The organism is Azospirillum sp. A23 (assembly GCF_042938965.1).
Taxonomy (GTDB): domain Bacteria; phylum Pseudomonadota; class Alphaproteobacteria; order Azospirillales; family Azospirillaceae; genus Azospirillum; species Azospirillum melinis.
Genome location: NZ_CP170667.1, coordinates 1,569,897 through 1,684,129, shown reverse-complemented (window position 1 = coordinate 1,684,129; position 114,233 = coordinate 1,569,897). Strand labels below are relative to the sequence as shown.

The following is a 114,233-nucleotide window of genomic DNA, read 5'->3' as shown; positions in this document are numbered from 1 at the left end:
GTTGTAGAAGCCGACCGTGTCGGCAATGTCGAAGATGTCCTCGGCGCTGAATCCGGCGGCGCGCAGCGCCTCGCGGTCGGGTTCGCCCACCGACATCGGTTCCTTGGTCAGCTTCCAGGCGAAGTCGAGCATGGCGCGCTGGCGTGGCTCCAGCGGGGCGACGCGGTAATTGGCGACCAGCATCTCGCCCAGCTCCGGATCGCCCGACAGCTTGCGCACCGCCTGCCCATGGGCGACCAGGCAGTAATAGCAATGGTTGGCGGAGGAGACGACCACCGCGATCATCTCGCGCTCGAGCTTGCTGAGCCCGCTCTCGCCCAGCATCAGCTCGTTGTAGACCATCGCGAAGTTGCGCAGCTTCTTCGGCCGCAGGCTGTAGGCCTGGAGCACGTTCGGCACGAAGCCCAGCTTTTCCACGCATTTGTCGAACAGGGCCTGCATGTCGGGGTCGAGGTCCGGCTTTTCCGGCAGGGGCAGGGCCATGACGTGATCGGGTTGCGGCATCGGGCGAGTCCTCTCTTTTGTTTGCTGGGCCTTTTCGGCCGGGGGAGGGTAACCGCCACCGCGCGGTTTGTCTTCCGTTCCGCTTGTCGCTCGCCAATCGGGTCCGGTTGTGCCAGAAGTGGAAACTGAATGCGGGAATATGTCCCGGTTGGCGAAACAGACGGCGATGACCCAGCCGAAGCTCGATCTTCTCTCGGTCCTGGTGGTGGAGGACAGCGGCTTCATCCGCACGGTCCTGACGGCGACCCTGCGCGCCATCGGCATCGGCCGGGTGGAGGGGGTGGCGAGCGGCGCCGACGCCATCCGCTGGCTGGAGGAGCGTCGCGCGGCCTTGCCGCCGGGCACCGCCCCGGTCGACCTGATCCTGTCCGATCTGGTGATGCCTGAGGTGAACGGGCTGATGCTGCTGCGCTGGATCCGCTCCAGCCCGAAGAGCCCGGACAAGTTCCTGCCGGTGCTGATGCTGTCGGGGGCCGCCGACCGGCATTACGTGGAGCAGGCGCGCGATCTCGGCGCGACCGACTTCATCGCCAAGCCCTTTTCCGCCCAGACCATCGCCAGCCGGCTGCTGTTCGCCATCGCCCGGCCGCGCCGTTTCGTGCTGGCCAAGGGCTATTTCGGCCCCGACCGCCGCCGCGCCGACAAGCCGGTGGCGATGGATTGCCGGATGACCGCGCCGTCGGAGATCCTGATGGTGCACAGCGCGTCGAAGGCGCGCGGCATCGACCGCTTTCCCGTCATCTATTTCGACCTGCCCAACCGGCTGGGCGCCAAGGCCGGCCTCGCCCCGCGCGATCCGGTGCCGACCCTGCCGCCGGAGGTGCTGGCCGCCGCGGAGGAGGAAATCCTGAACCGTGCCGGTGACTATGCCGTCTGGATCGGCTCGGAGGTGGAGGAGATGGGCCGCCGCGTCGAGCGCCTGCCGCGCGAGCCCGATGCGGTGGCCGGCCTGCTGGCCCAGGTCAACCGCTCGGCCCACGAGATGCGCGGGCAGGGCGGCATCTTCGGCTATCCGCTGATCACCCACATCGCCAAGTCGCTCTACGAGGTGACCCGCAGCGGCCTGACCACAGTGACCGCCAACGAGCATCTGCTGTTCAAGGCCCATGTCGACGCGATCAGGGCGGTGATGACCGGCCGCGTCAGCGGCGACGGCGGCGCGACCGGCCAGCAGCTTCTGGCATCGCTGGAGGTGGCGAAGCGGAAATACGCGAAGGCGACCGGGGTGGGGTGAAGGGAGGCTATTCCCTCATCACCTGCGGCAGGTCGCGCGCACCGTGGACGATGCGGATCACGACGATCCGGCCCGCTTCCGCGGCTTTGTATATGATCAGGTAAGGTGAAACGGACAGGCTGCGCAAACCAACGCCCAACTCCGGACGGCATCGGCCGATGGCAGGCATCGACGCGATCTTTCTGCAATGATCCCGGATATCCAACACCATGCGGATGGCTGCCAGCGGATTAGCCTGGGCGATGTAGTCGCCGATGCTCTCAAGATCGGCATCCGCGGCGGCAGTGAAATCCAGCCGTGCCATTGCTGCCGATCAACCCTGTCCGGGTTCTCCCGCCTTGGCATATTTGGCGATCAGACGTTCGAACAGTATCTCGCCGTCCGTCGTCCGCCCTGCATCCGCATCTTCCAGTCCGACAGCGACATCGTCCTTCAACGACTGCCAGCGTTCCTCTTCACTCTCATCGACCGGTTCGATGGTCACCCGGAAGCGGGTTCCGGCCGGCGGGCGGACGGGGAGGGCGGCCGTGATCGCTCGCGGCAGTTCCTCCGCCGGAATTGTGGCCGTCACTTTGGAGGGGCGTGCCGGCGGGGTCGGCGAAACGGGCATCGCGGGACTCTCCAGGAGAGAAAACGGACTGCTGCCAGGATACATGCCTCCCTCTTGGGTGGAAAGCGGCGACCGCCATGCCGCCTTCCCAACCCCCTCACGCTGCCCGGATCTTCCCGATGAAGTCGGCGACGTCGCTGCGCAGCCCGTCCGCGTTCCGCTTCAGCGCATCGGCCATCGACAGCACCTCCTTCGCCATGGCGCCGGCGCGGCCGGCCTCGGTGCCGACGAGGGAGGCGTTGTGCGACACCTGATCGGTGCCGTCGGCGGCCTGACGGACGTTGCGGCCGATCTCCGCGGTGGCGGCGTTCTGCTCCTCCACCGCGGCGGCGACCGCGGAGATGTTTTCCTCGATGTGGGTGACGATGCTGCCGATGTCGTCGATGGCGCTGACGGTGTGGCCGGTCGCCGCCTGGATTTCGGCCACCTTGGCGGTGATGTCCTCGGTCGCCTTGGCGGTCTGGTTGGCCAGGCTCTTCACCTCCTGCGCCACCACCGCGAAGCCCTTGCCGGCCTCGCCCGCGCGGGCGGCCTCGATGGTGGCGTTGAGGGCCAGAAGGTTGGTCTGGCTGGCGATGTCGGTGATCATCCGCACGATCTCGCCCACCTGCTGGGCGGCGCCGCTGAGATCGGCGATGACGTCGGCGGTGCGCCGGACGTCGCCGACTGCCCGCTCCGCCATCTCGGTCGAGCCCGCCATCTGGCGTCCGATCTCGGCGATGGAGGCGGTCAACTGCTCCGCCGCGGCGGCGACGGCCTGGACATTGTCGGATGCCCCTTCGGACGCGCGGGCGACGGAGAGGACATGGACCTCGGTCTCCGAGGCGATGTGGCTCATCTGCTGGGCATTGCCACGCAGGCCGGTGGCGGCACCCGCCAGCTGTTCGGCGACCTCTTCGATGTGGCGGTCGAACGCGTCGACCAGCCGCTCCAGCCGCTCGGCCTCGCGCAGCCGGTCTTCCTGGTGTTGCCGTTGCTCCGCGGCGAGCCGGTCGGCTTCGGCGAGGCTGAGACGGAACTGGTCGAGACTGCGCGCCATGGCGCCCAGCTCGTCGGCGCGTTCGGCGCCGTGGATGGTCAGTTCGCGCTCGCCCGCTTCCAGCCGCGCCATGTCGCCGTTCAGGCGGGCGATGGGCCGGGTGATGTTGCGGGCGACCAGGACGGCGATCAGCGTCATGGCGATCAACAGGATCGCCAGACCGGCGGCCATGCCGACCAGCCGGGTCATCGACTCCTGCGCGTCGCGGTTGGCGAGCCCGATCAGGTCGTCGGCCACGCGGGTCTCGACGCTGCGCAGCATGTCGATGGCGGTGGTGATGGTGTCGAACCACTTGCCGGCATCGACCCGCTCGCCCTCGGCCCCATAGGCCGATGCGATGCCGATCCGCCGCATCCGCTCCACCTCCGCGATGGCCGGTCCGGCAACGGTCCGGTCGAAATAGCGGGCCTGCTCGTCCGTCAGCTTGTTCTTCAGCCCACCCATCAGCGCCTTGTATTCGCCCGACAGCTCGATGAAGCGTTCATGCGCGTCGGTGGGGAAACGGTCCTTGCGGAAGGCGCCGCCGCCGACCGCCCGCTGCTGGCCCAGCCGCTCCTTCGCTTCCGACAGGGAAACCATGGCGTCGGCGGCGCGCAGCTGGTCGCTGTCGTCGGACAGCGAACGGGACTGCCCGGCGGCGTCGAGCAGCCTGCGGATCAGGGCGGTGTAGCTCGCCACCACCTCCATCGAGGATTGCGCCATGCCGTCGACGCCGGTGCGCAGGCCGGACAGCTGCGACAGTGCGTCGCGGGCGCCGCCAATCGCGGCAGCCACCTGGGAATCGCCGATCCGGGCCTCGGCGAATTGCCGGTTCAGGTCGGCCATCCGGGCGTCGGCAGCGGTCCGCACCGTCTCCAGGCGCTTGCGGTCTTCGGCGAGCTTGCCGCCGAGGAAGATGGAGGAGGAACCGCGTTCCTTCTGAAGCTCGTGCACGAGGCTGGTCATGCCGACCGACAGGCGGGTGACGGAGGCGAGATCGGACGCCCGGCGGCTCGCTTCGACCTGTTCCCACACCAGCAGCGACGACAGCACGACCACGCCTGCCATCGGGACCGACAGGGCCAGCGCCATCTTGCGCGCGAAACGCATGTCGCCGAGCAGCCGATCCGCGACCTTCAAAAGCGAAACCATCTTACGACTCCAACATCCTTGACCGTTGCGGCATGGCGACGAAAGTTCCAAGCCGAAGGTATGAAAGCTAATGGGTTAAAGCACAGTTAGGTTTAACCACGACGTTGGTAGGGAGATTGTTAAGTCACTCCATCAACCGACGCTCATGGGGCCGGCGCGGCCAAAGCGCCGTATCCGACGGTGGGGGCGCGAAATTTGCCTCGCTTCCGTCGCGTCAGGGCGGTAGAACGTCAGTCCCGGTCCGCAGGTCTCTTGGGTTCGTGGCGTGACCGGAGCGGTCTTCCGGAGCGTCCATGTCCAACACCGAATTCCATCGCATCAAGCGCCTGCCGCCCTACGTCTTCGCCGAAGTGAACGCGATGAAGGCGCGAGCTAGGGCCAACGGCGCCGACATCATCGACCTCGGCATGGGCAACCCCGACCAGGCGACCCCCCAGCACATCGTCGACAAGCTGGTCGAGGCCGTGCGCGATCCGAAGACGCACCGCTACTCGAACTCCCGCGGCATCCCCGGCCTGCGCAAGGCCCATGCCGCCTATTACAAGCGTCGCTTCAACGTCGACGTCGATCCCGAGACCGAGTGCATCGTCACCATCGGCTCGAAGGAAGGTCTGGCGAACCTCGCCCAGGCGATCACCAGCCCCGGCGACATCATCCTGGTGCCGAATCCCTCGTACCCGATCCATCCGTTCGGCTTCATCCTGGCCGGCGCCTCGGTGCGCCACCTGCCGGTGGGCATGGAGAACGGGGCGTCGACCGACATCGACAGCTTCATGATCATGCTGGAGCGCGCGGTGCGCCACAGCGTGCCGAAGCCGCTGGCGCTGGTGCTGAACTACCCGTCGAACCCGACGGCCGAGGTGGTCGGGCTGGACTTCTACCGCCCGATCGTCGAGTTCAGCCGCAAGCACGGCATCTACATCCTGTCCGATCTGGCCTATGCCGAGATCTTCTTCGACAACGACCCGCCGCCCTCGATCCTGGAAATCCCGGAAGCGCGCGAGATCGCCGTCGAATTCACCTCGATGTCGAAGACCTATTCGATGGCCGGCTGGCGCATCGGCTTCGCCACCGGCAACAAGACGCTGATCACCGCGCTGGCCCGCATCAAGTCGTACCTCGACTACGGCGCCTTCACGCCGATCCAGGTCGCCGCCGCCGCCGCACTGAACGGTCCGCAGGACTGCGTGCAGCAGGTGCGCGACATGTACAAGCAGCGCCGCGACGTGATGATCGAGGGTCTGGCCGCCGCCGGCTGGGAGGTCCCCAGCCCGAAGGCGTCGATGTTCGCCTGGGCGCCGATCCCGCCGCAGTTCGCCCATCTGGGCTCGCTGGAATTCTCCAAGCTGCTGCTCCAGCAGGCGGAGGTCGCGGTGGCGCCCGGCATCGGCTTCGGCGAATACGGCGACGGCCATGTCCGTCTGGCGATGGTGGAGAACGTCCACCGCATCCGCCAGGCGACCCGCAACATCAAGGAGTTCTTCCGCTCCAACGCCGGCGGCGTTGCGGCGAGCGAGGACCCGGTGGCCCGCGCCGCCCTTCTGGAATCCGAGAAAGCGAAAGCCTGATGCCGAACGCCCAGCAAGCCCCCCTGAAAATCGCCGTCGCCGGCCTTGGTACGGTCGGTGCCGGCGTCCTGAAGCTGCTGGAAACGCAAGGCTCGCTGATCGAACAGCGCTGCGGCCGCCGGATCGAGGTGGTCGCGGTCAGCGCGCGCTCGAAGGGCAAGGACCGCGGCGTCGATCTGTCGCGCGTCCAGTGGTTCGACGATCCCGTCGCGATGGCCGCCCAATCCGTCGCCGATCTGGTGGTGGAGCTGATCGGCGGGTCGGAAGGCCCGGCGCGCGACACCGTCGCCACGGCGCTGGAGACCGGCAAGCATGTGGTCACCGCCAACAAGGCGCTCCTGGCCGTCCACGGCACCGAGATCGCGCAGAAGGCCGAATCGCGCGGCCTGACCGTCGCCTTCGAGGCGGCGGTGGCCGGCGGCATCCCGATCATCAAGGGTCTGCGCGAGGGTCTGGCCGGCAATGCCGTGTCGGAAATCCACGGCATCCTGAACGGCACCTGCAACTACATCCTGACGGAGATGCGGACCACCGGCCGCGACTTCGCCGATGTGCTGGCCGATGCCCAGGCTCTGGGATATGCCGAGGCCGATCCCAGCTTCGACATCGACGGCATCGATGCCGCGCACAAGCTGGCGATCCTGGCGTCGGTCGCCTTCGGCACCCCGGTCGATTTCTCCTCGGTCTATGTCGAGGGCATCCGGCAGGTTTCGGCGGTCGATTTCGACTATGCCGACCAGCTGGGCTTCCGCATCAAGCTGCTGGGCATCGCGCGGCGCACCGGGGCCGGCGTCGAGCAGCGCGTCCATCCCTGCATGGTGCCGGTGGCCGCCCCCATCGCGTCGGTGGACGGTGTGTTCAACGCCGTGGTGGCGCAGGCCGACTTTGCCGACCGGGTGCTGTTCGTCGGCCGCGGCGCCGGTGCCGGCCCGACCGCGTCGGCGGTGGTCGCCGACCTGATCGACATCGCGCGCGGGCGGTCTACGCCCACCTTCGGCGTTCCGGCCGATCGGCTGGGTGCCGCAACCCCCTCGCCGATGGAAGCGCGCCGCGGGTCGTACTACGTCCGCCTGATGGTCGTGGACCGCCCCGGTGTGATAGCGGATATCGCAGCGGCGATGCGCGACCAGAACGTCTCCATGGAGCAGTTCCTGCAACGCGGCCGCTCGCCGGGCGAAGGCGTTCCGGTGGTCCTGACCACCCATGACACCGACGAGGCGGCCATGCAGCGCGCGCTTGCGACCATCGCGGCCAGCGACAGCGTGCTGGAGCCGCCGCGGATGATCCGGATCGAGCAGTTCTGACCGGCAGTTCTGACCGGGACCGTTTCCCACCATAACCAATACACAGCCTGATACGACCGAAGAGTCGGGGGGAGCACACGATGTCTACGCCGTCTACGCATGTCGACCTGTCCCACATGGACCGCAACCTCGCGCTGGAGGCCGTCCGCGTGACCGAGGCCGCCGCCCTGTCGGCCTCGCTGCTGATGGGTCGCGGCGACGAGAAGCTGGCCGACCAGGCCGCCGTCGATGCCATGCGCCAGGCGCTCAACACGCTCTACATCGACGGCACCGTCGTGATCGGCGAGGGTGAGCGCGACGAGGCCCCGATGCTCTACATCGGCGAGAAGGTCGGCGCCGGCATCGGCTCCGGCCCGAAGGTCGACATCGCGCTCGACCCGCTGGAAGGCACCACCATCTGCGCCACCGGCGGCCCGAACTCGCTGGCCGTGATCGCCATGGCGGAGGAGGGCGGCTTCCTGAACGCCCCCGACGTCTACATGGACAAGATCGCCGTCGGCGCCGGCCTGCCGGACAATGTCGTCGATCTGGACGAGACCCCGGCTAACAACCTGAAGGCGCTGGCCGCCGCCAAGGGCACCGAGGTGCAGGAGCTGCTGGTCTGCATCCTGAACCGTCCGCGCCATGCCGAGCTGATCGCCCGCGTCCGTGAAGCCGGCGCCCGCATCATGCTGATCAACGACGGCGACGTGTCGGGCGTCATCGCCACCAGCCAGGCCGGCACCGGCGTCGACATGTATGTCGGCTCCGGCGGCGCGCCGGAAGGCGTGCTGGCCGCGGCGGCGCTGCGCTGCATCGGCGGCCAGTTCCAGGGCCGTCTGCTGTTCCGCAACGACGACGAGAAGGCCCGCGCCGCCAAGTGGGGCGTCACCGACCTCGACAAGAAGTACAGCCTGCACGAGCTGGCGCGCGGCAACGTCATGTTCGCCGCCACCGGCGTCACCGACGGCGCCATGCTGAAGGGGGTCCGCCGCGTTCCGGGCGGTGCCTACACCCACTCGGTCATCATGCGCTCCAAGTCGGGTACGGTCCGCTACATCGAGGCACACCACAACCTGTCGCGCAAGGTCAGCGTGAAGTAAGCGGTTTGCCGCCGGTCCCGCGCGGGGCCGGATGCCATGGACAGGGGCGCGCGGAACTTCTCCCGCGCGCCCTTCTCTTTGCCGTCTTTCGAAAGGACGGTTACGGCTTGCTGCTGGCGGTCGTCTGCGCCGCCGCCGGATAGACGCCCAGCGTGTTCCACAGGGCCGAGCAGTTGCCGGCCTGGTCCATGCCGGAGACCGGCGTCGTCGTCGATGACGTGCGGCTGTTGAAGACGTTCAGAACGCCGGTGGGGGTATAGGCGGTCAGTCCGGCCGGGGCCGCCGGGTTCTTGGCGAAGCTTGCCCAGGTCGAGGTCATCGTGCCGGCCAGCGCGGCGTCCGCCTGGGGCGGGTTGGCGAACAGGATGCCCAGCGTGCTGAACACATAGGGCAGCTCGTTGGCATGGCAGACATTGCCGTTGCTCGGCGCGCAGGCCGCGACCGGCTGGCCCGACGCCGTCTTGTAGAGGTCGAAGATCGGCTGCTGGCCGAACAGGTAGCCATAGATCGGCGAGGTGCCCTTGGCATTGGCGATCTGGCCGTAGGCCTGTCCGGCCGTCCACAGATTCGCGCAGTGGAAGGCGAAGTCGTCGATCAGCAGATCGGTCGTCTGCGCCGTTCCGTTGGTGATCTTGTCCAGGCCGTAATAGGTCGGCGGGTTGGCGGCCGGCGCCACGTAGGGGTTCTGGCCAGCACTGTTCTGGTAGGCGGCGATTGCGGTCCGCGCGGTGGTGTCCGGGATCGCCTTGGCCAGGATTTTGTTGTATTCCGCCGGCAGATAGGGGCCGGGGATTCCGGCCGCGATCATCGCGGCGAAGACGGCGCCTTCATCGGCATTGACGCCGAACAGGAAGGGCTTCTGCGGCATGCCGGTGGCGAAACCGGCAATCGGCTGGGCGACGACGTCCTTGCCGTCGATGGTCGGTGCCCAGGGCAGGGAGTCCGCCAGCGCCCCGGCCGCCGGAACGGGGCCGCCGCCGTTGCCGATGCCCAGATTGAGGAAGTCGGCCTGCGCCTTCTGGATGGTGTCGGGTGACAGGCTCTGCAACCATTCCATGTTGCCCGGACAGCTCAGCAGATGGAGCGTCTTGGTGCACAGCCAACGGATGAAGTTGGTGCCCTGGCTCTGGGTGTCGGCCAGCGTACGATACAGCGATCCGATGGGGTTGCTTTCCATGATCGCCGCCCGGAACAGCGGAGCGCTGGCCGGAGAGGCGAAGAGATGCAGCCCGGTGGACATTGCGCCGGCGCTTTCGCCGAACAGCGTGACCTGCGTCGGATCGCCGCCGAAGCGGGCGATGTTGGACTGCACCCAGAGCAGGGCGTTGCGCTGGTCGTCGAGGCCGAAATTGCCGTTGATGTCGACGGTCGGCGCATCCTTCTTGCCGGTCGCCGGCACCTGCGCCGCCATGAAGCCCAGCGCACCCAGCCGGTAGTTCAGCGTGACCACGATGACGCCGTTCTGCGCCAGCGCCGACCCATTGTAGACCGGCGAGCCGCCCGAACCGAGGACGAAGGCGCCGCCGTGGATGAAGACCATCACCGGCAGCTTGGCCGCCGGGTTGTTCAGCGAGGCCGTAGGCGCCCAGACATTCAGATACAGGCAATCCTCACCGGTTGCCGGCGGCTGGGCGTCCCAGGCCGGCAGCTTCTGGATGCACTGATTCTGCACGTTCACCGCCTGCATGGCAGGCGCGGGCGGCCAGTTCGCCGGCGCGCTGGGCATCCAGCGGTTCGGCGGCACCGGCTGGTTTGCCACATAGGGAATGCCGAGATAGGAGGTGACGCCCCCCGTCCCCTGGCTGCCGCAGAGGGCTGCGGTCGATTTCGTGTTGTCGGTCCAGACCGTCGTCGGGTCGGACGTCGTGCAGGCGGGGGCAGCCGGCGGTTGGGGATTCGGCGTTGCCGGCTTGGGCGAGGCCGCCCAGGCCGATCCCACGACCGATGTGGCCAGGAGGGGAAGGGCAAGCATCCCGGCGAAAAATACACTCGAAGGTTTCTTATTGCGGATGATCGACATTGGATTATTCCTCTAAAGTAGAAATAATACCAAAATAATATCCGAAATTTCGGATAACTTCCATCAGTCGGGAGTATTGCGGGAATAGAGTCTCCCAGTTCGCCGCTGGCAGTGCCTGATCGCGGCGCGGCGAAGCGTCCGTTCCACAGGCGTTTCCAGCCCATCGAATCCGTGCAGGTCTGCCGCCGCAGGACCGCAGAGGGTTGTCCGTTGATTTCGCGGGTGCGAAAGGCAAAATAGGACCATGTAATCAGCGCCAAGCGCAGGAGATCAACATGGCCTACTCTTCGATGCAGTCTTCGTCCGGTGAATTGTTTGCGGCCGGAACAAAGGAAAACACCCTCTTCCAGCGTGTCGTTCATTGGGTCCACGAACGGATTGAACTTTACCGTGCTGAAAGTGAGCTAAACCATATGTCCGATGCCGAACTGTCCGACATCGGACTGACGCGCGGCGAAATCCATATGGCCGTCCGCCGCAGCGTCTGAGGCGGCGTCCGGCGCGGTCTCGATTGTCGGAAAGACCGGATATCGAAAGGTTTGCCCACAGCGTCTGGCGCGAGGCGGCCAATCGAGTCCCGAATGCGGAAAGCCCCGGAAAATGCCGGGGCTTTCGCATATGAACCTGCATTAACCTTTTCTTCATGGACCCTGCCCATGCGACGCATATGCCTGGGAAGGGTTGCGCGCTGCAGCATGATTATGGTTAATGCATTTTAACATTACCCCCGGTTCTGTTTGAAAATGGAAACGGGGCGCCTTCGGGAACCCCATCATCCTCCGTTGAGAGCCGTGGTCGAAGCATGAGTCTCATTCATCGCCTTCAGTCGCTGGAAGCGGAGCGCGATGCCGCCCGGGAGGAAGCCGAGCGCGCCAATCTCGCCAAGTCGAAGTTCCTCGCCGCCGCCAGCCACGACCTCCGCCAGCCGCTCCAGGCCTTGTTCTTCCTGTCCGCAGCCCTTGCCCGCCATGTCGGCGACCACAGCGGCCGCGATCTGCTGTCCCGGCTCGACCAGGGGCTCGACACCATGAAGGGCCTGCTCGACGGGCTGCTGGAGGTGTCGCGCCTGGAGGCGGGCGTTGTGACGCCGGTTCTCGACACCTTCGATGTCGGCGAGCTGACGGACGCGCTCGACGCCGCCTATGGCGAGCAGGCGACCGCCAAGGGGCTGGTCTGGCGGGTGGAGAGCTGCGAGGCGGTGCTGCGCAGCGACCGCGGGCTGCTGATGCAGCTGCTGCGCAATCTGGTCGACAATGCGCTGCGCTACACCGAGGCCGGGGCGATCCGCATCCGCTGCCGCATCGATGCCGGGCCGGACGGCGACCGGCTCGCCATCGAGGTGCAGGACACCGGCATCGGCATCCCGCCCGAACATCTCGACCGCATCTTCGAAGAATTCCATCAGGTCGGCAATCCGGAGCGCGACCGGCTGCGCGGGCTCGGGCTCGGGCTGGCCATCGTGCGGCGGCTGTCGCAGCTGCTCGACCATCCGGTCGAGGTGCGGTCGGTGCATGGACAGGGATCGGCCTTCCGCGTCCTGGTGCCGCTGGCGCCGGCCCGTTTCCTCGCCGGCCGGGCAGGGGGGCCGGAGCGGCCGCCTTCCATCGACCGCCCGCGTCTTGCCGTGGTGGTCGATGACGACGCGGTGGTGCTGCTGGGCTTGCAGACGGTGCTGACCGAATGGGGTTTCCGCGTCGTCGCCGCCGACAGCGCCGACCGGGCGATGGACCGGCTGGAGTCGCTGGGACGGGTGCCGGACATCGTCATCGCCGATTACCGGCTGCGCGAGGGGCGGGTCGGCACCGAGGTGATCCGCCGGGTGCGCGCACGCTACGGTGCCGAGGTCCCAGCCCTGATCCTGACCGGGGAGACCGGCGCCGACACGCTGGCCGACGCCTCGGCCCATGGCGTGGCGATCCTGCACAAGCCGGTGACCCCGCGCCAGCTCCAGGCCGAGGTCGACCGCCAGCTGCGGATCAAGCGCACCAACGGCATCGCGCAAGCCGCGCAGTAGCTCCGCTCAAGCAGCCCCTTAAATCAGCGCACCCTGCCGCGCATCGGCCTCCGCCTCGTCGGCCGGGGCGGCGTCGCCGTGGTCATGCCCGCCCAGCGCGGTGCGGCCGGCCTCCGTCAGGCGGCAGACCAGCCAGTCCGGCTTCAGCGGATTGTCGAACCAGCGCTCCGCCCATCCCGCCTTCAGGCAGGCTTCCACCGTCGGCTTCTTCACGCGCTGCCCGCGCTCGTCGAACAGCGGCAGCTTGCCGCCCGGCTGGTCCAGACCGCGGCGCAACCATGCCCCCTGAACGTCGGACGGGGTGCTGCGGGGCGAGGAACGGCGGGGCTTTGCCATGGGACGGGCTGCTCTTGCGGATACGGGAACGGACAGGAAAATCGCCGGCCCCGGCGGGGGCTGTGGCAAAGTGCGGGCATCCTACGCGAAAGCGCGAGGCAGGTGCATCGAAAAGGAGGGAGCCTTCCCCATGCCGGAAACCAGCCCCGATCCCGATGGGGACGGCCTCGTCTTCGCCTATGTCACCGCCGGTTCGAAGGAGGAGGCCCTGTGCATCGGCCGCAGCCTGGTGGAGGAGCGGCTGGCCGCCTGCGCCAACGTGCTGGACGGCATGACCTCGATCTATCGCTGGAACGGCGCGGTGGAGCAGGCCGACGAGGCGGTGCTGATCGCCAAGACCCGATCCTCGCTGTTCGACCGCCTGACGGCGCGGGTGCGTGAGTTGCACAGCTACGACACGCCCTGCGTCGTCGAACTGGCGGTCGGAGGCGGCAACCCGGCCTATCTCGACTGGCTGCGGGCGGAGACGGCCTGAGGCGCCGCAATACAGGAATATCCAAACAGAGCCTTGACGCCGATCAAAGGCACGGGTTGCAGTTGGCGATAGGAAAGGCGCGGGCCTCGCCGCCGCTCGGGCGGCCACCTCTCCCCGGCCTCTTCATCCCGGCCTCTTCATCAAGGACATCGAGATCATGGACGATTGCTCCGCACACGGCCCCATTCCCCTGTCGCTGGACGAGGCGGTCGCCCGCGTCGCGCAGGGCTATGGTGCGGTGACCGGGACGGAGGAGGTGCCGCTGCGCCGCGCGCTCGGCCGCGTTCTGGCGGAAGAGGTGGTGGCGCCGGTCAATGTGCCGCCGGCCGATGTCTCGGCCATGGACGGCTGGGCCTTTCCCGCCGAGGCGGGGGAGGGCTTCCGGCGGCTCGACGTCGTCGGGCGGGTTCCGGCGGGATCGAAGTTCGGCGGCACGGTCGCGGCGGGACAGGCGGTGCGCATCTTCACCGGCGCGCCGGTCCCGGCCGGAATCGACACTGTGGCGATGCAGGAGGATTGCCGGACCGACGGCGACGCCGTGCTGGTCCCGGCCTCGCTGAAGCGCGGCTCCAACATCCGGCTGGCGGGCGAGGACATGACCGCCGGTGCCGTGGTTCTGCAACCCGGCCAGCGCCTGCGCGCGCAGGAGGTCGGGCTCGCCGCCGCGGTCGGCCGCTCCGCCCTGACGGTGCGCAAGCGGCTGACCGTGGTGCTGTTCTCCACCGGCGACGAACTGCGCGAGCCGGGGACGCCGAAGCCGGACCACGCCATCTATGACGCCAACCGCTACACGCTGGCCGCACAGCTCGACGCGCTGGGGGTTGAGGTGCGCGACCTCGGCATCCTGCCCGACCGGCCGGACGCCACCCGCGCCGCGCTGGCCGAGGCCGCCGGCACCGCCGACCTGATCGTCACCAGCGGCGGCGTGTCGGTCGGCGAGGAGGACCATGTCAAGGCGGCGGTCAATGCGCTGGGCTCCATCGACCTGTGGACGCTGGCGATCAAGCCGGGCAAGCCGCTGGCGCTCGGCCGGGTCGGCGACACGCCCTTCCTGGGGCTGCCCGGCAATCCGGTGTCGGCGATGGTGACCTTCCTGCTGGTCGGCCGCCCGCTGGTCCTGCGCCTGTCGGGCGCCAGCGGCATCGCCACGCCGCGCAGCCTGGTGGTCGCCGACTTCACCTTCACCAAGAAGCCCGGCCGCCGCGAGTTCCTGCGCGCCCGGCTGGAGCGCGGCGCCGACGGCCGCCCGGTCGCCGTGAAGTTCCCCAGCGACAGCTCCGGCGTGCTGACCTCGATGGTCGAGGCCGACGGGCTGGTCGACATGCCGGCGGAGGCCACGGCGGTGCGGCCCGGTGATCTGGTCGATTTCCTGCCCTTCACCGGCCTGTTCGCGTGACGCTGGAGCAGCTGCGCATCTTCGCCACGGTGGCGGAGATGCTGCACTTCACCCGTGCGGCGGAGGTTCTGCACCTGTCGCAGCCGGCGGTCAGCGCCGCCATCGCCGCGCTGGAGGCGGAGCATGGCCTGCGCCTGTTCGACCGCATCGGCCGCCGGGTCGAGCTGACCGCCGCCGGCGACCTGCTGCACGCCCAGGCCCGCGCCATCCTGGCGAAGGTCGAGGAGGCCGGCACGATGCTGGCCGAACTGTCCGGCCTGTCGCGCGGCGCGCTGCGGCTGGCGGCGAGCCAGACGGTCGGCAACCATTGGCTGGCGCCGCGGCTGCTGCGCTTCGCCGAGGCCTATCCCGGTATCCGGGTTGATCTGTCCATCGGCAACACCGAACAGGTGGCCGAGGCGGTGCGCGACGGCCGCGCCGAACTCGGCATCGCCGAGGGAGCCGTTACCGATTCGGCGCTGGTCAGCGAACCCATCGAGGGCGACCGGCTGCGGCTGGTGGTCGGCGCCGCCCATCCCTGGGCCGGGCTGGGCCGGGTCGGGCGGGAGGAGATGGCGGCCGGACGCTGGATTCAGCGCGAACCCGGCTCCGGCACCCGCGCGCTGTTCGAGGCGGCGATGCGCGGGGTGGGGCTGGCTCCCGAGACGCTCGATGTGGCGATGACCTTGCCCGGCGGTGGGGTGATCCGGGCGGCCCTGCTGGCCGGCGTCGGGGCGAGCGTGCTGTCCGACCTGATCGTCGCCGAGGATCTGGCGGCGGGGCGGATCGTGGCGCTGGACGGGCTGGACCTGCCGGCCCGGCCCTTCCATCTGCTGCGGCACCGCGACCGCTACCGCAGCATCGCCGAACGGGCGTTCGTGCGCAGCGCGCTGGACGCCGGACAGGCGCCGGCTTCCACCTGATGGGCGTGTCTTACGCCATCCGCAGGGCGCGGGTCCCGTAACCGGCCAGCTCGATGGCGGCGAAGGCGAGCATCGAAAGCCCGACCATCGGGAAGAACAGGCCACCGGCAACTGCGATCAGGATCAGCCCCTTCGGCACGGTCTGGCCCGCCGGCAGGCGCGGCGCGCCCAGGCTGCCCGCCGGGCGGCGCTTCCACCACATCACGACGCCCGACACCGTCAGCCCCACCATCGCCACCAGTGCGACGAGCAGCACCAGCTGGTTCGCCAGCCCGAAGGCCTGGCCCATATGGATGCCGACCCCCCATTCCGCCAGCCGCCCGAACAGGCCCAAATCCTTCAACTGCATGTCGAACAGCACCGTGCCGCTGTACTGGTCGAGATGGACCACCCGTTCCCGGCTGACGTCGTCGGGATAGACGGAGGCGGTGAAGACGCCGTCCGGCTTGGCCGGGAAGGCGATTGCATAGCCCGGCGCCATGCCCAGCGCCTCCACCGTCCGCACCACGTCGTCCAGCTTGGCGGGAACCCCGGCCGCCGCCGTGGACAGCGGCACCGGCTGGTTTTCCACGATCCAGGGGGCACGGTCGATGGTGTCCTTCAGCGGGACGGTGGAGACCGGGTACTTGTCCCAATATCCGTCCGGCATGCCCATGCCGACCGCATAGGCCGCGCTGTAGAACTGCTTGCCCCAATAGCCCGACCAGGGCAGTCCGGTCATCGCCAGGAAGACGATGAAGAAACTGACGAAGAGTCCGGTGACGGCATGCAGGTCGCGCCAGAACACGCGCTTGCCCGGCCCTCCGCGCACGGTGACGACTCCGCCCCGCTGGCCGCCCCTCTCCCGACCGCGCGGCCACCAGAGATAGAGACCGGAGGCGGTCATCAGCACCATCCAGCCGGCCACCCCCTCGACGATGCGCTCCGCGAACCAGCCGGCATATTGCAGGCTGTGCAGCTTGCGCACGACGTACATGGTGGGCGATCCCGCGAACCCGCCGTCCCACAGGCTGCCCAGCACGCGGCCGTCATAGGGATCGACATAGACGACGTCCTTCAGCCCGTCGGATCCCACGATCTTCACTTCGGCGGGACGGTCGGGTGCGGCGGGAGCGCCGTAGCCCTTGAGCGCGCCGGGATGCGCCTCCAGCGCCCTGGCGACCAGGGCGGACGGAGCCAGCCGCTCGGTCGCCTGGGAGGCGACGAGGCGCAGGTCGCGGTGCAGCCCGTCGTTGATCTCGTCCTTGAACAGATAGAGGGCGCCGGTCACGCAGAGCAGGATGACGATGGGGGCGCAGATCAGCCCGGCGAAGAAGTGCCAGCGCCACAGCGCACGGTAAAGGGCAGAGCCGATGGCTCCGCCTTGCAGAGTTTGCGTCATGATTGGTCCAGTCGGTCGTCGCGATGCGGGTTCGCCCGGCAGGCGGGCGGCTCAGTGCGTCGGATGACGGCCGGATGGCGGGGCTTGCGACTGGAAGGGCTTGAGCGGCTTCGGGCGGTGCGGTTGTTCGGGCTCCGGCACCTCCGCCGGCAGCAGCGGCATCGCCGGCAGGACCAGCATCTGCAACGCCGGCAGCAGGACGAGAAACTGTCCGAGCCAGTTGCAGGGCAGGTGGAGCGGCGGCAGGTCCGGCTTCTCGCTCTGCCCGCCGTCCGGCAGCGGCAGCCCGTCATGGTCCGCCGGCAGATAGACCAGTTCGCTGCCGGTGCAGATCGCGACATAGCCATCGCGGTCGGCGGCCCCGGCATAGGGTGCGGCAAGGCGAACGAACAGGCTGAGGCTCAGCGCGAGTGCAAGCGCCAGCCCCCACCGTTCCTGCAGCCTGCGGCAATAAGCCAGCATCGGTTTCCGTTCGCCAGAGAGCCCGAAAGCGTTGGATCGTTATCCGATCCGCGGGAAGCGGACAAGTGCCGGTGGAAGCGCCGCCTTCGACAAGCGTGGTGGTAACCATACAGCCGAACGGTACATCGGCGGTTCGCCATATCGCCAGGGCCCGGTTATCGGCGCTATAACCGGGCAATCCCGCTTCCGGTTGTAAGGCGACATGATGGCACGGCTGTTGACGCTGCTTTGGGTTCTGGTGGTGATGGCGATGACGGCCGGTCCGGTCCGTGCCGACTATACGCCACCCGGCGCCCTCTCCGATGCTTCCGCCTACGCCAACGGGCTGCTGCTGAAATCGCCGCCGCAGCCGAAGCCGCAGGTGATCGCCGATTTGCTGAAGCAGGCGCGCGCCGCCCGCGACCGCAAGGACATCGCCGGCGCCATCCAGGCCTACGAGAAGACGATCACCCAGGGCGGCGGCTCCCCGTCGGTCTGGCTGGAGCTGAGCGCCGCCTGGCAGGCCGCCACCCCGCCCAACAGGGACCGCGCGCTGCAAAGCGCCGTGATGGCTGGCCAGTTCAACCCGAAGGACGAGGAGCGGGTCGCCATCCTCTGGCGCGTCGCCACCCTGATGGACGAGGCCTTCGGCAAGCCGGACGAGGCGGTCAAGGCGCTGAGGTCGATCCAGGAGATCGCGCCGAAGATGGAGGCCGCGACCCTCGACACCCAGGCGCCGAAGCTGGAGGAGCGCATCGTGGCGCTCCGCCGCAAGGCCGGGCTGGTGATGACCGGCGTCACCGTCAATGCGGAGGGCAGCAGCCCGCGCGTCTGCTTCCAGTTCAGCGACCGGCTGAGCGGCAAGCAGGGCGTGCGCTTCGACGACTATGTCCGGGTGGAGCCGTCGACCAAGACCGCCATCGAGACGCGCGACAACAGCCTGTGCCTGCGCGGCGTCACCCATGGCTCCGGCTACACCGTCACCCTGCGCCAGGGTCTTCCCGGCGAGGACGGGGTGAACCTGAAGGCCGACGAGACCCAGCGCGTGCGCGTGCCCGACCGGCCGTCGATGGCCGCCTTCCGCGGCTCCGCCTACATCCTGCCGCGCAAGGGCGCCGACGGCATCCCGGTGGTCAGCGTCAACACCGACCGGCTCGACGTGTCGGTCTATCGCATCGCCGACCGCGCCCTGGTGTCCAACAAGTATGAAGGCAACATCTTCAACGAGCTGACCAGCTATTCCGCTGACCGGCTGGCCCAGGAGAACGGCGAGCTGGTGTGGTCCGGCTCGCTGGAGGTGAAGGGGGAGCGCAACCGCGACACCACTGCGGCGATCCCGTTCCGTCAGGCCGTCGGCGACGATCCCAAGGCCGGCCTCTATGTCGTGACCGCCCGCCCGCATGACGTGGAGGATGCCGACCGCTGGGAAGCGCTGGCGACCCAGTGGGTGCTGCTGTCCGACATCGGCTTGACCAGCTTCCGCGGCGCCGACGGGCTGACCGTCTTCGCCCGCTCCTTCGGTACGGCCAAGCCGCTGCCGGGGGTCGATGTCGCCCTGGTCGCCCGCAACAACACCGAGCTGGCCCGCACCAGGACCGACGAGTTCGGCCGCGCCCGCTTCGCCCCCGGCCTCTTGAAGACCGGCGGCAACGCGCCCGAGATGGCGATGGCCTATCTCGGCACCGATTTCGCCATGCAGGACCTGACCGGTGCCGCCTTCGACCTCAGCGACCGCGGGGTCGGTGGGCGTCCGGCACCGGGACCGATGGACGCCTTCGTCTATGCCGACCGCGGCGTCTACCGCCAGGGCGAGACGGTTAACCTGTCGATCCTGCTGCGCGACGACAAGACCGAGGCGGTCGACAATTTCCCGCTGACGGTGAAGGTCCTGCGCCCCAGCGGCACCGAATATTACAGCGGCGCCCTGAAGGGCCAGGAGGCCGGCGGCTTCTTCCTGCCGCTGACCCTGACCCGCACCGCGCCGCTCGGCGGCTGGGAGGTGCAGGTCTACAGCGACCCGAAGGGCGAGCCGATCGGCCGCGGCTCCTTCCAGGTCGAGGATTTCGTGCCGATCAAGCTGGCGCTCGACGTGACGGCCAGCGCGCCGATCCTGGTGCCGGGCCAGCCCTTCGAGGTGACGGCGCAGGGCCGCTTCCTCTATGGCCCGCCGGCTGCCGGGCTGGACGGCACCGCCGAGGTGGCGCTGAAGACCGACCCGATGCCCTATCCGGCCTTCAAGGACTATCGCTTCGGCCGCGTGCAGGACAACCCGACCGAGCGGCTCGACCCGCTGGAATTCCCGACCACCGACGAGCAGGGCGTGTCGCATGTCGCCGTGACCCTGCCGGAGGTGCCGGACACCAGCAAGCCGCTGCGCGCCGACATCCGCGTCACCCTGTCCGAGCCTGGCGGACGCCCGGTCCACAAGTCGGTCAGCGTGCCGGTGCGGCCCAAGACCCATGCGCTGGGCCTGCGCCCGCGCTTTTCCGACGGGCGCGTCGGCGAGGGGGGCGAGGCCGCCTTCGATCTGGTCGCCGTGGCGCCGGACGGCAGCGCCGTCGCCAAGCCCGGCATCAAGTGGGAACTGGTCGAGGAACGCGTGTCCTTCGTCTGGTTCCGCCGTGACGGCCGCTACAGCTACAATGCCACGGTACGCGACATCCCGCTGGCGTCGGGCAGCGTCGACGTCGCCGCCGACAAGCCGGCGCTGGTGGCGCTCGGCAAGCGCGACTTCGGCCGCTACCGGCTGGAGGTGACCGACAAGGCGGCCGGTGTGGCCAGCTCCTACCGCTTCTATTCCGGCTGGGCGAGCGGCGACGAGACCGCCGACATCCCGGACAAGCTGGAGGTCTCCACCGACAAGCAGTCCTACAAGCCGGGCGAGACCGCCCGCATCCGCGTGGCGCCGCCCTTTGCCGGCGAACTGCTGGTGACGGTGGCGACCGACCGCATCTTCGACGTGCGCACCATCTCGGTCCCGGCCGAAGGCGCGACGGTGGAGATCCCGGTCGATGCCGCCTGGGGTCCGGGCGCCTATGTCACCGCCACCGCCTACCGCCCGCCGGTCAAGGGCCGCGAGCGTCAGCCGGTGCGCGCCATGGGCGTCGCCTGGGTCGGCGTCGATCCGTCGGTGCGCACGATGACGGTCGCGCTCGACGCCCCGCAGGTGATGCGCCCGCGCAGCCGGCTTGAGGTCGGGGTGAAGGTCGCCGCCGCCGATGGCGGGAAGATCGAGGACACCTATGTCACGCTGGCCGCGGTGGACGAGGGCATCCTGCGCCTGACCGATTTCGCCAGCCCGCAGCCGGAGAAGCATTATTTCGGCAAGCGCCGGCTGGGGCTGGACATCCGCGACGATTACGGCCGGCTGATCGACCCGCTCGACGGTCCCTATGGCGCGATGCGCCAGGGCGGCGATTCGAGCGGCGCCGGGCTGCCGGTGGTGCCCTTCACCGTGGTCTCGCTGTTCCATGGGCCGGTGAAGGTCGGCGCCGACGGGACCGCCCGCATCGGCTTCGACGTGCCGGACTTCAACGGCGAGCTTCGTCTGATGGCGGTGGCCTACAGCCGTGGCCGCGTCGGCTCCGCCGCCGGTCCGGTGACGGTGCGCGATCCGCTGGTCGCCGACGCCATCCTGCCGCGCTTCCTCGCCCCCGGCGACGACAGCCGCGTCACCCTCTCCCTGCACAATGTCGAGGCGGCGGCCGGCACCTATGAGGTCGCCGTCACTGCCCAGGACGCGGTGGCGGTTGAGGGCGGCACCCTGTCGGTTCCGCTGGCGAAGGGCGAGCGCAAGACGCTGGTGGTGCCGCTGAAGGGCGTCGCCGCCGGCATCGGCCATGTCGCCGTGGCGGTGAAGGGGCCGGAGAATCTGGCGCTGAACCACGACTACGGCATCACCGTCCGTCCGGCGCGGTCGGTGGAGACCCAGTTCGTCACCCGCCAGATCGCACCGGGCGAGAGTGTGCGCTTCGACGGGGCCGAGCTTGCCACCTACCTGCCGGGAACCACCAGCTGGTCGGCCAGCTTCACCACGGCACCGCCCTTCGACGTCGCCGGCATCCTGCGGGCGCTCGACCGCTACCCGTTCGGCTGCCTGGAACAGACGGTCAGCCGCGCGCTGCCGCTGCTGGTGGTGCGCGACGTGGAGCTGGCGCTGGGCAAGGACCGCAAGCCCGACGACGGGCTGGAGGCGCGGGTCCAGCAGGCGATCTCCCGCACGCTGGACAAGCAGCGCTTCGACGGCGCCTTCGGCCTGTGGGGGGCGAATGACGAGGCCGACGGCTGGCTGACCGCCTATGCCGCCGAGTTCCTCGTCCGCGCCAAGCAGAAGGGCGAGGCGGTTCCCGACAAGCCCTTGACCGATGCCCTGAACTGGCTGCGCCAGCGCGCCATCGCCAGCGCGTCGGAGCCGAACGAACTGGCGGTGCGCGCCTATGCCCTGCACACGCTGGCGCTGGCCGGCGTGTCGCTGCCCGGTCCGGCGCGCTACCTGCACGACACCGCGCTGGAGAAGCTGCCGACGCCGCTCGCCAAGGGGCAGCTGGGTGCGGCGCTCGCCCGCATGGGCGACCAGGAACGGGCTGCCAGCGCCTTCGACAGCGCGGTCGGCCATCTGGCGCGCGAGGAATGGCATGTCGATTACGGCTCCACCGTCCGCGACTCCGCGGCGCTGGTGGCGCTGATGACCGAGGTCAACATGGCCGGTACCCGCATCCCGGCGCTGATCGACCGTCTGCCGGCGTCGGCCACCGCCGCCAACCGCACGAACACGCAGGAAAAGGCATGGTCGGTGCTGGCCGCCGACGCGCTGCTGCGCGGCGCGCCGGCCAAGGCGGAGATGACGCTGGGCGGTGCGAAGAAGGACGGTGCGCGGGTCGACCTGACCCCGACGCTGGCCCAGCTGAAGGCCGGCATCCCGGTCGCCAACGCCGGCAAGGCGGCGGTGTGGCAGGCGGTGTCGCTGTCCGGCGTGCCGGTGGCGCCGCAGCCGGCGGCGCGCGAGGGGCTGCGCATCAAGCGCAACTTCTTCACCCGCAAGGGCGAGGTGCTGAACCTCGACAGCATCAAGCAGAACGACGTGTTCGTCGTCGTGCTGGAGGGCGAGGCCAACACCAAGCTGTTCCACCAGGGCATGGTGACCCATGCGCTGCCGGCGGGCTGGGAGATCGAGAACGCCAAGCTGGGCGGCGGCACGCCGGAGGAGATGGCGTGGCTGGGCGACCTCAGCTACACCCGCACGACCGAGGCGCGCGACGACCGCTATGTCGCCGCGGTGGATCTGACGGAGGACCAGCAGACGTTCAAGCTGGCCTTCGTCGTCCGCGCCATCACCCCCGGCACCTACGAGCTGCCGGGTGCGACGGTGGAGGACATGTACAAGCCGCGCTTCTTCGCCCGCCAGACCACCGGGCGGATCACCGTCCGTCCGGCGGAGTGACGATTGGCGCGGGGGTGGGTGCGTAACGTTTGGGTAAGACGGGCGGGGGTGGCGGTGGCCGGCGTCGCCGTCCTGATGGGGACGGCGCTGCTGCTCGATTGGCTGTTCCCGCCGCCGCTGGACCGGCTGGCCGACCTGTCGGTGACGGTCACCGACCGCAAGGGCCAGCCGCTGCGCGTCTTCACCAATGGGGCCGGCGCGTGGCGGCTGCCGGCGACGGTGGACGATGTCTCGCCGCTGTTCGTCGAGCTGCTGCTGGCCTATGAGGACCGGCGCTTTGAAAGCCATGCCGGCGTCGATCCGCTGGCGGTGCTGCGCGCCGCGGGGCAGAATCTGGGGGCGGGGCGGGTGGTTTCCGGCGCCTCCACCATCACCATGCAGGTCGCCCGCCTGCTGGAGCCGCGGCCGCGCACCTTCGGCGCCAAGCTGATCGAGGCGGCGCGGGCGGCGCAGCTGGAATGGCGCTACAGCAAGCGCGACATCCTCGGCATGTATCTGACGCTCGCCCCCTATGGCGGGAACATCGAGGGCATCCGCGCCGCCTCGCTGATGCTGCTGGGCAAGGCACCGGCCGAGCTGGACGCGGCGGAGGCGGCGCTGCTGGTCTCGCTGCCGCAATCGCCCTCCCACCTGCGCCCCGACCGCTATCCGGAGCGGGCGCAGGCTGCCCGCGACAAGGTGCTGGACCGGGTGGCGGAGGCGAGCGCGCTGTCGCCCAAGGCGGTGGCGGAGGCGAAGTCGCTGCCGGTTCCCTCGGCCCGCCTGTCCCTGCCGGCCTCCGCCCCGCATCTGGCCGACCGGCTGCGCAGCGCCAACCCTGGACGGGCGGAGATCGCCACCACCATCGACGGCACCCTGCAACAGGCGGTCGAGGCGCTGGGCCGGCGGGCGGCGGAGACGCTGAACCCGCAGGCCGGGCTGGCGGTGCTGGTGGTGGACAACCGCGACCGCTCCGTCCTGGCCTATCTCGGCAGCCCCAACGCGCTGGACGAGACGCGGCAGGGGCCCATCGACATGGTGCGGGCGGTGCGCTCGCCCGGATCGGCGCTGAAGCCCTTCATCTATGGGCTGGGCTTCGACGACGGCATCATCCACCCGCTGACCCAGATCGCCGACGTCTCCACCCGCTTCGGCGACTGGGCGCCGCGCAATTTCGACCGCAGCTTCACCGGCGACCTGACGGTCATGGAGGCATTGCAGCGCTCGCTGAACGTGCCGGCGGTGCTGGTGCTCGACCGCGTCGGGCCGCTGCGCTTCGCCGAAGCCCTGCGCAAGGCAGGATCCCGGCTGGTGCTGCCGGGCGGCACGACGCTGCCGGGATTGCCGGTGGCGCTGGGCGGGGCGTCGATCAGCCTGTGGGACATGACGACGCTCTATAGCGGGCTGGCGCGCGACGGGCTGGTGGCGCCCTTGCGCGCCAGGCTGGACGAGCCCGGCGGGGCGGAGCAGCGGCTGCTGTCAGCCACCGCGGCGCAGCAGGTCCGCGCCATCCTGGAAGGCTCGCCGCCGCCGCCGGGGGTGGTGCAGGCGCAGGAACTGCGCGGCAGCGGGCCGGTGGCGCTGAAGACCGGCACCAGCTACGGCTTCCGCGACGCCTGGGCCTTCGGCGTCACCGGGCGCTATACGGTCGGCGTGTGGGTCGGGCGGCCGGACGGCACGCCCAGCCCCGACCATTACGGCCGCAACACCGCCGCCCCGCTGCTGTTCGAGGTCTTCGACCGGCTGCCGGCCGAGCGCGGCCGTCCCGCCGGCCCGGTCAGGAACGAGGCGCCGCCGGAGCTGCTGCGCCACCTGCGGCCGGGGGAGGTCGAACTGGCCGGCCCGCGCCAGACCGACCGGCTGCGCCTGACCTTCCCGGTCAGCGACATGGTGCTGGAGGCGCTGGGGCCGGATGGCAAGGGGGAGCCGCTGACCCTGACCGCCGCCGGCGGGCGGCGCCCGCTGTCCTGGCTGATCGACGGGCGGCGCATCGCCCAGTCACCGATTGCGCGCGACGTGGTGTGGCGCCCGGACGGGCCGGGGGTGGTGCGGGTCACCGTGCTGGACGCCGACGGCCGCAGCGACAGCGCGACCGTCGAGATTCGCTGAAGGCGTTAAGACGCGCGGCGCAGGCCGAAGGGGGAGTCGTCGCGCCGGCTCCACACCCGCGTGCGGACGCGCATCTGCTTCTGGCAATCCTCCGAGCAATAGAGCGGCGCCGGCCCCCGCGTGGACGGGCGGACGAAGGGACGGCCGCAGCAGGCGCAATGCAGCTGGCGGGCGGCGGTTTGCGGAGTTGCGGTGTGCGGGGTGGTGGCCGGACGGGCGGGGGCGGACATCTCGGGAATGTTTTGTTGGTTTCGGGTGACGGCCAATATAGGGGCGGTGTGTTGCAGTTCCATGCTCGGGAAAACGCCTAGGACTGAATGGGTAGAGGCCCTGTCCGGCGGTCCGATGCGGTTGACCGCCTTCGACCGAGGGCCTATTTGAAAAGGCTGACAACAAGCGGGAGCGGTGCGGTGCCGATGCGCGTCGCCGACTGGATGCGGAGGTTGAGCGGTGTCGCGGGAGCGTTGGTTCTCGTGATGCTCGGCCTGCTGCTGTGGTCTGGGGATGCAGCCGCCTCCTGTCCGCATGACGCGCCGGCCGCCGTCGCGGCGCATGGCGTGTCGCCTGCCGCCGACTCGGGCGGGATGGATCACGGCCGCCCCGTGCCGGGCCGGACGCATCACGCGACGCAGCCCTGCTGCGCCGGCATGGCCTGCGCGCCCATGGTCGTCGGTTTGCCGAGCGCCGGCCTGACGACCCCGGCCGGGTCTTCGGGGCTGCGGTTGCGTTGGGCGACCGGGCCGCTGCGTGAAGGGCTGGGGGTACGGCCCGACCTGCCGCCGCCGCGGCTGGGATGATGCCGGCGCGCCGCCGGGCTTCGGCGGCGCCATTCTCCGTTCCCTGTTCCCCCGATCATTCGGAGTCCGTCATGACTCTCGCGCTTTCGCGCCGCCGTCTGCTGTCGACGGCGGTTGCCGGCGGCTGTGCCGCCCTGCTTCCCGCCTTTCCCCGCTCCGTTTTCGCTGCCAGCTCGGTCGAGGATGCGGTCCGCCTGACCGTCGACCGCCGCACGCTCGACGTGAACGGCAAGGCGGCCAGCGTGTTCGGCATCCGTCAGCCCGGCGGCACCCCGGGGCTGACCCTCGACCCCGGCCGGCGCTTCGTGGTCGACCTCGCCAACCGGGCGGGGGAGGATGCGGTCATTCACTGGCACGGCCAGACGCCGCCCTATGTCCAGGACGGTGTCATTGACAACAATCGCCCGGCGATCCGCGACGGCGAGTCGGTCCGCTACGACTTCGCGCCGCGCACCGGAACCCATTGGATGCACTCCCACCACGGGATGCAGGAACAGCTTCTGATGGCAGCGCCGCTGGTGGTCCGCAGCGCCGAGGACCTGCGCGCCGACGAGCAGGAGGTGACAATCCTGCTGCACGACTTCACCTTCCGCGACCCGACGGAGCTGCTGGCCTCCCTGGGCGCGCCGGCCGGCGGAATGGCCCATGGCGGGCACGGCCAGATGGACCATGGCCAGATGGATCACGGCTCCATGGGCAATGGCTCGATGGACCATGGAGCCATGAATCACGGTGCGATGAACCACGGCTCAATGGCCGGCGGCGCCATGAACCATGGCTCAATGGATCACGGGCCGGCGGCGCATGGTTCCGGGCATGGCATGAGCGGCATGGCCGGCGGCATGGCTATGGACCTGAACGATGTCGAGTACGACGCCTATCTCGCCAACGACCGCACGCTCGCCGACCCGGAGGTGGTGCGGGTGGAGCGGGACGGACGGGTGCGGCTGCGCATCATCAACGGCGCCACCTCGACCGCTTTCCATCTCGACCTCGGGCGGCTGAGCGGGCAGGTGATCGCCGCCGACGGCAACCCGGTGCAGCCGGTTGCCGGCAGCCGCTTCGCCATGAGCATGGGCCAGCGGCTGGACATCCGCCTGACGGTGCCGGCCGAGGGTGGCGCCTTCCCGATCCTGGCTCTGCGCGAGGGGGCGGTGCAGCGCACCGGCATCATCCTCGCCACTCCCGGCGCTGCGGTGGAGAAGGTCGCGGCGGCCGGGGAGACCCAGACCGATCCGCTCGACCTGTCTCTGGAAAAGCAGCTGGTCGCCGTCACGCCGCTGGCGGCACGCGCGGCCGACCTGACGCGGCGGATGCAGATGACCGGCTCGATGGCGCCCTATGTCTGGAGCCTGGATGGCCTGACCTTCGGGGCGCACCGGCCGCTGACGGTCCGCCAGGGTCAGCGGGTGGAGTTGACCTTCGAGAATGCGTCGATGATGGCGCATCCCATGCACCTGCACGGCCATCACTTCCAGGTGGTGGCGATAAACGGCCGGCCGGTGGCGGGGGCGGTGCGCGACACCGTCCTGGTGCCGATGATGGGCAGCGTCACCGTCGCCTTCGACGCCGACAACCCCGGCCGCTGGCCGCTGCACTGCCACAACCTGCTGCACATGGCGACGGGGATGATGACGGAGGTGGTCTACGAGGGGGTGGGGTGAGGGAGCCCCCATGCCGTCAATAATGCGGCGGCGGCCGGTCGTCCTGCGGGGAGGCGATGGCGTATTCCGCCGCCTCCACCCGGTCGCGCATGCGCCTCATCTGGGCGGTCAGGCGGTCGATGGTCTGGCCCTGGGCGAAGATGACCTCCGACATCTCCTCCGCCATGCGCTCGTGATGGGCGAGGCGGCTTTCCAAGTCGGCGAGGCGTTGTTCGAGGGCGGAATCCATAAGGCACCAGCTGGGAAAACGGGGAATGGGCCGCAAGATGGACCATTCCCCGCTCCGGGTCGAGGTGCCTTTCCGCTCATACCATCGCCGTGGTGCCGGCCAGCCAGCCGGACAGGCCGGTCAGCACCAGCACGGTCAGGCTCGCCAGCCGCAGGGTCAGCGGCGCCATCGCCAGCCCGCCCATCAGCTTGTCGTTGCGCAGCAGCAACAGCATCGGGATCAGGATGAAGGGCAGGGTCAGGGCCAGCACCACCTGACTCAGCACCAGCAGCCCGTCCACCGCGCGATCGCCGGCGCTGCCCAGCACCGCCAGCGCCGGGATCAGCGAGGCGCCGCGTGTGATCAGCGCACGGGTGACCGGGCGCAGCCGCAGGTTCAGGAAACCCTCCGTCACCATCTGCCCGGCCATCGTGCCGGTGGTGGTGGAGCTTTGGCCGGCAGCCAGCAGGGCGATGGCGAAGACCAGGGCGGCGACACCGCCGATGCTGCTGCCCAGCAGGGCGTGGGCGTCCTCGATGCCGGGGGAGGCGCCGGCAGCCGCTCCCTGGAAGGCCACGGCGGCGACCGCCAGGATGGCGCCGTTGACCAGACCGGCCAGCGCCAGCGCGGTCGACAGGTCGATGGTCAGCCAGCGGGCGGCCTGCCGCCGCTCCTCCGCCGTCTTCACTTCGGCCAGCCTCGTCTGCACCAGACCGGAGTGCAGGAACAGGTTGTGCGGCATGACGGTGGCGCCGATGATGCCCAGCGACAGGTACAGCATCTCCGGATTGCGGGCCAGTTCGACGCTCGGCACCAGGCCGGCCAGCAGGGCGGCGGGGTCGGGGCGGGCGATTGCCAGCTCCCAGGCGAAGCAGACGACGACCACGCTCATCAGTGCGCCGACCACCAGTTCGGGCGCGCGGCCGCGGGCGCCGGGCAGGGCCAGGATGCCGAAGGTCAGCACGGCGGAGATCACCACCCCGGCCATGATCGGGATGCCGAACAGCAGCTTCAGCGCGATGGCGCTGCCCAGCAGCTCGGCCAGATCGGTGGCGATCATCGCCAGTTCCGACACCGCCCACACCAGCATCGCCACCGGCCGCGGGAAGCGCTGGCGGATCAGCCGGGCCAGATCGGTGCCGGTCGCCAGCGTCAGCCGGACGATCAGCCCCTGCAGGAAGATGCCGGCCAGACTGGCGATCAGCACCGCCGACAACAGGGCGAAACCGAAGCTGGAGCCCGCCGCGATGTCCGTCGCCCAGTTGCCCGGATCCATGTAGCCGACCGCCACCACGAAGCCGGGGCCGAGCATGGTCCAGAACCGGCGCCCCACCGCAGGAGTGCGGGTGGGGGTGGCGACAGTTTCGGCGATGGTGGGGGATGCGGTCTTCACGCCGGTTGCTCCTGAACGGGACGGCCAGAGGCTTGGCCACCGATGCAACAATGGCAGGGCCTTTCGATAGCGTCCAATCGACGTTTTCTAACGTTCCGATAGGCACTCGCTATTGATATGGGGGCCGAGCCAAGTCGGGTCCAGTTCAGAACAGCAGTGCGGCCACTTCGTTCGCAGTGCAGCAGTGCCATGCGGGCGAATTTCGCCGGGAACCAATCCCCCTCCGTCAATCCCCCTCCGTCAGCGGCGGTGCGGCCCGAAGCGCTTGCGCGGGGCGCCGCGGAAGCCGGAGGACGGCGGCGGCTCGCGGCGGCGGGCGCGGGAGGCCAACGCTTCGGACAGGCGTTGGCCGATGGCATCGCGGGCGCTGCGCACCCGGTCGCGGTCGGGCAGGGCGTCCGGGAACTTGCGCGACGCCCAGAAATAGAGGTCGCAGGCGCGCGATGCCGCCTCCAGCACATCGGCGGCCAGCCCGTCGAGCCGCGCCGGGATCAGCCGGCCGAGCGGCAGCCTCTCTCCGGCCTCCACCGCGTCGAGGATGGCGGCGAAGACCTTGGCATCCTCCGCATCCTCCAGATCGGCGGGGGCGAGCAGCAGGTCGAGTTTGGCGGCGAGCGCCAGCCGGCGGGCGTCCAGCATCGGTGCGGCCCGGCGCAGCGCCGACAGGTCGGCCAGCCGGAAGGGGGAGCCGGATGTTGCGGCGCTGCCGAAGCATTCCACCAGCAGCCGGGTCTCGGCGCTGTCGATGTGGCTGGCGAGGCGGGCCAGCATGGCGCGGGTCGGGCGGACGGGCAGGGGGGCGTCGGCGCGCAGCCGACGGTCGGGCGCTTCCAGCAGGCGCTTCAGCGCGGCGGGGGTGCCGCGGGCGATGACGCCGAAATGCCCCTCCTCGAACTGGCCGAAGCGGCCGGCGCGGCCGGCGATCTGCTTCACCTCCGTCGCGCTCAGCGGACGGACGCTGCTGCCGTCGAACTTCTCCAGCGCGGTGAACAGCACGCGGCGGCAGGGCAGGTTCAGCCCCATGCCGATGGCGTCGGTCGCCACCACCACATCGGCCTCGCCGGCCAGGAAGCGCGCCGCCTCGCGCCGCCGCACCGCCGGGGCCAGCGCGCCATAGATGGCGGCGACCGACAGCCCCTGGGCCAGCAGCGTATCACGGACGCTGTGGACCTCGCGGCGGGAGAAGGCGATCAGCGCGTCGCCGCGCTCCACCTCCGCCCACTCCAGCCGGCGGTCGAGCATCGACAGCGGGGTCTTGCGCTCAAGCTCCACCACCTCCAGCGGTTCGCCGAGATGGGTGGCGGCACGCTCCACCAGCGGACGGACCTCCGGCGCGCCGAGGATATAGACGCTCTCCGCCGGGACGCCCATCAGGGCGGCGGTCCAGGCCCAGCCGCGCGCCGGGTCGGCCAGCATCTGGATCTCGTCGATCACCGCGACCTCGACCGGCCGGTCCGGGTCCATCACCTCGATGGTGGAGGCGGTGTGGCGGGCGCCGGGGGTGCGGATTTCCTCCTCGCCGGTGATCAGCGTGGTGGGAGTGCCCTCGCCGTTCAGCCGCTCCATCACCTCCAGCGCCAGCAGGCGCAAGGGCGCCAGATAGACGCCGTCGCGGGCCTCACGCAGCGCCGTGATGGCGCGGTGCGTCTTGCCCGAGTTGGTCGGGCCGATCACCAGCACCAGACGGCGGTTCATGCCGCGCGCCACCGGGAACAGCCGTTCGAAGCGGGAGAAGTCGAAATGGCGGTCGACATAGAGCCGGCCGCGCGCTTCCGCCCGGTCGCGGCGCCACTGGTCGTACTCGCGGTCCCAGCGGTCGAGCAGCTCGTCGGCGTCGCTGCGGTTGCGGGCGGCCTTGCCCAGCCGCTCGGCGAGGCTGGCGAAGCCCCAATCCGGGTCGTCGCCGGCCCGGTCCGCCAGATCGCGCAGCCGGGCGGCGATGCGCGACAGGGCGTTGTCCAGCGCGGCGTGCAGGGCCGGGTCATGGTCCAGCCGGGCCGACAGCTCGGCATCGGACAGGTCCGACAGCTCCAGCGCGTCGAAGGTCCGGGAGACGTGCAGGCGGATCGCCGGGGACAGGCCGGGCCAGGGCAACTCGTCGCTGCGCACGGCGCGGACGCGGGTGCGGTCCTCGCAGGACAGCAGCGCCGTGTGGCTGCCGGCCAGCGCCCTGCGGCCCTGGGCCAGCAGCGCGTCGCGGCGGTGGGCGCGGTCGATGCGGCCGGTGATCTCCAGCAGGATGGCCTCGCGCCGCTCCGCCGGAACCAGCAGGTCGCGCTTGCCCTTCGGCAGCGGCAGGCCGAGCGGCACCAGCCCGCGCGTCTCGGCGTCGGTCATCCGCAGCAGGCCGGCCGCCCCCAGCGTCGTCACCTCCGGATGGGCGACGGCGAGGTCGTGGACCAGATGCGGGTCGGCGGCCGGCATGCCGGTATCGTCTGTCATGGCGTCGTCTGTCATGGCACCTGTCCGGAAGCGATGTGGTGCAGCACGATGCCGCTGGTGGTCGCCACGTTGAGGGAATCGAAATCGCCGGCCATCGGGATACGGACGCTGCGGGCGCGGGCCAGCAGGGCGGGCGGCAGGCCCGGCCCTTCCGAACCGAACAGCAGGGCGGCGCGGCGCGGCGGGGTGAGGGCGGCCAGCGTCTCGGCACCGGTGGGGCTGAGCGCCACCGCCTCGAAGCCGAAGCGGTCGAGCAGGGCGAGCGGGTCCTCGTCGATGCCGAGCCTCGCCGTCGGCACCAGCAGGGTCGCCCCGACCGAAACGCGGATCGCCTTGCGGTAGAGCGGGTCGCAGCAGCCGGAATCGAGGATCACCGCATCGGCGCCGAAGGCGGTGGCGTTGCGGAAGATGCCGCCCATATTGTCGTGGTTGCCGATGCCGAACAGCATGACGACGCGGGCGGGCGTACCGCAGGCGTCCAGCAGGTCGGCCACGCTGGGGACACCGGTCTTCTCCCCCACCGCCAGGATGCCGCGATGCAGGGGGAAGCCGGCGATGCGGTCCAGCACGGGCTGGGTCGCGGTGTAGACGGGGGTGTCCGCCGGCAGGGCGGCCAGCATCGGCTCCAGAGCCGCCAGCCGCTTCTCGGCGATCAGCAGCGAGCGGGCGCGGTATCGGTTTGACTGCACGAGGCTGCGCACCACCACCGCCCCCTCGGCAATGAACAGCCCGTCACGGCCGACGAGATCGCGCTCCCGCACGTCGCGGTAAGGCTCGATGCGCGGGTCTTCGGGATCGGTGATCGGGATGATGGCTGGCACAGGGCGGCTCGGCGTCTGGAGTGTTCGCCTACTTAGTGCATGTGGGGGCGGGTTTCCAATGCCGTTCCCTGCCTGCCTCCATGGGCATACCCCCTTGCCGATGCGGAAGTCCCTGCTCATGTTGCGGTGCAGCATAAGCATTTGGAGACGTGCCGGCCATGACCATGATCCGAACGCTGTGGAACCGCATGCGCGGCAAGGCGACGACTGCGCCGCGCACGTGCCCCGCGGAACCGCTGGAACTGTCGGGGCCGGAACCGATGCTGGCCCTGCCGCCGCCCAGGCCGACGCTGGCGCTGGCGTTGCAGGGCGGCGGTGCGCATGGCGCCTTCACCTGGGGCGTGCTCGACCGGCTGCTGGAGGAGGATATCCGGCTGGTCGGCGTCAGCGGCGCCAGCGCCGGGGCGATGAACGCCGCCATGCTGGCCCAGGGCTGGGCACGGGGCGGGTGCGCGGGCGCGCGGGCGGAGCTGGCGAATTTCTGGGAGCGGGTCAGCGCCGCCGGGCGGCTGGGGCCGATCCGGCCGAGCGTGACCGACCGGCTGCTCGGCCGCTGGAACGTCGACCATGCGCCGGGAACCCATCTGGTGGACTGGGCGCGGCGCTGGGTCAGCCCCTATCGGACGCAATCGGCCGATTTCCACCCGCTGCGCGGCCTGCTGGCCGAGATGGTCGAACCGGAGCTGATCCGGCGGAGCGGGCTGCGGCTGTTCGTCAGCGCCACCAATGTGCAGACCGGAGCCCTGCGGCTGTTCGACGAGACGGAGCTGGAGGTCGATCACCTGCTGGCCTCGGCCTGCCTGCCGAGCCTGTTCCGCGCCGTGCGGATCGACGGCCAGGATTATTGGGACGGCGGCTATCTCGCCAACCCGCCGCTGTCGCCGCTGGCGGCGGCCTGTCCCGGCGCCGACCTGATGGTGGTGACGATCAACCCCTTCACCTGCTCCACCACGCCGGAGGATCCGGCCGGCATCGCCGCCCGCCTCAACCAGATCACCTTCAACGCCGCGCTGTTGCAGGAGATGCGCTGCCTGTCCGCCCGCAGCGACGCCCCGCGCCTGCACCTGATCGGCGCCGACGAGCATTTGCAGGATCTGGGGCTCTATTCGAAGCTGATGACCGACTGGAGCTTCCTCAACTGGCTGCGCGACGCCGGGCGAGAGGCGGCGGGGCGCTGGGTCGAGGAGAACATGCGGGCCGTCGGCGTCGGCAGCTCGGTGCGGACCCCGGCCCTGGCCTGACCCTCACTCTGCCGGATGCTGTTGGGCGTCGGGGTCTGCGTGGGCGAACCAGCGTTTCATCCGGCGCGACAGCCCGTCGAGATAGGTCAGCGCCACCGGCACCACCAGCAGCGTCAGGATGGTGGAGGACAAGAGCCCGCCGATCACCGCATGGGCCATCGGTGCGCGCTGCTGCGCCCCCTCGCCGATGCCGAGCGCCAGCGGCAGCATGCCGAAGATCATCGCGGCGGTGGTCATCACGATGGGGCGCAGGCGGATGATGCCGGCCTCGACCAGCGCATCGTGCAGGCCGGCGCCGCGCTTGCGCGCCTGGTTGGCGAAATCGACCAGCAGGATGGCGTTCTTGGTCACCAGACCCATCAGCATGATGAAGCCGATGGCGCTGAAGATGTTCAGCGTCGACCCTGCCGTCAGCAGCCCCAGGAACACGCCGACCAGCGACAGCGGCAGCGAGGCCATGATGGCGAGCGGTTGCAGGAAGCTGCCGAACTGCGAGGCCAGGATCAGGTAGATCAGGATGATGGCAAGCGCCAAAGCCTGCATGGCATAGCCGCTGGTCTCCGCGATGTCCTTGGTCGAGCCGCCGAAGACGATGCGGTAGCCGGGCGGCAGCTCGATCTTCGCCAGCGCCGCCTGCAAATCGCGGCCGGCATCGCCGGCGGCGCGGCCCTGGACGTTGGCCTGGACATTCACCTCGCGTTGCAGGTCGCGCCGGTTGATCTGCGAGGCGCCGAGCGTCGTCACCACCTCCGCCACCTGGGACAGCGGGATCATCCTCGGCGTGCCGTTTGCGTCGACCCCGCCGGAGAAATGGATGCGGTCGAGGTCGGCGCGGCCGGCGCGGTCGCCTTCGGGCAGGCGGACCAGCACGTCGTAGCTCTCGCCGTCCGGCGCCTTCCAGCTCGACACCGTGTCGCCGGCGAACAGCGGGCGCAGCGTGTCGGCCACCTTGGCGGTGCCGATGCCGAGGTCGCTGGCGAGGTCGCGCTCCAGCCGGACCGCCAGGGTCGGTTTGGCCGCCTTCAACGTGCTGTCGACGTCGACGAAGCCGGGGATGGCGCGCATGGCGCCGATGACGGTCTGCGACAGCCGGTCCAGCTCGGCGATGTCGCGGCCCTGCACCGAGACCTGGATCTGCTTCTGCACGCCGCCGACGCCGGGGATGGCGATGCCGATGGTGACGCCGGGGATGGCCGACAGCCGCTGCCGCAGCAGCGGTGCCAAGTCGTTGGGCGAGCGCTTGCGCTGGTCGATGGGGGTGTAGCGCAGATAGATGCTGCCGCGGTTGTGGCCGATGGAGACACCGGTGTTGACGGTGCTGTAGGTGTAGGCGATCTCCGGGAACTCGCGGATCGCCGCCTCCACCTGTCTGGTCTTGGCGGTGGTGGTGGCGAGCGACGAGCCGACGGGGGATTCCACCTCGACGATCTGCTCGCCGAGGTCGGCGGCGGGGACGAACTCCACGCCGATGCGCGGCACCAGCAGGAAGCTGCCGAAGAAGATCGCCAGCGCCACGACCACCACCACCCAGCGCCGGCGCAGGCCCCAGCGCAGCAGCCGGCCATAGCCGTGCGAGAGCGCATCGAAACCGCGCCCGAACCAGGCCGCGAAGCGGCCGAAGATCGAGCGGCCGTGGTGGCCGTGGGCGGCCGGGTCGTACCAGATGCTGGACAGCATGGGGTCGAGCGTGAAGGACACGAACAGCGAGATCAGCACCGCCGCCGAGACGGTGATGCCGAATTGCAGGAAGAAGCGGCCGATGATGCCGCCCATGAAGGCGACCGGCAGGAACACCGCGACGATGGTCAGCGTGGTCGCCAGCACCGCCAGCCCGATCTCCGCCGTGCCGTCCAATGCCGCCTGACGGTGGCCCTGGCCGCGGGCGAGGTGGCGCATGATGTTCTCGCGCACCACGATGGCGTCGTCGATCAGGATGCCGATGGCGAGCGACAGCGCCATCAGCGTCATCATGTTCAGCGTGAAGCCCATCGCCGCCAGCATGCCGAAGGTCCCGAGCACGGCGACCGGCAGGGTCAGGGCGGTGATGACCGTGCTGCGCCAGGATCCCAGGAACACCATGACGATCAGGATGGTCAGGATGCCGCCCTCGACCAGCGTTTCCTGCACGTTGCTGAGCGAGTTGGTGATGCCGCGCGAGCTGTCGCGCACCACCGCCAGCGTCACGTCCGCCGGCAGGGAGCCGTTGGTCCGCAGATCCTGGATCGCCGTATGCAGGCCGCGGGCGACCTCCACCGTGTTGGCGCCCTGGACCTTCACCACATCGACCGCCAGCGCCGGGTTGCCGTTCAGCAGGGCTGCGGAGTCCTGTTCCTCCTGCCCGTCGATCACCTCGGCGACCTGGGCGAGGCGCACCGGGCTGTTGCCGCGCCGCGCGACGATCAGGTCCAGGAGGTCGCGCGGGTTGCGCACGCGCCCCTCCACCTGCACCACGCGCTCCCGCCCCTGGCCGGAGACGGTGCCGGCGGGCACGTCCTGGTTCTCGCCGGTGACGGTGGCGATCACCTCGTCGACGCCGATGGTCAGCGCCTCCAGCTTTTCCGGCTTCAGCCGCACCAGGATCTGCCGCTTCACCCCGCCGGCGATGGTGGCCTTGCCGACGCCGCGGACATTCTGCAAGCGTTTCAGGATGATCTGGTCGGTCAGCGTGGTGAGGTCGCGCAAGCTGCGCAGGTCGGAGGTGACGGCGATGGACAGGATCGGCTGGTCGTCCGGGTTGAAGCGGGTGATCTGCGGGTCCTTCACCTCGTCGCGGAAGGTGGCGCGGATGGCGGAGACCTTCTCGCGCACGTCCTGCAACGCCTGGACCGACGAGGTCTTCAGGTCGAACTCGGCGATCACCACCGACTGCCCCTCGTAGGAGCGCGAGGTCAGCGTCTTGATGCCGGCGATGGTGTTGATCGCATCCTCGACCGGCCGGGTGATGTCGGTCTCCACCGTCTCCGGGCTGGCGCCGGGATAGGCGGTGCTGACCACCACCACCGGGAAATCGACGTCGGGAAACAGGTCGACGCCCAGCCGGTTGTAGGAGAAGAGGCCGAGCACCATCAGCGCCACCATCATCATGGTGGCGAAGACCGGGTTGTCGACGCTGATGCGGGTGATCGGCATGGCGGCTGGTCCGTCCGGGTCAGGTGCCGGCTATCGAGACGCTGCGTCCGGCGGTCAGGCCGGGCAGGTTGCCGGTGACGACGCGGTCGCCCGGCGCCAAGCCTTCCACCTGCACCAGATCGCCGCGCGCCCACAGCGCCACCCGCGTGACCGGGCGGCGCACGGTATGGCCGTCCGCAATCGCGAGGACGAAGTCGCCCTGCTCGTCATGGCGGACGGCGACCGGCGGCACGGCGATGGCACCCGTCGCCTGCGCCACCAGAACGTCGCCGCTGGCGAACATGCCGCCGCGCAGCGCGCCGTCGCGATTGTCGATGGTCACATAGACCGGGATGGCGCGCGATCCCGCCCGTGCCATCGGGTTGATGCGGGCGACGCCGCCGGCGAACTCCCGCTCGCCGAAGCCCTCCACCCGCAGGCTGGCGGTCTGGCCGACGGCGAGCCGGGCCACCTGCTCCGCCGGGACGGTCGCCTCGACCTCGACCCGCGACAGGTCGACCAATGTGAACATGGCGGCATTCACCGCCAGATTTTCCCCCGGATTGACGGAGCGGGTGGCGACCATGCCGTCGATGGGGCTGAGCACCACCGCGTCGCGCAGGGCCTTGCGCGCCAGTTCGACCTGCGCCGCCAGCGCATCGACCTGGGCGCGCTGGAAACCGAAGCTGCTTTCGGCCTGATCCAGGCTGGTGTCGGAGACGATGTTGCTGCGGTTCAGCGTGCGGTTCTTGGTCAGCGTCTTTTCGGCCAGCACCAGTTGGGCCCGCGCGCCTTCCAGATTGGCCTGCTTCTCGTTCAGGCGGGCGGTCAGCTCCACCGTGTCGAAGCGGGCCAGCACGTCGCCGCGGCGGACCGCCTGCCCCTCGCGCACCGCCACCTCGGCCAGCCGTGCGGCGACCTCCGCCTTCACCGCCGACTGTTCCATCGGTGAGACCGAGCCGCTGAGCCGGACCGTCTCCCTCAGCGCGCGTGGAGCCACGGCCGTGACCTCCAGCGCGGTCAGCTCCACCGGGCGCTCCGCCGCCCGGCCCGCCGCCGGGCCGGCCGGGGTGGGGGAGGGCGCCGCCGGATTGCGGGCGCGCCACAGGGCAACACCGCCGCCCGCCACAAGAAGGACCAGCAGGATCGCCAGCAGCCGGCCGGCCCTCCGGCGCGGGCGGGGCGGGGCGTCCTCCTGCGGCGCGGGCCGCCCAGGCTGTATCTGCGGCTGCGGTGCCGGCGGGAAGGTCCGTTGAGGGGCGGTCATGATCGTCGATCCAGTTCGGCCGGGCCTGTCCGATCGGAGCGGCGTCGGTTGAGGGGGCGGCCGGCGCCCTCCATTAGGGGTGGCGTGGATGTTCCGTCAAGGTTCCCGTTGTCGCGCCTTGTGACTGCATGGTGATGTCCGGACGGAGAGCGAAGATTGGCATAGGGACATTTGCCAAAAATCCTAATTGCCGACCTCTTCGCAAGGGATAAATCGGGCATTTTTGAGGCATCTTCGGGACAGGATTCAAGAAACGGCCGTGATGTCGCTTGACAGGCGTGGGCTATACATTGAAAAGCGATCCATCTTTTGTCCCGCCTGCGCCAACAGCACGGAAATCCCCTCGTGGTCAAACGAAACCTCGCGACGATCCACGCCGCCGGAGCAATGCTGTGCCTGGCTCTCGGTCTGGCCGGCTGCGCTTCCGATGCACCGCAGGTGCAGACGGCTCCGCCGGTCGAATCTGCGGCCTATGTCCCGGATCCGAACGACCCGCTGTCCCGCTGGGTCCCGCACATCCGCGAGGCCTCCAAGCGGTACGACATGCCGGAGAAATGGATCCGCGCGGTGATGATGCGCGAGAGCAATGGCCGGGCGACGACCAACAGCGGCAAGGTTCTGACCAGCTCCGCCGGGGCCATCGGCCTGATGCAGGTGATGCCCGGCACCTATGAGCTGATGCGGGCGAAGTATGGGCTGGGCTCCGATCCGTCCGACCCGCACGAGAACATCATGGCCGGCACCGCGTATCTGCGCGAGATGTACGACCTGTTCGGCGCCCCCGGTTTCCTGGCCGCCTACAATTGCGGCCCGGCCTGCTACGCGCAGCATCTGGCCGGCAAGCAGCGGCTGCCGCGCGAGACGAAGATGTATCTGGCGGCGCTGACCCCGGTGCTGCGCGGCACCGGCCCGCGCGAGCCGTCGCTGGCGGCCGGAGCTTCGGCCATCGAGATCGCGGTGGTCCCGGACGATGCGCCGAAGCCGCGCAACGGCCAGCCGTCGGCCCCCGCCACGGCTCCGGCCCCGCAGCAGTCGGAGCCGGCGCCGGTCGTCGTCGCCTCCGCCGCTCTGGAAACCCGTGCGCCCGAATCCCGCGCACCCGAATCCCGTGCCGTCGAGCCGCGGCGGATGGAGCCGCGTCCGGCTGAGCCGAAGGCCGTCGAACCGGCGCCCGCTCCGGTGGTGGTGGCGTCGCTGCCCGAACCCGCGCCCGCTCCTGTCCCAGCTCCCGCGCCCGCGGTGGCTCCGGCGAGGCCGGTGCAGGTCGCCAGCCTCGACCCGGCGCCCGCGACGACGCACCGCGTCAGCCCGCAATTCACCACCCAGGTCGCCGAGGCGCTGTTGCCGCCGCAGTCGGTCGGCAAGGGCGAGCGCGTGGTGATGCGCTTCGTCTCCCAGCGCGCCGACGGCTGCGGCAGCCTCGCCGGCCGCGACCGTGCCTGCGTCGCACTGGCCGACGTGCGTTGACGGGATAAGGCCGCGCGGTCCCGTTCCCCTGCTGTCGAGGGGTGGGACCGCCGCTGTCTCCTTGCCCAGCTTGAGCGAAACTATTTTTTGCAGCCTTGCGGTCCGATTTGATCCGCATCACTTACGGATCGCCTCGCCGCTGGCATAACGGTGGAATGGACCGGTCCGAACACACATCCAGCCCATACCCTCCCTGCGCCTGCTGCGGCGAAGAGGTGCTGCTCGGCGAACCCATGTACTGGACGCCGGAGCGTCCGGGCCATGTTTGGCACGACCTGTGCGCGCAGCGGGAAGGCCTGCTTCCGGCCTCCCTCAAGCCAGCGCGCGGTAAGCGGCGCGGCCCCAAAACGCAGACAGTCGAATCGTTGTTCTGAACGACATCCGGGCAGACAAAAGAAAAGGGGCGGTTTCCCGCCCCTTCGTCTTTCACCGGCGATGCCCTTCCGCCCGCCTCATTCCCACTCGCCTCACTCCCACTCAATCGTCCCCGGCGGCTTCGACGTGATGTCGTAGACGACGCGGTTGACGCCGCGGACCTCGTTGACGATGCGGTTGGACACGCGCGCCAGGAAGTCGTGGGGGAAGGGGTACCAGTCGGCGGTCATGCCGTCGGTGGAGGTCACCGCGCGCAGGGCCAGCACATGGTCGTAGGTGCGGCCGTCGCCCATCACACCGACGGTGCGGACCGGCAGCAGCACGGCGAAGGCCTGCCAGATCGCGTCGTAGAGGCCGGCGTTGCGGATTTCCTCCAGATAGACCGTGTCGGCCTTGCGCAGGATCTCCAGCTTCTCCGGGGTGATCTCGCCGGGGATGCGGATGGCGAGGCCCGGACCGGGGAAGGGATGGCGGCCGATGAAGGCCGGCGGCAGGCCGAGTTCGCGGCCCAAGGCGCGCACCTCGTCCTTGAACAGTTCGCGCAGCGGCTCGACCAGCTTGAGCTTCATCCGCTCCGGCAGGCCGCCGACATTGTGGTGCGACTTGATGGTGACCGACGGGCCGCCGGTGAAGGAAACGCTCTCGATCACGTCGGGGTAGAGCGTGCCCTGGGCCAGGAACTCCGCACCGCCGACCTTGGCGCTCTCCTCGTCGAAGACCTCGATGAACAGGCCGCCGATGATCTTGCGCTTCTGCTCCGGGTCGGTGACGCCGGCCAGCTTGCCCAGGAACAGGTCGGCCGCCTCGCGGTGGACCAGCGGGATGTTGTAGTGGTCGCGGAACAGCCGCACGACCTCTTCCGACTCGCCGGCGCGCATCAGGCCGGTGTCGACGAAGATGCAGGTCAGCTGGTCGCCGATGGCCTCGTGGATCAGCACGGCCGCGACCGACGAATCGACGCCGCCCGACAGGCCGCAGATCACCTTGCCGGTGCCGACCTGGGCGCGGATCTTCTCGATGGCCTGTTGCTTGAAGGCGGCCATCGTCCAGTCGCCCTCGATGCCGGCGACGCGGTGGACGAAGTTCGCCAGCAGCTGGGCGCCGTGCGGGGTGTGGACCACCTCCGGGTGGAACTGCACGCCGTACAGGCGGCGCTGGTCGTCGGCGATGGCGGCGAAGGGCGCGCCGTCGCTGACCGCCACGGCGCGGAAGCCGGGCGGCAGCGCGGTGACGCGGTCGCCGTGGCTCATCCACACCTGTTCCTTCGACCCGATGTCCCACAGCCCGTCGAATAGGGCGCAGGGCTCCTTGATCTCGATGAAGGCGCGGCCGAACTCGCGGTGGTCTGACCCGGACACGGTGCCGCCCAGCTGGTGGCACATCGTCTGCTGGCCGTAGCAGATGCCGAGAACCGGAACCTTCAGGTCGAACACCGCCTGCGGCGCGCGCGGGCCGTTCGCCTCGGTGACGGAGGCCGGGCTGCCCGACAGGATGATCGCCTTCGGATCGTAGTCGCGGATGCGCTCGTCGCTCATGCCGAAGGGGTGGATTTCGCAATAGACACCGCTCTCGCGCACACGGCGGGCGATGAGCTGGGTCACCTGCGACCCGAAATCGAGAATGAGAACGCGTTCGGCGGAAAGGGAGGCGGCGCTGGACATCGGCGAATCCTGATGCGTGGGGACTCAAGTCCCCTCACTACCGCACCTCCGGCCCCGCCGACAAGCGTGCAAGCGGCGTCAGATCGCGCCAGCCATAAGCGATTTCCACCAGATCGCTGTTGGCGAAGCGGATCGGCCGTTCCGCCACCTTGATCCCGCCCAACCTTTCATAGAACCAGCGCGACGGGTTGTCGCGCAGGCACCAGACCGCCGCGGAGCGGATGCCGGCGGCCAGGAACTGGTCGGCCATCGCCGCCATCAGCCGCCGCCCAATGCCGTAACCCTTTGCGTCGTCTAGCAAATAAAGCGCGTGGAACTCGCCCGCATGCCCCTCCACCGTGACCCGCCGCGTGCCGAAGGAGGCGATGCCGACGATGGTGCCGGGACCGGCGATCCGGCCGGTGACATCCACCGCGACGAAGGCGCCCTGGCCGGGGCCGCGCGTCTCGGCGATGGCTGCCCAGCGCTGGGCGGCGGGCGGCTCGGACAGGTTGACCAGGAACTGCGCCGGGATCAGCCCGGGATAGGTGGAGCGCCAGCTTTGCACATGGACGCGGGCCATGCCGGCGGCGTCCGACCCGCGTGCCTGGCGGATTGCGACCGTGGTGTCCGTCATCGACCGACCCTCCCGTGCAGCCTCTCTCCAACAGTTTGGAGTGCCGGTGCAGGAAGTCCAGACGGAAAAGGAGGGAGACGCACGACGCCGTCGATAGGCTTGTTGGCGCCCGGCCTCGGCTCCCGCTGCGCCTCCCGCCTCGGCTTCGGTTTCGGCTCCGGTTGTCATCGCGGCGCAACAGAGGTAAACAGCGGGACTCGTTCCGGCGGGGGCCCGCACCGATCCTTATCGGTCGGGGCCGCGCCAGTCCGTCCCAGGCGCCATGGCGGCGCTGCGGACGGGGCTCCGGAGACCGGACACCGCATGTATTCCTCGCCTACGCTTTCCCGCTACATCGGGCGGCAGTTCGTCGTGTGGTTCTGCCTGCTGATGGTGATCCTGCTCGCCATCGTGCTGCTGCTGGACACGGTGGAGCTTCTGCGCCGCGCCGGCACCAAGCCCCACGTCACCTTCGGGCTGGTGGTGGAGATGGCGCTGCTGAAGCTGCCGGAGATCGGGCAGCAGATCTTCCCCTTCGTCGTCCTGTTCGCGGGCATGTTCACCTTTTGGCGGCTGACGCGCAGCGCCGAGCTGGTGGTTGCCCGCGCGGTGGGCGTGTCGGCCTGGCAGTTCCTCATGCCGGTGATGTTCGCCGCCGCCGCCATCGGTGTGGTGAAGGTGACGCTGATCAACCCGGTCGGCGCCGTGTTCATCGCCAAGTACGAGCAGTTGCAGGACCGCTATCTCAAACTCCAGTCCAGCACGCTGAACATCTCGCGCTCCGGCCTGTGGCTGCGCCAGACCAACGAGAATGAGCAGTTCTTCATCCATTCGGAGCTGGTGAACCCGGTGACCTTCGAGCTGTCGAACGTCATCGTCTTCCTGTTCGACGCCGACCAGAACTATCTGGGCCGCGTCGATGCGCCCAGCGCCGTGCTGAAGGACCGCAAGTGGGAATTGCAGGAGGCGATCCTGAACCGGGCCAAGAAGGACCCGGAGAAGCTGGACAGCTACACCATCCCGACCGAACTGGACATGGCGACCATCGAGGAGAGCTTCGCCCCGCCGGAGACCATCTCCTTCTGGGAGCTGCCGCGCTTCATCCACACACTGGAGACCACCGGTTTCCCGGCCGTGCGCCACCGGCTGCATTACCAGTCGCTGCTGGCCCAGCCCTTCCTGTTCCTGGCGATGGTGCTGTTCGCCGCCGCCTTCTCGCTGCGGCTGCCGCGCCGCGGCGGCACCATGGCGATGGTCACCGGCGGCGTGCTGACCGGCTTCGTGTTGTTCGTGATGACCGACGTGGTCCGCACCTTCGGCATGTCGGAGACCATTCCCATCCTCATGGCCGCCTGGAGCCCCGCCGGCATCAGCCTGCTGCTGGGCATCGCCGCCCTTCTGCATCTGGAGGACGGTTGACGGGACGGCCGCCGGGAAGGGACGCCGGGAAGGGATGGCGGGGTGGGACCATTCGCCGCAAAGCGGGCGGTTATCGCCATCGGTCATAATTCCGCCCACTTGGTTTAGCACTGGATTGCAGGGGCCGATTCCGTTTGCCAGGGGCACCGGCCCCACCGTAATAACGGGCGACCCGTTTTTGGAGCTTGAGCAGCATGTCGAGTTTGCGAGCCGTCCGGACCACCGTCGCCGTGGCGACCGCCTGTGCGCTTCTGGCCATGCCCGCCGTGGCGCAGTCCAGCAAGGCTGCCGCCGGCGCCGCCGCGCCGCGGACGGGGGACGAGAGCACGCGTCAGGCCCGCGCGCCGGGGTCGGAAGGCATCGCTGCGGTGGTGAATGACGAGGTCGTTTCGGTTTCGGACGTCAATGCCCGCATCCGGATGGCGCTGCTGAACGCCGGTGCCGCCGCCAACCCGGAGACGACCCAGCGGCTGATGCCGCAGGTGATGCGCCTGCTGATCGACGAGCGCCTGCAGATGCAGGAGGCCAAGCGCCAGGGCGTCACCGTGTCGGCGTCGGAGATCGACGATGCCGTCAAGCGCATCGCCGAGCAGAACCGGATGAACGGCCAGCAGCTTCAGGAGATGCTGAAGCGCCAGAACGTGCCCTATTCCACCCTGAAGGACCAGATCCGCGCCCTGCTCGCCTGGCAGAAGGTGATGCAGCGCCGCATCCGCCAGGAGGTCGTGGTCGGCGAGGACGAGGTCGATGCCGCGATGGAGCGGTTGAAGGCCAACATCGGCAAGCCCGAATATCTGGTCGCTGAGATCTTCCTGGCGGTGGACAGCCCCGACCAGGACGACGAGGTGCGCCGCAACGCCGAGCGTCTGGTGGAGGAGGTGAAGCGCGGCGGCAATTTCGCGGCGCTCGCCCGCCAGTTCTCGCAGTCCGCCGGTGCCGCGTCGGGTGGCGACCTGGGCTGGGTGCGCAGCGGCGAGCTGTCGCCGGAGGTGGACAAGGCGCTGTCTGGCATGCGCGGCGGCCAGCTGTCGTCGCCGGTCCGCACGGCGACCGGCTACCACGTCCTGCTGGTGCGCGGTCAGCGGCCGTTCGGCAGCAGCGGCGGCGAGACGCCGATGCCGGTCGCCCGGCCGGCCGCACCCCGTCCGCAGCCGCGGCCGGACGTGGCCAAGGCCACGGTCAACATGAAGCAGATCATTCTCCCGATCGAATCGAAGGAACAGGCCAAGTCCGTCAAGGAACAGGCTGAAAAGCTGCGCAAGTCGATCAAGAGCTGCTCCGATTTCCAGGCCCGCGCCAGGGAGACCGGCATGCCGGAATCGGGCGACATGGGCACCATGCGGGTCAAGGACATGGCTCCCGGCCTGCAGAACCTCGCGCTCGGCATCCCGCTCGGTCAGGCCAGCCCTGTGCTGATGAGCCCGGCCGCCGCGGTGATCCTGATCGTCTGCAAGCGCGACATGCCGATGATCCAGCCGCCGCCGGAAGCCCAGCCGGCCCCTCCGCCGCCGCCGGTCCCGACTCCCATCCAGGAGGCCAAGCTGCCCGGCCGCGACGAGATCGAGCGCGAACTGGTCAGCGAACGGGCGGAACTGCTGTCGCGCCGTTACCTGCGCGACCTGCGCCGCACCGCCTTCATCGAGACCCGCCTGTGACCGCCGCCCCGCCGAACGACCTGCCGCTGGCCCTGACCATGGGGGAGCCGGCCGGCGTCGGCGGGGAGATCGGCTTGAAAGCGTGGCTGGCCCGCGACGAGGCCGGCCTGCGACCCTTCGTCATTCTGGACGACCCCGCGAGGCTGGCCGCGCTGGCGACTTCGCTCGGGCTGCCGGTGCCGGTGCAGGCCGTCACGTCTTCGCAGGAGGGGGCGGCGCTGTTCGGCCGCGCCCTGCCGGTGCTGCCGGTCGCGCTCGGCAACCCGGTTGTCGCCGGCCGGCCCGATCCGGCCAACGGTGCCGCGGTGATCGCCAGCATCGACCGTGCCGTGGCGCTGGTGCAGGGTGGGCAGGCCGCGGCCGTGGTCACCAACCCGATCCAGAAATCGTCGCTCTATGCCGCCGGTTTCCGCCATCCCGGCCACACCGAGTATCTGGCCCACCTCGCCGGACTGACCGACGAGCCGATCATGATGCTGGCCGCGGCCGATCTGCGGGTGGTGCCGGTGACCATCCATGTGTCGGTGCGCGACGCGGTGAACCAGCTGACCACCGAAGCCATCGTCCATGCCGGCCGGGTCACCGCGGCGTCGCTGGCGCGCGACTTCGGCATCGACCGTCCGCGGCTGGCCGTCGCCGGCCTGAACCCGCATGCGGGGGAGGGCGGGGCGATGGGGCGTGAGGAGATCGACATCATCGAGCCCGCCATCGCGACGCTGCGCGCCGACGGCATCGATGTGTCCGGCCCGCGTCCGCCCGACACCATGTTCCATGCCGCCGCGCGGCGCGGTTATGACGCGGCGCTGTGCATGTACCACGACCAGGCGCTGATCCCGGTGAAGACGGTGGATTTCGACGGCGGGGTGAACATCACGCTGGGCCTGCCCTTCGTCCGCACCTCTCCCGACCATGGGACGGCGCTGGACATTGCGGGCACCGGCAAGGCCAACGCGACCAGCCTGATCGCGGCGTTGAAGACGGCCGACCGGATGGCGCGGAACCGGCAACGGACAGCCGGTCCTTAAGGCCGCAGTACGGAAGTCCCCGAACGAAAAAGGAGCGCCCGATGCGCTCCTTTTTTCATGTCTGCCAACGCTGCTTTTCGACCCGAAGGATCAGCCCCGGTCGTCGGGGTCGTACATGGTCGGGCCGCCCTGCTGATCGTGGTGGGAAGGCATCTGATCGCGGTGATGGTGGGTGCGGGCGATGAAGGGCGCCAGCTCCTGCAACTCGATGAAGTTGTCGGCCTGCCGCCGCAACTCGTCGGCGACCATCGGCGGCTGCGAGCGGACGGTGCTGACGACGCTGATGCGGACGCCTTTGCGCTGCACGGCCTCCACCAGCCGGCGGAAGTCGCCGTCGCCGGAGAAAAGCAGGATGTGGTCGACATGGTCGGCCATCTCCATCACGTCGATGGCCAGCTCTATGTCCATGTTGCCCTTGATCTTGCGCCGGCCCGACGCGTCGGTGAACTCCTTGGTCGGCTTGGTCACCATGGTGTAGCCGTTGTAGTCCAGCCAATCGACCAGCGGGCGGATCGGGGAGTATTCCTGATCTTCGACGAGGGCGGTGTAATAGAAGGCGCGCACAAGCCTGCCTTCCCCGGCGAAGCCGTCACGCAACCTTTTGTAATCAATATCGAAGCCAAGTGAACGTGCTGCGGCGTAGAGGTTGGCGCCGTCGATAAAAAGTGCGAGACGTTCTTCTTTGTAAAACAACTTGCTGACATCGCGCGGCAAAGTCGAATTGCGGTCCAATGCCTGGATCCTTCCATCGCTGCTTGTTGAAAATGTATCGGAACATGCGCAAAAGCTCGCGTTCCAATTTCGAAACCTAGTGTATTGTGGGCAAACATACAAGAGGCAGGGATTGCCTACTATTTTCGGGCCTCAGGCCGGATGGATATTGAGCTTGTACGGGGGTGTTCCCCCGACGCAATGCAGCAGCGCTGTCGTTCGCGCTTGCACCTATCGGGCCACATCCATATAGTCTAGAGCCTCCTATGAATCCGGAGTTCGTCTGGCATGGCCCGCGTTACCGTTGAAGATTGCGTCCTGAAGGTTCCGAACCGTTTCGAGCTGGTCATGATGGCTGCCCAGCGCGCCCGCGAAGTCGCGAGCGGCGCCCCGCTGTCGATCGACCGCGACAACGACAAGAATCCGGTCGTGGCGCTCCGCGAGATCGCGGACGAGACGGTGTCGCTGGAGTATCTGAAGAACGCCCTGATCAAGGGCCACCAGAAGCATGTCGAGCCGGACGAGCCCGAGGAAGAGATCGTCGAGCTGATGGCCGGCGAGAATGACTGGGCCGCCCGCGGCAACAACTCGCTGGGCGACGAAGACGGCATGAGCGAGAGCGACGGCGAAGAGTTGACCGAGGAAGACGACGTCGCCGCCGACATGGATGCGGAGCCGGGCGCCGGTTTCGCCATGACCGAGGATCCCGACGGAGACCTCTGATCCTGGACAACGACCGCAGGACCCGGAGGGGGCGCAACGCCCCCTCGCCGCAGGCAAGGGTGGGGGGCATCCTGCTCCCCTTCGGTTCGAACGGAACCGCCCTGAGATACGACACGAACACATTTGAGGCGCCGCGTGCGCCGGGTCGGGCCGCATGATCCGGCAGTACGAACTTGTCGAGCGCGTCAAGGCCTATGATCCCTCCGCCGACGAGGATCTGCTCAACCGCGCCTACGTCTTCTCGATGAAGGCGCACGGGTCGCAGACGCGCGCGTCCGGCGATCCTTACTTCCTCCATCCGCTGGAGGTTGCCGGCATCCTCACCCAGATGAAGCTGGACGCCGGCACCATCGCCACGGCGCTGCTTCACGACACGGTCGAGGACACCGTCGCCACGCTCGAAGACATCGAGCGGGTCTTCGGCAAGGAAATCGCGCGTCTGGTCGACGGCGTCACCAAGCTGTCGCGGCTGGAGTTGAACAGCGAGCAGGCCAAGCAGGCGGAGAATTTCCGCAAGCTGGTCATCGCCATGTCGGAGGACATCCGCGTCCTCCTGGTGAAGCTGGCCGACCGGCTTCACAACATGCGCACGCTGTTCCACCTGAAGAAGCCGGAAAAGCGCCGCCGCATCGCCCGCGAGACCATCGAGATCTACTCGCCCTTGGCCGAACGCATCGGCATGCACAAGATCAAGGACGAGCTGGACGATCTCGCCTTCGCCGAACTGAACCCCGACGCGCGCGACAGCATCCTGGCCCAGCTTGCCCGCCTGCGCAGCGAGGGCGAGAACCGCGTCCAGACCATCATCACCGAACTGCGCGAGCTGCTGGCCTCCGAAGGTCTGCCCGACGTGTCGGTGTCGGGACGCGAGAAGTCCGCCTATTCGATCTGGCGCAAGCTCCAGCGCAAGAATGTCAGCTTCGAACAGCTGTCCGACATCATGGCCTTCCGCATCACGGTCGGCTCGGTCGGTGAATGCTATCAGGCGCTGGGCATCGTGCACGCCCATTATCCGGTCGTGCCGGGGCGCTTCAAGGACTACATCTCCACGCCCAAGCCCAACGGCTACCGCAGCCTGCACACCGGCGTGATCGGTCCCGGCCGCAACCGGATCGAGGTGCAGATCCGCACCCAGGACATGCACGAGATCGCCGAACTGGGCGTGGCCGCTCACTGGGCCTACAAGCAGGACCACCAGCCGCGCCCGAATGGCGGCGAGTATCGCTGGCTGCGCGAGCTGCTGGACATCCTGGAGCATGCGCAGAAGCCGGAAGAGTTCCTGGAGCACACCAAGCTGGAGCTGTTCCAGGACCAGGTGTTCTGCTTCACGCCGAAGGGCGACCTGATCGCGCTGCCGCGCGGGGCGACGCCGGTCGACTTCGCCTATGCCGTCCACTCGCAGGTCGGCGACCATTGCGTCGGCGCGAAGATCAACGGCCGCATGCTGCCGCTGCGCACCCAGCTGCAGAACGGCGATCAGGTCGACATCGTCACGTCGAAGGCGCAGACGCCGGTTCCGGGCTGGGAACGCTTCGTCGTCACCGGCAAGGCGCGCGCCCGCATCCGCAAGTTCCTGCGCACCCAGCAGCGCGCCCAGTATATGGAACTGGGCCGCGGCATGCTGATGCGGCAGTTCAAGTCGGAAGGCTACGAGTTCACCGAAAAGGCGCTGGAGGCCGCCACCAAGATCTTCCAGCAGCCGACGGTGGACGACCTGATGGCCGGCGTCGGCTCAGGCCTGCATTCGGTCCGCGAAGTCTTCCACGCCGTCTTCCCCGGCCACAAGGCCCAGACCGCTCCCGCCGTCCGCGAACTGGAAGAGAGCGCGCCGAAGCCCAAGGCCAAGGCCCGCAAGGAATCGGCGCTGCCGATCCGCGGACTGATCCCGGGCATGGCGGTCCATTATGCCCGCTGCTGCCACCCGCTGCCGGGCGACCGCATCGTCGGCATCGTCACCACCGGCAAGGGCGTGACGATCCACACCATCGACTGCGAAACGCTGGAAAGCTTCCATGAATCGCCGGAACGCTGGATCGACGTGTCGTGGGAGACCGGCCCGGATTCGCCGGAGGAGCATGTCGGCCGCATCAGCGTCGTCATCGCCAACGAACAGGGCTCGCTCGGCACGCTGTTCACGGTGATCGGCAAGAACCAGGGCAATGTCATCCATCAGAAGATCACGAACCGCAGCACCGATTATTTCGAGCTGCTGATCGACATCGACGTGAAGGATGCCAAGCACCTGACCAACATCATGGCCGCCCTGCGCGCCACCCCGGCCATCCATTCGGTGGAGCGGGCGCGGGGGCGGTGACGCTCCCGCCGGCACGCAACAGGGCCGCAACGCCAGGACGCACTATGAAGTTGCGCGATGGGAGAACAGGACATGCGGCTCGATAGGCTGCTCCTGCCGTTTTCGGTTGCCGCCTTATGCTTGACGCCGCTTCATGGTGCCCACGCGGACAACGGGGAAAAGTTGTTCGTGGAGAGATGCGCCATGTGCCACGGGGCGGATGCGAAAGGCTCGGGTCCGCTGGCGCGCAAGAGCAACCCTCCGACCCCCGATCTGACGACGGCGGCCTTCCGGAAGCGCTTGGCCGACTATCCCGGCGTCATCGTGTCGTCGATCATCCTGCGGCCAAACGGGGATCTGATCCCGAGAACGTTGAAGGAAAACGGCTACCGGCTCCCGCCGCACGCCTGGACCGTCAAGGATTTCCGCGATCTGAACGAGTATCTGAGCGGCGTGATCCACAGGTCGAACTAAGGAAAATCCGCCGGGATCGCCGGTCCGGCCATTCGGCCGGGCGGGGGGCGGAGACGGTAAATTCCCTGTCATCCGCGATTGGGTCGGTCGGTTCGGCGTGACGGATGGCGGACGCACCGCTATATAGACGGAATCGCCCCCGCCCGTTCCGGCGGGCGGCGGCGCTTTGGAGTCCTTGCATGTCCCGTATTCTCCGCCTCGGCGTGAACATCGACCATGTGGCGACCGTCCGCAATGCACGCGGCGGGGCCCATCCCGATCCGGTGCGCGCGGCGAAGCTGGCCATCGAGGCCGGGGCCGACGGGATCACCGCCCATCTGCGCGAGGACCGTCGCCACATCGTGGATCGCGACATCGAACGGCTGATGGCCGAGATCGACCGTCCTCTGAACTTCGAGATGGCGGCGACCGACGAGATGCTGGGCATCGCCCTGCGCCACAAGCCGCACGCCGCCTGCCTCGTCCCGGAAAAGCGCACCGAGGTGACGACCGAAGGCGGGCTGGACGTGATCGGCCAGTACGACCATCTGGTCCGCCCGGTCGGCGAGCTGGGCGCCGCCGGCATCCGCGTCTCGCTGTTCATCGATCCGGAGCCGGCGCAGCTCGACGCCGCCAAGCGCCTCGGCGCCCCGGTGGTGGAACTGCACACCGGCGCCTATTGCGATGCCCACAGCCCTGCTGACCGCGAGGCGGAACTGGCCCGCATCGTCCGCGCCGCCGCCCATGCCGAGGCGATCGGGCTGGAGTGCCATGCCGGCCACGGCCTGAGCTACGACACCGTCGGTCCGGTCGCGGCGATCCAGACCATCGTCGAACTGAACATCGGCCATTTCCTGATCGGCGAGGCGATCTTCGTCGGTCTGACCAACTCCATCGCGCGCATGCGCAAGGCCATGGACACGGCGCGGGCCGCCGGAATGCCGGCATGACGATGTCCGGCACCATCCTCGGCATCGGCAACGACCTGATCGACATCCGGCGGGTCGAGAAGTCGCTGGAGCGCTTCGGACAGCGTTTCATCGACCGCATCTTCACCGATGTCGAGCAGGCCAAGTCCGAACGCCGCGCCGGCTCCGCCGCGAAGAACAACGCGCGGGCCTCCACCTATGCCAAGCGCTACGCCGCCAAGGAGGCCTGCTCCAAGGCGCTGGGCACCGGTTTCCGCGACGGCGTGTTCTGGCGCGACATGGGGGTGGTGAACCTGCCGTCCGGCCAGCCGACGATGCGGTTGACCGGCGGCGCGCTGGCCCGGCTGGAGGCGATCACGCCGCCGGGCATGCGCGCGAAAATCCATGTGACGCTGACCGACGAATACCCGATGGCGGAAGCGTTCGTCGTCATCAGCGCCGAGCCCATCCAGTCCGAAATGCCCGAAACGCCCACCGAAACGGCGACCCCAGAATGACCTTTCAGAAAGAAACGGCGCCCACCGCCAAAGCCAAGGAATCCGGGTTCGCCGAAACCGTCAAGACGGTGATCTTCGCCGTGCTGATCGCCTTCGGCGTGCGGACCTTCGCCTTCGAGCCGTTCAACATCCCGTCGGGGTCGATGATCCCGACGCTGCTGATCGGCGATTACCTGTTCGTGTCGAAGTTCAGCTACGGCTACAGCAAATACACCGTCGGCTTCGGCCTGCCGCTGTTCGAGGGCCGCATCCTCGGCTCCGAGCCGGAGCGGGGCGACGTGGCGGTGTTCAAGCTGCCGCGCGACAACAAGACCGACTACATCAAGCGGGTGATCGGCCTGCCGGGCGATACCGTCCAGATGATCGGCGGCATCCTGCACATCAACGGCCAGCCGGTGAAGCGGGAGCGGATCGAGGATTACGTGACCACGGATTCGCTGGGCCGCAGCATCCGCACGGCGCAGTTCATCGAAACGCTGCCCAACGGCCGCACCCACCGCATCATCGAGGAGTCGGACAACGGTCCGCTCGACAACACGCCGGTGTTCAAGGTGCCGCCCGGCCATCTCTTCATGATGGGCGACAACCGCGACAACTCGCTCGACAGCCGCGTGCCGTCGCAGGTCGGGTTCGTTCCCATCGAAAACATGGTCGGCCGCGCCGAATTCCTGTTCTTCTCGCTCGACGAGGGCACGCGCTTCTACGAAATCTGGCGCTGGCCGGTCGATCTGCGCTTCAGCCGCCTGTTCAACGGAGTCCGGTAAGTGTCCACCGTCACCAAGGCGCCCGCCGATCTGGGCGCCGGCTCCGACATCCAGCCCGATGGCGCCGCCCGGTCCGCGGATGTCGCCAGCCTTGCGCAGGCGCTGGGTTATGAGTTTTCCGACCCGTCGCTCCTGCACGATGCCGTCACCCACCCCAGCCTGATGGGGCTGGAGCGGACCGGCCGCAAGGGGCACAAGGGGCCGGGCATCGCCTATGAGCGGCTGGAGTTCCTGGGCGACCGCGTCGTCGGGCTGGTCGTCGCGCAATGGCTGCTGGAACGCTATCCGAACGAGCGCGAGGGCGCGCTGGCCAAGCGGCATGCCGCGCTGGTGCGCCGGGAATCGCTGGGCCGCGTCGCCGACGCCATCGGGCTGGGCGCCTATCTGCGCCTGTCGCCGGCGGAAGCGCAGAGCGGCGGGCGGGAGAACCGCACCATCCTGGGCGACGCCTGCGAGGCGGTGCTGGGCGCCATGTATCTCGATGGCGGGCTGGAGCCGGTGACGCGCTTCGTCCGGCAGGCGCTGGCCGGCGAGATCGACAAGGCGACGCCGCCACCGCTGGACAGCAAGACGACGTTGCAGGAATGGGCGCAGGGACGCGGCAAGCCGCTGCCCCGCTATGAACTGATCGAACGCAGCGGCCCGGCGCACGAGCCGCTGTTCGTGGTTGCGGTGCATGTCGAGGGCATGGATCCGGTCTCCGGGTCCGGTTCCTCCAAGCGCATCGCGGAAAAGAAGGCGGCCAGCGCATTGCTGCGCCAGGTGGGAGTGCAAGTCGATGACTGACGGTCGCGACGACATCGACAAGACGAAGATCCAGCCCGGTTCCGAAGCTGCGGAGCCGACTCCGGAGCCCGTGCCGGACGACGGGGCGCTCGACCATGAGGACGATCTCGCGGGCGAGGATGCGGCGGAGAACGTTGAGGGGGACGCCGAAGAGGGCGACTTCGAGGACGAGGACGGCGAATACGAGGACGACGATTACGAGGACGATGAGGACGCCCCGCGCGGGCAGCCCATCTCCGTCCTGCCGCCTCTGCCGACGATGCCGGACCATCCGCGCTGCGGCTTCATTGCGCTGGTCGGTGCGCCGAACGCCGGCAAGTCGACGCTGCTGAACGCGATGATCGGCAGCAAGGTGTCGATCGTCAGCCCGAAGGTGCAGACCACCCGCACCCGCGTGCTCGGCATCACCATCCAGGGCGATGCCCAGATGATCTTCGTCGACACCCCCGGCATCTTCAAGCCGAAGCGCCGGCTGGACCGCGCCATGGTGGCCGCGGCCTGGCAGGGGGCGGAGGACGCCGACGTGATCGGCGTGCTCTACGACGTGTCGCGCCGCTCCATCGACGAGGACACCCGCAGCATCGTCGCCCGGCTGAAGGAGCAGGGGCGCGAAGCCATCCTGATCCTGAACAAGATCGATCTGGTGAAGCGCGACGTCCTGCTGGGCATCGCCGACGCCTTCCGGCAGGAGGGCATCTTCTCCGACATCTTCATGGTGTCGGCCTTCACCGAGGATGGCGTCGCCCATCTGAAGCAGTTCCTGGCCGACCGTCTGCCGGACGGGCCGTGGCATTTCCCGGAAGACCAGATCTCCGACATGCCGATGCGCCTGCTGGCGGCGGAGATCACCCGCGAGAAGCTGTTCCTCCAGCTTCACCAGGAGCTTCCCTATTCCGCCACGGTCGAGACCGAGGTGTGGGAGGAGTTCGAGGACGGCTCCGTCAAGATCTCGCAGGTCATCTTCGTGCAGCGCGAAAGCCAGAAGGCCATCGTGCTGGGCAAGGGCGGCCAGCGGATCAAGGCGCTGGGGTCCGCCGCGCGGTCCGAGCTGACCCATATGCTGGAACGCCGCGTCCACCTGATCCTGTTCGTGAAGGTGCGCGAGGGCTGGGTCGACGATCCGGAACGCTACTCGGCCTGGGGCCTCGATTTCGGGGCGTCCTGACGTCGGTGCGTCCTGCCCCATGAAAAAGGCCCTCTCCCGCGGGAGAGGGCCTTTTCATTTGGGACCGTTCGCAGCCCGGACAGGCGGCGATGTCAGGCGGCGATCAGGCGCAGATGGCCGTCGAAATCGTCGAGCGCGCGCATCAGGTCCATCATCGCCTGATCGGCCTGGGCGCGGGCGAAGGGCCATGCGTCGTCATCGGCCATATGGGCGGCCTCGATGCGGGCAATGGCGCGATTGTTCAGGCCGCGGAGACGGTCGAGCGTGCGTTCCCACGTCTCCCGCCGGTCGCTGTCCGCGCGTTCCACCATTGATCGCAGGGTTTCCATGCGGTCGGTGGCGCGCAGCACCAGATCACGGCTCAACGTGTCGAAAGCTTGCCGGTTGCGGCGGCTCATGAAGTGTCCTCCTTTGATCCTCAACCGTTTTTGACTTCCTGGCCGGTCGGGTGAAGATATCCCCGTGCCGACACTGCGAAAACGCAACAGAAGCCCAGTCGGCACCGCCCGTTTGGGAGATGCCGCCCGATTTTTGCGGTGCGATTTCGCAGTTGCGGAATACCTGCCCGAATCCAAATCCCGCCGGGCCGCCCCGCCCATCAAGGACAAGGCAAACCCGGTGGCCAAGGAAGTCTTCCCGGTTGGATTGCGTTTCCTCCAGGGCCGGTTTCATCCGGCCCGTTCCTGTTTTTATACGCCGTCATTTTGACGACGTTCTTTTGTTTTGGTGACGCTTTTGTGCCGGAACGCCGGTGCCGGGTCAATCCGCCCAAAAATCATAGTCGGCGCGCAATCTGTCGCAGCCTTAAGGCGAGGTTGTAGACCTGTTATTCAGCACAAAGTCGGAAGTGGTAGACCCGTCGGGAATGCGGTCCTACACCTGTGTGCGCGTGTTCACTCGGCCGCGATGGCATAGGCGGGAACCGCCTCGGCATTGGCCGGCTCAGGCAAGGCGGATCCGCAGCAGGGGGCGGCGACCGGCGTCGCCGCAACGGCGGCGGCAGCGGCAGCGGCGGTCTGCTGTGCGAAGGTGGCGCGGTGTTCGCTGGCCATGCTGCGCATGGTCGGAACGCATTTGCCGCACTGGACCTGGCAATTGTGATGGCGGAACACCGAGGCCGGGGTCGTGGCGCCCTGATCGAGCGCAGCCTTGACCTTCTTATCGTTCAACGCGTGGCAGATGCAGACGTACATAAGCCCTCGGCGAAAGTCGGTTTCGAAAGAGGTGTCCCGGGCCCAGCAATAGCTGAGAGTGAGAATCGTTGTCAATGCCGCTATTGCGAGCCAATCGCATATAAGAAGTTTCGAGACGCTTTGTCACAGCCCCCTTCGCGTCACGCCGAAAGAGGTGCGCCGCATCCTTGCGCTTGCATTCGACGGCCGGCAGCGGTAGCCCCTGGGGCATGGACGACAGCACCCCCAAAACCGCCTCCCCGAATGCCCCCGGCACCGACCCGCAAGCCGTTCCCGGCGCGGTGGTGACCCCGCTCGGCCAGACCGTCTATCTGGCGGCGGACGGCTTCCTCGACGATCTGGTGGCGGAGCTGGGGGACGTCGCGTCGGTCGATGGCCGGCTGGTCTTCGTCGACGGCCCGGCCCGGCCCGCGGCCTGGGCGCAGAACATCTGGTACGACCCGGTGCGCATCGAGTTCCCCTCGATCAAGGGCGGGGCGAAGGCTCTGCGCGGCATCCAGCGCAATTGGGCGCTGTGGTCGCAGCGCCATCACCGCCGCGCCGCCCTGATCCAGGAAAACCTGCCGCATGTCTCGGCCAAGCCGGTGGTCTTCCCGTCGCCGCTGCCGACGGCGCCGCTGGGCTCCTGGACGCTGGTCGACGAGTCCACCATCATCGCCGCGGCGCATTGTTCCAGCCCGTTCCGCAACGGCGAGGTGACCTTCATCGAGAACCGCACGGCACCGCCCAACCGCGCCTATCTGAAGCTGTGGGAGGCGCTGACCCTGTTCGGCGAGCAGCCGGGACCGGGCGACCGCTGTCTCGACCTCGGCGCCTGTCCCGGCGGCTGGACCTGGGTGCTGCACGAGCTGGGCGCGTCGGTGGTCAGCGTCGACAAGGCGCCGCTCGATCCGGCCATCGCCGCCCTGCCGCGGGTGGAGATCCGCCAGGAGAGCGCCTTCGGCCTGAAGCCGGCGACGGTCGGTCCGGTCGATTGGCTGTGCTGCGATGTGATCTGCTACCCGACCCGCCTGCTGCGGCTGGTGAAGGAGTGGATGGACAGCGGGCTCGCCAAGCGTTTCGTCTGCACGCTGAAGTTCCAGGCGGAAACCGACCATGAGACCGCCCGCGCCTTCGCGGAGATCCCCGGCGGCCGGGTGCTCCACCTCCACCACAACAAGCACGAGCTGACCTGGATCTGGCCGGCGAAATAGGGGCCGGCGAAGTGAGGGAGGCGGGCCGGCTCAGGCCAGCGCCCGTCCCTCGGCATAGCCATAGCTGACATAATGCTGCTTGGCGGCGGTCAGGTTGCCGCCGACGGCGGTGCGGACGTCCGGGTTCGCCGCCAGATAGGCGGCGGCGTTGAAGCGGGTCAGCGAACGGCCCTCCAGCCGGCCGCTGGCGATGTAATGCAGCTCCACCGCTTCGCGGTTGTCGCCGAAGGCGGCGATCAGGTCGGGGTTGCTGGCCTCGTAGGACAGCGTGTCGAACAGGGTGGAACTGCGGCCCTCGCGGTTGCCGGCCTCGATGTAATGGCGGGTCGCGGCGGCGACGTCGCTGCCGAAGCTGGTCAGCAAATCGCCATAACCGGCCAGATAATTGTAGGGATCGAAGCCGGTCAGGCTGCGGCCCTCATAGACGCCGGCACCGATGAGATGCTGGGTCGCCGCCGCGGCGTTGGTGCCGAGCGCCGCGATCAGGTCGCTGTTGGAGGCGACGTAGCGCAGTGCGTCGAAAGTGCCGGACACCATCGACGCCAGGGCGGTGCTGCCGTCGGCGAAACGCAGATAGTCGATGTTGGTCAGCAGGTCGTTGCCGTCGGCGCCGCTGACGATGTAGCGGCCGGCGTCCAGCAGCTGGACGCGGTACTGGGCGCGGCGGCCGCTGAACACCACGGTGTCGGTGCCGGCGCCGCCGTCCAGCACATTGCCCAGATTGTTGACGGTGAAGCTGTCGTTGCCGCTGCCGCCGGTCGCCAGCTGCACCCTGGTGCCATAGGCCAGCGCCAGGAAGGTGGTGCCGCCGGCGCTGCTGAACTGGCCGCTGCGCAAATCCAGCGACAGGTCGGCCGTCTGGGCGGCGCCGTTCAGGCTGTTGTGGCCGGTGGGGTCCCACAGGGTGGTGAAGCTGGCGGTGTTCAGCGTGTAGCCGGTGTCGCCGGCCCCGGTCGCCATGTTGGCGCCGTAGAGATATTGGATCGCGGCGATGTCATAGAGGCTGGGGCCGGTCAGGTAGGTCCCCGACGGCAGCGCGGCGTTCTCGTTGTAGGACATGATGCTGAACGCATAATTGTCCGTCGCCGCCGGCAGATAAGGCCCCTCCGTCCCGTCGTCGGTGCCGGCGTTGTAGTTGCCGGGATGCTTCAGCCCCAGCGCATGGCCGATCTCGTGGATGACGGTCATGTAGCTGTAGCTGCCCGACGTCGGGTTGGTGTTCCCGGCGCTGTCGTTGGCCAGGAACACCTGTCCACCCTGGACGCCGGTGGAGGGGTAATAGGCGTAGGCCGCCGACTGGCCGCGCTGCCGGTTGGTCCCGAAGGCGACCGCGGCGCTCGCCGCGTCGGAAATCTCCACGAAGGTGACGTTGGCGACCGCGCTCCAGGCCGTCAGCGCCTGCCGGACGGCGGCGCGCTGAGCCGTGCTCATGGCGGCGAAGCCGGTGGAGTCGGTGGCGGAAACCTGCCGCGCGCTGGTCAGGAAACCATAGGTGACGGTGGCGGCGGCGCCGACGGAGCCGCCGTCCAGCACCGTGCCGTTGGCGCCCCAATGCGGCGTCCCGCTGGCGAGCAGGGTGGCGACGGTGTCGGACGGCGCAGACTGGCTCATGGACGCTGGTTCTCGCGGCAAATGGGGAGGGGCAAACGGGGAGGGCAAACGGGGAGGGGGCAAACGGAGACGTAGCCCGGGCGGACGCCGGGACACGAGGAATATATGGCTGATACGGAAGACGGGAACAGCCTCCAGCGCAACCGGTCAGGCGCGGCGCAGGGCCAGTTCGATGGAGGGGCGCAGCATCGAGGCGGCGGCATGGCCGATCTCCACCGCCTCGGCGGCGCGGTCGAACTCCAGGATGCCGATATGGGCCAGCCGCGGCGCGATCAGCACGTCGGGCGGCTCGCCGGCCAGGCGGGACCGGGTGATGCGGTCCTGCATGATGTCGATGGAGCCGGCCATCACCTCCAGCGCGTTGGGCATCTGCCTGTGGGCATGGGCGTCGTCGATCTGGTCGGCCAGGAACTGGGTGCGCCGGCTGGGCTTGCGGCCGAGCCATGTCGAGATCTGGCTGGTCAGGTGGGACAAAGCGGGGGAGCCGGCGTCGCCGCCGGCCACCACCGGCTCCGGCGCCTTGACCGCGACCGTGTTGCCGCCAATTCCCTTCCCGTTCAGCCCCTTGCCGGCCCCGCGGCCGGTCGGCCGGCCCAGCGGCGACAGCTCGCTGTTCAGGTTGACCGCGACCACGATGTCGGCCCCCAGCGCCCGGCAGAGCGAGACCGGCACCGGGTTGACCAGGGCGCCGTCCACCAGCAGGTGGTGGTCGCGCCGCACCGCCGGGAACAGTCCGGGCATGGCGGCCGAGGCCATCACCGCCGACATCAGCGGGCCGTCGCGCAGCCACATCTCCCGCCCCGTCGACAGGTCGGTGGCGACGGTGGCGAAGGGCATCGGCAGCTTTTCGATCAGGATGTTGCTGCGCTCGTTGTCGAAGCGCCCGAACGCCTTCTCGGCCGCCACCAGACCGCCGCGGCGGAAGGTGAGGTCGATGATGCCCAGCATGCCGAGCCAGCCCATCTTCTGCGCCCAGGCCTGAAGCTCGTCCAGCTGGTCGGTCAGATAGGCGGCCCCCACCGCGGCGCCGATGGAGGTGCCGCAGATGATGTCGGGCTTGATCCCGATCTCCTCCAGCGCGCGCAGGACGCCGATATGCGCCCAGCCGCGCGCCGCACCGCTGCCCAGCGCAAGCCCGATCTTCAGGTCGGTTCCCCTCGCCATCCGCATCTCCCGTCGGCGCCCCCGGTTTCGGAGGCCAGATGCCCCCGGCTTTGGAGGCTGGATGCCCCCGGCATCGGAGGCTTGATCTAGAGCTTATCATCTAGGCATTACCGTCCGGTTTCGGAAGCGGCCGGAAGTGGCACGCCGCCGGAGACGGGGGCATCGCCGCACGCGAGATGGGAAATGTCGAAAATTTGGCCGATCTTTGACCTGGATCAGAGGTCAGCTGGGCATGACTGTGGCAATTCTGTGCCAGTGGTCGAGCATTGTCGTATCGCCGGGCGATTTTAACCATGCGTCAACTGGCCCGGATGCAGTTTCGTTGCGTTGCAATGTAGTTCCCGAACCCCGGAAGGTTTGTCATGGCCGACGAACTGAAAAGTTTCAGAAAAGACTGGAAACGCTGGTCGCCGACGGAACGGCTGGTTGCCGTGACCGTGCTGGTCCTGATCGCGCTTCTCGGTGCGCCGGCGGCCGCCAGTCTGTTCTGAACCGCGCCGCTGTCGAGGCCCGCGCCCATGCGGACGCGTCGGCCACAGTGTGACGCGCCGGCCACTCGGGCGCAGCGTCAGGACCCTTGGCGGGGTCATCTTTACGGGCTCTTAACCCTCGCGTCCTAGGCTTTGTCGGCTCGGACAGTTCCTTGGACGGTTGGGCGCCACAAGCGGTCGGAGCATCGAACCTCCGCTGCGGAAGGCACCGACGGTGCGCTCGCTGGAGGGCGCGAACCGGGGAGGTTCCGGCACATTCCGCCAAGGCCTTGCCCCTCTCGCTGGACACGCCCGATGACCTTCTCCGCCCAATCCGCCGTGACGGAACAGAAGCTCCTGAGACAGCGCCTCGACACCGCCTTTGCGGAAGCCGCACAGCCGCTGTCGCGCGACGAGGTGACGGACATCGTCCGCAACATCCTGGGCAGCATGGACGGCGACATCTCCGCCACCGACCTGCGCCTGTACAAGGAGGTCGTGGACCTCGCCAAATACATCGAGACGGCCAAGCAGGAGATCGCAGCGCTCCAGCCGGCCGAAATCCGCGACGAACACATCCGCACCGCCACGGACGAGCTGGACGCGGTGATCGGTGCGACGGAAAAGGCGACCTTCGCCATCTTCGACGCCTGCGACGCCATCGGCGCCATCGCCGGACAGACGGATGCCGGCACCTCGGCCAAGCTGAACGACCAGATCACCGCGATCTACGAGGCCTGCAACTTCCAGGACATTACCGGCCAGCGCATCAGCAAGGTGGTGCGCACGCTCAAGCACATCGAATCGAAGGTGGACATGATCGTCGCCGCCTTCGGTAGCGAGGTGCGCCAGAACCACGCCCCGCGGCTGGCGAAGCTGGCGGCGGAGGAAGCGGAGGCCGCCGTGCATTTCGAGCCGATGAGCGCGGAAGAGGCCGATCAGCAGCTTCTGCACGGCCCGCAGCTGCCGGGCAACGCCATGGACCAGGACGAGATCGACCGTCTGCTGGCCAGCTTCGACTGACGCCATGCTGCCCGGCTCCCCCATCAGCAGGCCCGGCGGCGGGCACACGGCCCAGGGCATCGCCCCGGGGACGGGAAGCGCCGGGTTGCCGTTGCTGCTGCGGGCCGGGCGCGCCGGCGGTTCCGATGATCATGCCAACCCGAACAACGGCAGCATCCTGCTTCTGCTGTCGCTGTTCCTGCTGCTTCTGGTCTTCTTCATCGTGCTGAACGCCCATTCGGTGCAGACGGTGCAGAAGGTCAAGGCGGTCGCCGCCTCGCTGGAGCGGACCTTTCCCAGCTTCGTCATCGACCCGCGCCTGCGCGACGGGTCCGAGCCGGTGGCCTCGCGCGCCGGGACCGTCTTCGCCGTGCAGCGGCTGGAGGATGTCGGCACGCTGTTCGCCACCGCGGTTGCGGTCTCCAAGGTGGAGGTGGTCGCCCCCGGCCAGCTGCTGGAGGTGCGCCTGCCCGCCGACGACCTGTTCGTTCCCGGCACCATGACCCTGCGGCCGGACCGCCAGGGGCTGATTGACCGCATCGCCGATGCGCTCCGCCAGTCGCGCCAGGGCGAACGGGTCGAGCTGGACGCGCTGCTCGGCATCGGGCCGACGGGAACGCCCAGCCAGCCGCCCGGGCCGGTCGCCCGTGCCGGCGTGCTGGCCCGCGCGCTGGTCGAGGATGGGGCGCCGGCCCGCAACGTCACCGTCGGGATCGAACGCGGCGAGCCCGGCGGGGTGCGGCTGCTGTTCTCCCTGCGCTGGGACGAGGGCGGGGCGGTCCGCCCGGCCGCGAAGACCGCACCGGCCACGGTCATGACCGCGCCCGCCAAGGCCCCCCCGGCGACTGCGGCACCGGCGAAAGCCGAGGTGCGGAAATGATCCGCGTTCCCCGCATCGCCGGCAGGACGGGCGCGGACGATGGCGGCGCCCAGCGCAAGACGCTGTGGCTGATCAGCTTCACCGACCTGATCTCACTTATGCTCGCCTTCTTCGTGCTGATGTATTCGATGAGCGAGCCGGAGGCGGAGCGCTGGACCCGTCTGGCGAAGGGCGTGTCTGAGTCGATCCCCGCCGCGCGCTCGACCGCCACCGCCCCGTCGGACCGGCCGGCCGATCCCGGCGCCGCCTTCAACGCCATGGCGGTGGAAGCCCGCGCTGCCATCGACCTGCATTATCTGGCGGCATTGCTGGGAAGCCAGCTGCGGTCGAATGCGGAGCTGGCGGTGGTCGATGTCCGGCGCGAGGATGACCGGGTGGTCATCCGCCTGCCGGGAGAGCGGATGTTCGACCCCACCGGCGCCGCCTTCACCGAGGAGGGGCGGCGGGTGCTGTTCCTGCTGGGCGCCGTCATCGGCCGCATCGGCAACCGCATCGAGCTGGTCGGCCATGCGGAGCGTGAGGACACGACCGGCGGCGTCGCCTGGGAACGGGCGCTGACGCGGGCGGTCGCCGTTTCCGCCGCCCTGCGCGAGACCGGCTATCGCCGCGATCTGGTGGCGCGGGCGGTGATGATGCCGCTGGACGGGGTAGGGATTGGGGCGGGGATTGCCGCCGATGTGTCGAGCGGCGGGGGGCGCCTGCCGGTCGACATCGTGGTGCGCGAGGAAGGAGCGGATTGAGGTGACGGACGGCTCGGGCAATCGAAGGAAGCGCTGGCTGCGCGGCTGTGCCGCGGCGGTGGCGCTGCTTGCCGTGCCGGTCCTGCTCTCCCCCCTGCCGGCCGACGCCGCCAGCGTGCCGGTGCGCGGCGGCACCCACAAGGATTTCGGCCGTCTGGTCTTCGACTGGCCGGGCAAGGTCGATTTCACCGCGGCGGTCGAGGGCGACCGGCTGGTCATCGCCTTCACCGAGCCCATCGACGCCCCGCTGGACCGGCTGGTGCGGGCGTTGCCCGACTATCTCGCCGCCGGGCGGGTGGAGGCCGATGGCAAGACGGTTTCCTTCGACCTGAAGCGCCCGGTTTCGCTGAAGAGCTTCCGCAACGGCAACGCCGTCGCCATCGATCTGTCGCCCGCGGCGGCGGGGACCGCGCCGCAACAGGCCGCCGCCAAGGCCGAGAGCGCGCCGCCCGCACCCGCGAAGGCGGACGCCGCGAAGCCGGTGCCGTCCGCCGGCCGGCTGCGGGTGCAGGGGGGCGACCAGCCCGACCAGAGCCGGCTGACCTTCGATTGGCCGGCCCCGGTCGGCTACAAGGTGACCCGCGACGGCGCCGCGGTGACCGTCGCCTTCGACAAGGGCGGCACCGCCGACCTGTCGGCCCTGCCCAAAGCACCGCTGCGCAACATCCGCAACATCGAATCCTACCGCCAGCCCGACGGTTCGCTGGCGGTCACGCTCGCCGTGCCGCAGGACGCCGAGGTGAGCGACAGCGCGTCGGGCAAGTCGATGGTGCTGTCCGTCGGCAATCCGGGGTCGCGTGCCGGCCTGCCCAAGGGCGACGGCGCCGCTCCGGCCGCCGCTGCGCCCGCTTCCGGCTCCCAGGGAACGCCGGCCGGGCAGGGCAATCAAGGCGCCAGCCAGCCTGCGCCGGCGAAGGACGTGGCCAAGGAGGGCGGCAAGGACGCGCCCACGGTGGCGTCGGCCACCTCCGGCCGGTCGGCCGTCGCCGCGAACGCCGCCGCGGCCAACCCGGCACCCGCTGCTCCGCCGGCCGAGGCCAAGGCGGCTCCGGCCGCCCCTGCCGATGCAAAGGCCCAGCCGGCGGCGGGTCCGAAGGGACCGGTGCTGACCTTCGACACCGGCGGCCCGGCCTCCATCGCGGTCTATCCGCGGGCGGGACAACTCTACATCGCCTTCGACCGGCCGATGCCGATCGGCGCCGGCAAGCTCAGCGGTCCCGGCGCCGAGCTGATGGGCGCGGTGGAGCCGGTGCCGGCGACCGGCGGCAGCGTCTTCCGCACCAAGATCGGCCCGATGGTGTGGCCGACGGTGGAGCGGCAGGGCACCACATGGCGCATCCTATCCTCCGCCCGCCCCGCCAACATGGGCAGCACCGGCGACCTGCGGGTCGAGCCGGACCCCGATTTCCTGCTGGGCGCCCGGCTGCTGGTGCGGGCCCCCGATGCGGCCAACGTCGTGCAGTTCGCCGACCCGGACGTCGGCGACCGCATCCAGGTCGTGCCGCTTCCCAGCCCGGGGCAGGGGGTGCCAGAACCCCACCGCTATCCCGACCTCGAGGTCATGGCCTCCTACCAGGGCGTGGTGGTGCGGCCGATCTCCGACAATGTGACGGTGCGGGCGATCAAGGAGGGGGTGGAACTGACCACCGCCGGCGGCCTGCACATCTCGCCCACCGCCGATGCCGGCAACGCGGCGTCACCGCCGCCGCCCGCCGCCTCCGCTCCGCCGTCGGCCGCTCCCCAGCCGGTTCCGGCGCAACTGGCCGCAGCGCCGATGCCCGTTCCGCCAGCCGGCGGGTCGTCGGCAGCCATGGAGCCGCCCAAGGCGCAGCCCGCCCAGATGCAGGGGCGCCGGCTGTTCAACCTGCCGGCCTGGAAGCGCGGCGACCTCGACCATTTCACCGAGGCGCGGCAGGATCTCCAGCTTGCCGTCGTCAACGCGCCGGAATCGGAACGGGCGAAGGCGCAGCTCGATCTCGCACGCTTCTATTTCGCCAACGGGTTCGGGCAGGAGACGCTCGGCCTGCTGGACGTGCTGCAACAGAACCAGCCCGACCTGGAGGGATGGCCGGAGTTCCGGGCGTTGCGCGGCGCCGCCCGCGTGCTGACCGGCGATCTCGACGGCGGCGAGGCCGACCTGTCGACCCCCTCGCTCGCCGGCAATCCGGAAGCCAATCTGTGGCGCGCCGCCATCGCCGCCGACCGCCGCGACTGGCCCAAGGCGATGGCCGGCTTCAAGGCGTCGGGCCAGATCCTGAACAGCTATCCCGATCCGATGCTCGGCAAGCTCGGGCTGCGGGCGGCGGAGGCGGCGCTGGAAACGCGCGACACCGCGACCGCCAAGCGGCTGTTCGACCGCGTCATCGAGCATGGCGGCCCGGATCAGGAGGACAACCCGCAGACCCAGTATCTGCGCGGCCTGCTCTATGCCCAGACCGGCGAGATCGATCAGGCACGCCAGCAGCTGACCGCCGCCTTCAACAGTTACGACCGCTTCTACCGTGCCAAGGCCGGGCTGGCGCTGACCAATCTGGAGCTGTCGGAAGGCAAGATGTCGCCGACCGCGGCGGCGGAGCAGCTGGCCGGCCTGACCTTCACCTGGCGCGGCGACGATCTGGAGATGCAGATCCGCTCGCGCATGGGCGAGGTGCTGATCGCCGGCGGCGAATATGCCAAGGGCTTCAACACGATGAAGGAAACGGCGGCCCTGGTCGCCGACACGCCGCGGGCCGAGGCGATCACCAAGGAGATGTCGCGCATCTTCGCCGACCTCTACAAGGATGGGGCGCAGCGCCTGCCCACGCTGGACGCCATGCAGCTCTACGACCAGTTCCGCGAGCTGACCCCGGTGGGCGAGGCCGGCGACGAGATCATCCGGCAGCTGGCGGAACGGCTGATTTCCATCGACCTGCTGAACCGCGCCGCCGACCTGCTGCAGCATCAGGTCGAATACCGCCTGTCCGGGCTGGACAAGGCGCGGGTCGGCACCCGGCTGGCCTCGGTCCGGCTGCTCGACAACAAGCCGGAAGAGGCGCTGAAGGCGCTCGAACTGTCGAACGTCGCCGGCCTGCCGGCCGATCTGGCGGCGGAGCGGCGGCTGATGCAGGCCAAGGCGCTGGCGGAGCTGAACCGCGGCGACGAGGCGATGCAGATTCTGGCCCAGGACGACAGCACCAACGCCAACCTGCTGCGCGTCGACATCGCCTGGAAGGGGCAGAAGTGGGATGCGGCGGCACTGGCGCTGAACAAGGTGATCGGGGCGCCGCCCAACCCGGGCAAGCCGCTCGACCCCAACATGTCGCAGCTCGTGCTGAACCGTGCCGTCGCGCTGGCGCTGGCCGGCGACGGCAACGGGCTGAATCTGCTGAAGAAGGATTTCGAAGGGTCGATGAAGGGCGGGCCGAACGAGGATGCCTTCCGCATTCTGACCCGCCCCGAACAGGCGATGGGCCTGATCGACGTCGGCACGATCCGCTCCCGCGTCGCGGAAGTGGATATGTTCAAGAAGTTTTTGAAGCAGTATCGCGGCGGCAAGCAATCCGCGGACAAGCCGACGTCTTAAATCGGCGCGGAATGCCGGGCGTCAATCACGGCTCCGTGCTGCCCGCCGGTCCGGCGGTTACTTCGGCAGCAGAACCTTGTCGATGACGTGGACGACGCCGTTGGACTGCTGGACGTCGGCGATGGTGACGCGGGCCGTGTTGCCCGACGCGTCGGCGACCATCACGGCATCGCCGGATTGGGTGAAGGTCAGCGGCATGCCTTCCACCGTCTTCAGCATCGCCTTGCCGTTGCCCTTCTTGATGTCCGCCACGATGTCCTTGGCGTCCAGCTTGCCGGGAATGACGTGATAGGTCAGCACCTTGGTCAACTGGCCCTTGTTCTCCGGCTTCAGCAGCGTGTCGACCGTGCCGGCGGGCAATGCTGCGAAGGCCTCGTTGGTCGGGGCGAAGACGGTGAAGGGCCCCTTGCCGCTCAGCGTGTCGACCAGCCCGGCGGCCTTCACGGCGGCGACGAGCGTGGTGTGGTCCTTGGATTGGGACGCGTTCTCCACGATGGTCTTGCTGGGGTACATCGGCGCGCCGCCGACCATCTTCTCCATGGCCGCATTGGCGCAACCGGCAAAAAGAAGGGTGGCGATCGCCACGGTGGCAACCTTCTTCATAGCATTCCCTCATGTCGGTGAAGGTCCGCTTCCCGCGGACACAACACCGTTACGGAGGATGCTTTCACTCGGATCACAGCGATTTCTAAACGGACCACCGATTTTTTGAAAGCGAAGGACGTAATTCTTTGGTGGTATGTGTCCGTGCTTCGATCCGTCCTTCAACCGGCTACAGCTGTACCTGCGTGCCGAGTTCCACCACGCGGTTGGGCGGCAGCTTGAAGAAGTCGGTGGCGCTGACCGAGGTGCGCGACATCACCACGAACAGCTTCTCCCGCCACAGCGCCATCTGGGAGTTCATCTGCGGAATCAACGTCTCGCGGCCCAGGAAGAAGGAGGTCGCCATCACGTCGAACTCCAGCCCGAACGCCTTGCACAGGCGCAGGGCCTTGGGAATGTTCGGCTCCTGCGAGAAGCCGTAGCGCACCGTGATGCGGTAGAAGCCGTCGGCCAGCCCTTCGACCAGCACGCGGTCCTTGGCCGGGACGCGCGGCACGTCGTCCACCACGACGGTGACGAAGACGATGCGCTCGTGCAGGACCTGATTGTGCTTCAGGTTGTGCAGCAGGGCGATCGGCACGGTGTTGGAGCTGGAGGTCATGAAGACCGCCGTCCCCTTCACCCGGTGGATGTCGCCCTTCTTCGCCTGCCGCTGGATGAAGGCGTCGAGCGGCAGCGATTCCTCGGCCAGCCGCTTGGTCAGCACCGCGCGGCCGCGGCGCCAGGTGGACATCAGGCCCAGCGTGACGCAGGCGATCACCAGCGGCACCCAGCCGCCATGGGGGATCTTCACCGCATTGGCGGCGAAGAAGGAGACCTCCACCGTCAGGAAGGCGGCACCGACGCCGAAGCAGAGCGGCAGGCTCCAGTTCCAGCGGCGGCGGGCCACCACCAGGAACAGGGTGGTGGTGATGATCATGTCGCCGGTCACCGCGATGCCGTAGGCGGCGGCGAGCCGGCTGGAGGACTGGAACACCAGAACGAGGCCCAGCACCGCGGCCAGCAGGCCCCAGTTGGCGCGGGGGATGTAGATCTGCCCCTCCTCCTCGCTGGAGGTGTGGCGGATGTCGAGACGCGGGCAGAGCCCGAGCTGCACCGCCTGCCGGGTCAGCGAGAAGACGCCGGAGATGACCGCCTGGCTGGCGATGACGGCGGCGGCGGTGGACAGGCCGATCAGCGGATAGAGCGCCCAGTCCGGCGCCAGCAGATAGAAGGGGCTGCGCACCGCCGTCGGGTCGTTCAGCAGAAGCGCGCACTGGCCCAGATAGTTCAGCAGCAGCGCCGGCAGCACCACGGCCAGCCATGCCACCTGGATGGGGCGGCGGCCGAAATGGCCCATGTCGGCATAGAGCGCCTCGCCGCCGGTCACCGCCAGCACCACCGCGCCCAGGACCAGGAAACCGGCGACGCCGTGGTTGGCGAAGAAGGAGATGGCGTAGAGCGGGTTGAAGGCGACCAGCACGCTCGGCTGCTGAATCACCTCCAGCAGACCGAGGATGCCCAGCGTGGCGAACCAGACCAGCATGATCGGACCGAACAGCGCGCCGACGCGCGAGGTGCCGTGGCTCTGGATGGCGAACAGGGCGATCACGATGGTGACGGTCAGCGGCACCACCGCCGATTCCAGCGCCGGCTCCGCCACGCCCAGCCCCTCCACCGCGGACAGCACCGACATCGCCGGGGTGATCATGCCGTCGCCGTAGAACAGCGCGGCGCCGAACAGCCCCAGCGCCGTCAGCACGGTCAGCCGGCCCGAGGCGTCGGGCCGCGTCTTCGACGCCAGCGCCAGCAGGGAGAGGATGCCGCCCTCGCCCTTGTTGTCGGCCCGCATGACGAAGCCGACATACTTGACGGTGACGACCATCACCAGCGCCCAGAACACCAGGGACATGATGCCCAGCACGTTGTCATGGGTCAGCGGCAGCCCATGCTCGCCGCCGAAGCATTCGCGCAGCGTGTAGAGCGGGCTGGTGCCGATGTCGCCAAAGACGACGCCGAGCGCACCCAGGGTCAGCGTCGCGAGCTTGCCGGTGTCGGGCTGCGCGGCCTTCAAAGCGGTATCAGTCATGCGGTGATTGCGGTCCGAAGTTGGTCCGTCGTTCAAAACGCCCGTTCGATGGCGCCCGTTGTGGCGCCCGGACCGTCCATTCCGCCTTATGAGGGTCGTGGACGGTCGAAGCCATCCGGCGGACCGGCTTCCTTGCCGCCCATCCCGCCGTAAACGCGCATCGCCTTTCCTCATACGCGTTTACGGCGCCCAACGCCAGAGCGTGCTTGCGCGGCCCCTCCGGCGCCGGGGGGATGCGACGAAGTGCGCAGGACTTTTCCCGCTGTGCGTGTCGCCTCAGAGCGTCCCGAAACTGCGGGCAAGCGAACCGGCGATCAGATACCACCCGTCGACCAGCACGAAGAAGATGATCTTGAACGGAATCGCCACCATGGTCGGCGGCAGCATCATCATGCCCATCGACATCAGGATCGACGACACCACCATGTCGATGATCAGGAAGGGCAGGAACAGCAGGAAGCCGATCTCGAAGCCGCGCTTGATCTCGGAAATCATGAAGGCCGGGACCAGAACATGCAGAGGCATGTCGTTCGCCTCCGGCACGGACTGGATGCGGGCCATGTCCATGAACAGGCGCAGGTCCTTCTCGGCGGTGTGATGCAGCATGAAATCGCGGAGCGGCGCCATCGTCCGGCGGAACGCCTCCATCTCGTCGATTTCCTGGTTCATCAGCGGCTGGATGCCCTGGGTGTAGCTGCGCTCGAACACCGGGGCCATGACGAAGAAGGTCAGGAACAGCGCCAGCGACATCATCACCGTGGTCGGCGGCACCTGCTGCACGCCCAGCGCGTTGCGCAGGAAGGACAGCACGATGACGATGCGGGTGAAGGCCGTCATCATGATCAGGATCGACGGCGCCAGCGACAGCACCGTGATCAGCCCGATGGTCTGGACGATGCGGCCGGTGGCGGTGCCGCCGGCGTCGCCCAGGTCGAAGGTCAGGCTCTGCGCCAGCGCCGGCCCGGCGCTCAGGCCCAACGCCACGCCGACGCAGAGCGCCAACGCCAGCCCGGCGGCGGCCGGCTTCCAGCAGGCCCGGAGACGACGGAGGATGAACCGCTTCATCGCGGATCGCTCCCCGCCGGGCGGGGGGTGTCGCCCGGTGCGGCCTCCGCCCCGGCGAGCGCGCTGTCGAACCCGCCCGCCGGCGTGCTGTCGACCAGCAGGTCGCCGTTGGCGCTCAGCAGGATCAGATGCTCGCGGTCGTCGCGGCGGACCAGGACCAGCCGCCGCTTGGCGTCGATCGGCAGGGCCTCCACCACGCTCAGCCGGCGCTGGCGGGCGCGTCCGCGCACCGTTCCGCCGGCCATGCCGATCCGGCGCATCACCCAGGCGACGACCATAATGAGCGCGACCACAAAGACGAGCGCCATCAGGAATTTGATATACTGGTCGAGATCCATGGAAACGGCAGGCTTTCTCTGATCAGGGCGTGTCGGCGGGCAGGCCGGGATCTGCCAGGCCGGGATCTGCCAGACCGGACCCGGCCGGGCCGGCGCTGCGGCCATAGGCGGCGGCCGCGCGCTGGCGCGCGGTGTGCGGATCGTCGCGGCCGGCCAGTGCGGCGGCGATGACCTCCTCCCGTCCCCTTTGCTGATCGGTCAGGGCGGCGGCCAGCGGACCCAGCGCCGCGACCAGATCGCCGAGCGGGCCGAGCAGCGTGCGCGCCTCGCTCCGCGGCAGCGCCTCCGCGGCGAGGCAGAGACGGGCGACGCGGTCCTCCAACCCGGCGAGGTCGATCAGCACGCCGGCCTCCGCCTGTGCCCGCGCGTCGTCGAGCGTGGCGCCCAGTGCCGCGGCCTGCTGCGCGATGCGGGCGGCCGACTCGGCGCCGTCGGGATGGGGAGGAGCGGGGGAGGGCGATAGGGAGGATGGCGGCATGGGCGGCGGCATGGATGGCGGCATGGATGGCGGACGTGTCACGGCGTGTCCTCCTCCGGACTCTCTTCGGATCGCGGCTCCGGCGGCAGGGTGCCGTTGGCGCGGTAGACATAGGCCAGGATTTCGGCCACCGCGGCGATGGCTTCGACCGGAATGTCGCTGTCGACCTCGATGGCGGACAGGATCTCGACCAGATCGGCGTCCTCGCGCACCTTCACGCCGTTGGCGAAGGCGACCTCCAGGATCTGCTCCGCCACCGTGCCCTTGCCGGTGGCGACGATCCGCGGCAGGCTTTCCGTGCCCAGTTCGTACTTCAGCGCCACCGCGACCGGGCGTTGGGCCGGGCGCCGGGCGGGAGACGCCGTCTTGCCGGCAGTCGGGCCGGCAGGCGACGGGGCGGGAGGGCGGGCTTGCGCGGACAACAGGCGGCCTTGGTCGGAGGGTCCTTCCTGCGCCGCATCCTGGACCGGTAGGCTTAACGAACTGTAAAGGCGGTCATCCCAACCGATTCGAGCAGGTAAGGATTCATCCTTCGTTAACGCAAACGGGCGACCATTGTCCTCTATGGCGATATCCTTGCCGGACGCCGCCGTCAGGGCGGCATTTGGCGGAATCGGCGGCGGTCTTGGTGGCGGGATCAGGGCGATGGACCTCGGAAATCTCGGACTCTTCAAACTGATGTCGCGCAAGATGGACTGGCTGACCCAACGCCAGGAAGTCCTGTCGCAGAACATCGCCAACGCCGACACGCCCGAATACAAGAGCCGGGACCTGAAGCCCTTCAGCTTCCGCGACGCGCTGAGCGACAGCCGGCGGCTGACCCCGGTTACGACCAACGCGTCCCATCTCGCCGGCACCCGCGGCGCCGGCGGCATGGCCCAGGAACAGAAGGTACGCGATCCGTACGAGACGGCGCCGGACGGCAACAACGTCGTGCTGGAAGACCAGATGATGCGGATGAGCCAGAGTTCGATGGATTATCAGACCATCACGAACCTGTATAAGAAGCAGGTGGCGATGATCAAGTCGGCGATCCGCTCGGGCAGCTGAGTGTCTTTCCGGCCGGATTTTTGAGGAGGCGGTGCGATGGATCTCTACAAGTCGATGGCGGTGTCCGCCTCGGGCATGAAGGCGCAGGGCACGCGCCTGAAGGTCATTTCGGAGAATCTGGCCAACGCCAACACCACCGCCGAAACGCCCGGCGATCTGCCCTATCGCCGCAAGACCGTCATCTTCAAGAACGAGCTGGACCGGGCGATGGACGTCGACAAGGTCCGCGTCGCCAAGGTCGATGTCGACAAGAGCGATTTCCAGCGCAAGTACGACCCGTCGCACCCGTCGGCCGACGCGGATGGCTATGTCCTGATGCCCAACGTCAATTCGGTGGTGGAGGCGATGGACATGCGCGAGGCCCAGCGCAGCTACGAAGCCAACCTGTCGGCCATCGACACCGCGCGCCAGATGCTGACCCGCACGCTCGACCTTCTGCGCACCTGATAGGTCCCCGACCCAGGCCCGCAAGTCCAAGCCCGCCATCTTTCCTGACCGACCGGAACCGCCGCCATGATCAATCCGCTGAACGCCGCCGCGGCTTATGCCACCACCGCCGCCAAGACGACCGGCCCCGGCATGGCCGCGCGCGACGGCGCGTCCTTCGGCGACGTGCTGGAGCAGGCGGCCAAGGAGAGCATCGGCACCCTGAAGAAGAGCGAGGACATGTCGGCGCTGGCCGCTGTCGGCAAGGCCGACCTGAGCGACGTCGTCCAGGCGGTGACCAATGCCGAGGTGACGCTGCAGACCGTCACCGCCGTGCGCGACAAGGTGCTGAACGCCTATCAGGAAATCCTGCGCATGCCGATGTGACGGCCTGCGCCCGATCCCAGATGCCGCCATGCTTGGCTTGCAGTTATGAACGAGACCGAAGTCATCGAGCTTTGCCGCACCTCGATCGTCACGCTGGTGATCGTGTGCGGGCCGATTCTGGTCATCATGATGGCGCTCGGCACCGTCATCTCCATCTTCCAGGCCGTCACCCAGATCAGCGAGCAGACCATCGCCATGGTGCCGAAGGTGATGCTGGTCTTCGGGCTCAGCATCCTGCTGATGCCGTTCATGCTAAGCAAGCTGACCGAGTTCTTCGAACATGAGGTCGCCGACCGCATCGTCGCCATCGGCGTCGGCGCCAACGAGAATGGCGGCGCGCCCTTCACGCCCGGCACCGGCGTGACGCCCGCCCCGGCCCCGACCGCCGCCGCGGCGGGCCAATGAACATCCTGCAACAGCTGCTGGGCGAACAGATCTTCGTCTGGATGCTGGTCTTCATGCGGGTCGGCACCGCCTTCAGCGTGATGCCGACCATCGGCGACGCCTTCGTTCCCACCCGCGCGCGGCTGCTGTTCGCGCTGGTGGTCAGCATGGTGGTGGCGCCGGCGATCCGGCCGATGCTGCCGCCGATGCCGGGCAATCCGTTCCAACTGCTGGTGCTGGCCGCCGGCGAGATGACCATCGGCATCTTCATGGGCACCATCGCCCGGCTGCTGATGGGCGCGCTGGAGGTGGCCGGCACCATCATCAGCCTGCAGAGCGGGCTGGCCAACGCGCAGATCTTCAACCCCGCAATGGCGTCGGCCGGATCGCTGCCCGGTTCGCTGATGGGGTGGCTGGGGCTGCTTCTGCTGTTCGTCACTGACCTGCACCATCTGCTGATCATGGCGGTGGTCGACAGCTATTCAACCTTCACGCCCGGGGCGGCGATCCCGATCGACGACATGGCGAATGTGATCGGACAGCTGGTGTCGAAGAGCTTCATGATGGGGGTGCAGATGGCCGCCCCCTTCCTGATCACCGGCATCCTGTTCGCGCTGGCGCTGGGGCTCTTGAACAAGCTAGCGCCGCAGGTGCAGGTGTTCCAGCTGTTCACGTCGGTCCAGGTGCTGCTGGGCCTGTTCATGTTCGCCCTGACGCTGGGGGCGATGATGCTGTTCTGGCTGTCGCGCTTCGAATCGACCTTCATCGAATTCCTGAAGCCGCTGTAGAGGGAGGACGCCGGTGTCGGAAGAAGCTGACGAGTCCTCCAAAACAGAAGACCCGACGGGAAAAAAGCTCGACGAGGCCCACAAGCAGGGCCAGTTCGCGATGACCCGCGAGGCCGCGAACTGGTTGATGGTCGCGGCGATGCTGGTGGTTCTGGTCTCCATCCTGCCTGGCACCTTGAAGGGGATGGTCTTCCGCCTGAACTATTATTTCGAGAACCTGGACCGCATCACCTTCGACCGGGCCGGGGTCGGGGCGCTGCTGTTCCGGGTGATGAGCGACGCCATGTGGGCGCTGTGGCTGCCCATCCTGCTGTTCGTGGTGGCCGGCGTCATGTCGACCATCGGGCAGACCGGCTTCCATGTCTCGTGGGAGCTGATCTCGCCGAAGTTCGGCAAGCTGAACCCGCTGCCCGGCCTGATGAACATGTTCAAGGCCAACCAGGGCGTGGAGCTGCTGAAGAGCATCGTCAAGCTGGGGGTGGTCGGCGGCGTCGCCTATATGGCTCTGGTGCCGATGTTCGGCGGCATCGAGGCCTATATCGGCATCGACATCGTCGCCATGCTGTTGCAGATGGACGGGCTTGCCCATCGCCTGCTGGTCTGGGTTCTCGTCGTCCTGACCTTCATCGCCGCCGGCGACTTCGTTTGGCAGAAGCAGCAGTTCGACAAGAAGATGAAGATGACCAAGCAGGAGGTGAAGGACGAGCACAAGCAGCAGGAAGGCGACCCCGTGGTCAAGGGCCGCATCCGGCAGATCCGGTTCGAACGCGCGCGCAAGCGCATGATGGCCGCGGTGCCGAACGCCGACGTGGTGGTCACCAACCCGACCCACTTTGCGGTTGCGCTGAAATACGATCCGACCCAGATGGGCGCGCCGATGGTGCTGGCGAAGGGCGTGGATCAGGTCGCCTTCAAGATTCGCGAGATCGCCGAATCGAACAATGTGCCGGTCATAGAAAACCCGCCCCTTGCCCGTGCGCTCTATGCCGCTTGCGATATCGACGCGGAAGTGCCATCCGAGCATTATCGGGCGGTCGCCGAAGTCATCACCTATGTCTTCAAGCTGAAAGGGCGGTCGCTGCGCAATTGATCCGGGTGCAACCGATATGGGCGCAACGGATCCGGCCTCGTGATGGTTGATGGGGCGGTTGACGGAGGCGGCTGGATCGGTTGGATCGGCCGGCCATCGCAGGTGGTGTGACGGGCAAGTCGGACCGGGGCATTTCCCGGCCGGACCGTGTGGGGTTTGGAGTATTGGTGGACGACACAACTTCCCTTTCCGACAGCGCGCGCAATGCAGTGAACCGCAAGACTTCGTCCCGCGGGGTGTCGATGCTGCTCCAATATGCGCTGGCGCCGGCCGGACTGCTGGTGCTGGCCGCCGGACTGCTGTTGGAGCGCGATGCGGTCGGCTGGCTGGGGGCGGCGCTGGTGGCCTTGGGCGTCGCCCTGCTGATCGCCCGCAGCGTGTCGGTGGTGCGGCGGTCGGCTCACATCGGCGCGCTTCTCGGCGGTGCGCTGGAAGGGATGCCGGCCGGACAGCTGGTCTGCGACGGAACGGACGATGTGGTGTTCGTCAACGCCGCCTTCCGCGAGCTGGCGGGCTGGCGCCGCGGCGAACGGCCGCTGGACGCCCTGGCCCGCCAATTCTCCGGCGACCCCGACAGCGCGCGCGAATTCCGCCGCCTGCGCGAACGGGTGAAGGCAGGGGGCGCCGCCTCGGCCGAGCTGGCGATCCCGGCGCTGGACGGCCACCCTCCGGAATGGCGCAAGGTGCAGGGCCAGCCGGTGGCCGGCTTCCCCGGCTCCGTCCACTGGCGGATCGAGGACATCACCGCCCGGCGAGAGCTGGAGCATGTCATGCTGCGCGAGCAGGCCAAGCTCGCCGACTTCATGGAGCATGCGCCGGTCGGCTTCTTCTCGGTCGATCAGAACGGCCATTTCCTGTTCGTGAACGCCACCCTGGCGCAATGGCTGGAGGCGGCCCCCGGCGACCTGACCGACGGTGAATCGCGGCTGCACGGCATCCTGGCGGCGCCGCCGGTTTCCGCCGCCCCCTATGACCTGTTCGACCATGGCGGCGGCGAGCAGCGCGGCGAGCTGACCATGGTGGGTCTGCGCGGCCGGCGGTTCCAGGTCGCGGTGGCGCAGAGCGTGGTGCATGCCGACGACGGCACCATTCACACGCGGTCAGTGGTGCGCGACCTGTCCCCGGAACGGGAGTGGCAGGAGGCGCTGCGCCAGTCCGAGCAGCGGTTCCAGCGCTTCTTCGAGGATGCGCCCATCGGCATCGCGCTCGTCGACGAGACCGGACAGCTGACCGAATGCAACGAGGCCTTCCTGGCGCTGATCGGCAGCGAGTCCGGCAGCGTCATCAACCGCCCGATGGCCGACCTGATCGTTCCGGTGGAGCGCGAGGCGGTGATCGCCCGGCTGCGGGCGGTGCAGGGCGGCGCCGACCCCGCCCACCCGCTGGAGGTCCGGCTGTCCGGTGGGCGCGAGTTGACCGCCCAGCTCTATGCCCGGCGCCTCGCCAACCCGGTGCGGACGGATGGCCGCGCGGATGGTGCCAGGGGCGATGGGGCGCGCGGCGACGGTGTCGGCCTGATCCTGCACTTCATCGACATGACCGAGCGCAAGAGCCTGGAGGCCCAGTTCGCCCAGTCGCAGAAGATGCAGGCGGTCGGCCAGCTGGCCGGCGGCGTGGCGCACGACTTCAACAACCTGCTGACGGCGATGATCGGCTTCTGCGACCTGCTGCTGCTGCGGCACAAGCCGGGCGACCAGTCCTTCAGCGACATCATGCAGATCAAGCAGAACGCCAACCGCGCCGCCAACCTCGTGCGGCAGTTGCTGGCCTTCTCGCGCCAGCAGACCCTGCAGCCGCGCGTCATCAACGTGACCGACGTGCTGGCGGAGCTGGCGAACCTGCTGCGCCGGCTGATCGGCGAGAACATCGAGCTGAAGATGATCCATGGCCGCGACCTGGGTCTGGTCAAGGTCGACCAGAACCAGCTGGAGCAGGTCATCATCAATCTGGTGGTCAATGCCCGCGACGCCATGGCCGGCGGCGGCAAGCTGATCGTCAACACCACCAACTACGTCGTCAGCCAGCCGGAACGGCGGGAGCACGAGACGGTGCCGGCCGGCAGCTATGTCTCCATCGAGGTGATCGACACCGGCTGCGGCATCGCGCGGGAGAATCTCCAGCGCATCTTCGAGCCCTTCTATACGACCAAGGAGGTCGGGTCGGGCACCGGGCTCGGCCTGTCGACGGTCTACGGCATCGTGCGGCAGACCGGCGGCTTCGTGCTGGTCGATTCGGCGGTGGGGGAGGGAACCACCTTCACCATCCTGCTGCCTCACCACCAGGGCGAGCTGCGGCCGGTCGATACGGCGGAGCCGCGCGAGCGGCGCGGCAGCGACCTGACCGGCACCGGCATCATCCTGCTGGTGGAGGACGAGGACGCGGTGCGCGTCTTCTCCGCCCGCGCGCTGCGCAACAAGGGCTATCAGGTGCTGGAAGCCAAGAACGGCGAGGCGGCCTTGCAGCAGATCGAGACCAACGGCGCCTCCATCGACCTGCTGATCACCGACGTGGTGATGCCGCAGATGGACGGCCCGACGCTGGCCCGCCATGTCCGCAGGCTGCGCCCGGAGATGCGGGTCATCTTCATCTCCGGCTACGCCGAGGACCGGCTGGGCGAGATCGACGGCGTCGAAGTCGCCCATTTCCTGCCCAAGCCCTTCTCGCTGAAGCAGCTGGCTTCCAAGGTGAAGGAGGTCATCCGCGACGGGCGTTAGGGGGGGCGGTGACGGGGGCTGGGAGGAGCGAATTCGTTCGCGAAAACGAGCCCGGATAACCCCGGTAAAATAGGAACGCACAGGCAACATCGGCGCTTGCAAACAAGAACGAAGAGAGTACATTCAGCTTCGTTGCAAGAGCGCCGACCGTGTGTTCTAAGAGAGGGGTACCGGGCATGTCGTCCGCACAGCTTCGTTTGGTCGAGAAGGATTCCATGGACAAGCAGAAGGCGCTCGATGCCGCCCTGAGCCAGATCGAACGCGCGTTCGGCAAGGGCTCGATCATGAAGCTCGGCGCCAAGGAGAACCTGGTCGAGACGGAGGTGATTTCCACCGGCTCGCTCGGTCTCGACATCGCGCTGGGCATCGGCGGCCTGCCGAAGGGCCGCATCGTCGAAATCTATGGGCCGGAAAGCTCGGGCAAGACCACGCTGGCCCTGCACGCCATCGCCCAGGCCCAGAAGGCCGGCGGCACCTGCGCCTTCGTCGATGCGGAGCACGCGCTCGACCCGTCCTATGCCCGCAAGCTGGGCGTCAACATCGACGAGCTGCTGATCTCCCAGCCGGATGCCGGCGAGCAGGCGCTGGAGATCGCCGACACGCTGGTGCGCTCCGGCGCCATCGACGTGCTGGTGGTCGACTCGGTCGCGGCGCTGGTGCCGCGCGCCGAACTGGAAGGCGAGATGGGCGACAGCCATGTCGGCCTGCACGCCCGCCTGATGAGCCAGGCCCTGCGCAAGCTGACGGGCTCGATCTCCAAGTCGAACTGCCTGGTGATCTTCATCAACCAGATCCGCCTGAAGATCGGCGTGATGTTCGGTAACCCGGAGACGACGACCGGCGGCAACGCGCTGAAGTTCTACGCCTCGGTCCGTCTCGACATCCGCCGCATCGGCGCGATCAAGGACCGCGACGCCGTCGTCGGCAACCAGACCCGCGTCAAGGTGGTGAAGAACAAGATGGCCCCGCCGTTCCGCGTGGTCGAGTTCGACATCATGTATGGCGAGGGCGTCTCGAAGGTCGGCGAGCTGCTCGACCTCGGCATCCAGGCCAGCGTGGTGGACAAGTCGGGTGCGTGGTTCAGCTATGACGGCACCCGCATCGGCCAGGGCCGCGAGAACGCCAAGACTTATCTGCGCAACAACCCGGAGATGGCCGACGCCATCGAGGCCAAGATCCGCGGCAACGCCGGTCTGGTCGCCGATGCGATGATGGGCACCCCGGAAGCCGACGGCGAAGCCTCCACGCCGGAGTGACGCCGAACGGTCATCTGTGACGAAAAGCCCCGCTTTCCGAAAGGAAAGCGGGGCTTTTCGCTTTGGGGTGTCGGCTGGCGAATACCCTCACCTACACATCCACCACCATATGCGGCCGGAACGCTCCCTCCAGCGTCAGCAGCAGGTGCAAATAGACCGCCACCTTGCGCGCGCGGTCGGTGTTGCGGGAGAGGCAGTCGCGCAGCTGTTCGGCCATCCGGGCGGTTTCCGCATCCTGCGCCGGCGCTGCCGCGGTGACGGCCTGGACGATGTGGTCGGGATCGACCGGGATCGGCGCCGCCGGATCCTTCAGCAGGGCCTCGGCCAGCGCCTCCTCGTCATGAGGAACCGACGGCGCCGCGCTCGGTTTGGCAGGGGTACTTCGGGACAGATGGTTGCGGAGGCTGTCCTTCAGCCGGCTGCGTTGCCGCTCGTCCAGCCCGTCGAACTGGTCGACCTCATCGAACAGCAGATCGTAGAGGCGGCGGCGCTGCGGGTTCGGCGGGTTCTGCTCGCGCCGCTCCTGCTCACGCTCCTGCTGTTCCCGCCGCGGGTTGCGGCGGTGGTTGCGGTCGGTGGCGCTGCCGGCCCGCTCGACGCCCGCGGTGGTGCGGACGCTGAATTCCGGTGGGCCGACACCGTGGACATTGCCGGACATGGACAGTCTCCCAGATGGCCGCCTCCCGGGGAACCGCCCCGTCAGCGATCAAGTCTGGCAGAGCCGGCGCTTCCTTCCAAGCCGAAGCGCCGGCCTATGACCATCAGTCGCCAGCGCCGGCCACCGCATTGTCGGCCGGTTGCGGCTTGTTCCTGCCGAATCCCAGCGTCGGGAAGACGTTGATCAGCGCGGTGATGAAGGCGGCCAGATAGGGCAGCGACTGCACCACCAGCAGGCCCGACCACATGAAGGCGTCGCGGTTCTCATGGCCGAAGACCATGACGATGGCGAGCGCCGCGCCCCACAGCGACACCAGCAGAACCAGTTCCTCCCGCGCCATCAGGAAGGCCTGCATCAGCGCCGGCTGGTTCTCGCACTTCGGCGTGCGGACGAAGGGGCGGCCGGAGGTGAAGATGCCGAGCCACATGGCGCGGCCGACCGTGTGGGTCAGCGCCATGCCGGCCACCGCCGCGCCGACCTTGTCCCAGAAGCCGCACTTCACCCGCGCCTCGTAGAGCCAGAGCGAGGCGCCGACCTTGAAGGCGAAGACGCTGAGCGTCGGGATCATGAAGACGTTGGGCGGGAACTCGAAATATTTCGGGAAGGCCATCAGCCCGATGGACCACAGGATGCCGGCGATGCCGAACACCATGTGGGCGGCGTCGGCGAACCAGGGCAGCCAGCCGGTGATGAAGTGGTATTTCTGGCCGGCGGTCAGCTCCTTGGCACCGGGCGACAGCTGACGCCAATGATGTTTCAGGATCTGCACCGCACCGTAGGCCCAGCGGAAGCGCTGCGTCTTGTAGGCGGAGAAGCTGTCGGGCACGAGGCCCTTGCCGTAGCTCTCCGGCATGTAGACGGCTTCATAGCCATGCTCGAACAGGCGCAGGCCGAGGTCGGCGTCCTCGGTGATGCACCATTCGCCCCAGCGGCCGACCTTTTCCAGGGCCGACTTGCGGATGATGGTCATGGTGCCGTGCTGGATGATCGCGTTGCGCTCGTTGCGCTGGATCATGCCGATGTGGAAGAAGCCGGCATATTCCCAGTTGGTCATCCGCTGGAACAGGTCGTGTTCCCACTCGCGATAATCCTGCGGCGACTGGACGAAGCCGACCTCCGGCCGGTTGAAGTGCGGGATGGTCGCCTTCAGCCAGTCGGGATGGACCTGATAGTCGCTGTCGATGACGGCGATGTGCTCGGCATCCGGGGCGGTCTGCGCCAGACCGAAGTTCAGCGCGCCGGCCTTGAAGCCCGGCCAGTTGTCGAGGTGGAAGAAGCGGAACTTCGGCCCCAGCTTCCGGCAATACTCCTCGATCGGCCGCCAGACCGCCGGATCCTTGGTGTTGTTGTCCAGCAGCAGGACTTCGTAGTTCGGGTAGTCGAGGTTCGCCAGCGCGTCCAGCGTCTGCATGACCATGTGCGGCGGCTCGTTGTAGCAGGGCACATGGATCGACACCTTCGCCGCGTTGGGCAGCGGGGCGGCGGAGCAGGGGATGAACTTGCGCTTGAACTTGTGCTGCCAGACGACCTCGGTCAGCTCCATGCCGTCGATCAGCATGACCGCGAACAGCACCAGCTGGCAGAAGATCAGCAGGCCCCAGGCGATTTCGGTGGTGAGCGCGAGGCCGGCGGCCGAGGCGGCGCTGACGGTGAAGACCAGCACGGAGGCGACGGCCTGGATCAGCCCGCCGTAGAAGATCTGGCCGCCGATCTTCAGGTCGCTGCGGCGCCACAGGAAGAACACCAGCGGCAGGAAGCCCAGCGCCACGGCGGTGGCGCACTTGATCTCCCAGTTGCGGACCTCGTGCACCCCGCCGATCATCGGGAATTTCGGGTTGCGCTGATAGTCCCACAGGCCCCAGCTGGTGCCGGCCGTGCCTTCGATCTCCCGCTTCCAGGGCTGGTCGAAGGCCTCCATGATGAAGTAGTCGAGCTTGTTCTGGGCGGCGACGTTCAGGAAGTTGCGGATGAACTTGGCCTGATTGACCTGGCTCGCCTCGGCGCCGCGGCGCCACGGGCCGTCGGCCGGCCAGCCGATCTCGCCGATCAGGATGTGCTTGTTGGGGAACTTCGCCTTCAGCTCGTTGTAGCGGAACATGGCGTAATCGACCGACTGGTCGACCGGCACGCCTTCCCAGTAGGGCAGCAGATGGACGGCGAGGAAGTCCACCGCGTCGGCCAGCTCGGGGTTCTTCAGCCAGACGTGCCACGGCTCGGCGATGGAGACCGGGACGTTGACCTTCTTCTTCACCCGCTTGACGTACTCGATGGCCTGCGGGACCGTCAGGTCGGCACGCAGGATCGCCTCGTTGCCGACCAGCACGCGGCGGACGTTGCTGTTGGCGCGGGCGAGCTTGATCAGGCCAGCCAGTTCGGGCTCGTCGATCTCCGGCTTGCCGGCGGTCCAGGCGCCGGCGGTCACCGGCAGGCCGTGCTTGGCGGCGATGGCCGCGACCATTTCCGAGCCGTCGGTGGTCGAATAGGTTCTGACGGCCTTCACCGCGCCTTCCAGCGCCGTCATGTCCTTTTCGATGTCGTCGGCGGACGCCTTGTCGCCCTTCGACGGGCTCTTGTCCGAATGGAAGGGGGTATAGGCGACGCCGGTGATGGCGCCGGCCCAGGACCGCTCGTCCACCGGACGGTTCCACAGCGCCCAGAAGGCGATGTTGCCGAGGATCACCAGGATCAGAACCGCAAAGGCCGATTTGCGCATGTGGGTCGTTCTCGCTCGCCGCACCAGAAAACATGGATACGGCCCGCGGAAATGGCGCAAGGGGATCGTTGCCGCCCCGACCATTGCCTCGGACCGAACTCTATAAACGTCCAACGAAAGCCGCCCGTGCCATATGGCCGGCGCGCACGGCCTTCTATACAAGCTTCGCGGTTGGCCCGCCACTGCCGGCTACAACAGAGCAGCCTCCGGATTATTCCCGGATGATGCTTCCGGCCAGTACCAGACAGCCAGTGCCAGAGAGGAGTGAAGCATGTTTTCCCTTAATGAACGGCTACAGGCCGACACCTGTCCTGTGACCGATCTGGAGCTTTGCCGGGTCCTGCTGATGAACAACCGGCTGTGGCCCTGGCTGATCCTGGTGCCGATGCGCGCGGGCGCCGTGGAAATCCACCGGCTCGGCGACGGGGATCAGGCGACGCTGATGCGGGAGATCGCGCTGGCCTCCCGCGTGGTGGAGCGGCTGTTCGCGCCGGACAAGATGAATGTCGGGGCGCTGGGCAACATGGTGCCGCAGCTGCACGTCCATGTGATCGGGCGGACGCGCGGCGATCCGGCATGGCCGGGTCCGGTCTGGGGGTCCGGCCATGCCGAGCCGTACGGGCCGGCGGCGGCGGCGGCCCTGGCGCAACGGCTGGCCGACGCGCTGCATGCGGAGGAATGACCGCCGGCCCGGTCGCGGGGCCGGGCCGGCGGGGCAGGCGTTACAGGGTCTTCAGATATTCCACCAGATCCCAGCGCTCCTGCTCGGACAGGCCGCGGCCGATGATGCCGCTGCCGGCGACACCGGACCCGACGAACTGGTGCCCGACATTGGTGTTGCCGGGAATCTTCGTGTCGAGGGTGAAGGTGCCGTCGGTGCAGTCGGTCCGGTAGCCGACCTTCACCGGATCGAAGCTGCGCAGGCCGAGGCAGAAGCTCTTCGGCCGCTCGGCCAGCGGCGACAGCAGGTCGTAGAGCGTGGGGACCGAGCCGTTGTGCAGGTAGGGACCGGCGGCCCAGATGCCATCCAGCGGACGGGCCTTGTAGCCGCCTTCCGCCTGCAGGCAGTTCGGACGGAAGCCGTTCATCTCCTCCCGCTTGGCCGGCGGGACCTTGTTCTCGTCATAGGCGGTCTCGGCCGTCTTCTGGACGACGTAGCCCAGCGCCGCCGCGAAGCTGGTCCTCGTGACCGGCTCGCCCGGCTTGCCGTTGCACAGGCTGGCGGGATCGACCTTCAGGAAGGCGGGCAGCTGCACCGTCCGGGTCTGCAGGATGTTGGCCTGGGCCGGGTCGGTGCCGACATTGATCGGCGTCACCTTCAGATAGCTCTGCTTGGCGGCGTTCGGCTTGGTCCAGTATTTCGCATCCCAGAAGGCCGGGGTGTCGACCGGCGGAAGATGGCAGCCCTGGCACAGCTCATGGTACAGGCCCGCGCCGCGCGCCCGCTTGGCCTCATCGACGGCGCCGAGCACGGCTTGCGGCCATTTCGGCGCGGTCAGCCCCTGGAAGCCGGTCATGCTGCCGTCCGGCTTGCGGGCCCGCGGGTTGGGACCGGCCAGCAGCTGCTCCATCCTGTAGAGGGTGTCGACAGGAACGGAGGAGGCATAGAGCTTGCGGTCCGGGTTCGACAGGTTCACCCGCGCCGCCACGCCCATCGCCTCGCCGGCGTTGCGCACCATCGGCTGCATGATCGAGGCGTCGTACTGCACCCAGTCGAACCAGGACGCGTTCCAGATGTGCGGATACTTCACCGGCGCCGTGATGGCGGCGACGTTGGTGAAGGGGTCGAACTCCACCTTGCCGTTCAGCAGGTCGTTGGTGAAGACGGTGTTGCCGATGCGGGTCAGCGCGTCCAGACGGTTGAAGCCTTCGACGACCGCCGGATTGCCGCTCTGCGCCGCGCCGCGCTTCGCCAGGGCTTCCAAGGTGGCCAGCGTCTGCTCGAACTGCTCGCGCAGGGCGGCCGTCTGTTCGGCGGTGCGGTTGGGGCCGAGCACGCGGTCGGCGAAGCGGTCGAACCGGCCGGGCAGGACCTTGGTGTAGGCCAGCGAATAGCCGAGCGCCGCCGTCAGCGCATCGAGGTTGATGACGGCCGGCGCGCCGTCGATGCGCAGGCTGACGCCGTTATACTCGATATGGCCGGTGTGGCAGGCGGCGCAGGTCAGGCCGATCTGGTCGGGCAGCGGCGCGCCTGTCGTCGGGTCGACATAACCCTTGGTTCGGGCGAAGCCGACCGGCAGGCCGTCCGGGTTGACCTCGTCCTCCGACTGGTTGTAGGCGGCTAGCACCGCCTTGGCCGAGCCGGGTTCCGCCCCATAGCCGTAATCCCGCGCCGTGCCGCCGCCCAGCCGCTTCGGGCTGGGGATGAAGCCGAACTGCTGCAGGTACGATTCGTCCGCCAGCATCCTGGGTTCGCCGAAGACCCGGATGTCCGGCTGCTCCAGCGCCATGAACCAGGAATAGGAGATCGGGAAGGTCGAGGTGCCCTGGCTGGCATGGTGGTACCAATAGCGCTCGCCCGGCTTCCAGTTCTGGTCGAGCCAGACCGCTTCCTTGGTGGGGGCCGGTGTCGGCAGCGCCGGCGCACAGGCGCCGAGCAAAGTCAGCGGCAGCAGGCTGATCGCCGCCACAATCGACAGGCGAGACGCATTCATGGGCAAAACCTCCACGCGCGGGGGGTGATGGTCAATGACCCCACTGTCGCTGTGATAAATAAGCCCGGGCAACAGGAAAATTGTATTTCTTTTCTACATGCAATTTTTGAAACGGGAGCGGAACCGCCGGGCCGGGTGGGTGGTTATCAGATCGGAACCGTTCGTGGGTTCAGCAAAAATCCGGAGATCGCCGCCATGACCGCCGAAGACCGCTCTGCCTCCCGCACCTCAAATGCCCAGTCCGACGCCCCGTCCGAGGCCGCCCAGCGGATCGAGGACAAGCTTGTCGACCGCACCGGCAAGGCGGCCGGCGATCCCGACAAGCCTGTCCAGAAGAAGTGGGAGGAGATGGGCGAGCGCGAGGAGATCGCCGAGCAAAGCCAGCGGGAGGGCGGCGGCGCCTAGCCGCCCCAACCTCTCCCTACCGCTTCACCGTGCAGGTCAGCGCCAGCACGTCCGCGGCCTTGTCCAGATCGTCGGCGCGGACCAGCACATAGTCGGTGTTGTAGGTGGAGATCGCGAAGATCGGCAGATGGGCCTGGGCCAGCGGCACGGCGATGCGGGCCAGGATGCCGAACAGGGTGAAATCGACCACGCCCTCCACCCGGAAGGCGCGCCAGCCGCGTTCGGCCTTCACCCCTTCGGGCACGCGCTCCTCGCGGCAGAGGATCGACAGCTCCTCGCCGGTGCGGGTGGCGCCGACCAGCGGGTCGGTCCAATCGAGCCAGTCCGGCAGGCCGCTGCCCGGCGGCAGCTGCGCCACCGCCAGACGGTCGGGCAGGATCGACAGGGTCAGGCCGGTCTGCTCGCGCACCAGGGCGGCGGTCAGCGTCGCCTCGTCCACTTCGAAGGGCTTCAGGATGCGCCGGGCGCGGGCGGCCAGCGACGGCACGCCGGAGCGCATGGCGCGGCCCAGCATCTCCGCCGAGGTTGCGCGCAGTCCGGCATCCGATTCGGCCAGATCGACCACCGCCTGCAAGGCGCTGGTCTGGACGATGCGGCTGGGGCTGTTCTCGAACCAGTCGGCCAGCAGGACGGCGGCGCGGTGGCGCTGCTCCTCCGTCATGGTCAGGCGCGGCACGATCTGGGCGATATGCCAGCGCACCTCCGCCTGCTCGATGGCGACGGCATCGGTCAGCAGATGCTCGACATAGGGGTCGAGCCAGCCGGCATTGCCGCGCGACACCCGTTCCAGCGCGTCGGCGGCGCGCATGCGCACGCTGGCGTTGCGGTCGAACAGGCAGCCGACAAGCTCCGCCAGCTTGCCGCGGTCTGCCGACACCTCATCGGCGACGGAGGGAGCGTCGCCCACCGCCCGCCGGTCGCCGATGGCCAGACGGCGGGCCAGCGACGCGTTGCGGATCAGCTCATCCATCTCAGCGCCGCCCGGTCGGACGGCCGAAGCGCGACGGCGTGCCGAAACGCGAGGCGATCTTGGCCCCGGTCGGCTTCGGCGGCGGCGGGGGAGGCGGCGGCGGCGGGGTCTCGCCGCGCGGCACGCCACCGCCCGACGCCATCTCCGCCAGATCCTTGACCAGCTTCTGCACGCTGCGCACGCGGGCCGCCGGATCGGACCATTCGCGGATATAGACCAGCTTGTGGTCGGGCCGCAGCTTCATCAGCGTCAGGTGCTGGGCGATGTAGGTCAGCAGTTTGGCGGGCTCGGCATAGAAATTGTCGTGGAAGGCCAGCACCAGCCCCTTCGGCCCGGCATCGACGCGGTCGATGTTGGCCTGCTTGCACCAGCGCTTGATGGTGACGACGTCGAGCAGGTTCTCCACCTCCTCCGGCAGCTTGCCGAAGCGGTCGATCAGCTCGGCGGCGAAGCCGTCCACCTCGGCGCGGTCGACCAGATCGGCGATGCGGCGGTAGAGCGACAGCCGCACCGTCAGGTCGGGGACGTAGCTTTCCGGGATCAGCACCGGCGTGCCCAAATTGATCTGCGGCACCCAGTCCTGCGCCGCCGCGGCGGCGACGGCCCCCTCCTGCATCGCGGCCCGCGCGTTGGCGACGGCCTCCTCCAGCATCTGCTGGTAAAGCTCGACGCCGACCTCGCGCACCTGACCCGACTGCTCCTCGCCCAGCAGATTGCCGGCGCCGCGGATGTCCATGTCGTGGCTGGCGAGCTGGAAGCCGGCGCCCAGGCTGTCCAGCGTCTCGATGACGTGCAGGCGCTGCTGGGCGGTGCCGCTCAGCGGCTTGTTCGGCGCATAGGTCAGATAGGCGTAGCCGCGCTTCTTCGACCGGCCGACGCGCCCGCGGATCTGGTAGAGCTGGGCCAGCCCGAACAGGTCGGCGCGGTGGACGATCAGCGTGTTGGCGTTGGGAATGTCCAGCCCGCTCTCGATGATGTTGGTGGCGAGCAGCACCTCGAACTTGCCCTCGTCGAAGGCGGTCATCACGTCTTCCAGCTCGCTGGCCGGCATCTGGCCGTGGGCGGTGACGACCTTGACCTCCGGCACCAGTTCGCGCACCCGCTCGGCCACCTTCGCCAGATCCTCCACGCGCGGGCAGACGTAGAAGCTCTGGCCGCCGCGGTAATGCTCGCGCAGGATCGCCTCGCGGATCACCACCGGGTCGTAGGGCAGGACGAAGGTCCGCACCGCCAGACGGTCGACCGGCGGGGTGGCGATCAGCGACAGCTCGCGCACGCCGGACAGCGCCATCTGGAGCGTGCGCGGGATCGGCGTGGCGGTCAGCGTCAGCACATGGATGTCGGCGCGCAGCTCCTTCAGCCGCTCCTTCTGCTTCACGCCGAAATGCTGCTCCTCGTCGACGATGACCATGCCGAGCCGCTTGAAGTCGAGGCCCTTGGCGAGCAGGGCATGGGTGCCGACGACGATGTCGGCGGTGCCCTCCGCCAGCTCCTTCTTGACCAGCGTCTGTTCGCGGGCGGTCACCATGCGCGACAGTTGCACGACGCGCACCGGCAGCCCGTTGAAGCGGGTCGAGAAGGTGCGGAAATGCTGGCGGGCGAGCAGGGTGGTCGGCACGACGACGGCGACCTGCTTGCCGCTCATCGCCACCATGAAGGCGGCGCGGAGCGCCACTTCGGTCTTGCCGAAGCCGACGTCGCCGCAGACCAGCCGGTCCATCGGCCGGCCGCTGCCGAGGTCGGTGAAGATGTCCTCGATGGCCTTCAGCTGGTCGTCGGTCTCGGGATAGGGGAAGCGGGCGGCGAACTCCTGATAGACGCCTTCCGGGGTCAGCACCGGATCGGCCTTCTTCAGCATGCGCTCCGCCGCGATCTTCAGCAGGGCTTCCGCCATGTCCTTCAGGCGCTTCTTGACCCGCGCCTTGCGGCCCTGCCAGCCGGCGCCGCCCAGCTTGTCGAGCTGGACGTTGGCGTCCTCCGAGCCGTAGCGCGACAGCACCTCGATGTTCTCGACCGGGACGTAGAGCTTGTCGCCGCCCTCATAGACCAGGCGCAGGCAGTCGTGCGGCGCGCCGGTGACCTCCAGCGTCTCCAGCCCATCGTAGCGGCCGATGCCGTGGTCCATGTGGACGACGATGTCGCCCTCATGCAGGGCCGAATGCTCGGCGATGAAGTTGGCGGCCTTGCGCTTCTTCTTGGCCGGGCGGACCAGACGGTCGCCGAGGATGTCCTGTTCGGTGATGACGGCGAGGTCGGCGGAGGTGAAGCCATGCTCCATCCCCAGCACGATGGTGCCGATGATGCCGCGGTCGAAACGGCGGACATCCTCCATGCTCTCCGCCGGTTCCAGGCCGGGGATGCCGTGGTCGGCCAGCACGTTGGACAGGCGGTCGCGCGAGCCGGCGGAATATCCGGCGATCAGCACGCGGCGCCCGTCGGCGCGCAGTGCCCGGATATGGTCCTTCACCGCGTCGAAGACGTTCACGTCGGGGCGGTTGCGCTCCTCGGCGAAGTCATGGCCGCGCTTGCCGCCGGCATCCACCGTGCCCTTGATGCCGGGGGGCGTCGAGAAGATCTGGAGCTGCGCCACCGCGCGTTCCGCCAGCAGCGCGTCCCAGCCGGTGGCGTCGATGAACATCGAGGCGACCGGCACCGGTTTGTAGACCGGCGAGCCCGCCCGCTTCTCGATGGTCATCATGCCGTCGCGCGAGGCGTGGAAATCCACCACCTGGGCGATGCGGGCGTCGCGCGCCTCGTTGGCCTGATGGTCCAGGCCGACGATGCCGCGCGGCAGATAGTCCAGCACCGTGTCCATGCTCTCGTGGAACAGCGGCAGCCAATGCTCCATTCCGCCATAGCTGCGCCCGGCGGAGATCGCCTCGTAGAGCGGATCGTCGTCGGTCACCGCGCCGAACAGCTCGCGGTAGCCGGAGCGGAAGCGGGCGATCCCGGCCTCGTCGAGGAAGACCTCCGACATCGGCTTCAGCTCGACATGCTCGCGCTTGTCGGTGGTGCGCTGGGTCATGGGGTCGAAGGCGCGCACGCCCTCCAGCTCGTCGCCGAACAGGTCGAGGCGCAACGGTTCCTCGGTACCGGGCGGGAACAGGTCGACGATGCCGCCGCGCACGGCGAACTCGCCAGGCTCCCGCACCGTCTGCGCGCGGGTGTAGCCGTTGCCGGCGAGGTAGCGTTGCAGCTTTTCCAGGTCGATCCGGTCGCGAAGCTTGGCCGAGAACACCGCATTCTTGAAGGCGCTGCGTGGTGGCACCTTCTGCACCACGGCGTTGACCGTGGTCAGCACGATCAGCGGCGCCAGACCGTCGCGGTTGGACGCCGCGTCGCGCCGGGCGATCAGGCGGGTCAGCGTGTCGATGCGCCGGGCGACGATGCCGCCGTTGGGCGACACCCGGTCATAGGGCAGGCAGTCCCAGGCCGGGAAGGTCAGCACCTCCAGCTTCGGCGCGAAGAAGGCCAGCGCCTCCGCCAGCAGGGCGCAGCGCGTGTCGTCCAGCGCCACATGCAGCAGGCCGTAGCCGCCGGCCTTCTGCGCAAGTTCCGCCAGGATGCGGGCGTCATGACCCTCGGGCGCGCCGCCGATCAGGAGTCGGCCGGCGCGGCCGGGCTGGAGATCGTAACTGACCAAAGGAGGATGCCTCGGAGATGCGGGGACGGTCTGGAAACGCCGGGAGCCTTGACCGCGGCTCCGTCAGGAGCGTTGACGGTTGCTCCGTCAGGAGCCTTGACGTGGTGTGTAACGGAATGCCGTCAACAGGCGCATCACATCGCTGTCATGCTCCGCCGGGACCGGCTCGCGGCCCGACATCCAGTCGTAGAGGTCGGGATCGCCAAGCTCCAGCAGCGCTTCGAAGCGGTCGAGCATGGCGTGGTCGAAATCGCCGACATGGGCGTCGGCGAAGCTCCCCATCAACAGATCCATCTCGCGCGTGCCGCGGTGCCAGGAGCGGAAGCGCAGCCGTTTGCGCCGGTTTTCAAGCGATTCGGCCTTCTCGGGAGCCGGTGCCTCGGAAGCCGTGTGGGGGCCGTTTTCGGTCATTGCAGTCCAACGTCGAAAGCCCCCAGCGCCACCAGCGGCGAAGGGGGAACCATTCAGGAACCCCATCCTGCACGGGCCGGCGTGGCGATGCAACATTCGCCGCCCACCCTGACCCGCCGGTCTTGACCCGCGCGTCTTGACTGGGCGGGCGGGCTGTCCTATCTGCGGTCTGGCCCGCGGGGACGACCCCGCCGATTGCAGAGGCAAACCGGGTGGGGACGACCCCGCCATTCCAGGACGGAGGTACCGTCATGGCGTGGGTCACGCTGTTCTTCGCCGGTCTTTTTGAAATCGGTTGGGCCGTCGGCCTGAAATACACCGAAGGCTTCACCCGTCTGGTTCCCAGCGTGCTGACCGCTGCGGCGATGCTGGCAAGCATCCTGCTGCTGGGGGCGGCGCTGAAGACCCTGCCGCTCGGCACCGCCTATGCGGTGTGGACGGGAATCGGCACGGTCGGCACCGCGCTGCTCGGCATGATGCTGTTCGGCGAACCCGCCGGCGCGCTGCGTCTGCTGTGCATCGCGGCAATCGTCGGCGGGATCGTCGGGCTGAAAGTCCTGCATGGGTGAGGGGGAAACCCCCTCACAGCGCCTCCGCCCGGCAGGTCAGCCCCAGCGTTTCCGCGGTGTTGGCCACCGCCGACAGGCAGACCTCCGCCCGCTCCGGCGGGATCGAAACCGAGAAGCGCAGGACATAGCGCTCGCCCGCGCGGTCGGGCAGCGTCTGTGCGTCCAGGCGCACGATGTTGGCGTCGAACTGGGTGAAGATCTCCGACAGGCGGGCGACGAGGCCGGGCTGGTCGCCGCCTGACACCTCGACGCGGTGGGTGACCATCGCCTGCGGACCCGGCTGGGGATCGAAGGCGAAGGGGGTGACCTTCACCTCGGCGCCGGCCAGGACGGGCAGGGACGACAGGCTGGCCTGGACCTCCGCCACCGTCAGGCCGCCGGGCAGTTCACAGACGGCGGAGAACTCGGCCCCGCTGCCCAGCGAGGCGAAGGTGGCGTCGCGCAGGTTGATGCCCTGTTCGAACAGGTGGCTGGTGATGCCGGACACCAGCCCGACCCGGTCGGGGCAGAAGGTGGAAACCAGGGCCAGCCCAGCGGTCGATTCCGTCGCCATCGCACATCTCCCGTTTTGCTTTTCTTCGACGGGCACGGGTTCGGCCGTGCCGTCCGGAAGGGCGATCATCGAAGCGGGGTGCCGGGAACGCCAGCACAAAATGGCACTCAGAAGCCGAACAGCCGGCGGGCCGCGGCGCTGATGGCGTGAAGCTCCGCCGCCAGCGCCGGGTCGGCATCGTCGACATAGTGGGAGGCGAGCAGGCCGAAATTCAGCTCGTCGGCGTGGTCGAGTCGCTTGGCCCCATCCCGCGCCGCCCCGTCCACATAGTCGAGCTGGCGCTGGATGCTGCTCAGCCAGCTGTTTTCCGGTTCCCGCCGTGCCAGCGCCGCAACCCCGGCCTGGGCCTGCGCGATGCGGCGGCGCAACTCGTCGGCGGTGGCGATGTCGGGCATGGCGGGACTCCGGTTGCGATTGGGGCGGCGGGTTACTGTACCAGACCGCCGCTGGTGACGCCGGCCTTCACGCTGTTCGGCACGACGACCTGGGCGCAACCGCCCGCCGTCTGCACGCTGGTGCCGGGGGTGGTCCAGCTGTCGACGATGGGGGCGGCAACCGACTTCAGCCCCTGGCCGGCGGGCAGGACCGCCTTGTATTCGGCCCGGCCGGCGCCGGAGATGCCGAGGCAGTCGGGCGTCGCCGTCACCACGGGCGAGAAGAAGTTGCCGAAGCGGACGCTGTCATAGCCGGTACGGACATACTGGTACCAGCCGGTGCCGGCGGCGACGTCGATCACCTCCAGCGGCTTGGAGAAATCGATTCCCTTGGCATCGTCGGCATAGCGGGCGGGGGTGAGATCGGTGGAGGCATAGAAATAGCTCGCCACCACGACGCGGGCGTTCAGCTGATCGGCGCTGGCGCCGGGAGCCCTGGCGGCGGTCACCTGCTCGACGCTCGGGGCGGTCTGGCCATGACCCGGAAGGGCCGCGGCCAACGCCAGTCCGAAAACGAGCGTCGTTGTCTTGAAAATGCGCGAAAACGAATGCATTGGCGATCATCCAATCCGGAAGGTTGAAAAACTCCGGATTGACGATACCGATGCAATCGGCGGCTCCAAGCCCGAAATGCAAAAAGGGCCGGACCGCCAAAGCGATCCGGCCCTTCATCGAGGCTCGGAAGATGTCAGACGCCGCAGCGTCAGGCGGCGGTGCCGCCGACCGTCAGTCCTTCCAGCTTCAGCGTCGGCTGGCCGACGCCGACCGGCACGCCCTGGCCGTCCTTGCCGCAGGTGCCGACACCGGGGTCGAGGCGGCTGTCGTTGCCGATCATCGACACGCGGGTCAGGCTGTCCGGGCCGTTGCCGATCAGGGTGGCGCCCTTCACGGCCGGACCCAGCTTGCCGTCCTCGATCAGGTAGGCCTCGCTGGCCGAGAAGACGAACTTGCCGTTGGTGATGTCCACCTGGCCGCCGCCGAAATTCTTGGCGTAGATGCCCTTCTTGACCGAGGCGATGATCTCGTCCGGGCTGTGGTTGCCGTTGCGCATCACCGTGTTGGTCATGCGCGGCATCGGGTTGTAGGCGAAGCTCTGGCGCCGGCCGTTGCCGGTCGGGCGCATGCCCATCAGGCGGGCATTCATGCGGTCCTGCATGAAGCCGACCAGGATGCCGTCCTCGATCAGCGTGGTGCACTGGCCGGGCGTGCCCTCGTCATCGACGCTGATCGAGCCGCGCGAGTTCTCGATGGTGCCGTCATCGACGATGGTGACGCCGGGGGCGGCGATGCGCTGGCCCAGCAGGCCGGAGAAGGCGGAGGTCTTCTTGCGGTTGAAATCGCCCTCCAGCCCGTGGCCGATGGCCTCGTGCAGCAGGATGCCGGGCCAGCCGCTGCCCAGCACCACCGTCATCTCGCCGGCCGGGGCGGGGACGGAGGACAGGTTGACCAGCGCCTGCCGCAGCGCCTCGTCGACGAAGCCGCGCCAGGTTTCCGGCTGGATGTAATGTTCGTAGGTGACGCGGCCGCCGCCGCCATAGCCGCCGGTCTCCATCCGGTCGCCCTCGGCCACCACGACGGAGACGTTCAGGCGCACCAGCGGGCGCAGGTCGGCGACGCGCACGCCGTCGGCGCGCATGATCTGCACCGCCTGCCATTCGCCGCTGATCGAGCAGCTGACCTGCCGGACGCGCTCGTCCTTGGCGCGGGCGTAGGCGTCGATGTCGGCCAGCAGCTTCACCTTCTCTTCGAAGGGGACGAGGTGCAGGGGGTTGTCGGGGATGTAGAGCGCGCGGTTGGTGCCGGCCGGCGGCTCGGCCAGCGTGCCGGCGTGGCCGGCCTGCACGGCGCGCACGGTGGCGGCTGCGCGGCGGATCGCCTCTTCCGACAGGTTGCTGGCATGGGCGTAGCCGGTCGCCTCGCCGGCGATGGCGCGCAGGCCGAATCCCTGGGTGGTGTCGAAGCTGGCGGATTTCAGCTTCCCATCGTCCCAGCCCAGCGACTCGCTCTGGGCGTATTCGAGGTAGAGCTCCCCATCGTCGGCACTGTGCAGGGCGTCCTGCACGACGCCTTCCACGCGGGCGCGGTCCATGCCGGCGCGGTTGAAGAAGAGATCGTCGGTGACGGCAAGCGCGCTCATGAAAACTCCGAACCTGTGATGGGGCGGAACCCGGCCTGCCCGGCCCGCGGGGAGTAGCGGCCTTGTTCCAAGGTAGGACACAGTGTCATAGCGGGCGATCTCGCGCCGCACCGTACGATGTGTTCTAACGGACGGACTATAGTGTGGCGACGCTGGCGCGATCCGGCAAGTTCGCCGATGCCTGATTGTGTAACCTGACGGTGGGCGGTGCCGGGATGGCGGAGGGTATCATGACCGACGGTGTGGCGCGGACGACAGCCGATACCCTGAACCGCGCCGGCCTGACCGGAGCCGGAGCCGGCGGCGCCATGTCCGGCCTGCGCCCGCTGCGCGACCATCCGCTGCGCCAGACGCTCACCAACGAGGTGCATGCCCGCCCGCCGGAGGCGCTGGCCGCCCCGGTGCGCGCCACCATGCTGGCGATGCTGTCGGGCGAAGGGGCGGCGGAGGCCGACCGCCGGCATCTGGAGGCGCTGTGCGACTGGGCCGGCGTGGTCCGTCCGCCGCAGGGCGCCACCCACCACAGCGCCTCCTTCGGCAGCTTCAATCTGAAGTGGGAGCGGCATACCGAGTTTTCGACCTGGACGGTCTTCCGTCCCAGCGCCATGCCGGCCGGCTCCGTCGTCGACCCCTTCGTGGATCCGGCGCTGCACGCCCTGCCGCGCGACTGGCTGGCCGGGCTGCCGGGCGAACTGCTGGTCGGCATCCATGTCGCGGTGCTCGACCCCGACACGCCCGAGCCGTCGGCCAACATGATGGCGGCGATGTTCGGTTCGGAAAGCTATGTCGGGTCGCGAATCGCCGGCCGCTCGGCCACCGCCTGGACCGACTTCCGTATCCATGGCGACGGCTTTTCCCGCATGCTGGTCGCCGACCACTCGATGACGCCGCGCCAGACCGGCCGCGTCGTCCAGCGCCTGCTGGAGATCGAGACCTACCGCGTTCTGGCTCTGCTGGCCCTGCCGATGGCGCGCGGCGTGCTGCCGCGAATCGGCCCGATCGAGGCCGGGCTGGCCGAGGTCACCGCCCGCATCGCCAGCCTGCGCGGCTTGCAGGACGAGCGCGACCTGCTCGACCGCCTGACCCTGCTGGCGGCGCAGACCGAGCAGATCGCCGCCGAGACCGCTTACCGATTCGGTGCCGCCCGCGCCTATCACGAGCTGGTGGAGCGGCGAATCGAGGAGCTGCGCGAGATCCGGATCGAGGGGTTGCAGACCGTCCAGGAGTTCATGGACCGCCGCCTGACCCCGGCGATCCGCACCTGCGAGGCGGTGGAGGAGCGGCTCGATTCGCTGTCGCAGCGTGTCGCGCGGGCCAGCACGCTGCTGCGCACCCGCGTGGAGATCGCGGTGGAAGGGCAGAATGCCGAGCTGCTCCAGTCGATGGACCGCCGTGCGCAGTTGCAGCTTCGCCTGCAGGAGACGGTCGAAGGGCTGTCGGTGGTGGCGATCAGCTATTACCTCGTCGGCATCGTCGGCTATGCGGCCAAGGGCTTGAAAGGCTTCGGTTTCAAGGTCGATCCCGACCTGCTGGTCGGGCTGATGATCCCCATCGTCATCGCCTTCGTCTGGTCGGGCGTGCGACGGATCCGCAAGGTGCTGGTCGGCAGTCATTGAACGGCGCGGTTGCCGCCTGTCCGATCCGTTGAGGGTGCCGCAAACCCTCCTTAGCCGGGCCGGGGAGGGTGGGGCGCGCCGTCTATCACCTTCGCGCATCTGGCGGGACGCCCGGACCTTGCCCATCCTCAATCCGTGAGTCGCACGCCGCTACCGCAACAATCCTGCGCGCCGTGGCCTGAGCGCTGGCATTCATTTCCCGTAGCCAATCCTGAGAAAATCAGCTGGTCCAACGGACTGCGGCGGAATGCCGCATGGCATGACCCCTGTTTTCGCTCAACCTTTGTTCCCACGGTTCATCTGAATGTGAGGAAAAGTCTATGCAAACGATGGGGCAATCGGTGGGAGAGAGGAAAGGCTTGTAACCCAGCGGGGCACGGGGATAAGCTCCGGCTGCGGGTATATGTCGCGCTAAGATGGCGTGATCCCTGCATAAACTGACGTTCGCTGATAAGCCCAACTATGGACCGCGCGAACTGAAACCGGTCCGGATCAACAGGGCGGAGGGAGCGTCGGCGGGAGAGACGACCGCGGGCCATGACGAGCGTCGCGGCTAAGAAGGGGTTGGGGATGAGAAGGCAAAGCCTGTACGCCGCCGGCCTGGCGGCGGTCCTGTCGATGGTGGGCGGCTTCAGCATGGCCGCCCTGGCGAACGAGCCGCGACCGTGGGAAATGGGCATGCAGCCCTCCGCCTCGCCGGTCAAACACCTGATGACCTCGTTCAACGACCTGCTGACCGTCGTCATCACGCTGATCGTGGTCTTCGTCGCGGGGCTGATGGCCTATTGCGTCGTCCGGTTCAACGCGAAGCGGAACCCGGTCCCGTCCAGGACCTCGCACCACACGCTGCTCGAGGTCGCCTGGACCGTGGTTCCGGTCATCATCCTGATCGTGATCGCCGTTCCGTCCTTCAAGCTGCTCTACGCGGCGGAACGCATTCCGCAGGCCGACATGACCATCAAGGTGATCGGCCACCAGTGGTACTGGGATTACGAATATCCCGACCACGGCAACATCACCTTCTCCAGCTACATGATCGCCGAAGCCGACCTGAAGCCCGGCCAGAAGCGCCTGCTGGAGGTCGACAACCGCGTGGTCGTTCCGGTCAACACCACCGTCCGCGTGCTGGTGACGGCCGGCGACGTGATCCATTCCTGGGCGGTTCCCGCCTTCGGCCTGAAGAAGGACGGCGTGCCCGGCCGCATCAACGAGACCTGGTTCAAGGCCGAGCGCGAAGGCGTCTATTACGGCCAGTGCTCCGAGATCTGCGGCACCAACCACGGCTTCATGCCGATCGCGGTGGAAGCGGTGTCGAAAGAGGCGTTCGACGCCTGGGTCGCCAAGGCCAAGACCGCCTACGCGCCGGCCAACGCCCCCAGGGACGGCGACCGCGACGTGGCGCAGCGCCCGACCGGAACGCTGGTCGAATAAGCGGACTTCGCACAGCCCGCCACAGGGACGACGCGATAAGAAGAACCCAACCCAGCTGCCGGCGCTCCGCGACAGACCGGATCGGACGGCGGCCAGGGACAGCGACAAAGGGTAGAGACATGGCAAACGCCACACCGGGACATGGTGAGCATGTGGGTGACCATGGGCACGGGCATGACGATCATCACGTCCCCGGCTTCGTGCAGCGCTGGTTCTATTCGACCAACCACAAGGACATCGGCACGCTCTATCTGATCTTCTCGGTCATCGCCGGGCTGATCGGCGGCCTGTTCTCCGTCATCATGCGGGCGGAGCTTCAGTCGCCGGGGCTGCAGTTCGTCTCCGACGGCCAGATGTGGAACGTGCTGATCACGGCGCACGGCCTGATCATGGTGTTCTTCGTGGTGATGCCGGCGCTGATCGGCGGCTTCGGCAACTGGTTCGTGCCGCTCATGATCGGCGCGCCCGACATGGCCTTCCCGCGCATGAACAACATCAGCTTCTGGCTGATCGTGCCGGCCTTCCTGCTGCTGCTGGGCTCCGCCTTCGTCGGCACCGGTGCCGGCACGGGCTGGACGATCTACCCGCCGCTGTCCTCGCCGCTGGGGCACAGCGGGCCGTCGGTCGACATGGCGATCTTCGCCCTGCATCTGGCCGGCGCCAGCTCGATCCTGGGTGCGGTGAACTTCATCACCACCATCTTCAACATGCGCGCCCCCGGCATGACGCTGCACAAGATGCCGCTGTTCGTCTGGGCGATGCTGGTGACGGCCTTCCTGCTGCTGCTGGCGGTCCCGGTTCTGGGCGGCGCCATCACCATGCTGCTGACCGACCGCAATTTCGGCACCACCTTCTTCAACCCCGAAGGCGGCGGCGACCCGATCCTGTTCCAGCACCTGTTCTGGTTCTTCGGCCACCCCGAAGTCTACATCATGATCCTGCCGGCCTTCGGCATCATCAGCCACATCGTGTCGACCTTCTCCAAGAAGCCGGTGTTCGGCTATCTCGGCATGGCCTACGCCATGGTCGCCATCGGCGTGGTCGGCTTCGTCGTGTGGGCGCACCACATGTACACGGTCGGGCTGGACGTCAACACCAAGGCCTACTTCACCGCCGCCACCATGATCATCGCGGTGCCGACCGGCGTGAAGATCTTCTCGTGGATCGCCACCATGTGGGGCGGCTCGATCGAGTTCCGGGTGCCGATGCTGTGGGCGCTGGGCTTCATCTTCCTGTTCACGGTCGGCGGCGTCACCGGCGTGGTGCTGGCGAACGGCGGTCTCGACAACTACATGCACGACACCTACTACGTCGTTGCGCACTTCCACTATGTGCTGTCGCTGGGTGCGGTGTTCTCGATCTTCGCCGGCTGGTACTACTGGATCGGCAAGATGTCGGGGCGGCAGTATCCGGAGTTCTGGGGCAAGGTCCATTTCTACACGACCTTCGTCGGCGTCAATCTGGTCTTCTTCCCGCAGCACTTCCTCGGCCTGTCGGGCATGCCCCGCCGCATCCCGGACTATCCGGATGCCTTCTGGGGCTGGAACATGATCTCGTCGCTGGGCGCCTACCTCTCCTTCGCCTCCACGCTGCTGTTCGTGTGGATCGCCTGGAAGACGCTGCGCAGCGGCGAGCGGGTGCCGGGCGCCTATTGGGGCCCGCAGGCCGGCACGCTGGAATGGACGGTCAGCTCGCCGCCGCCGTTCCATGCGTTCGAGACGTTGCCCCAGGTCAAGTAAGCGTGCTAACGGGCGGGCGTCGCCGTGAAGGAGGCACCCGCCCGATACAAGGGACACCGATACAAGGGACCAGGCCGAGCAGCCCGAAAATGGGCGCCGGTGTGGAGGGTGCCGGGGTGACGACTTTTTGTTGGAAGGCCCGGGGTTAGAAGACAAGGACATGATATGACGGACGTGACGAACGAACTGGCGCTCAACCACACAGGGGGCGCGTCGGCCGGTGACTTCATCGAGCTTCTCAAGCCGCGGGTCATGTCGCTTGTGGTCTTCACCGGGCTGGCCGGCATCGTGCTGGCGCCCGGCCACATCCACCCCTTCCTCGCCTTGGTCGCCGTCCTGTGCATCGCCGTCGGCGCCGGGGCGTCGGGTGCCATCAACATGTGGTACGACCGCGACATCGACGCGGTGATGACCCGCACGGTGAAGCGCCCGATCCCGTCTGGCCGCGTCGAGCCGGCCGAGGCTCTCGGATTCGGCGTCACCCTGTCGGTCCTGTCGGTGGTGGTGATGGGGCTGGCGGTGAACTGGACCGCATCGGCGCTGCTGGCGCTGACCATCGGCTTCTACGTCTTCGTCTACACCATGTGGCTGAAGCGCCGGACCCCGCAGAACATCGTGATCGGCGGGGCCGCCGGCGCCTTCCCGCCGATGATCGGCTGGGCCGCGGTGACCGGCAGCGTCGATCTGCCGTCGATCCTGCTGTTCCTGCTGATCTTCCTGTGGACGCCGCCGCATTTCTGGGCGCTGGCCCTGTTCCGCAACGGCGACTACACCCGCGCCGGCGTGCCGATGATGCCGGTGGTGGCGGGCGAGGCGGCGACCAAGCGGCAGATGCTGCTCTACACGCTGATCCTGCTGCCGGTGGCCGCGGCGCCGTCCTTCGTCGGCATCGCCGGTCCGGTCTATCTGGCGGCGTCATCCATCCTCGGCCTGATGTTCGTCGGCTGCGCCGTCCGCGTCCTGCGGGCAGGCGACGACAAGCCGGCCAAGAAGATGTTCGGTTTCTCGATCCTGTACCTGTTCCTGCTGTTCGCCGTGATGATGGGCGAGCGGCTTATCCTTGGAGGGTGGGCATGACGGTGATGGAACGCGACGACCTGACCGATACCCGCAACTCCGTCGAAGAGCAGCGCCGGCAGGAAGCTGCCTTGCGGGCAAAAAAGCTGCGCGGGCGCAATCTGGCCGTGCTGGCGGCCCTGCTGGCTTTGGTGGTCCTGTTCTATGCGATCACCGTGGTCCGGATGGGCGGGGCGCACTGATGAACCGGCCCGACCGGATGAACGGGCGCGACGACAGGCTGCGCCGCCGCAACCGCCTCGTCCTCGGCACGCTGTTCGGGCTGGTGGCGGGGATGATCGGGCTGACCTATGCGTCGGTCCCGCTCTACAACCTGTTCTGCTCGGTCACCGGTTTCGGCGGCACCACCCAGCGGGCCGAACAGGCCGCGGCGCGTGTCGTCGAGCGCACGGTGACCGTCCGCTTCAACGCCGACACCAACGCCGCCCTTCCCTGGGCCTTCCGGCCGGAGCAGAAGGATCTGGTGCTGAAGCTGGGAGAGACCGGTTTCGCCGCCTACCGGGCGGAGAATCGCGGGAAGGCGCCGACCGTCGGCACCGCCGTCTACAACGTCACACCGGAAAAGGCGGGCGCCTATTTCAACAAGATGCAGTGCTTCTGCTTCACCGAACAGGTTCTCGAACCCGGTCAGGTCATGGACATGCCGGTGACCTTCTTCGTCGACCCGTCGATGGCCGACGACCCGAACATGGACGACGTGAGCACCATCACGCTGTCCTACACCTTCTTCCGCGCCAAGGACAGCGAGGCCAGGCTGGCACAGCACACGGCCGCCGCATCCACGTCCCCGGCGCCGGACTCAGGAAAACAAAAGGCGGAGCCGGGGGCGACCGCCACAAACTGAACCATATGGGGTAGTGAGACGATGGCCGACATCACCCACGGGCAAATGCCGCACGCCGAACCATCAGCCCATGAACCGGGCGCCGGCATCCCGCATCCCTACCATCTGCTGAAGCCGAGCCCCTGGCCGCTGATCGGCGCCTTTTCCGGCGGGCTGCTGGCGACCGGTCTGGTCATCTTCATGCATGGCGGCGGCAAGCTGCTGATGATCCTGGGTGTGCTGGCCATCCTGGTGACGATGTTCGGCTGGTGGCGGTCGGTCATCCGGGAATCGGTGGTGGAGCATGCCCACACCCCGGTGGTGAAGATCGGCCTGCGCTATGGCATGGCGCTGTTCATCGCGTCGGAGGTGATGTTCTTCGCCGCCTTCTTCTGGGCCTTCTTCCACGCGGCGCTGGAACCGAAGGTGTCGCCGATCAATCCCGACGCCATCTGGCCGCCGCCGAACGTGCATGTCATCGACGCCTTCGACATGCCGCTGATGATGACGCTGACCCTGCTGCTGTCGGGCGTCACCGTCACCTGGGCCCACCATGCCATCCTGGAGGGGCACAACCGCACGGCGGCCAAGGCGCTGGGCCTGACCGTGCTGCTTGGCGTCCTGTTCAGCTTCTTCCAGGTCTATGAGTACGTCCACGCCTCCTTCAAGTTCACCGACGGCATCTTCCCCTCGACCTTCTACATGGCGACCGGCTTCCACGGCTTCCATGTGCTGGTCGGCACCATCTTCCTGGCGGTGTGCTGGTTCCGGACGGTCAAGGGGCACTTCACCCCGGAAAGCCATTTCGGTTTCGAGGCGGCGGCGTGGTACTGGCACTTCGTCGACGTCGTCTGGCTGTTCCTGTTCGTGTCGGTCTACTGGTGGGGCGGCCATGGCGGCGTGGTCGCCGTCCACTGACGCGACCGGTTCCGAGCCGTTCCGGCGGCCTGTATCGCTGCCGGAACGGTCCGGACGGGAGGTGACGGCGTGATCGATCTGTACCCCAGTGTTTCCCCCTTGTCGGCGGGCCTGCGCAGCGTCTGTCCGCGGTGCGGCAAGGGACGGCTGTACGACGGCTACCTGACCGTCGCGGAGCGTTGCACTGTCTGCGACCTGGATTTTTCGCAGGTCGACAGCGGCGACGGGCCGGCCGTCTTCCTGATCTTCATCCTGGGCTTCCTCGTGGTGCCGGTGGCACTCTGGGTGTCGATGACGGTGGATTGGCCGCTTTGGCTGCACGCCATCGTCTGGAGCATCGTCGTGCTGGCCCTGACGCTGGGCATGCTGCGGCCGGCCAAGGCCTACGTGGTCGCCCTCCAGTACCGCTATCGCCGCAGCGAAGTGGAGAAGGGCTCTTGAGCGCAACCGCGGTCGAGACGGCGGGGCGGCGGCATTTCCGCCCCACGCTGGGAGCGACGCTGGTCACGCTGGCCGGGCTCGCGGTCACCATCGGGCTCGGCACATGGCAGCTGGAGCGGCTGCACTGGAAGCAGGAACTGATCGCGCGGATCGACCGGCAGATGGCCGAGCCGCCCGCGCCGCTGCCTGCCCGGATCGACGACCCCGCCGCCTGGGAGTTCCGGCCGGTGACGCTCGCCGGGCATTTCCTGAACGACAAGGACCTGCTGGTGATCGCCCGCCCGCACCAGGGGCAGGTCGGCTATGAGGTGCTGACTCCGTTCGAGCGGGCCGACGGGGCCGGCATCCTGCTGGTCAACCGCGGCTTCGTGCCGATGGACCGCCGCGATCCGGCGACCCGCGCCGCCGCCCGGGGGGAGGGCGAGACGACCGTCAGGGGCATCGTCCGCGTGCCGCAGCCGCCCGGAGTCTTCCAGCCCGGCAACGGCACCCCGGCGCCGGGTTCAGCCTGGATGCGCGCCGATCCGCCGGCGATGGCCGCCGCGCTGTCGCTGGGCAATGTGGCGCCGGTGGTGGTGGAGATGCTGCCGGTTAAGGGTGCCGGTCTGCCCGGTGCGCCGGCCGGGACGCTGGCGGGGATCGAGCCGCGGGTGGAGTTGCCGAACAACCACCTGCAGTATGCCTTGACCTGGTACGGGCTTGCGGTGACGCTCGCCGGGATCTACGTGCTGTCACAGCGCAAGCGCGCCGACACCGGAACCGACGGACGACCCGATGACCGCATATCAGGAGCTTGAACGCCGCCACGCCCGCATCGCCGCCATCGGCGACGCGCTGGGCATCCTCGGCTGGGACACCCAGACGATCATGCCGGAGGGGGCCAACGACGGCCGGGCGGAGCAGACCGCGACCCTGTCGGTGATCGCCCACGAACTGGCGACCGATCCGCGCATGGGCGATCTGCTGGCCGAGGCGGAGAGCGACAGCAGCCTCGACGCTTGGCAGCGCGCCAATCTGCGCGAGATGCGCCGCCACCACATCCAAGCCACCGCCGTTCCCGCCGATCTGGTCGAGGCGACCAGCAAGGCGGTATCGGTCTGCGAGATGACCTGGCGCGCCGCGCGGGCGGAGAGCGACTATGCCAAGCTGCTGCCCTCGCTGACCGAGGTTCTGGCCCGCGTCCGCGAGGGAGCCGAGGCGCTCGGCTCCGTGATGGGGATCAGCGCCTATGACGCGCTGCTCGACAGCCACGATCCGGGCGCGCGGGCGGAGCGGATCGACGCGCTGTTCGCCGACCTGTCCGGCTTCCTGCCCGACCTGATCGGCCGCGTCCTCGACAAGCAGGCGGCGGCACCGGCGGTGACCGAGCCGCAGGGGCCGTTCCCGGTGGAAAAGCAGCGCGAGCTTGGCGTCCGCATGATGGAGCGGTTGGGCTTCGACTTTCGCCGCGGCCGGCTGGACGTGTCGCTGCATCCCTTCTGCGGCGGGGCCACCGGCGATGTGCGCATCACCACCCGCTACGACGAGGCGAACTTCACCGATGCGCTGATGGGCATCCTGCACGAGACCGGCCATGCGCTGTACGAGCAGAACCGCCCGGCCGCGTGGCTGACCCAGCCGGTCGGCCAGTCCCGCGGCATGGCGGTGCATGAGAGCCAGTCGCTGCTGATGGAAATGCAGGCCTGCCGGTCGGCTGAGTTCATCACCTGGCTGGCGCCGGTGGTGCGCGAGACTTTCGGCGGGGAGGGGCCGGCCTGGGAGGCCGACAATCTGCGCCGCCTCTACAGCCGGGTGGAGCGCGGCTTCATCCGCGTCAATGCCGACGAGGTGACCTATCCCGCCCACATCATCCTGCGCTACCGCCTGGAAAAGGCGCTGGTCGCCGGCGACCTGACCCTGCCGGACCTGCCGGGCGCCTGGAACGACGGCATGGCCGAACTCGTCGGTGTGGTTCCGCCGAACGACCGGCTCGGCTGTTTGCAGGACATCCACTGGCCCGGCGGCGGCTGGGGCTATTTCCCCAGCTACACGCTGGGCGCGATGACCGCGGCCCAGCTGTTCGACGCCGCCCGCACCGCCGATCCGGAGATCGTCCCGGCGCTGTCGCGCGGCGAGTTCGCGCCGCTGGTGAACTGGCTGCGGGTGAATGTCCATCAGACCGGCTGTTTCCACGCCTCCGGCGACGAGTTGCTGACCGCGGCGACCGGCCGGCCGCTCGACGCGTCGGTGTTCAAGCGGCATCTGGAGCGGCGGTATCTCTGACTGACTACTCGCGGAAGGCGTGCGGAAGCCTCTTGGCAAGAGCGGGAAATGGCTTATCTTTAGGGACAGGTGCGCCGGGGTCTGATTCACCCCGACGCACCCATCCGATCAGCGGTTCAGAAGATCAAGGCACGCCTTGACGATCTGCAACAGCAGGATCAGGAGTGTGAGGATCTTGTCCATCCTCGTTTCTCCCTTGTTTGTGTGCGGCGGTGGCGGCCTATCCGCCACCCCGTTCACACAGCCCCACTATAGATGCATGGTTGCAGATGTGTGCGGCGCTACCGTCCAGTGGCGTGCATTTTCCTGTGGATAATCCGATCTGATGGAGTCTGTTTGGTTGGCGTGCAACCGTCTGCGCATGAAAAAGGCCGCCCCATGGGGCGGCCTTTTCATTGAGCGTGGTGACGTGGATCACCCGCGCGCGGTGGTGCGCAGGGTCTCCTCGGCGGCGCGGATCAGCGCCATCGACTTGTTGACGGTCTCCTGATACTCGGCTTCCGGGTCGCTGTCGGCGACGACGCCGCCGCCGGCCTGGACATACATCATGCCGTCCTTCAGCACGGCGGTGCGCAGCGCGATGCAGGTGTCCATGGCGCCCGACGCACCGAAATAGCCGACGCAGCCGGCATAGACGCCGCGGCGGGCCTTCTCCAGCTCGTCGATGATCTCCATGGCGCGGACCTTCGGCGCGCCGGACACCGTGCCGGCGGGGAAGCCGGCGACCAGCGCGTCGAGCGCGTCGAACTTCGGATCGAGTTCGCCCTCGACGTTGGAGACGATGTGCATGACGTGGCTGTAAAGCTCCACGATCATCTTGGCCGTCACCTTGACCGTGCCGACCTTCGCCACCCGGCCGACGTCGTTGCGGCCGAGGTCGAGCAGCATCAGGTGCTCGGCCAGTTCCTTCGGATCGCTCAGCAGGTCGGCGGCCAGCGCCTCGTCCTCCGCCGTGGTGGCGCCGCGCTTGCGGGTGCCGGCGATGGGTCGGACGGTGACCTTGCCGTCGCGCACGCGCACCAGGATTTCCGGGCTGGAGCCGACGACGGTCAGGTCGCCGAAATCGCAGTGGAACAGGAAGGGCGACGGGTTCAGCCGGCGCAGCGTGCGGTACAGCGCCAGCGGCGACGGCTTGAAGGGGAAGCGGATGCGTTGGGACGGCACGACCTGGAAGATGTCGCCGGCCCGGATGTACTCCTTCGCCTTCTCCACGATCGCGTGATACTCCTCGCGCGTCGTGTTGGAGGTCCAGGCCAGCGGCAGGCCGTCCTCCGCCCGCGGCTCCCGCCGGTAGGGCAGGGGGCGTTCCAGATCGGCCAGCGCGTCGGTCAGCCGTTCCCGCGCGTCAGCATAGGCGGTGGCGGCGTCCTTGCCGGCCTTCGGCCAGACCGGCGTCACCAGCGTGATCGAATCGGTGTGGCTGTCGAAGATGGCGACGATGCTGGGCCGGGTCAGGATGGCGTCCGGGATGTTCAGCTCGTCCGGATTGTTGTCCGGCAGCCGCTCCATCAGGCGGACCATGTCGTAGGTCATGTAGCCGAACAGCCCGGCGGCCATCGGCGGCAGCGCTTCCGGCAGGTCGATCCGGCTCTCGTTGATCAGGGCGCGCAGCTCGTCCAGCGGGGCCTTGTCGAGCGGCTTGAAGGCGTCGCGGTCGTGCAGCGCGTCGCGGTTGATCTCCGCCCGGTTGCCGCGTGACCGCCACACCACGTCCGGCTTGAAGCCGATCACCGAATAGCGGTCGCGCCGCGACCCCGCCCCGCGCTCCGCCGACTCCAGCAGGAAGCCGAAGGGACGGCCGTCCGCCAGCTTCATATAGGCGGAGACCGGGGTCTCCAGATCGCTGACCAGCGTGGTCCACACCACCTGCGGCCGACCGGCGGCGTAAGCGGCATCGAAGGTGGTGATATCGGGCTGGACCTTCACGGCACGAGACCTCTTGGATTGCTGTCGGCTGCGCCGAAGCCTCAGTTGCTGGCGAAGAACTGGTCGATGCGCTGGCGATGGATGCGGACCGGATACTTGTCGCGCAGCGCGTTGGTGAACTCCGCCACCAGATCGCTCTCCATCCCCTGCTCGACCGCGGCGCGGACCGGCGCCAGATCGGCGTCGGCGGCCTTCGGATCGGCCGGGATGATCTCCTTCAGGCGGGTGACCACCTGGGCATCGGCGGTGTTGCCGGTGACGACCTCGTTCGGCTTGGCGCCGAACAGCTTGGCGACCAGCTCCGCCGGCAGGCCCTGGACCGCCTGCGCGTCGCGGGTGAAGGGGCTGGTCATGGCGAAGGTGGCGCCGGCCTGGGTGGCGACATCCTGGGCCGCGGCCTCCGCACCCTGCTTCAGCCGGGCGGCGATCTCTTCCGCCTTCTTGGCGGCGCGCTCGGCGCGCTGTTCCTGCTGCCAGTCGGCGATGACCTGCTCGCGCACGTCGGCCAGCGGACGGACGGCGGCGGGGATCACGCTGTCGACCCGGACGGCGGTGAAGTTGCTTCCCTCGCCCTCGGTCAGGTTGGTGGAGGCGCCGGTCTTCAGCTGGAAGGCGTTCGGCAGCAGGGCCTTCAGGCCGGGCAGGTCCGGGGCGGCGTCCTTGCCGTCCGGGGCCTTGCCGGTGCTGTCGATGGCGGCGACCTTGCTCAGCACCAGACCCTGGGCCTGGGCGACCTCGTCGAGCGACGCGCCGCTGGCCAGCTGGTCCTCGACCCGGTTGGCGATGGAGAAGACGGAATCGAGCGCCTGCTCCTTCTTCAGCTCGGCCGCCAGCTGGTCCCGCACATCCTCGAAGCTCTTGGTCGAGGACGGGGTGACGCCGGTGATGGCCATGACATGCCAGCCGAGCGCGCTCCTGATCGGATCGGAGGGCTTGCCCGGCTCCAGCGCGAAGGCGGCGTCGCCGATCTCCGGCAGGTCGGCCTTGGCGATGTTGTCCAGGGTCACCGGCTCGACGCCGGCGTCCTTGGCGGCCTCGGCCAGACCCTTGGCCTTGGCGGCGTCGGCGATCAGCCTGGCCTTCGCCTCGTCGTCGGTCACCACCATCTGGACCGAGCGCTTTTCCGGGGCGCCGAACTCGTTCGCGCGCTCCTCATACGCCTTGCGCAGCTGGGCGTCGTCGATCTTGATGTCCTTTGCCAGCGCGTCGGGCGACAGGCGGGCGACCGTGAGGGCGCGGTATTCCGGGGCGGTGAAGCGGACCTGATGGTCGTCGTAGGCCTGCTTGATCGTCGCGTCGTCGGGCACGCCGACATCGCCGATGGAGGCGTTGGGCAGGGTCACCACCTCCGCCACGCGCTTTTCGCCGCGATAGCGGTAGAGGTCCTGCACCAGCGGCTGCGGCGGGGTCAGGCCGGCCGACACCGCGCCGGCCATCAGCTGGCGCGCCGTCTCGCGCTGGATCATCGCGACATAGCCGTCTTCGGTCAGCTGGTTGTTGCGCAGCACCGACCGGAAGATGTTGGGGTCGAACTGGCCCTGCTGGTTGCGGAAGGCCGGCTCGTCGGCGATGCGCAGGCGGACCACCTCCGGCCCGACGGCGATGCCCATGTCGGCGGCGGCGAGGTCGAACAGCGTGCGCTGGATCAGCGATTGCAGCGACTGTTCCAGAAGGCCGAAGCGCTTGGCCTGCTCGGCGGTCAGGTTGCCGCCCAGCATCGGGCGCAGCCGCTCCATCTGCCGGCGGAATTCCTGGTCCAGCGCCTGCTGCCCGATCTCCACCTTGCCGACCTCGGCGACGGTGGTGGGCGTGGTGGAGCGGAACACGTCGCCGATCCCCCAGATGCCGAAGCTGAGGATCAACAGCACGAACAGGATCTTGACGACCCAGGAGCCGGCGAAATTGCGGATGAACTGGAGCATGGGACCCGAATCTAAGCGCGTCGTTCGGCCATCCGGCCGGGGCGGCGCATCATAGATAGGGGAGGGAGGGGCGGCAACAGCCCATTTCCGGGTCGGGTATCTCCGCCGGTGCCCTGCCGGCCGAAGCTCCGTTCAAACGAAAGCCCCGGCCCTGCACGGATGCGGGGCCGGGGCGTTCGATGGTCTTGCCGACTCAACAATCCCTTACAGGTGCAGGGATCGCTTGGGCGATCACTTCAGCGTGTCGCGCACCGCATCCTTGGCGCCGCCGACGGTGTTCTGAACCTTGCCGGCCGCCTTCTCGCCACGGCCCTCGGCTTCGGTCTTGGTGTCGCCGGTCAGCTTGCCGGCGGCTTCCTTGATGGCACCCTTGATGGAACGGGCAGCGCCCTCGATGCGATCCTTGTCCATGGTGGCAACCTCATCTGTGTTGGTTATGCCTGGACAACGGAACGGAAGGCAAAAGGGTCCATTAAAAATAATACACGAAAGGCGAGCGGCCCACCCCCCAAGCTCATGCCCGGCTCACGCCCGGCGCGGCCCGTCACGCCCGGCGTGGCCCATCGATTCCGCGGCCGGACGACCGCGCCGGCACGCCGCCATCGCCAGGCAGGTCGCGGCGCATCGGCCCGGCGCTGTGACGGCGCAGGGCTGCCAGCTGGAGGGCGTGATGGGTGATCTGGTTGCGGAAATCGCGGTCGATCCGACTGAAGGCGCTGAAGGCCAGCTTCACCGCCGCCGGGGATCGGGTGTGCAGGGCATCGTTCAGGGAATCGCGCAGGGTGCGCAGTTCGAGGATACCGGGAACGAAGGCCATTTCGACCGCCTCCGCCAGGATCTCGACGGAACACAGCGTGGCTTCGTCATCGAGCGTCAGGCGCACTCCGCGTTCCCCCCCCCCCGGCCGTGGTCAGGAACCGAGCAGATCCAGCACCGCCGGCAGGCAGCGGCTGCGGGACAGGCACTCTTCGCAACAGCCCGCCATCGGACGCGGGTCCGGACAATGCCGGTTCCGCAACGCCTCCAGCCCCTGGACCAGGACGCGCTTCTTCGACTCCGAAATCACGTCGGTGGCCCGGATCGTTTCGATGGCATCCCGCATCGGGTCGGTAGCGTCTATGAGCATCATAGTATGCCTCCTGCCCAGCGAATTTATGCCGCACCCCCAGCCAAGTCCATGAATGTACTGTAATATTAGAGCAGCAAATTGAAACGAGCTGTGGCGCGTTGAAATGGCGCGCGCCGTATTGACGCCGGAAGACCCGCCCGTCAGCATCCTGCCGACTGACGCAGGGGGAAGGTGGAAGGGCGGATGGATCGGGCACAGGGCGCGACGCTGGCGCTGTACGGCGCGGCGGCGCTGGCTGAGATTGCCGGCTGCTTCGCCTTCTGGGCCTGGATAAGGCTGGACCGCAGCGCGTGGCTGGCCGTGCCGGGCGTGGCCAGCCTGTGCCTGTTCGCCTGGCTGCTGACGCGGGCCGACGCCGAATTCGCCGGGCGGGCCTATGCCGCCTACGGCGGCGTCTACATCGCGGCGTCGCTGCTGTGGCTGTGGCTGTTCGAGGGCGCGCGGCCGGACCGCTGGGACGCGGCCGGCGCGCTGATCTGTCTGGCCGGTGCGGCGCTTATTCTGGCCGGGCCGCGCGGGGGCTGAGCGCCGACGCCGGTTGGCTGACCCAAGGGTGCAGGGCAGGGCCGTTGACCAGCACCAGCCGGCCGTCATCCACCCGCAGATAGGCCCCGACGCGCACCCGGCGACGCAGGATGTCGTCGTTAAGCATGATCTGCGCATCGGCCAGGGACAGCGGGGTGCCCTGGTAATATGCACGGCCGTCGGAGTGTCGGATCTGGCTGAATGCGTTGGTCATGACGGAATGCTCCCAATCGTTTTTTCTCGAACCGCGGACCGTTGGCGGACCCGACGTGACGACGCCAGCCGACCCCGGGGGTCGGTTGTTGCGGCCATTGTCAGGAAAAACGCCTGGGACCTGCGGTTTATTCCTCCATCAGGCACAAAGAGACGGGACTGGTTGGAAAAATGCCGGGATGGTTCCCGGATCGCCGGTGTCGGCGAATAGCGTCGGCGAATATCTTGGGGCGTATACCGCCGAAGGTCCAGCACGCCGGACCCAATGCCCCCGAATTGTCGCAGACCACACGCGCGAAAGCTGTAGTGGTGCGGCGGACGGTGCCGGCCTATCTGCGAAACCGCGGCCCGCATTGAACCATGTCAATCGTACTTCGGCCTCTAACCGTTAGAGTGCAAAAGCATCACGGCGACAGGGTTGCGGAAATGCCCTGCATTTACGCGTCCGCTTGGCGTTGGAAAAGATGCCGGACGGGGTCATAATACCACCGTCGGGTATCCGAATTCGGTCAGCCGGGATCCCGGCGGTGCATCACGAGGTCCGTCTTTCGGGCCGGACAGAAGAAACGGATCGCTTCGTGGACCTACAACCGGCGGATCAGATGAATGGTTCCGAGTGCAGCGGGTCCGGCGCGGCGGATGCCGCCGGGATGCCGCGCGATCCGGCCTTTCTGGCCTCGCTGGCCGCCAGCCTGCTCGACGATGGCGGGATGGCGGGCGGGATGGCGCTGGTCTATCTGGACCGCGACCGCGTGTGCCGGCATGCCGACCGCCATTTCGCCGCGGCGCTCGACCGCTCGCCGGCGGAACTGGTCGGCCGGCCGCTCGCCGCCATCGATCATCCCGTGACCGTGGCGCTGGGGGCCGCCATCGCCGCCATCACCTCCCTGGGCCAGTCCCAGGCGCACGGCTCCGCCCCGGTCGATTGCCCGACGGTCGGCTGCGACGGCCGCCGTTCGATTCTCAGCGGCAGCGTAACCGCCCATCGCGACGGCGCAGGCACGATCCTCGGCTATCTCGGCACCTTTCACCAGACCGGCGATCCCGACCGCATCGCCGAGTTCGTGACCTGCCGCGACGCCTTCGTCGCCACCCTGCTGGACGCCGCGGTGGACGGCATCATCGTGTCCGACCGCAGCGGCACCATCCGCTCGATCAACCGCGCCTGCTGCCGCCTGTTCGGCTATGAGGACAGCGAACTGGTCGGGCGCAGCATGACCGTCCTGATGCCGCCTCCCTTCTCCCGCGACCACACCCGCTATGTCGACACCTACATGCGGACCGAGCGGGCCAAGATCATCGGCATCGGCCGCGACACGCTGGGCCAGCGCAAGGACGGCACGGTGTTCCCCATCCATCTCAGCGTCGGCGAGGCGCGGATGGGCGACGACGTCACCTTCGTCGGCATCATCCGCGACATTTCCGACCGTCTGGCGGCGGAGCAGCGCGCCTCCTACCTTGCGCGGCACGACCCGCTGACCGGCGTTCTGACCCGCACCGCCTTTTTGGAGGAGTGCGAGGCGCTGTTCGCCGGCCACCGCGCCGACGGGCCGGAGGGCAGCGGCAGTGGCGGGGCAGGCGGCGGGCTGTTCGCGCTGTTCGCGCTGGACGTCGACCAGTTCAGCGACGTGAACGAAGCCTTCGGCTTCCATGTCGGCGATGCCGCGCTGAAGGCGATGGTCAGCCGGGTGACCGAGGTGCTGCCGCCCAACACCATCATCTGCCGCATCGCCGCCGACGAATTCGCAGCGCTGTCACGGGTGGCCGACGCCGATCAGGCGCGCACGCTGGCCGGGGTGCTGCACGACCGGCTGACCGCGTCGATCTACGCCGACCGCCATTGGGTGCGGCTGCGGCTGTCGGTCGGCGCCGCGGTGCAGGACGAGACGGTCAGCACGCTGGAGGATCTGAACGCCAAGGCCAAGCTCGCCTTGCAGGCGGTGCAGCACAATGGCGGCAATGCCATCTGCTTCTATACGCCGGAAATGGCGGCGGCGGCGACGCGGCGGATGATGCTGACCATGCATCTGACCCACGCGATCGAACGGAACGAGCTGCGCCTCGTCTACCAGCCCATCGTCGACAAGGCCGGCCGGGTCCGCTCGGCGGAGGCGCTGCTGCGCTGGGACCATCACGCGCTGGGGCCGGTCTCGCCCGGGGAGTTCATCCCGGTCGCCGAGGAAAGCGGCCTGATCGTCCCGATCACCGACTGGGTGCTGTCCACCGCCATCGCCCAGATGACGGCCTGGGAGGCGGAGGGCGTGCTGCCCGACCGCGTCTTCCTCAACATCTCGGGACAGCAGTTCCTGCGCGGCAACCTCACGCTGCGCCTGGAGGAATTGCTGGGCGAGCATCCGTCGCTGCGCAGCCATCTCGGGCTGGAGATCACCGAACAGGCGGCGGTGCGCGACCTGAAGGTGGCGGTGCGGACGCTGGGCGAGCTGGCCGATCTCGGCATCCAGGCGGCCATCGACGATTTCGGCTCCGGCTATTCCTCGCTCAGCTATGTGCAGCAGCTGCCGGTGGCGAAGCTGAAGATCGACCGCGCCTTCGTCATCGACGTGCCGGAAAATCCGAAGAGCAACGCGCTGGTCCGCGCCGCCGTCGGCATGGCGCACGGCCTTGGCCTGACCACCGTGGCGGAAGGGGTGGAGACGGCGGAACAGCGCGATTTCCTGGTGTCTGTCGGCTGCGACCTGATGCAGGGCTACCTGTTCGGCCGCCCGATGGCGCCCGAGGCGCTGGCCGACATGGTGCGCACGCAGGCCGCGCCAGCCATCGCCTGATCTCCCGGTCCGACGCCGGGACGATCAAGGGCCGAGCGATCTTGGCGTGAGCGATCCGGGCGAGGGGACGGTCATCCGCCCCTCACGGCTTTTCCGCCGGCTCCCATCCCTCCGGCGCCATCCGGAACCCGGCGAACTCGAAGGCCGGCGCCACGGTGCAGCTCACCAGCGACCAGCCGTCCGGTCCCTCGGCCAAGCTCCGCGCTGCCTGCCAGGCTCCCACCGGCATCACCGCCTGCGGCCGCTCGCCTTCGGCGATGTCCAGCCCCAGCCGGCGGCGCTCGACCGTCCCGCCATCCTGATAAATCGACAGTTCCAGCGGCGCCCCGCCGTGCCAGAGCCAGATCTCCCGCATTAGATTGGATGGCGGATTGTTCACGAACGTTGCACTTGAGCGCTGTTAACGGTGCGCGCACGATTGGAGCATCGTGAACTGTACACGGCAGCGCGGCCATGACCAGCGACGCTCATGCCTCAGGTGCCTGCGGGGAACTTTGGTTTCCGCTCCCCAGGAGTAAGAGTTCCCGGGTTTCTATCAAATTTGATCCGAGTCGTTGGGACGAGGATTACGTCACAAAAATCGGCGATTGCCTGATTCGGAGGGGATCGCACCTTTCGGCAGTCACCCTACGAGCCCGGTTCGCTGGGATTAGGCGCATGATTGCGTGGTTGGAGCAAGCGCAGTCCGACAACCTGACCTCATACCTTGCTGAGGCCACGGGATTGGAAGTGTCTTCCCTTCTAAAAATGTACTTTAGCTATTTAGAAGGTGCGCAGGGTGATGACTTAACAAAGTTCGAATATGCAAAAACAGCAGCGCAAGCCTTCCAAAGCTTGGTACTTGAAAGGCTTATTCCGGCGCATGTTACACCTAGCCTACCGGCAAGTATCGTAAGAAGCGTAAAAAATCCTCGAAAAAGGAAGGCCTTGGCTGATCTTCCGCAGCTTAACGATGAACCAGCCGTGTCAACGATCCTAGGGAAAATGGCTGAAATCGACGATTCGGCAGCTGCGGCGCGGATCCTGAGAGAGCATCTGGGAGAACAGCATTCCAATGTTGTGATGGAGGTGCGTTCTATTAATAGATCGCGTTTGATGTGCGCCAGAGATGCTTATAGCGCCGTCTTCGAGGCGAAATGGCAGGACTATGAATTAGCGTGCCGCGCGATAGTTGCCGCTGGCGGCTGGCCCGAATCGATTGAGAGGGACTAAGAGTCCGTTTGACAACCGCTTCACCGGCAAACTCGCCGAAGTAGCAGGCTCGCCATGGCGAGCTGTATCATGCCGCCAGAGACGTCGATCCGGGCTTCATAGTCTCGAACCAGACGTCTCCAGCGGGTCATCCATCCGAAGGTCCGCTCGACCACCCAGCGCCGCGGTACGACTTTGAAG

General features: G+C 68.3%; 102 protein-coding genes (2 of these 102 cut by a window edge). 56 read left to right on the top strand and 46 right to left on the bottom strand.

All coding sequences use genetic code 11. The features are described 5' to 3' along the window. Positions 1 to 504: the 5' portion of a peroxidase-related enzyme gene (locus tag ABNQ40_RS25285; protein ID WP_109047389.1), read on the bottom strand. The gene continues 69 nt to the left of window position 1, outside the view; only the first 504 of its 573 coding nucleotides appear in the window; it begins with the start codon at positions 502 to 504; its stop codon lies beyond the left edge, outside the window. A 148-nt stretch (positions 505 to 652) separates the two neighbouring features. Between ABNQ40_RS25285 and ABNQ40_RS25280 the strand changes: the two genes are divergently transcribed. Further along, positions 653 to 1,738 (top strand): response regulator, encoded by a 1,086-nt coding sequence (locus ABNQ40_RS25280; RefSeq protein WP_247879479.1) that lies wholly within the window; start codon positions 653 to 655, stop codon positions 1,736 to 1,738. A 7-nt stretch (positions 1,739 to 1,745) separates the two neighbouring features. On the opposite strand, the gene ABNQ40_RS25275 is transcribed toward ABNQ40_RS25280, so the two are convergent. From ABNQ40_RS25275 to ABNQ40_RS25265, 3 genes are all read right to left on the bottom strand, one after another. After that, on the bottom strand, positions 1,746 to 2,042 hold the full coding sequence (locus ABNQ40_RS25275) for a type II toxin-antitoxin system RelE/ParE family toxin (protein WP_391347679.1): 297 nt from the start codon (positions 2,040 to 2,042) through the stop codon (positions 1,746 to 1,748). Positions 2,043 to 2,051: 9 nt separating this feature from the next. Beyond that, positions 2,052 to 2,348, bottom strand: coding sequence for a hypothetical protein (locus ABNQ40_RS25270; RefSeq protein ID WP_109047392.1), 297 nt, complete (start codon positions 2,346 to 2,348; stop codon positions 2,052 to 2,054). 97 nt (positions 2,349 to 2,445) lie between these two features. Beyond that, the gene (locus ABNQ40_RS25265; RefSeq protein ID WP_109047393.1) at positions 2,446 to 4,518 is read right to left on the bottom strand and encodes a methyl-accepting chemotaxis protein; all 2,073 of its coding nucleotides are present in this window, start codon (positions 4,516 to 4,518) and stop codon (positions 2,446 to 2,448) included. A 293-nt stretch (positions 4,519 to 4,811) separates the two neighbouring features. Here ABNQ40_RS25265 and ABNQ40_RS25260 point away from each other — a divergent pair, with 293 nt between their 5' ends. The 3 genes from ABNQ40_RS25260 (at position 4,812) to glpX (ending at position 8,472) form a co-directional block, all read left to right on the top strand. Then, on the top strand, positions 4,812 to 6,086 hold the full coding sequence (locus ABNQ40_RS25260) for an LL-diaminopimelate aminotransferase (protein ID WP_109047394.1): 1,275 nt from the start codon (positions 4,812 to 4,814) through the stop codon (positions 6,084 to 6,086). After that, a complete protein-coding gene (locus ABNQ40_RS25255) occupies positions 6,086 to 7,390 on the top strand; it encodes a homoserine dehydrogenase (protein ID WP_109047395.1) in 1,305 nt (434 codons plus the stop codon). Before ABNQ40_RS25260 ends, ABNQ40_RS25255 begins: the two co-directional genes overlap by 1 nt. 80 nt (positions 7,391 to 7,470) lie before the next feature. Next, positions 7,471 to 8,472, top strand: a complete 1,002-nt coding sequence (glpX, locus tag ABNQ40_RS25250) for a class II fructose-bisphosphatase (protein WP_174471837.1) — start codon at positions 7,471 to 7,473, stop codon at positions 8,470 to 8,472. 100 nt (positions 8,473 to 8,572) lie between these two features. Here the strand turns inward: glpX and ABNQ40_RS25245 are convergent, their stop codons facing one another. Continuing rightward, complete coding sequence (locus ABNQ40_RS25245; protein WP_158285521.1) at positions 8,573 to 10,411, bottom strand: carboxylesterase family protein; 1,839 nt, start codon at positions 10,409 to 10,411, stop codon at positions 8,573 to 8,575. Positions 10,412 to 10,767: 356 nt separating this feature from the next. On the opposite strand from ABNQ40_RS25245, the gene ABNQ40_RS25240 reads away from it, so the two are divergent. Next, positions 10,768 to 10,980, top strand: coding sequence for a DUF1127 domain-containing protein (locus ABNQ40_RS25240; RefSeq protein ID WP_109047397.1), 213 nt, complete (start codon positions 10,768 to 10,770; stop codon positions 10,978 to 10,980). A gap of 314 nt (positions 10,981 to 11,294) precedes the next feature. Continuing rightward, positions 11,295 to 12,506, top strand: a complete 1,212-nt coding sequence (locus ABNQ40_RS25235; protein WP_109047398.1) for a hybrid sensor histidine kinase/response regulator — start codon at positions 11,295 to 11,297, stop codon at positions 12,504 to 12,506. An 18-nt stretch (positions 12,507 to 12,524) separates the two neighbouring features. Here ABNQ40_RS25235 and ABNQ40_RS25230 read toward each other — a convergent pair whose 3' ends face one another. Beyond that, entirely contained in the window at positions 12,525 to 12,842 is a 318-nt protein-coding gene (locus tag ABNQ40_RS25230; protein ID WP_109047399.1) for a hypothetical protein, read from the bottom strand. A 130-nt stretch (positions 12,843 to 12,972) separates the two neighbouring features. On the opposite strand from ABNQ40_RS25230, the gene cutA reads away from it, so the two are divergent. The 3 genes from cutA to ABNQ40_RS25215 all read left to right on the top strand — a co-directional run bounded on the left by cutA (position 12,973) and on the right by ABNQ40_RS25215 (position 15,615). Then, complete coding sequence (cutA, locus tag ABNQ40_RS25225; protein WP_109047400.1) at positions 12,973 to 13,317, top strand: divalent-cation tolerance protein CutA; 345 nt, start codon at positions 12,973 to 12,975, stop codon at positions 13,315 to 13,317. 157 nt (positions 13,318 to 13,474) lie between these two features. Further along, positions 13,475 to 14,713 (top strand): gephyrin-like molybdotransferase Glp, encoded by a 1,239-nt coding sequence (gene glp, locus ABNQ40_RS25220; protein ID WP_109047401.1) that lies wholly within the window; start codon positions 13,475 to 13,477, stop codon positions 14,711 to 14,713. Continuing rightward, positions 14,710 to 15,615, top strand: coding sequence for a LysR family transcriptional regulator (locus ABNQ40_RS25215; RefSeq protein ID WP_109047402.1), 906 nt, complete (start codon positions 14,710 to 14,712; stop codon positions 15,613 to 15,615). The genes glp and ABNQ40_RS25215 overlap by 4 nt, the downstream gene beginning before the upstream one ends. Before the next feature lie 10 nt (positions 15,616 to 15,625). Here ABNQ40_RS25215 and ABNQ40_RS25210 read toward each other — a convergent pair whose 3' ends face one another. Both ABNQ40_RS25210 and ABNQ40_RS25205 read right to left on the bottom strand, forming a co-directional pair. After that, positions 15,626 to 16,996, bottom strand: a complete 1,371-nt coding sequence (locus ABNQ40_RS25210; RefSeq protein ID WP_109047403.1) for a PepSY domain-containing protein — start codon at positions 16,994 to 16,996, stop codon at positions 15,626 to 15,628. A gap of 51 nt (positions 16,997 to 17,047) precedes the next feature. Beyond that, the gene (locus ABNQ40_RS25205) at positions 17,048 to 17,458 is read right to left on the bottom strand and encodes a hypothetical protein (RefSeq protein WP_109047404.1); all 411 of its coding nucleotides are present in this window, start codon (positions 17,456 to 17,458) and stop codon (positions 17,048 to 17,050) included. Between the two features lie 202 nt (positions 17,459 to 17,660). Between ABNQ40_RS25205 and ABNQ40_RS25200 the strand changes: the two genes are divergently transcribed. After that, positions 17,661 to 22,877 carry an alpha-2-macroglobulin gene (locus ABNQ40_RS25200; RefSeq protein ID WP_109047405.1) on the top strand — a complete coding sequence of 1,739 codons (5,217 nt, stop codon included), beginning with the start codon at positions 17,661 to 17,663 and terminating at the stop codon, positions 22,875 to 22,877. A 54-nt stretch (positions 22,878 to 22,931) separates the two neighbouring features. After that, a complete protein-coding gene (gene pbpC / locus ABNQ40_RS25195) occupies positions 22,932 to 24,965 on the top strand; it encodes a penicillin-binding protein 1C (RefSeq protein WP_247879480.1) in 2,034 nt (677 codons plus the stop codon). A 5-nt stretch (positions 24,966 to 24,970) separates the two neighbouring features. On the opposite strand, the gene ABNQ40_RS25190 is transcribed toward pbpC, so the two are convergent. Then, positions 24,971 to 25,195, bottom strand: coding sequence for a hypothetical protein (locus ABNQ40_RS25190; RefSeq protein WP_109047407.1), 225 nt, complete (start codon positions 25,193 to 25,195; stop codon positions 24,971 to 24,973). Positions 25,196 to 25,429: 234 nt separating this feature from the next. Here ABNQ40_RS25190 and ABNQ40_RS25185 point away from each other — a divergent pair, with 234 nt between their 5' ends. Beyond that, positions 25,430 to 25,762: a hypothetical protein gene (locus ABNQ40_RS25185; RefSeq protein ID WP_158285522.1), complete on the top strand. Its 333-nt coding sequence runs from the start codon at positions 25,430 to 25,432 to the stop codon at positions 25,760 to 25,762. Between the two features lie 71 nt (positions 25,763 to 25,833). Continuing rightward, positions 25,834 to 27,426 (top strand): multicopper oxidase family protein, encoded by a 1,593-nt coding sequence (locus ABNQ40_RS25180; RefSeq protein ID WP_109047409.1) that lies wholly within the window; start codon positions 25,834 to 25,836, stop codon positions 27,424 to 27,426. 16 nt (positions 27,427 to 27,442) lie between these two features. On the opposite strand, the gene ABNQ40_RS25175 is transcribed toward ABNQ40_RS25180, so the two are convergent. The 4 genes from ABNQ40_RS25175 to ABNQ40_RS25160 form a co-directional block, all read right to left on the bottom strand. After that, complete coding sequence (locus tag ABNQ40_RS25175) at positions 27,443 to 27,655, bottom strand: SlyX family protein (RefSeq protein ID WP_109047410.1); 213 nt, start codon at positions 27,653 to 27,655, stop codon at positions 27,443 to 27,445. 76 nt (positions 27,656 to 27,731) lie between these two features. Beyond that, positions 27,732 to 29,027 (bottom strand): Nramp family divalent metal transporter, encoded by a 1,296-nt coding sequence (locus tag ABNQ40_RS25170; protein ID WP_109047411.1) that lies wholly within the window; start codon positions 29,025 to 29,027, stop codon positions 27,732 to 27,734. 240 nt (positions 29,028 to 29,267) lie between these two features. Then, on the bottom strand, positions 29,268 to 31,484 hold the full coding sequence (locus ABNQ40_RS25165) for a helicase-related protein (RefSeq protein ID WP_247879481.1): 2,217 nt from the start codon (positions 31,482 to 31,484) through the stop codon (positions 29,268 to 29,270). Next, positions 31,481 to 32,290, bottom strand: a complete 810-nt coding sequence (locus tag ABNQ40_RS25160; protein WP_109047412.1) for an RNA methyltransferase — start codon at positions 32,288 to 32,290, stop codon at positions 31,481 to 31,483. The genes ABNQ40_RS25165 and ABNQ40_RS25160 overlap by 4 nt, the downstream gene beginning before the upstream one ends. 158 nt (positions 32,291 to 32,448) lie before the next feature. Here ABNQ40_RS25160 and ABNQ40_RS25155 point away from each other — a divergent pair, with 158 nt between their 5' ends. Beyond that, a complete protein-coding gene (locus tag ABNQ40_RS25155) occupies positions 32,449 to 33,531 on the top strand; it encodes a patatin-like phospholipase family protein (protein WP_109047413.1) in 1,083 nt (360 codons plus the stop codon). A gap of 3 nt (positions 33,532 to 33,534) precedes the next feature. On the opposite strand, the gene ABNQ40_RS25150 is transcribed toward ABNQ40_RS25155, so the two are convergent. After that, entirely contained in the window at positions 33,535 to 36,660 is a 3,126-nt protein-coding gene (locus tag ABNQ40_RS25150; protein WP_109047414.1) for an efflux RND transporter permease subunit, read from the bottom strand. Between the two features lie 19 nt (positions 36,661 to 36,679). Beyond that, on the bottom strand, positions 36,680 to 37,906 hold the full coding sequence (locus ABNQ40_RS25145) for an efflux RND transporter periplasmic adaptor subunit (protein ID WP_109047415.1): 1,227 nt from the start codon (positions 37,904 to 37,906) through the stop codon (positions 36,680 to 36,682). 345 nt (positions 37,907 to 38,251) lie between these two features. On the opposite strand from ABNQ40_RS25145, the gene ABNQ40_RS25140 reads away from it, so the two are divergent. After that, on the top strand, positions 38,252 to 39,373 hold the full coding sequence (locus tag ABNQ40_RS25140) for a lytic transglycosylase domain-containing protein (protein ID WP_247879482.1): 1,122 nt from the start codon (positions 38,252 to 38,254) through the stop codon (positions 39,371 to 39,373). A gap of 467 nt (positions 39,374 to 39,840) precedes the next feature. On the opposite strand, the gene guaA is transcribed toward ABNQ40_RS25140, so the two are convergent. Beyond that, entirely contained in the window at positions 39,841 to 41,409 is a 1,569-nt protein-coding gene (gene guaA, locus ABNQ40_RS25135; RefSeq protein WP_098740118.1) for a glutamine-hydrolyzing GMP synthase, read from the bottom strand. Positions 41,410 to 41,446: 37 nt separating this feature from the next. Further along, positions 41,447 to 42,025, bottom strand: coding sequence for a GNAT family N-acetyltransferase (locus ABNQ40_RS25130; protein WP_109047417.1), 579 nt, complete (start codon positions 42,023 to 42,025; stop codon positions 41,447 to 41,449). 303 nt (positions 42,026 to 42,328) lie between these two features. Here ABNQ40_RS25130 and lptG point away from each other — a divergent pair, with 303 nt between their 5' ends. The 3 genes from lptG to pdxA all read left to right on the top strand — a co-directional run bounded on the left by lptG (position 42,329) and on the right by pdxA (position 46,103). Further along, positions 42,329 to 43,423, top strand: a complete 1,095-nt coding sequence (gene lptG, locus ABNQ40_RS25125; RefSeq protein WP_109047418.1) for an LPS export ABC transporter permease LptG — start codon at positions 42,329 to 42,331, stop codon at positions 43,421 to 43,423. 194 nt (positions 43,424 to 43,617) lie between these two features. Then, the gene (locus tag ABNQ40_RS25120; RefSeq protein ID WP_391347667.1) at positions 43,618 to 45,078 is read left to right on the top strand and encodes a peptidylprolyl isomerase; all 1,461 of its coding nucleotides are present in this window, start codon (positions 43,618 to 43,620) and stop codon (positions 45,076 to 45,078) included. Continuing rightward, positions 45,075 to 46,103, top strand: coding sequence for a 4-hydroxythreonine-4-phosphate dehydrogenase PdxA (gene pdxA, locus ABNQ40_RS25115; RefSeq protein WP_391347664.1), 1,029 nt, complete (start codon positions 45,075 to 45,077; stop codon positions 46,101 to 46,103). The genes ABNQ40_RS25120 and pdxA overlap by 4 nt, the downstream gene beginning before the upstream one ends. 90 nt (positions 46,104 to 46,193) lie before the next feature. On the opposite strand, the gene ABNQ40_RS25110 is transcribed toward pdxA, so the two are convergent. After that, complete coding sequence (locus tag ABNQ40_RS25110; protein ID WP_109490650.1) at positions 46,194 to 46,796, bottom strand: NYN domain-containing protein; 603 nt, start codon at positions 46,794 to 46,796, stop codon at positions 46,194 to 46,196. Between the two features lie 306 nt (positions 46,797 to 47,102). On the opposite strand from ABNQ40_RS25110, the gene rpoZ reads away from it, so the two are divergent. From rpoZ to era, 8 genes are all read left to right on the top strand, one after another. Then, positions 47,103 to 47,537, top strand: a complete 435-nt coding sequence (rpoZ, locus tag ABNQ40_RS25105; protein WP_098740113.1) for a DNA-directed RNA polymerase subunit omega — start codon at positions 47,103 to 47,105, stop codon at positions 47,535 to 47,537. A gap of 154 nt (positions 47,538 to 47,691) precedes the next feature. Continuing rightward, positions 47,692 to 49,851 (top strand): bifunctional (p)ppGpp synthetase/guanosine-3',5'-bis(diphosphate) 3'-pyrophosphohydrolase, encoded by a 2,160-nt coding sequence (locus ABNQ40_RS25100; protein ID WP_109047421.1) that lies wholly within the window; start codon positions 47,692 to 47,694, stop codon positions 49,849 to 49,851. Positions 49,852 to 49,908: 57 nt separating this feature from the next. Then, on the top strand, positions 49,909 to 50,304 hold the full coding sequence (locus ABNQ40_RS25095) for a cytochrome c (RefSeq protein ID WP_391347661.1): 396 nt from the start codon (positions 49,909 to 49,911) through the stop codon (positions 50,302 to 50,304). Between the two features lie 179 nt (positions 50,305 to 50,483). Then, on the top strand, positions 50,484 to 51,233 hold the full coding sequence (locus ABNQ40_RS25090; RefSeq protein WP_391347659.1) for a pyridoxine 5'-phosphate synthase: 750 nt from the start codon (positions 50,484 to 50,486) through the stop codon (positions 51,231 to 51,233). After that, complete coding sequence (gene acpS, locus ABNQ40_RS25085; protein ID WP_391347656.1) at positions 51,230 to 51,709, top strand: holo-ACP synthase; 480 nt, start codon at positions 51,230 to 51,232, stop codon at positions 51,707 to 51,709. Before ABNQ40_RS25090 ends, acpS begins: the two co-directional genes overlap by 4 nt. Continuing rightward, positions 51,706 to 52,473 carry a signal peptidase I gene (gene lepB, locus ABNQ40_RS25080; RefSeq protein WP_109047425.1) on the top strand — a complete coding sequence of 256 codons (768 nt, stop codon included), beginning with the start codon at positions 51,706 to 51,708 and terminating at the stop codon, positions 52,471 to 52,473. The genes acpS and lepB overlap by 4 nt, the downstream gene beginning before the upstream one ends. After that, positions 52,474 to 53,259 (top strand): ribonuclease III, encoded by a 786-nt coding sequence (gene rnc, locus ABNQ40_RS25075; protein WP_109047426.1) that lies wholly within the window; start codon positions 52,474 to 52,476, stop codon positions 53,257 to 53,259. 259 nt (positions 53,260 to 53,518) lie between these two features. Beyond that, positions 53,519 to 54,424, top strand: a complete 906-nt coding sequence (era, locus tag ABNQ40_RS25070) for a GTPase Era (RefSeq protein WP_109490651.1) — start codon at positions 53,519 to 53,521, stop codon at positions 54,422 to 54,424. A 92-nt stretch (positions 54,425 to 54,516) separates the two neighbouring features. On the opposite strand, the gene ABNQ40_RS25065 is transcribed toward era, so the two are convergent. Together ABNQ40_RS25065 and ABNQ40_RS25060 are read right to left on the bottom strand one after the other, a co-directional pair. Next, on the bottom strand, positions 54,517 to 54,822 hold the full coding sequence (locus ABNQ40_RS25065) for a hypothetical protein (protein WP_109047427.1): 306 nt from the start codon (positions 54,820 to 54,822) through the stop codon (positions 54,517 to 54,519). A gap of 495 nt (positions 54,823 to 55,317) precedes the next feature. After that, positions 55,318 to 55,617 (bottom strand): bacterioferritin-associated ferredoxin, encoded by a 300-nt coding sequence (locus ABNQ40_RS25060; protein WP_109047428.1) that lies wholly within the window; start codon positions 55,615 to 55,617, stop codon positions 55,318 to 55,320. 209 nt (positions 55,618 to 55,826) lie between these two features. Between ABNQ40_RS25060 and ABNQ40_RS25055 the strand changes: the two genes are divergently transcribed. Then, on the top strand, positions 55,827 to 56,810 hold the full coding sequence (locus ABNQ40_RS25055; RefSeq protein ID WP_247879483.1) for an SAM-dependent methyltransferase: 984 nt from the start codon (positions 55,827 to 55,829) through the stop codon (positions 56,808 to 56,810). 30 nt (positions 56,811 to 56,840) lie between these two features. On the opposite strand, the gene ABNQ40_RS25050 is transcribed toward ABNQ40_RS25055, so the two are convergent. Together ABNQ40_RS25050 and ABNQ40_RS25045 are read right to left on the bottom strand one after the other, a co-directional pair. Further along, on the bottom strand, positions 56,841 to 58,421 hold the full coding sequence (locus tag ABNQ40_RS25050; protein WP_109047429.1) for a matrixin family metalloprotease: 1,581 nt from the start codon (positions 58,419 to 58,421) through the stop codon (positions 56,841 to 56,843). 147 nt (positions 58,422 to 58,568) lie between these two features. Further along, positions 58,569 to 59,585: a patatin-like phospholipase family protein gene (locus ABNQ40_RS25045; RefSeq protein ID WP_109047430.1), complete on the bottom strand. Its 1,017-nt coding sequence runs from the start codon at positions 59,583 to 59,585 to the stop codon at positions 58,569 to 58,571. Positions 59,586 to 59,947: 362 nt separating this feature from the next. Between ABNQ40_RS25045 and ABNQ40_RS25040 the strand changes: the two genes are divergently transcribed. The 5 genes from ABNQ40_RS25040 to ABNQ40_RS25020 all read left to right on the top strand — a co-directional run bounded on the left by ABNQ40_RS25040 (position 59,948) and on the right by ABNQ40_RS25020 (position 66,239). Then, entirely contained in the window at positions 59,948 to 60,076 is a 129-nt protein-coding gene (locus tag ABNQ40_RS25040) for a hypothetical protein (RefSeq protein ID WP_282187144.1), read from the top strand. A 294-nt stretch (positions 60,077 to 60,370) separates the two neighbouring features. Next, a complete protein-coding gene (locus tag ABNQ40_RS25035; RefSeq protein WP_109047431.1) occupies positions 60,371 to 61,078 on the top strand; it encodes a protein phosphatase CheZ in 708 nt (235 codons plus the stop codon). An 85-nt stretch (positions 61,079 to 61,163) separates the two neighbouring features. Continuing rightward, positions 61,164 to 61,937 (top strand): hypothetical protein, encoded by a 774-nt coding sequence (locus ABNQ40_RS25030; RefSeq protein WP_391347652.1) that lies wholly within the window; start codon positions 61,164 to 61,166, stop codon positions 61,935 to 61,937. Further along, positions 61,934 to 62,677, top strand: a complete 744-nt coding sequence (locus ABNQ40_RS25025) for a flagellar motor protein MotB (RefSeq protein ID WP_109047433.1) — start codon at positions 61,934 to 61,936, stop codon at positions 62,675 to 62,677. Before ABNQ40_RS25030 ends, ABNQ40_RS25025 begins: the two co-directional genes overlap by 4 nt. A 1-nt stretch (position 62,678) precedes the next feature. Further along, positions 62,679 to 66,239, top strand: a complete 3,561-nt coding sequence (locus tag ABNQ40_RS25020) for a lipopolysaccharide assembly protein LapB (RefSeq protein WP_109047434.1) — start codon at positions 62,679 to 62,681, stop codon at positions 66,237 to 66,239. Between the two features lie 57 nt (positions 66,240 to 66,296). Here ABNQ40_RS25020 and ABNQ40_RS25015 read toward each other — a convergent pair whose 3' ends face one another. The 6 genes from ABNQ40_RS25015 to ABNQ40_RS24990 form a co-directional block, all read right to left on the bottom strand. After that, the gene (locus ABNQ40_RS25015) at positions 66,297 to 66,842 is read right to left on the bottom strand and encodes a fasciclin domain-containing protein (protein ID WP_109047435.1); all 546 of its coding nucleotides are present in this window, start codon (positions 66,840 to 66,842) and stop codon (positions 66,297 to 66,299) included. Positions 66,843 to 67,011: 169 nt separating this feature from the next. Beyond that, a complete protein-coding gene (locus ABNQ40_RS25010; protein WP_391347650.1) occupies positions 67,012 to 68,910 on the bottom strand; it encodes a potassium transporter Kup in 1,899 nt (632 codons plus the stop codon). A 276-nt stretch (positions 68,911 to 69,186) separates the two neighbouring features. Continuing rightward, entirely contained in the window at positions 69,187 to 69,975 is a 789-nt protein-coding gene (gene fliP, locus ABNQ40_RS25005; RefSeq protein ID WP_109051080.1) for a flagellar type III secretion system pore protein FliP, read from the bottom strand. Next, positions 69,972 to 70,313, bottom strand: a complete 342-nt coding sequence (locus ABNQ40_RS25000) for a flagellar biosynthetic protein FliO (protein ID WP_109051081.1) — start codon at positions 70,311 to 70,313, stop codon at positions 69,972 to 69,974. Before ABNQ40_RS25000 ends, fliP begins: the two co-directional genes overlap by 4 nt. 22 nt (positions 70,314 to 70,335) lie before the next feature. Further along, positions 70,336 to 70,833 carry a hypothetical protein gene (locus ABNQ40_RS24995; RefSeq protein WP_146255510.1) on the bottom strand — a complete coding sequence of 166 codons (498 nt, stop codon included), beginning with the start codon at positions 70,831 to 70,833 and terminating at the stop codon, positions 70,336 to 70,338. Further along, entirely contained in the window at positions 70,830 to 71,213 is a 384-nt protein-coding gene (locus ABNQ40_RS24990) for an EscU/YscU/HrcU family type III secretion system export apparatus switch protein (protein WP_109051083.1), read from the bottom strand. Before ABNQ40_RS24990 ends, ABNQ40_RS24995 begins: the two co-directional genes overlap by 4 nt. 223 nt (positions 71,214 to 71,436) lie before the next feature. Between ABNQ40_RS24990 and flgB the strand changes: the two genes are divergently transcribed. From flgB to recA, 8 genes are all read left to right on the top strand, one after another. Further along, positions 71,437 to 71,841 carry a flagellar basal body rod protein FlgB gene (gene flgB, locus ABNQ40_RS24985; protein WP_109051084.1) on the top strand — a complete coding sequence of 135 codons (405 nt, stop codon included), beginning with the start codon at positions 71,437 to 71,439 and terminating at the stop codon, positions 71,839 to 71,841. A gap of 36 nt (positions 71,842 to 71,877) precedes the next feature. Next, positions 71,878 to 72,288 (top strand): flagellar basal body rod protein FlgC, encoded by a 411-nt coding sequence (gene flgC, locus ABNQ40_RS24980; RefSeq protein WP_098740091.1) that lies wholly within the window; start codon positions 71,878 to 71,880, stop codon positions 72,286 to 72,288. A 66-nt stretch (positions 72,289 to 72,354) separates the two neighbouring features. Then, positions 72,355 to 72,654 (top strand): flagellar hook-basal body complex protein FliE, encoded by a 300-nt coding sequence (gene fliE, locus ABNQ40_RS24975; protein ID WP_109051085.1) that lies wholly within the window; start codon positions 72,355 to 72,357, stop codon positions 72,652 to 72,654. Positions 72,655 to 72,699: 45 nt separating this feature from the next. Continuing rightward, the gene (locus ABNQ40_RS24970; RefSeq protein ID WP_098740089.1) at positions 72,700 to 73,059 is read left to right on the top strand and encodes a flagellar biosynthetic protein FliQ; all 360 of its coding nucleotides are present in this window, start codon (positions 72,700 to 72,702) and stop codon (positions 73,057 to 73,059) included. Further along, on the top strand, positions 73,056 to 73,826 hold the full coding sequence (gene fliR, locus ABNQ40_RS24965; RefSeq protein ID WP_109051086.1) for a flagellar biosynthetic protein FliR: 771 nt from the start codon (positions 73,056 to 73,058) through the stop codon (positions 73,824 to 73,826). Before ABNQ40_RS24970 ends, fliR begins: the two co-directional genes overlap by 4 nt. Positions 73,827 to 73,839: 13 nt before the next feature. Beyond that, positions 73,840 to 74,916 carry a flagellar biosynthesis protein FlhB gene (gene flhB / locus ABNQ40_RS24960; protein ID WP_109051087.1) on the top strand — a complete coding sequence of 359 codons (1,077 nt, stop codon included), beginning with the start codon at positions 73,840 to 73,842 and terminating at the stop codon, positions 74,914 to 74,916. Between the two features lie 167 nt (positions 74,917 to 75,083). Then, entirely contained in the window at positions 75,084 to 77,630 is a 2,547-nt protein-coding gene (locus ABNQ40_RS24955) for a PAS domain-containing sensor histidine kinase (protein ID WP_109491088.1), read from the top strand. A gap of 176 nt (positions 77,631 to 77,806) precedes the next feature. Then, positions 77,807 to 78,886, top strand: a complete 1,080-nt coding sequence (recA, locus tag ABNQ40_RS24950; RefSeq protein ID WP_109051088.1) for a recombinase RecA — start codon at positions 77,807 to 77,809, stop codon at positions 78,884 to 78,886. 91 nt (positions 78,887 to 78,977) lie between these two features. Here recA and ABNQ40_RS24945 read toward each other — a convergent pair whose 3' ends face one another. Together ABNQ40_RS24945 and ABNQ40_RS24940 are read right to left on the bottom strand one after the other, a co-directional pair. After that, a complete protein-coding gene (locus tag ABNQ40_RS24945; protein ID WP_109051089.1) occupies positions 78,978 to 79,544 on the bottom strand; it encodes a hypothetical protein in 567 nt (188 codons plus the stop codon). A gap of 103 nt (positions 79,545 to 79,647) precedes the next feature. Next, positions 79,648 to 82,257 (bottom strand): glycosyltransferase family 2 protein, encoded by a 2,610-nt coding sequence (locus ABNQ40_RS24940; RefSeq protein ID WP_109051090.1) that lies wholly within the window; start codon positions 82,255 to 82,257, stop codon positions 79,648 to 79,650. Positions 82,258 to 82,528: 271 nt separating this feature from the next. On the opposite strand from ABNQ40_RS24940, the gene ABNQ40_RS24935 reads away from it, so the two are divergent. Continuing rightward, positions 82,529 to 82,939, top strand: a complete 411-nt coding sequence (locus ABNQ40_RS24935) for an HIT domain-containing protein (protein ID WP_109051091.1) — start codon at positions 82,529 to 82,531, stop codon at positions 82,937 to 82,939. Between the two features lie 40 nt (positions 82,940 to 82,979). Here the strand turns inward: ABNQ40_RS24935 and ABNQ40_RS24930 are convergent, their stop codons facing one another. After that, positions 82,980 to 84,911, bottom strand: a complete 1,932-nt coding sequence (locus tag ABNQ40_RS24930) for a di-heme-cytochrome C peroxidase (RefSeq protein WP_109051092.1) — start codon at positions 84,909 to 84,911, stop codon at positions 82,980 to 82,982. Between the two features lie 195 nt (positions 84,912 to 85,106). Between ABNQ40_RS24930 and ABNQ40_RS24925 the strand changes: the two genes are divergently transcribed. Then, entirely contained in the window at positions 85,107 to 85,316 is a 210-nt protein-coding gene (locus ABNQ40_RS24925) for a hypothetical protein (RefSeq protein ID WP_109491089.1), read from the top strand. Between the two features lie 16 nt (positions 85,317 to 85,332). Here the strand turns inward: ABNQ40_RS24925 and ABNQ40_RS24920 are convergent, their stop codons facing one another. The 3 genes from ABNQ40_RS24920 to ABNQ40_RS24910 all read right to left on the bottom strand — a co-directional run bounded on the left by ABNQ40_RS24920 (position 85,333) and on the right by ABNQ40_RS24910 (position 90,340). After that, positions 85,333 to 86,286 carry an ACT domain-containing protein gene (locus tag ABNQ40_RS24920; protein ID WP_109051093.1) on the bottom strand — a complete coding sequence of 318 codons (954 nt, stop codon included), beginning with the start codon at positions 86,284 to 86,286 and terminating at the stop codon, positions 85,333 to 85,335. Position 86,287: 1 nt separating this feature from the next. Next, positions 86,288 to 89,929: a transcription-repair coupling factor gene (gene mfd, locus ABNQ40_RS24915; RefSeq protein WP_391347641.1), complete on the bottom strand. Its 3,642-nt coding sequence runs from the start codon at positions 89,927 to 89,929 to the stop codon at positions 86,288 to 86,290. An 87-nt stretch (positions 89,930 to 90,016) separates the two neighbouring features. Then, positions 90,017 to 90,340, bottom strand: a complete 324-nt coding sequence (locus ABNQ40_RS24910; RefSeq protein WP_109051095.1) for a succinate dehydrogenase assembly factor 2 — start codon at positions 90,338 to 90,340, stop codon at positions 90,017 to 90,019. Positions 90,341 to 90,591: 251 nt separating this feature from the next. Here ABNQ40_RS24910 and sugE point away from each other — a divergent pair, with 251 nt between their 5' ends. Then, on the top strand, positions 90,592 to 90,909 hold the full coding sequence (gene sugE, locus ABNQ40_RS24905) for a quaternary ammonium compound efflux SMR transporter SugE (RefSeq protein ID WP_098740076.1): 318 nt from the start codon (positions 90,592 to 90,594) through the stop codon (positions 90,907 to 90,909). Between the two features lie 13 nt (positions 90,910 to 90,922). On the opposite strand, the gene ABNQ40_RS24900 is transcribed toward sugE, so the two are convergent. The 4 genes from ABNQ40_RS24900 to tldD form a co-directional block, all read right to left on the bottom strand. After that, the gene (locus tag ABNQ40_RS24900) at positions 90,923 to 91,462 is read right to left on the bottom strand and encodes a glycine cleavage system protein R (RefSeq protein WP_109051096.1); all 540 of its coding nucleotides are present in this window, start codon (positions 91,460 to 91,462) and stop codon (positions 90,923 to 90,925) included. 107 nt (positions 91,463 to 91,569) lie between these two features. Then, complete coding sequence (locus ABNQ40_RS24895; protein WP_109051097.1) at positions 91,570 to 91,857, bottom strand: immunity protein Tsi6 family protein; 288 nt, start codon at positions 91,855 to 91,857, stop codon at positions 91,570 to 91,572. Positions 91,858 to 91,889: 32 nt separating this feature from the next. Beyond that, positions 91,890 to 92,396, bottom strand: a complete 507-nt coding sequence (locus ABNQ40_RS24890) for a polymorphic toxin type 46 domain-containing protein (protein ID WP_391347638.1) — start codon at positions 92,394 to 92,396, stop codon at positions 91,890 to 91,892. A gap of 203 nt (positions 92,397 to 92,599) precedes the next feature. Beyond that, on the bottom strand, positions 92,600 to 94,033 hold the full coding sequence (gene tldD / locus ABNQ40_RS24885; protein ID WP_391347636.1) for a metalloprotease TldD: 1,434 nt from the start codon (positions 94,031 to 94,033) through the stop codon (positions 92,600 to 92,602). 230 nt (positions 94,034 to 94,263) lie between these two features. Between tldD and ABNQ40_RS24880 the strand changes: the two genes are divergently transcribed. The 10 genes from ABNQ40_RS24880 (at position 94,264) to ABNQ40_RS24835 (ending at position 104,340) form a co-directional block, all read left to right on the top strand. Beyond that, positions 94,264 to 95,649 (top strand): DUF3422 family protein, encoded by a 1,386-nt coding sequence (locus ABNQ40_RS24880; protein ID WP_391347635.1) that lies wholly within the window; start codon positions 94,264 to 94,266, stop codon positions 95,647 to 95,649. A 570-nt stretch (positions 95,650 to 96,219) separates the two neighbouring features. Next, on the top strand, positions 96,220 to 97,080 hold the full coding sequence (coxB, locus tag ABNQ40_RS24875; protein ID WP_391347633.1) for a cytochrome c oxidase subunit II: 861 nt from the start codon (positions 96,220 to 96,222) through the stop codon (positions 97,078 to 97,080). 119 nt (positions 97,081 to 97,199) lie between these two features. After that, on the top strand, positions 97,200 to 98,819 hold the full coding sequence (gene ctaD, locus ABNQ40_RS24870) for a cytochrome c oxidase subunit I (RefSeq protein ID WP_098740070.1): 1,620 nt from the start codon (positions 97,200 to 97,202) through the stop codon (positions 98,817 to 98,819). Positions 98,820 to 98,984: 165 nt separating this feature from the next. Then, positions 98,985 to 99,896, top strand: a complete 912-nt coding sequence (gene cyoE, locus ABNQ40_RS24865) for a heme o synthase (protein WP_391347631.1) — start codon at positions 98,985 to 98,987, stop codon at positions 99,894 to 99,896. Beyond that, positions 99,893 to 100,078, top strand: a complete 186-nt coding sequence (locus tag ABNQ40_RS24860; protein ID WP_109051101.1) for a hypothetical protein — start codon at positions 99,893 to 99,895, stop codon at positions 100,076 to 100,078. The genes cyoE and ABNQ40_RS24860 overlap by 4 nt, the downstream gene beginning before the upstream one ends. After that, complete coding sequence (locus ABNQ40_RS24855; RefSeq protein ID WP_391347628.1) at positions 100,078 to 100,740, top strand: cytochrome c oxidase assembly protein; 663 nt, start codon at positions 100,078 to 100,080, stop codon at positions 100,738 to 100,740. Before ABNQ40_RS24860 ends, ABNQ40_RS24855 begins: the two co-directional genes overlap by 1 nt. Positions 100,741 to 100,761: 21 nt before the next feature. Next, positions 100,762 to 101,637 (top strand): cytochrome c oxidase subunit 3, encoded by an 876-nt coding sequence (locus ABNQ40_RS24850; RefSeq protein WP_199235385.1) that lies wholly within the window; start codon positions 100,762 to 100,764, stop codon positions 101,635 to 101,637. Between the two features lie 69 nt (positions 101,638 to 101,706). Next, on the top strand, positions 101,707 to 102,078 hold the full coding sequence (locus ABNQ40_RS24845; protein ID WP_109051103.1) for a DUF983 domain-containing protein: 372 nt from the start codon (positions 101,707 to 101,709) through the stop codon (positions 102,076 to 102,078). After that, positions 102,075 to 102,875 (top strand): SURF1 family protein, encoded by an 801-nt coding sequence (locus ABNQ40_RS24840; protein WP_109051104.1) that lies wholly within the window; start codon positions 102,075 to 102,077, stop codon positions 102,873 to 102,875. Before ABNQ40_RS24845 ends, ABNQ40_RS24840 begins: the two co-directional genes overlap by 4 nt. After that, a complete protein-coding gene (locus tag ABNQ40_RS24835) occupies positions 102,853 to 104,340 on the top strand; it encodes a carboxypeptidase M32 (protein WP_109051105.1) in 1,488 nt (495 codons plus the stop codon). The genes ABNQ40_RS24840 and ABNQ40_RS24835 overlap by 23 nt, the downstream gene beginning before the upstream one ends. A gap of 414 nt (positions 104,341 to 104,754) precedes the next feature. Here the strand turns inward: ABNQ40_RS24835 and trpE are convergent, their stop codons facing one another. The 5 genes from trpE to ABNQ40_RS24810 all read right to left on the bottom strand — a co-directional run bounded on the left by trpE (position 104,755) and on the right by ABNQ40_RS24810 (position 109,317). Next, positions 104,755 to 106,266: an anthranilate synthase component I gene (gene trpE / locus ABNQ40_RS24830; RefSeq protein ID WP_109051106.1), complete on the bottom strand. Its 1,512-nt coding sequence runs from the start codon at positions 106,264 to 106,266 to the stop codon at positions 104,755 to 104,757. 41 nt (positions 106,267 to 106,307) lie between these two features. Beyond that, entirely contained in the window at positions 106,308 to 108,188 is a 1,881-nt protein-coding gene (locus ABNQ40_RS24825; protein WP_109051107.1) for a peptidylprolyl isomerase, read from the bottom strand. Between the two features lie 231 nt (positions 108,189 to 108,419). After that, positions 108,420 to 108,599 carry a CsbD family protein gene (locus tag ABNQ40_RS24820; RefSeq protein ID WP_109051108.1) on the bottom strand — a complete coding sequence of 60 codons (180 nt, stop codon included), beginning with the start codon at positions 108,597 to 108,599 and terminating at the stop codon, positions 108,420 to 108,422. Between the two features lie 133 nt (positions 108,600 to 108,732). After that, on the bottom strand, positions 108,733 to 109,071 hold the full coding sequence (locus ABNQ40_RS24815) for a hypothetical protein (protein WP_109051109.1): 339 nt from the start codon (positions 109,069 to 109,071) through the stop codon (positions 108,733 to 108,735). 27 nt (positions 109,072 to 109,098) lie between these two features. Further along, a complete protein-coding gene (locus tag ABNQ40_RS24810; RefSeq protein WP_146255511.1) occupies positions 109,099 to 109,317 on the bottom strand; it encodes a hypothetical protein in 219 nt (72 codons plus the stop codon). Positions 109,318 to 109,500: 183 nt separating this feature from the next. On the opposite strand from ABNQ40_RS24810, the gene ABNQ40_RS24805 reads away from it, so the two are divergent. Further along, positions 109,501 to 109,842, top strand: coding sequence for a YnfA family protein (locus ABNQ40_RS24805; protein ID WP_109051111.1), 342 nt, complete (start codon positions 109,501 to 109,503; stop codon positions 109,840 to 109,842). Here ABNQ40_RS24805 and ABNQ40_RS24800 read toward each other — a convergent pair. Continuing rightward, complete coding sequence (locus ABNQ40_RS24800) at positions 109,814 to 110,056, bottom strand: hypothetical protein (RefSeq protein ID WP_109051112.1); 243 nt, start codon at positions 110,054 to 110,056, stop codon at positions 109,814 to 109,816. The two genes, ABNQ40_RS24805 and ABNQ40_RS24800, sit on opposite strands and share 29 nt — an antisense overlap. Positions 110,057 to 110,657: 601 nt before the next feature. On the opposite strand from ABNQ40_RS24800, the gene ABNQ40_RS24795 reads away from it, so the two are divergent. Next, positions 110,658 to 112,841, top strand: coding sequence for a bifunctional diguanylate cyclase/phosphodiesterase (locus ABNQ40_RS24795; protein WP_109051113.1), 2,184 nt, complete (start codon positions 110,658 to 110,660; stop codon positions 112,839 to 112,841). Between the two features lie 82 nt (positions 112,842 to 112,923). Here the strand turns inward: ABNQ40_RS24795 and ABNQ40_RS24790 are convergent, their stop codons facing one another. Then, positions 112,924 to 113,220 carry a cupin domain-containing protein gene (locus tag ABNQ40_RS24790; RefSeq protein ID WP_247879948.1) on the bottom strand — a complete coding sequence of 99 codons (297 nt, stop codon included), beginning with the start codon at positions 113,218 to 113,220 and terminating at the stop codon, positions 112,924 to 112,926. 278 nt (positions 113,221 to 113,498) lie between these two features. On the opposite strand from ABNQ40_RS24790, the gene ABNQ40_RS24785 reads away from it, so the two are divergent. Further along, positions 113,499 to 114,053, top strand: coding sequence for a hypothetical protein (locus ABNQ40_RS24785; protein WP_146255512.1), 555 nt, complete (start codon positions 113,499 to 113,501; stop codon positions 114,051 to 114,053). Between the two features lie 20 nt (positions 114,054 to 114,073). Here ABNQ40_RS24785 and ABNQ40_RS24780 read toward each other — a convergent pair whose 3' ends face one another. Beyond that, positions 114,074 to 114,233, bottom strand: partial view of an IS5 family transposase gene (locus ABNQ40_RS24780; RefSeq protein ID WP_391347618.1) — the final stretch only. It continues 665 nt past the right edge of the window; 160 of the gene's 825 nt are visible here — the last part of the coding sequence; the start codon falls outside the window, past its right edge; the stop codon is at positions 114,074 to 114,076.

Coding starts and splice junctions, on each gene's coding strand:
- ABNQ40_RS25255 (WP_109047395.1), top strand. CDS start 6,086: ATGCCGAACGCCCAGCAAGCCCCCCTGAAAATCGCCGTCGCCGGCCTT.
- ctaD (WP_098740070.1), top strand. CDS start 97,200: ATGGCAAACGCCACACCGGGACATGGTGAGCATGTGGGTGACCATGGG.
- ABNQ40_RS25260 (WP_109047394.1), top strand. CDS start 4,812: ATGTCCAACACCGAATTCCATCGCATCAAGCGCCTGCCGCCCTACGTC.
- guaA (WP_098740118.1), bottom strand. CDS start 41,409: ATGTCCAGCGCCGCCTCCCTTTCCGCCGAACGCGTTCTCATTCTCGAT.
- ABNQ40_RS25055 (WP_247879483.1), top strand. CDS start 55,827: ATGGACGACAGCACCCCCAAAACCGCCTCCCCGAATGCCCCCGGCACC.
- ABNQ40_RS25090 (WP_391347659.1), top strand. CDS start 50,484: ATGTCCCGTATTCTCCGCCTCGGCGTGAACATCGACCATGTGGCGACC.
- ABNQ40_RS25175 (WP_109047410.1), bottom strand. CDS start 27,655: ATGGATTCCGCCCTCGAACAACGCCTCGCCGACTTGGAAAGCCGCCTC.
- ABNQ40_RS25190 (WP_109047407.1), bottom strand. CDS start 25,195: ATGTCCGCCCCCGCCCGTCCGGCCACCACCCCGCACACCGCAACTCCG.
- ABNQ40_RS25120 (WP_391347667.1), top strand. CDS start 43,618: ATGTCGAGTTTGCGAGCCGTCCGGACCACCGTCGCCGTGGCGACCGCC.
- fliP (WP_109051080.1), bottom strand. CDS start 69,975: ATGAAGCGGTTCATCCTCCGTCGTCTCCGGGCCTGCTGGAAGCCGGCC.
- ABNQ40_RS25180 (WP_109047409.1), top strand. CDS start 25,834: ATGACTCTCGCGCTTTCGCGCCGCCGTCTGCTGTCGACGGCGGTTGCC.
- ABNQ40_RS24900 (WP_109051096.1), bottom strand. CDS start 91,462: ATGGCGACGGAATCGACCGCTGGGCTGGCCCTGGTTTCCACCTTCTGC.
- cyoE (WP_391347631.1), top strand. CDS start 98,985: ATGACGGACGTGACGAACGAACTGGCGCTCAACCACACAGGGGGCGCG.
- ABNQ40_RS25100 (WP_109047421.1), top strand. CDS start 47,692: ATGATCCGGCAGTACGAACTTGTCGAGCGCGTCAAGGCCTATGATCCC.
- ABNQ40_RS25165 (WP_247879481.1), bottom strand. CDS start 31,484: ATGACAGACGACGCCATGACAGACGATACCGGCATGCCGGCCGCCGAC.
- lptG (WP_109047418.1), top strand. CDS start 42,329: ATGTATTCCTCGCCTACGCTTTCCCGCTACATCGGGCGGCAGTTCGTC.
- fliR (WP_109051086.1), top strand. CDS start 73,056: ATGAACATCCTGCAACAGCTGCTGGGCGAACAGATCTTCGTCTGGATG.
- ABNQ40_RS24940 (WP_109051090.1), bottom strand. CDS start 82,257: ATGCGCAAATCGGCCTTTGCGGTTCTGATCCTGGTGATCCTCGGCAAC.
- ABNQ40_RS25130 (WP_109047417.1), bottom strand. CDS start 42,025: ATGACGGACACCACGGTCGCAATCCGCCAGGCACGCGGGTCGGACGCC.
- ABNQ40_RS25145 (WP_109047415.1), bottom strand. CDS start 37,906: ATGACCGCCCCTCAACGGACCTTCCCGCCGGCACCGCAGCCGCAGATA.
- ABNQ40_RS25050 (WP_109047429.1), bottom strand. CDS start 58,421: ATGAGCCAGTCTGCGCCGTCCGACACCGTCGCCACCCTGCTCGCCAGC.
- ABNQ40_RS24895 (WP_109051097.1), bottom strand. CDS start 91,857: ATGCCCGACATCGCCACCGCCGACGAGTTGCGCCGCCGCATCGCGCAG.
- ABNQ40_RS25205 (WP_109047404.1), bottom strand. CDS start 17,458: ATGCTGGCTTATTGCCGCAGGCTGCAGGAACGGTGGGGGCTGGCGCTT.
- ABNQ40_RS24805 (WP_109051111.1), top strand. CDS start 109,501: ATGGATCGGGCACAGGGCGCGACGCTGGCGCTGTACGGCGCGGCGGCG.
- ABNQ40_RS24785 (WP_146255512.1), top strand. CDS start 113,499: ATGATTGCGTGGTTGGAGCAAGCGCAGTCCGACAACCTGACCTCATAC.
- glpX (WP_174471837.1), top strand. CDS start 7,471: ATGTCTACGCCGTCTACGCATGTCGACCTGTCCCACATGGACCGCAAC.
- ABNQ40_RS25035 (WP_109047431.1), top strand. CDS start 60,371: ATGACCTTCTCCGCCCAATCCGCCGTGACGGAACAGAAGCTCCTGAGA.
- ABNQ40_RS25235 (WP_109047398.1), top strand. CDS start 11,295: ATGAGTCTCATTCATCGCCTTCAGTCGCTGGAAGCGGAGCGCGATGCC.
- lepB (WP_109047425.1), top strand. CDS start 51,706: ATGACCTTTCAGAAAGAAACGGCGCCCACCGCCAAAGCCAAGGAATCC.
- era (WP_109490651.1), top strand. CDS start 53,519: ATGCCGGACCATCCGCGCTGCGGCTTCATTGCGCTGGTCGGTGCGCCG.
- ABNQ40_RS25000 (WP_109051081.1), bottom strand. CDS start 70,313: ATGGATCTCGACCAGTATATCAAATTCCTGATGGCGCTCGTCTTTGTG.
- fliE (WP_109051085.1), top strand. CDS start 72,355: ATGATCAATCCGCTGAACGCCGCCGCGGCTTATGCCACCACCGCCGCC.
- ABNQ40_RS24860 (WP_109051101.1), top strand. CDS start 99,893: ATGACGGTGATGGAACGCGACGACCTGACCGATACCCGCAACTCCGTC.
- ABNQ40_RS25265 (WP_109047393.1), bottom strand. CDS start 4,518: ATGGTTTCGCTTTTGAAGGTCGCGGATCGGCTGCTCGGCGACATGCGT.
- acpS (WP_391347656.1), top strand. CDS start 51,230: ATGACGATGTCCGGCACCATCCTCGGCATCGGCAACGACCTGATCGAC.
- recA (WP_109051088.1), top strand. CDS start 77,807: ATGTCGTCCGCACAGCTTCGTTTGGTCGAGAAGGATTCCATGGACAAG.
- ABNQ40_RS25150 (WP_109047414.1), bottom strand. CDS start 36,660: ATGCCGATCACCCGCATCAGCGTCGACAACCCGGTCTTCGCCACCATG.
- ABNQ40_RS25230 (WP_109047399.1), bottom strand. CDS start 12,842: ATGGCAAAGCCCCGCCGTTCCTCGCCCCGCAGCACCCCGTCCGACGTT.
- ABNQ40_RS25045 (WP_109047430.1), bottom strand. CDS start 59,585: ATGGCGAGGGGAACCGACCTGAAGATCGGGCTTGCGCTGGGCAGCGGT.
- ABNQ40_RS24835 (WP_109051105.1), top strand. CDS start 102,853: ATGACCGCATATCAGGAGCTTGAACGCCGCCACGCCCGCATCGCCGCC.
- ABNQ40_RS24970 (WP_098740089.1), top strand. CDS start 72,700: ATGAACGAGACCGAAGTCATCGAGCTTTGCCGCACCTCGATCGTCACG.
- ABNQ40_RS25040 (WP_282187144.1), top strand. CDS start 59,948: ATGGCCGACGAACTGAAAAGTTTCAGAAAAGACTGGAAACGCTGGTCG.
- ABNQ40_RS25065 (WP_109047427.1), bottom strand. CDS start 54,822: ATGAGCCGCCGCAACCGGCAAGCTTTCGACACGTTGAGCCGTGATCTG.
- ABNQ40_RS25270 (WP_109047392.1), bottom strand. CDS start 2,348: ATGCCCGTTTCGCCGACCCCGCCGGCACGCCCCTCCAAAGTGACGGCC.
- ABNQ40_RS24800 (WP_109051112.1), bottom strand. CDS start 110,056: ATGACCAACGCATTCAGCCAGATCCGACACTCCGACGGCCGTGCATAT.
- ABNQ40_RS24935 (WP_109051091.1), top strand. CDS start 82,529: ATGTTTTCCCTTAATGAACGGCTACAGGCCGACACCTGTCCTGTGACC.
- ABNQ40_RS24825 (WP_109051107.1), bottom strand. CDS start 108,188: ATGCTCCAGTTCATCCGCAATTTCGCCGGCTCCTGGGTCGTCAAGATC.
- ABNQ40_RS25095 (WP_391347661.1), top strand. CDS start 49,909: ATGGGAGAACAGGACATGCGGCTCGATAGGCTGCTCCTGCCGTTTTCG.
- ABNQ40_RS25210 (WP_109047403.1), bottom strand. CDS start 16,996: ATGACGCAAACTCTGCAAGGCGGAGCCATCGGCTCTGCCCTTTACCGT.
- ABNQ40_RS24880 (WP_391347635.1), top strand. CDS start 94,264: ATGACCGACGGTGTGGCGCGGACGACAGCCGATACCCTGAACCGCGCC.
- ABNQ40_RS24820 (WP_109051108.1), bottom strand. CDS start 108,599: ATGGACAAGGATCGCATCGAGGGCGCTGCCCGTTCCATCAAGGGTGCC.
- ABNQ40_RS25155 (WP_109047413.1), top strand. CDS start 32,449: ATGACCATGATCCGAACGCTGTGGAACCGCATGCGCGGCAAGGCGACG.
- ABNQ40_RS24795 (WP_109051113.1), top strand. CDS start 110,658: ATGAATGGTTCCGAGTGCAGCGGGTCCGGCGCGGCGGATGCCGCCGGG.
- glp (WP_109047401.1), top strand. CDS start 13,475: ATGGACGATTGCTCCGCACACGGCCCCATTCCCCTGTCGCTGGACGAG.
- ABNQ40_RS25025 (WP_109047433.1), top strand. CDS start 61,934: ATGATCCGCGTTCCCCGCATCGCCGGCAGGACGGGCGCGGACGATGGC.
- ABNQ40_RS24855 (WP_391347628.1), top strand. CDS start 100,078: ATGAACCGGCCCGACCGGATGAACGGGCGCGACGACAGGCTGCGCCGC.
- ABNQ40_RS24925 (WP_109491089.1), top strand. CDS start 85,107: ATGACCGCCGAAGACCGCTCTGCCTCCCGCACCTCAAATGCCCAGTCC.
- cutA (WP_109047400.1), top strand. CDS start 12,973: ATGCCGGAAACCAGCCCCGATCCCGATGGGGACGGCCTCGTCTTCGCC.
- ABNQ40_RS24945 (WP_109051089.1), bottom strand. CDS start 79,544: ATGTCCGGCAATGTCCACGGTGTCGGCCCACCGGAATTCAGCGTCCGC.
- sugE (WP_098740076.1), top strand. CDS start 90,592: ATGGCGTGGGTCACGCTGTTCTTCGCCGGTCTTTTTGAAATCGGTTGG.
- flgC (WP_098740091.1), top strand. CDS start 71,878: ATGGATCTCTACAAGTCGATGGCGGTGTCCGCCTCGGGCATGAAGGCG.
- rpoZ (WP_098740113.1), top strand. CDS start 47,103: ATGGCCCGCGTTACCGTTGAAGATTGCGTCCTGAAGGTTCCGAACCGT.
- ABNQ40_RS24910 (WP_109051095.1), bottom strand. CDS start 90,340: ATGACCGAAAACGGCCCCCACACGGCTTCCGAGGCACCGGCTCCCGAG.
- ABNQ40_RS24930 (WP_109051092.1), bottom strand. CDS start 84,911: ATGAATGCGTCTCGCCTGTCGATTGTGGCGGCGATCAGCCTGCTGCCG.
- flgB (WP_109051084.1), top strand. CDS start 71,437: ATGGACCTCGGAAATCTCGGACTCTTCAAACTGATGTCGCGCAAGATG.
- ABNQ40_RS25060 (WP_109047428.1), bottom strand. CDS start 55,617: ATGTACGTCTGCATCTGCCACGCGTTGAACGATAAGAAGGTCAAGGCT.
- ABNQ40_RS24810 (WP_146255511.1), bottom strand. CDS start 109,317: ATGATGCTCATAGACGCTACCGACCCGATGCGGGATGCCATCGAAACG.
- tldD (WP_391347636.1), bottom strand. CDS start 94,033: ATGAGCGCGCTTGCCGTCACCGACGATCTCTTCTTCAACCGCGCCGGC.
- ABNQ40_RS25275 (WP_391347679.1), bottom strand. CDS start 2,042: ATGGCACGGCTGGATTTCACTGCCGCCGCGGATGCCGATCTTGAGAGC.
- ABNQ40_RS25015 (WP_109047435.1), bottom strand. CDS start 66,842: ATGAAGAAGGTTGCCACCGTGGCGATCGCCACCCTTCTTTTTGCCGGT.
- ABNQ40_RS24850 (WP_199235385.1), top strand. CDS start 100,762: ATGGCCGACATCACCCACGGGCAAATGCCGCACGCCGAACCATCAGCC.
- ABNQ40_RS25200 (WP_109047405.1), top strand. CDS start 17,661: ATGATGGCACGGCTGTTGACGCTGCTTTGGGTTCTGGTGGTGATGGCG.
- ABNQ40_RS24920 (WP_109051093.1), bottom strand. CDS start 86,286: ATGGATGAGCTGATCCGCAACGCGTCGCTGGCCCGCCGTCTGGCCATC.
- coxB (WP_391347633.1), top strand. CDS start 96,220: ATGAGAAGGCAAAGCCTGTACGCCGCCGGCCTGGCGGCGGTCCTGTCG.
- ABNQ40_RS25240 (WP_109047397.1), top strand. CDS start 10,768: ATGGCCTACTCTTCGATGCAGTCTTCGTCCGGTGAATTGTTTGCGGCC.
- ABNQ40_RS25010 (WP_391347650.1), bottom strand. CDS start 68,910: ATGACTGATACCGCTTTGAAGGCCGCGCAGCCCGACACCGGCAAGCTC.